94 protein-coding genes, 1 tRNA gene, 2 pseudogenes and 1 riboswitch (2 of these 98 only partly in view) are annotated in these 114,478 nt (G+C 67.4%); of the genes and pseudogenes, 68 read left to right on the forward strand and 29 right to left on the reverse strand.

All coding sequences use genetic code 11. From position 1 onward, the window contains the following. The 5 genes and pseudogenes from ABD017_RS01380 to ABD017_RS01400 form a co-directional block, all read left to right on the forward strand. Positions 1-4,940: the 3' portion of a pilus assembly protein gene (locus ABD017_RS01380; RefSeq protein ID WP_343879411.1), read on the forward strand. Its footprint begins 562 nt before the window's first position; the window shows 4,940 of its 5,502 coding nt (coding positions 563-5,502); its start codon lies off the left edge, out of view; its stop codon occupies positions 4,938-4,940. Between the two features lie 8 nt (positions 4,941-4,948). Further along, positions 4,949-5,356: a type IV pilin protein gene (locus ABD017_RS01385; RefSeq protein ID WP_343879413.1), complete on the forward strand. Its 408-nt coding sequence runs from the start codon at positions 4,949-4,951 to the stop codon at positions 5,354-5,356. Then, entirely contained in the window at positions 5,356-5,790 is a 435-nt protein-coding gene (locus ABD017_RS01390; protein WP_343879415.1) for a DUF4124 domain-containing protein, read from the forward strand. Before ABD017_RS01385 ends, ABD017_RS01390 begins: the two co-directional genes overlap by 1 nt. 62 nt (positions 5,791-5,852) lie before the next feature. Further along, positions 5,853-5,972 (forward strand): annotated as a pseudogene (locus tag ABD017_RS01395) (prepilin-type N-terminal cleavage/methylation domain-containing protein); the annotation flags it as partial. 259 nt (positions 5,973-6,231) lie between these two features. After that, positions 6,232-6,486 (forward strand): hypothetical protein, encoded by a 255-nt coding sequence (locus ABD017_RS01400; protein ID WP_343880674.1) that lies wholly within the window; start codon positions 6,232-6,234, stop codon positions 6,484-6,486. A 14-nt stretch (positions 6,487-6,500) separates the two neighbouring features. On the opposite strand, the gene recD is transcribed toward ABD017_RS01400, so the two are convergent. Genes recD through recC form a run of 3 tightly spaced genes read right to left on the reverse strand, consistent with a single transcriptional unit; the run spans position 6,501 to position 15,650 of the window. Further along, positions 6,501-8,462: an exodeoxyribonuclease V subunit alpha gene (recD, locus tag ABD017_RS01405; RefSeq protein WP_343879417.1), complete on the reverse strand. Its 1,962-nt coding sequence runs from the start codon at positions 8,460-8,462 to the stop codon at positions 6,501-6,503. Then, positions 8,452-12,144 carry an exodeoxyribonuclease V subunit beta gene (recB, locus tag ABD017_RS01410; protein WP_343879419.1) on the reverse strand — a complete coding sequence of 1,231 codons (3,693 nt, stop codon included), beginning with the start codon at positions 12,142-12,144 and terminating at the stop codon, positions 8,452-8,454. Before recB ends, recD begins: the two co-directional genes overlap by 11 nt. Continuing rightward, on the reverse strand, positions 12,141-15,650 hold the full coding sequence (recC, locus tag ABD017_RS01415; protein ID WP_343879421.1) for an exodeoxyribonuclease V subunit gamma: 3,510 nt from the start codon (positions 15,648-15,650) through the stop codon (positions 12,141-12,143). Before recC ends, recB begins: the two co-directional genes overlap by 4 nt. Before the next feature lie 92 nt (positions 15,651-15,742). Here recC and ABD017_RS01420 point away from each other — a divergent pair, with 92 nt between their 5' ends. After that, positions 15,743-16,351 carry a class I SAM-dependent DNA methyltransferase gene (locus ABD017_RS01420; protein ID WP_343879423.1) on the forward strand — a complete coding sequence of 203 codons (609 nt, stop codon included), beginning with the start codon at positions 15,743-15,745 and terminating at the stop codon, positions 16,349-16,351. 132 nt (positions 16,352-16,483) lie between these two features. Here the strand turns inward: ABD017_RS01420 and typA are convergent, their stop codons facing one another. Beyond that, positions 16,484-18,310 carry a translational GTPase TypA gene (gene typA, locus ABD017_RS01425; RefSeq protein ID WP_343879425.1) on the reverse strand — a complete coding sequence of 609 codons (1,827 nt, stop codon included), beginning with the start codon at positions 18,308-18,310 and terminating at the stop codon, positions 16,484-16,486. Between the two features lie 503 nt (positions 18,311-18,813). Between typA and ABD017_RS01430 the strand changes: the two genes are divergently transcribed. The 6 genes from ABD017_RS01430 (at position 18,814) to ABD017_RS01455 (ending at position 25,011) form a co-directional block, all read left to right on the forward strand. Beyond that, the gene (locus ABD017_RS01430) at positions 18,814-19,590 is read left to right on the forward strand and encodes an iron-containing redox enzyme family protein (protein WP_343879427.1); all 777 of its coding nucleotides are present in this window, start codon (positions 18,814-18,816) and stop codon (positions 19,588-19,590) included. 67 nt (positions 19,591-19,657) lie between these two features. Then, entirely contained in the window at positions 19,658-22,414 is a 2,757-nt protein-coding gene (locus tag ABD017_RS01435) for a putative bifunctional diguanylate cyclase/phosphodiesterase (protein ID WP_343879429.1), read from the forward strand. A 66-nt stretch (positions 22,415-22,480) separates the two neighbouring features. Beyond that, complete coding sequence (gene lipA, locus ABD017_RS01440; RefSeq protein ID WP_343879431.1) at positions 22,481-23,467, forward strand: lipoyl synthase; 987 nt, start codon at positions 22,481-22,483, stop codon at positions 23,465-23,467. Between the two features lie 53 nt (positions 23,468-23,520). Beyond that, a complete protein-coding gene (locus tag ABD017_RS01445; RefSeq protein ID WP_343879433.1) occupies positions 23,521-23,718 on the forward strand; it encodes a hypothetical protein in 198 nt (65 codons plus the stop codon). 53 nt (positions 23,719-23,771) lie between these two features. After that, positions 23,772-24,113, forward strand: a complete 342-nt coding sequence (locus ABD017_RS01450; protein WP_343879435.1) for a carboxymuconolactone decarboxylase family protein — start codon at positions 23,772-23,774, stop codon at positions 24,111-24,113. Positions 24,114-24,195: 82 nt separating this feature from the next. After that, entirely contained in the window at positions 24,196-25,011 is an 816-nt protein-coding gene (locus tag ABD017_RS01455) for an arylamine N-acetyltransferase family protein (protein ID WP_343879437.1), read from the forward strand. 238 nt (positions 25,012-25,249) lie between these two features. Here ABD017_RS01455 and ABD017_RS01460 read toward each other — a convergent pair whose 3' ends face one another. The 4 genes from ABD017_RS01460 to ABD017_RS01475 all read right to left on the reverse strand — a co-directional run bounded on the left by ABD017_RS01460 (position 25,250) and on the right by ABD017_RS01475 (position 27,461). Then, a complete protein-coding gene (locus ABD017_RS01460; RefSeq protein WP_343879439.1) occupies positions 25,250-25,477 on the reverse strand; it encodes an RNA-binding S4 domain-containing protein in 228 nt (75 codons plus the stop codon). Positions 25,478-25,519: 42 nt separating this feature from the next. Next, on the reverse strand, positions 25,520-25,951 hold the full coding sequence (locus ABD017_RS01465) for a barstar family protein (RefSeq protein WP_343879441.1): 432 nt from the start codon (positions 25,949-25,951) through the stop codon (positions 25,520-25,522). After that, complete coding sequence (locus tag ABD017_RS01470) at positions 25,948-26,370, reverse strand: guanyl-specific ribonuclease (RefSeq protein WP_343879443.1); 423 nt, start codon at positions 26,368-26,370, stop codon at positions 25,948-25,950. Before ABD017_RS01470 ends, ABD017_RS01465 begins: the two co-directional genes overlap by 4 nt. Positions 26,371-26,621: 251 nt before the next feature. Next, positions 26,622-27,461 (reverse strand): DUF72 domain-containing protein, encoded by an 840-nt coding sequence (locus ABD017_RS01475; protein WP_343879445.1) that lies wholly within the window; start codon positions 27,459-27,461, stop codon positions 26,622-26,624. Positions 27,462-27,661: 200 nt separating this feature from the next. Here ABD017_RS01475 and ABD017_RS01480 point away from each other — a divergent pair, with 200 nt between their 5' ends. Then, complete coding sequence (locus ABD017_RS01480; protein WP_343879447.1) at positions 27,662-29,323, forward strand: serine hydrolase; 1,662 nt, start codon at positions 27,662-27,664, stop codon at positions 29,321-29,323. Positions 29,324-29,368: 45 nt separating this feature from the next. Further along, positions 29,369-31,015: an alpha/beta hydrolase gene (locus tag ABD017_RS01485; RefSeq protein WP_343879449.1), complete on the forward strand. Its 1,647-nt coding sequence runs from the start codon at positions 29,369-29,371 to the stop codon at positions 31,013-31,015. Positions 31,016-31,090: 75 nt separating this feature from the next. On the opposite strand, the gene ABD017_RS01490 is transcribed toward ABD017_RS01485, so the two are convergent. The 3 genes from ABD017_RS01490 to ABD017_RS01500 all read right to left on the reverse strand — a co-directional run bounded on the left by ABD017_RS01490 (position 31,091) and on the right by ABD017_RS01500 (position 34,912). After that, complete coding sequence (locus ABD017_RS01490) at positions 31,091-31,510, reverse strand: VOC family protein (RefSeq protein ID WP_343879451.1); 420 nt, start codon at positions 31,508-31,510, stop codon at positions 31,091-31,093. Positions 31,511-31,643: 133 nt separating this feature from the next. Then, positions 31,644-32,459, reverse strand: coding sequence for a helix-turn-helix domain-containing protein (locus ABD017_RS01495; protein WP_343879453.1), 816 nt, complete (start codon positions 32,457-32,459; stop codon positions 31,644-31,646). 41 nt (positions 32,460-32,500) lie between these two features. Continuing rightward, positions 32,501-34,912: a DUF3772 domain-containing protein gene (locus tag ABD017_RS01500; RefSeq protein WP_343879455.1), complete on the reverse strand. Its 2,412-nt coding sequence runs from the start codon at positions 34,910-34,912 to the stop codon at positions 32,501-32,503. 147 nt (positions 34,913-35,059) lie between these two features. Here ABD017_RS01500 and ABD017_RS01505 point away from each other — a divergent pair, with 147 nt between their 5' ends. Further along, on the forward strand, positions 35,060-36,901 hold the full coding sequence (locus ABD017_RS01505) for an ABC transporter ATP-binding protein (RefSeq protein ID WP_343879457.1): 1,842 nt from the start codon (positions 35,060-35,062) through the stop codon (positions 36,899-36,901). A gap of 87 nt (positions 36,902-36,988) precedes the next feature. Here the strand turns inward: ABD017_RS01505 and ABD017_RS01510 are convergent, their stop codons facing one another. Next, on the reverse strand, positions 36,989-37,651 hold the full coding sequence (locus tag ABD017_RS01510; protein ID WP_343879459.1) for a YajG family lipoprotein: 663 nt from the start codon (positions 37,649-37,651) through the stop codon (positions 36,989-36,991). 154 nt (positions 37,652-37,805) lie between these two features. On the opposite strand from ABD017_RS01510, the gene ABD017_RS01515 reads away from it, so the two are divergent. The 4 genes from ABD017_RS01515 (at position 37,806) to ABD017_RS01530 (ending at position 41,154) form a co-directional block, all read left to right on the forward strand. Next, a complete protein-coding gene (locus tag ABD017_RS01515) occupies positions 37,806-38,078 on the forward strand; it encodes a 2-hydroxyacyl-CoA dehydratase (RefSeq protein ID WP_343879461.1) in 273 nt (90 codons plus the stop codon). Between the two features lie 172 nt (positions 38,079-38,250). Next, the gene (locus tag ABD017_RS01520; RefSeq protein WP_343879463.1) at positions 38,251-39,309 is read left to right on the forward strand and encodes a Gfo/Idh/MocA family oxidoreductase; all 1,059 of its coding nucleotides are present in this window, start codon (positions 38,251-38,253) and stop codon (positions 39,307-39,309) included. Between the two features lie 181 nt (positions 39,310-39,490). After that, positions 39,491-40,000 carry a peptidylprolyl isomerase gene (locus ABD017_RS01525; protein ID WP_343879465.1) on the forward strand — a complete coding sequence of 170 codons (510 nt, stop codon included), beginning with the start codon at positions 39,491-39,493 and terminating at the stop codon, positions 39,998-40,000. A 170-nt stretch (positions 40,001-40,170) separates the two neighbouring features. Then, a complete protein-coding gene (locus tag ABD017_RS01530; protein WP_343879467.1) occupies positions 40,171-41,154 on the forward strand; it encodes a malate dehydrogenase in 984 nt (327 codons plus the stop codon). Positions 41,155-41,291: 137 nt separating this feature from the next. On the opposite strand, the gene ahpF is transcribed toward ABD017_RS01530, so the two are convergent. Beyond that, complete coding sequence (gene ahpF, locus ABD017_RS01535; RefSeq protein WP_343879469.1) at positions 41,292-42,881, reverse strand: alkyl hydroperoxide reductase subunit F; 1,590 nt, start codon at positions 42,879-42,881, stop codon at positions 41,292-41,294. 121 nt (positions 42,882-43,002) lie between these two features. Then, the gene (gene ahpC, locus ABD017_RS01540; protein WP_343879471.1) at positions 43,003-43,566 is read right to left on the reverse strand and encodes an alkyl hydroperoxide reductase subunit C; all 564 of its coding nucleotides are present in this window, start codon (positions 43,564-43,566) and stop codon (positions 43,003-43,005) included. A gap of 167 nt (positions 43,567-43,733) precedes the next feature. On the opposite strand from ahpC, the gene prpB reads away from it, so the two are divergent. From prpB to ABD017_RS01575, 7 genes are all read left to right on the forward strand, one after another. Next, entirely contained in the window at positions 43,734-44,618 is an 885-nt protein-coding gene (gene prpB / locus ABD017_RS01545; RefSeq protein WP_343879473.1) for a methylisocitrate lyase, read from the forward strand. Between the two features lie 115 nt (positions 44,619-44,733). Beyond that, positions 44,734-45,879 carry a bifunctional 2-methylcitrate synthase/citrate synthase gene (gene prpC, locus ABD017_RS01550; protein WP_343879475.1) on the forward strand — a complete coding sequence of 382 codons (1,146 nt, stop codon included), beginning with the start codon at positions 44,734-44,736 and terminating at the stop codon, positions 45,877-45,879. A 498-nt stretch (positions 45,880-46,377) separates the two neighbouring features. Beyond that, the gene (locus ABD017_RS01555) at positions 46,378-47,280 is read left to right on the forward strand and encodes a hypothetical protein (protein WP_343879477.1); all 903 of its coding nucleotides are present in this window, start codon (positions 46,378-46,380) and stop codon (positions 47,278-47,280) included. 98 nt (positions 47,281-47,378) lie between these two features. Further along, positions 47,379-47,768, forward strand: a complete 390-nt coding sequence (locus ABD017_RS01560; protein WP_343879478.1) for a hypothetical protein — start codon at positions 47,379-47,381, stop codon at positions 47,766-47,768. Next, positions 47,765-48,460, forward strand: coding sequence for a C39 family peptidase (locus ABD017_RS01565; protein WP_343879480.1), 696 nt, complete (start codon positions 47,765-47,767; stop codon positions 48,458-48,460). Before ABD017_RS01560 ends, ABD017_RS01565 begins: the two co-directional genes overlap by 4 nt. A gap of 14 nt (positions 48,461-48,474) precedes the next feature. Next, positions 48,475-49,002 (forward strand): hypothetical protein, encoded by a 528-nt coding sequence (locus tag ABD017_RS01570; protein WP_343879482.1) that lies wholly within the window; start codon positions 48,475-48,477, stop codon positions 49,000-49,002. A gap of 60 nt (positions 49,003-49,062) precedes the next feature. Next, positions 49,063-50,391: an acetate kinase gene (locus ABD017_RS01575; RefSeq protein WP_343879484.1), complete on the forward strand. Its 1,329-nt coding sequence runs from the start codon at positions 49,063-49,065 to the stop codon at positions 50,389-50,391. Here the strand turns inward: ABD017_RS01575 and ABD017_RS01580 are convergent. Continuing rightward, a complete protein-coding gene (locus ABD017_RS01580) occupies positions 50,388-51,092 on the reverse strand; it encodes a TerC family protein (protein WP_343879486.1) in 705 nt (234 codons plus the stop codon). The two genes, ABD017_RS01575 and ABD017_RS01580, sit on opposite strands and share 4 nt — an antisense overlap. 268 nt (positions 51,093-51,360) lie before the next feature. Here ABD017_RS01580 and ABD017_RS01585 point away from each other — a divergent pair, with 268 nt between their 5' ends. The 3 genes from ABD017_RS01585 to ABD017_RS01595 all read left to right on the forward strand — a co-directional run bounded on the left by ABD017_RS01585 (position 51,361) and on the right by ABD017_RS01595 (position 55,020). After that, positions 51,361-52,812 carry a bifunctional 2-methylcitrate dehydratase/aconitate hydratase gene (locus tag ABD017_RS01585; RefSeq protein ID WP_343879488.1) on the forward strand — a complete coding sequence of 484 codons (1,452 nt, stop codon included), beginning with the start codon at positions 51,361-51,363 and terminating at the stop codon, positions 52,810-52,812. Between the two features lie 184 nt (positions 52,813-52,996). Next, complete coding sequence (locus ABD017_RS01590) at positions 52,997-54,121, forward strand: OmpA family protein (RefSeq protein WP_343879490.1); 1,125 nt, start codon at positions 52,997-52,999, stop codon at positions 54,119-54,121. Positions 54,122-54,246: 125 nt separating this feature from the next. Then, entirely contained in the window at positions 54,247-55,020 is a 774-nt protein-coding gene (locus ABD017_RS01595) for a pseudouridine synthase (RefSeq protein ID WP_343879492.1), read from the forward strand. Positions 55,021-55,032: 12 nt separating this feature from the next. Here ABD017_RS01595 and ABD017_RS01600 read toward each other — a convergent pair whose 3' ends face one another. Beyond that, complete coding sequence (locus ABD017_RS01600; protein ID WP_343879494.1) at positions 55,033-57,171, reverse strand: putative bifunctional diguanylate cyclase/phosphodiesterase; 2,139 nt, start codon at positions 57,169-57,171, stop codon at positions 55,033-55,035. Positions 57,172-57,430: 259 nt separating this feature from the next. Here ABD017_RS01600 and ABD017_RS01605 point away from each other — a divergent pair, with 259 nt between their 5' ends. After that, positions 57,431-57,631 (forward strand): oxidoreductase-like domain-containing protein, encoded by a 201-nt coding sequence (locus tag ABD017_RS01605; protein WP_343879496.1) that lies wholly within the window; start codon positions 57,431-57,433, stop codon positions 57,629-57,631. A gap of 48 nt (positions 57,632-57,679) precedes the next feature. After that, positions 57,680-58,396, forward strand: coding sequence for an ion channel (locus ABD017_RS01610; RefSeq protein WP_343879498.1), 717 nt, complete (start codon positions 57,680-57,682; stop codon positions 58,394-58,396). 45 nt (positions 58,397-58,441) lie between these two features. Here the strand turns inward: ABD017_RS01610 and ABD017_RS01615 are convergent, their stop codons facing one another. After that, on the reverse strand, positions 58,442-59,479 hold the full coding sequence (locus ABD017_RS01615) for an HDOD domain-containing protein (protein WP_343879500.1): 1,038 nt from the start codon (positions 59,477-59,479) through the stop codon (positions 58,442-58,444). A 508-nt stretch (positions 59,480-59,987) separates the two neighbouring features. Here ABD017_RS01615 and ABD017_RS01620 point away from each other — a divergent pair. Both ABD017_RS01620 and ABD017_RS01625 read left to right on the forward strand, forming a co-directional pair. After that, on the forward strand, positions 59,988-60,974 hold the full coding sequence (locus tag ABD017_RS01620) for an LLM class flavin-dependent oxidoreductase (RefSeq protein ID WP_343879502.1): 987 nt from the start codon (positions 59,988-59,990) through the stop codon (positions 60,972-60,974). A gap of 56 nt (positions 60,975-61,030) precedes the next feature. Then, positions 61,031-61,888, forward strand: coding sequence for a PA4780 family RIO1-like protein kinase (locus tag ABD017_RS01625; RefSeq protein ID WP_343879504.1), 858 nt, complete (start codon positions 61,031-61,033; stop codon positions 61,886-61,888). A 109-nt stretch (positions 61,889-61,997) separates the two neighbouring features. Here ABD017_RS01625 and ABD017_RS01630 read toward each other — a convergent pair whose 3' ends face one another. Together ABD017_RS01630 and ABD017_RS01635 are read right to left on the reverse strand one after the other, a co-directional pair. Continuing rightward, the gene (locus tag ABD017_RS01630) at positions 61,998-62,432 is read right to left on the reverse strand and encodes an FKBP-type peptidyl-prolyl cis-trans isomerase (protein ID WP_343879506.1); all 435 of its coding nucleotides are present in this window, start codon (positions 62,430-62,432) and stop codon (positions 61,998-62,000) included. A gap of 46 nt (positions 62,433-62,478) precedes the next feature. Beyond that, on the reverse strand, positions 62,479-63,036 hold the full coding sequence (locus tag ABD017_RS01635; RefSeq protein WP_343879508.1) for a YaeQ family protein: 558 nt from the start codon (positions 63,034-63,036) through the stop codon (positions 62,479-62,481). Positions 63,037-63,098: 62 nt separating this feature from the next. Between ABD017_RS01635 and ABD017_RS01640 the strand changes: the two genes are divergently transcribed. The 15 genes from ABD017_RS01640 to ABD017_RS01710 all read left to right on the forward strand — a co-directional run bounded on the left by ABD017_RS01640 (position 63,099) and on the right by ABD017_RS01710 (position 79,725). Continuing rightward, the gene (locus tag ABD017_RS01640; protein WP_343879510.1) at positions 63,099-64,013 is read left to right on the forward strand and encodes a pseudouridine synthase; all 915 of its coding nucleotides are present in this window, start codon (positions 63,099-63,101) and stop codon (positions 64,011-64,013) included. A 51-nt stretch (positions 64,014-64,064) separates the two neighbouring features. Next, on the forward strand, positions 64,065-66,056 hold the full coding sequence (locus ABD017_RS01645) for an OPT family oligopeptide transporter (protein ID WP_343879512.1): 1,992 nt from the start codon (positions 64,065-64,067) through the stop codon (positions 66,054-66,056). 74 nt (positions 66,057-66,130) lie between these two features. Beyond that, on the forward strand, positions 66,131-68,740 hold the full coding sequence (mprF, locus tag ABD017_RS01650) for a bifunctional lysylphosphatidylglycerol flippase/synthetase MprF (RefSeq protein WP_343879514.1): 2,610 nt from the start codon (positions 66,131-66,133) through the stop codon (positions 68,738-68,740). Next, on the forward strand, positions 68,737-69,525 hold the full coding sequence (locus tag ABD017_RS01655; protein ID WP_343879516.1) for an AcvB/VirJ family lysyl-phosphatidylglycerol hydrolase: 789 nt from the start codon (positions 68,737-68,739) through the stop codon (positions 69,523-69,525). Before mprF ends, ABD017_RS01655 begins: the two co-directional genes overlap by 4 nt. 88 nt (positions 69,526-69,613) lie before the next feature. Continuing rightward, positions 69,614-70,681 (forward strand): class I SAM-dependent methyltransferase, encoded by a 1,068-nt coding sequence (locus tag ABD017_RS01660; RefSeq protein ID WP_425543662.1) that lies wholly within the window; start codon positions 69,614-69,616, stop codon positions 70,679-70,681. Positions 70,682-70,694: 13 nt separating this feature from the next. Then, positions 70,695-71,408 carry a pseudouridine synthase gene (locus ABD017_RS01665; protein WP_343879520.1) on the forward strand — a complete coding sequence of 238 codons (714 nt, stop codon included), beginning with the start codon at positions 70,695-70,697 and terminating at the stop codon, positions 71,406-71,408. Between the two features lie 9 nt (positions 71,409-71,417). Next, entirely contained in the window at positions 71,418-72,377 is a 960-nt protein-coding gene (miaA, locus tag ABD017_RS01670; RefSeq protein ID WP_343879522.1) for a tRNA (adenosine(37)-N6)-dimethylallyltransferase MiaA, read from the forward strand. A 149-nt stretch (positions 72,378-72,526) separates the two neighbouring features. Beyond that, the gene (gene hfq, locus ABD017_RS01675) at positions 72,527-72,820 is read left to right on the forward strand and encodes an RNA chaperone Hfq (protein ID WP_343879523.1); all 294 of its coding nucleotides are present in this window, start codon (positions 72,527-72,529) and stop codon (positions 72,818-72,820) included. Between the two features lie 58 nt (positions 72,821-72,878). Then, a complete protein-coding gene (gene hflX / locus ABD017_RS01680; protein WP_343879525.1) occupies positions 72,879-74,177 on the forward strand; it encodes a ribosome rescue GTPase HflX in 1,299 nt (432 codons plus the stop codon). 225 nt (positions 74,178-74,402) lie between these two features. Continuing rightward, a complete protein-coding gene (gene hflK / locus ABD017_RS01685) occupies positions 74,403-75,476 on the forward strand; it encodes an FtsH protease activity modulator HflK (protein ID WP_343879527.1) in 1,074 nt (357 codons plus the stop codon). Further along, positions 75,473-76,342, forward strand: coding sequence for a protease modulator HflC (hflC, locus tag ABD017_RS01690; RefSeq protein WP_343879529.1), 870 nt, complete (start codon positions 75,473-75,475; stop codon positions 76,340-76,342). The genes hflK and hflC overlap by 4 nt, the downstream gene beginning before the upstream one ends. Positions 76,343-76,351: 9 nt before the next feature. Next, entirely contained in the window at positions 76,352-76,534 is a 183-nt protein-coding gene (locus ABD017_RS01695; RefSeq protein ID WP_343879531.1) for a DUF2065 family protein, read from the forward strand. 80 nt (positions 76,535-76,614) lie between these two features. Next, complete coding sequence (locus ABD017_RS01700) at positions 76,615-77,907, forward strand: adenylosuccinate synthase (protein WP_343879533.1); 1,293 nt, start codon at positions 76,615-76,617, stop codon at positions 77,905-77,907. 344 nt (positions 77,908-78,251) lie between these two features. Next, positions 78,252-78,506 carry a helix-turn-helix domain-containing protein gene (locus tag ABD017_RS01705; RefSeq protein ID WP_343879535.1) on the forward strand — a complete coding sequence of 85 codons (255 nt, stop codon included), beginning with the start codon at positions 78,252-78,254 and terminating at the stop codon, positions 78,504-78,506. After that, positions 78,499-79,725 (forward strand): type II toxin-antitoxin system HipA family toxin, encoded by a 1,227-nt coding sequence (locus tag ABD017_RS01710; RefSeq protein ID WP_343879537.1) that lies wholly within the window; start codon positions 78,499-78,501, stop codon positions 79,723-79,725. The genes ABD017_RS01705 and ABD017_RS01710 overlap by 8 nt, the downstream gene beginning before the upstream one ends. Before the next feature lie 23 nt (positions 79,726-79,748). Here the strand turns inward: ABD017_RS01710 and ABD017_RS01715 are convergent, their stop codons facing one another. Beyond that, on the reverse strand, positions 79,749-80,279 hold the full coding sequence (locus ABD017_RS01715; protein ID WP_343879539.1) for a winged helix-turn-helix transcriptional regulator: 531 nt from the start codon (positions 80,277-80,279) through the stop codon (positions 79,749-79,751). Between the two features lie 141 nt (positions 80,280-80,420). Between ABD017_RS01715 and ABD017_RS01720 the strand changes: the two genes are divergently transcribed. Both ABD017_RS01720 and alr read left to right on the forward strand, forming a co-directional pair. After that, a complete protein-coding gene (locus tag ABD017_RS01720; protein WP_343879540.1) occupies positions 80,421-81,698 on the forward strand; it encodes a D-amino acid dehydrogenase in 1,278 nt (425 codons plus the stop codon). Then, positions 81,698-82,771 carry an alanine racemase gene (alr, locus tag ABD017_RS01725; protein WP_343879542.1) on the forward strand — a complete coding sequence of 358 codons (1,074 nt, stop codon included), beginning with the start codon at positions 81,698-81,700 and terminating at the stop codon, positions 82,769-82,771. The genes ABD017_RS01720 and alr overlap by 1 nt, the downstream gene beginning before the upstream one ends. Positions 82,772-82,787: 16 nt before the next feature. On the opposite strand, the gene ABD017_RS01730 is transcribed toward alr, so the two are convergent. Next, positions 82,788-83,267, reverse strand: a complete 480-nt coding sequence (locus ABD017_RS01730; RefSeq protein WP_343879544.1) for a DUF421 domain-containing protein — start codon at positions 83,265-83,267, stop codon at positions 82,788-82,790. A 157-nt stretch (positions 83,268-83,424) separates the two neighbouring features. Here ABD017_RS01730 and ABD017_RS01735 point away from each other — a divergent pair, with 157 nt between their 5' ends. From ABD017_RS01735 to ABD017_RS01750, 4 genes are all read left to right on the forward strand, one after another. Then, positions 83,425-84,207 (forward strand): histidine phosphatase family protein, encoded by a 783-nt coding sequence (locus ABD017_RS01735; RefSeq protein ID WP_343880622.1) that lies wholly within the window; start codon positions 83,425-83,427, stop codon positions 84,205-84,207. Further along, on the forward strand, positions 84,204-85,070 hold the full coding sequence (locus tag ABD017_RS01740; RefSeq protein ID WP_343879546.1) for an NAD(P)H-hydrate dehydratase: 867 nt from the start codon (positions 84,204-84,206) through the stop codon (positions 85,068-85,070). Before ABD017_RS01735 ends, ABD017_RS01740 begins: the two co-directional genes overlap by 4 nt. 64 nt (positions 85,071-85,134) lie before the next feature. Beyond that, on the forward strand, positions 85,135-86,427 hold the full coding sequence (locus tag ABD017_RS01745) for a beta/alpha barrel domain-containing protein (protein WP_343879548.1): 1,293 nt from the start codon (positions 85,135-85,137) through the stop codon (positions 86,425-86,427). Between the two features lie 109 nt (positions 86,428-86,536). Beyond that, positions 86,537-87,484: a sensor domain-containing diguanylate cyclase gene (locus ABD017_RS01750; RefSeq protein WP_343879550.1), complete on the forward strand. Its 948-nt coding sequence runs from the start codon at positions 86,537-86,539 to the stop codon at positions 87,482-87,484. A 72-nt stretch (positions 87,485-87,556) separates the two neighbouring features. Here ABD017_RS01750 and gcvP read toward each other — a convergent pair whose 3' ends face one another. After that, positions 87,557-90,514, reverse strand: coding sequence for an aminomethyl-transferring glycine dehydrogenase (gene gcvP, locus ABD017_RS01755; RefSeq protein WP_343879552.1), 2,958 nt, complete (start codon positions 90,512-90,514; stop codon positions 87,557-87,559). 38 nt (positions 90,515-90,552) lie between these two features. After that, a riboswitch (glycine riboswitch) is annotated at positions 90,553-90,654 on the reverse strand. 166 nt (positions 90,655-90,820) lie between these two features. On the opposite strand from gcvP, the gene ABD017_RS01760 reads away from it, so the two are divergent. Continuing rightward, positions 90,821-91,276, forward strand: coding sequence for a VOC family protein (locus tag ABD017_RS01760; protein ID WP_343879554.1), 456 nt, complete (start codon positions 90,821-90,823; stop codon positions 91,274-91,276). Between the two features lie 136 nt (positions 91,277-91,412). On the opposite strand, the gene ABD017_RS01765 is transcribed toward ABD017_RS01760, so the two are convergent. Further along, positions 91,413-91,499 (reverse strand) — tRNA-Leu (locus ABD017_RS01765). Positions 91,500-91,632: 133 nt separating this feature from the next. Here ABD017_RS01765 and rnr point away from each other — a divergent pair. Genes rnr through ABD017_RS01780 form a run of 3 tightly spaced genes read left to right on the forward strand, consistent with a single transcriptional unit; the run spans position 91,633 to position 95,356 of the window. Then, positions 91,633-94,344, forward strand: a complete 2,712-nt coding sequence (gene rnr / locus ABD017_RS01770; RefSeq protein ID WP_425543640.1) for a ribonuclease R — start codon at positions 91,633-91,635, stop codon at positions 94,342-94,344. After that, the gene (rlmB, locus tag ABD017_RS01775) at positions 94,341-95,087 is read left to right on the forward strand and encodes a 23S rRNA (guanosine(2251)-2'-O)-methyltransferase RlmB (protein WP_343879556.1); all 747 of its coding nucleotides are present in this window, start codon (positions 94,341-94,343) and stop codon (positions 95,085-95,087) included. The genes rnr and rlmB overlap by 4 nt, the downstream gene beginning before the upstream one ends. Then, positions 95,084-95,356, forward strand: a complete 273-nt coding sequence (locus tag ABD017_RS01780; protein WP_343879558.1) for a CBU_0592 family membrane protein — start codon at positions 95,084-95,086, stop codon at positions 95,354-95,356. The genes rlmB and ABD017_RS01780 overlap by 4 nt, the downstream gene beginning before the upstream one ends. 12 nt (positions 95,357-95,368) lie before the next feature. Here ABD017_RS01780 and ABD017_RS01785 read toward each other — a convergent pair whose 3' ends face one another. Beyond that, positions 95,369-96,151, reverse strand: coding sequence for an enoyl-CoA hydratase/isomerase family protein (locus ABD017_RS01785; protein WP_343879560.1), 783 nt, complete (start codon positions 96,149-96,151; stop codon positions 95,369-95,371). Between the two features lie 193 nt (positions 96,152-96,344). Between ABD017_RS01785 and bamJ the strand changes: the two genes are divergently transcribed. The 4 genes and pseudogenes from bamJ (at position 96,345) to ABD017_RS01805 (ending at position 100,565) form a co-directional block, all read left to right on the forward strand. Further along, positions 96,345-97,046, forward strand: a complete 702-nt coding sequence (gene bamJ / locus ABD017_RS01790) for a BamJ family beta-barrel-assembly machinery protein (RefSeq protein WP_343879561.1) — start codon at positions 96,345-96,347, stop codon at positions 97,044-97,046. Positions 97,047-97,084: 38 nt separating this feature from the next. Further along, positions 97,085-97,872, forward strand: a pseudogene (locus tag ABD017_RS01795) (NUDIX hydrolase). Next, entirely contained in the window at positions 97,869-98,717 is an 849-nt protein-coding gene (locus ABD017_RS01800) for a sulfurtransferase (RefSeq protein WP_343879562.1), read from the forward strand. Before ABD017_RS01795 ends, ABD017_RS01800 begins: the two are co-directional and overlap by 4 nt. A gap of 93 nt (positions 98,718-98,810) precedes the next feature. Continuing rightward, positions 98,811-100,565 (forward strand): GH35 family beta-galactosidase, encoded by a 1,755-nt coding sequence (locus ABD017_RS01805; protein ID WP_343879563.1) that lies wholly within the window; start codon positions 98,811-98,813, stop codon positions 100,563-100,565. A 121-nt stretch (positions 100,566-100,686) separates the two neighbouring features. Here the strand turns inward: ABD017_RS01805 and ABD017_RS01810 are convergent, their stop codons facing one another. From ABD017_RS01810 to uvrA, 4 genes are all read right to left on the reverse strand, one after another. Then, positions 100,687-101,436, reverse strand: coding sequence for an enoyl-CoA hydratase/isomerase family protein (locus ABD017_RS01810; RefSeq protein ID WP_343879565.1), 750 nt, complete (start codon positions 101,434-101,436; stop codon positions 100,687-100,689). Between the two features lie 10 nt (positions 101,437-101,446). Beyond that, positions 101,447-102,895 carry a DUF4139 domain-containing protein gene (locus tag ABD017_RS01815; protein WP_343879567.1) on the reverse strand — a complete coding sequence of 483 codons (1,449 nt, stop codon included), beginning with the start codon at positions 102,893-102,895 and terminating at the stop codon, positions 101,447-101,449. Positions 102,896-102,993: 98 nt separating this feature from the next. Further along, positions 102,994-103,446: an acyl-CoA thioesterase gene (locus tag ABD017_RS01820; protein WP_343879569.1), complete on the reverse strand. Its 453-nt coding sequence runs from the start codon at positions 103,444-103,446 to the stop codon at positions 102,994-102,996. After that, on the reverse strand, positions 103,443-106,391 hold the full coding sequence (gene uvrA, locus ABD017_RS01825) for an excinuclease ABC subunit UvrA (RefSeq protein WP_343879571.1): 2,949 nt from the start codon (positions 106,389-106,391) through the stop codon (positions 103,443-103,445). The genes ABD017_RS01820 and uvrA overlap by 4 nt, the downstream gene beginning before the upstream one ends. Before the next feature lie 203 nt (positions 106,392-106,594). On the opposite strand from uvrA, the gene rplU reads away from it, so the two are divergent. The 3 genes from rplU (at position 106,595) to cgtA (ending at position 108,443) form a co-directional block, all read left to right on the forward strand. Then, positions 106,595-106,909, forward strand: a complete 315-nt coding sequence (gene rplU, locus ABD017_RS01830; RefSeq protein ID WP_343879573.1) for a 50S ribosomal protein L21 — start codon at positions 106,595-106,597, stop codon at positions 106,907-106,909. Positions 106,910-106,928: 19 nt separating this feature from the next. After that, positions 106,929-107,186, forward strand: a complete 258-nt coding sequence (gene rpmA / locus ABD017_RS01835) for a 50S ribosomal protein L27 (RefSeq protein ID WP_343879575.1) — start codon at positions 106,929-106,931, stop codon at positions 107,184-107,186. 177 nt (positions 107,187-107,363) lie between these two features. After that, entirely contained in the window at positions 107,364-108,443 is a 1,080-nt protein-coding gene (gene cgtA / locus ABD017_RS01840; RefSeq protein WP_343879577.1) for an Obg family GTPase CgtA, read from the forward strand. A gap of 137 nt (positions 108,444-108,580) precedes the next feature. Here cgtA and rpsT read toward each other — a convergent pair whose 3' ends face one another. Then, a complete protein-coding gene (gene rpsT / locus ABD017_RS01845; protein ID WP_007804840.1) occupies positions 108,581-108,844 on the reverse strand; it encodes a 30S ribosomal protein S20 in 264 nt (87 codons plus the stop codon). A 250-nt stretch (positions 108,845-109,094) separates the two neighbouring features. Here rpsT and murJ point away from each other — a divergent pair, with 250 nt between their 5' ends. The 3 genes from murJ to ileS form a co-directional block, all read left to right on the forward strand. After that, complete coding sequence (murJ, locus tag ABD017_RS01850; RefSeq protein ID WP_343879579.1) at positions 109,095-110,705, forward strand: murein biosynthesis integral membrane protein MurJ; 1,611 nt, start codon at positions 109,095-109,097, stop codon at positions 110,703-110,705. Between the two features lie 51 nt (positions 110,706-110,756). After that, positions 110,757-111,707: a bifunctional riboflavin kinase/FAD synthetase gene (locus tag ABD017_RS01855; RefSeq protein WP_343880626.1), complete on the forward strand. Its 951-nt coding sequence runs from the start codon at positions 110,757-110,759 to the stop codon at positions 111,705-111,707. Positions 111,708-111,800: 93 nt separating this feature from the next. Continuing rightward, positions 111,801-114,478, forward strand: partial view of an isoleucine--tRNA ligase gene (gene ileS / locus ABD017_RS01860; protein ID WP_343879581.1) — the 5' portion only. 226 nt of this gene lie beyond the right edge of the window; only the first 2,678 of its 2,904 coding nucleotides appear in the window; the start codon lies at positions 111,801-111,803; the stop codon falls past the right edge of the window.

The raw sequence follows: 114,478 nt of genomic DNA on the forward strand, positions 1-114,478 counted from the left end.
CCAACGACATCCACGCCTGGCCCAAGGTCTATACCGGCAGCGACATCGGCAAGTACGCACCGTTCACGAAGGCCATGACGTTCTGCAACGTTTCCTCGGGCTCAAGCGGTTCGTGGACCAAGCCAACCACCACGACCTCGGGTGTCGGCTCCACGCCGTTGATCCGCGCCGCGGCGGGTGCCTGGGGCGATTGGGCGTCCACCGAAGGCACGCAGTGCGTGGTGGGCGGCGACAGCGCGCGGCCATCCTCGGCCACCGACTACACGGCGCGCATCCAGGTATGCCAGAACCTTTCCGATGGCACGCCCAACGAGGCGTTTTGCGTCGTCGAAGGCAGCGCGCTCAAGCCCGAAGGCCTGCTGCAGAAGTACAGCAAGAGCGGCTCCAACGCGAAGCGCTTTGGCCTGGTGACAGGCTCGACGGCACAGGCGCGCGTCGGTGGGCAACTGCGGCGCAACATCGGCAAGTTGCAGGACAACGTGGAAGGCAAAGCCTGCGCGGCGGGCAGCGGTGCAGGCGACGGTGATGAATTTTCCAACGTTGATGGCACCTTCTGCTACAAGAGCGCCTCCACCACGCCGTCCGAAGGCATCGTGATGACGCTGGACCAGTTGCAGGTCAAGGGCTGGACCGGCACCAATTACGGCACCACCGGCAACGGCTGTTATCTTGATGCGTCCCATCCCTGGGGTGCGCGCGGCTACGCGATCCAGAACAATCCCACGCGCTGTCCCGATTTTGGCAATCCGCTGGCGAGCATGTACGCCACGGCGCTGAACTACATCAAGGGGGCGAGCGCGCCCAACAAGGAGACGGGCACGCTGCCCACGCCCAGCTGGGTCGACCCGTACGGAAAACTCTCCGACGGCAGCGCCCGCAACCGTGAGTGCGCCAGTTGCTCGATCGTGCTGGTCAGCAGCGGCCTCAACACTTTCGACGCACAGAACGTGCCTACGGTTGCCGGTGTAAGCCCGGTCGACCTGACCAATGCCATCCAGGCCAAGGAAGGCATCGAAGGCAAGTACATGCTGTCGACCTACTACGGTTCGACTGGTGGCGGCGCGCCAGCTCAGAACTCCCTGACCGTGGCCGGCACGCAGTACAGCGACGCGACCATCTGCCAGCCGGCCACCATTGGCAAGCTCTCCGATGTGGTAGGCATCTGTAACGGTGCGCCCGGACAGCAGGGCAGTTACCTGCTGGCCGGTTTGAGCTACGGCGCCTGGAACGTGGATGGCAGCAATCCCATCCGCACCACGGGCGTGGTCGACGGTTTTCGGGTGAAGACGTATGGCGTCTCGCTGTCGGACAACCTGCCGGCGTTCAATATCGTGGTGGGCAACAAGACCGTTTCGCTCTCGCCGAGCTGCCGCGCCGATCCGGCCAATACGGGCGGCTTCACCACCTGTTACCTGGGCAATGTGACCCTCACGCCGCCCACCGATCTCAACAAGAAAAACGTGTATGGCCTGTCGCCCACTACGGCATATCCGAACGTCGGCAGCTACTACATCATGTGGGAGGACTCGCAGTACGGCTCCGATCACGACATGGATGCCAACAACGTCATTACCTGGTGCGTCGGTGCCAGCTGCAATGCACCGTCCACCATCGTCAGCGGCGGCGTGAAAATCTGCGACCCGGAAATTTTCAATGGTTCGAAGTCGGCGGCATTGGCCGAGTACGACACGTCGAACAAGGTGTGCAAAGCCAACGGCACGCTCAACTTCGTGCCAACCGACAACGACATCATCATTCGCAACGAGACGACCTCGTTCAGCTCGGCGGGCATGTACCTGGGTTATCAGGTCGGCGGAACGCAGAGCGACGGGTTGACCGAGCTCTACATCAACAGTGGCAACAACGCGGTGTTCGGCTGCAACCTGCTCGCCGATGCCAAGGACTGCAACAGCAAGCCGCAGGTGCGACGCTTCCAGTTCGGCAGCAGCGCCAACGTCGCCGCCAGCCTGCAAACGCCGCTGTGGTACGCGACCAAATACAGCGGATTCGAGGGCGAGACCCCGACGCTGCCGGCGGACAGCCCCAACCCGTCCAACTACTTTTTCGCGCGCAACGCCGGCATGCTGAAGGATCAGCTCAATACCGTGTTCCAGCAGATTACCTCGTCGTCTGCCAACAACTTCGGCAATGCCACCACGCCCTCGTCCAGCAACGACGTGCAGGGCACCGGCTTGTCCTATCAGGTGCAGTACTACCAGGAGCGCAACAACGTCAAATGGACCGGCAGCCTGCAGGCTTTCTGGTCGGACAACGACGGTTACCAGCGCGAAGGCACCACCAGTGGCACCCAGCAACTGCAACCCGATGCCAAATACGTGGTGGCTGGTGCCGACAAGTCCGAAGGGGCACTTGCCGGCGCCATGACCGGCTACCGGTGTTCGGTGGCGCCCGCGAAGTCGGACGAGGGCGTCGAGTTCGATGCCTCGACCAACGGTGCGTGCTCCGTGGTTAGCGAAAGCAACCCGTTGCTTCCTGCGTGGGATGCCGGCAGCTGGCTGAACGCCTGGTATGACCCCACGGCCGCGGCGGGCTCCAATGCGGCAAAGGCCATTGCGAACCTCCCCAAGCAGCGCAGCTATGGGAATGCCACGGATCTCGCCGGCAACAGCCAGCGCTACATCTTTACCTATCTCACCAGCAAGCCCAATGGCAAGGCGGCCACCGGCACCGTCGTGAACGGTACCCAGACCGATTTCGTGTGGAACGACGCCAGCTGCAATAGCACAGGTGTCTATACGTTGTCGGCCACGTCGGGCTTCTGCGGCACGTTCAAGAGCGGCAAGCGTACGGGCAACTATGGTCTGCTCAACGAGCTCGACCCGGTGATGGCCAAGGAGCTGGTCAATTGGGTACGGGGCGTGGAGTATCCCGACGACTATCGCAGCCGCACCGGGTCCACGCCGGGCGATCCGGCCAAGGGCATTGCATCGGTGACACGCACGTATCGGCTCGGCGACATTGTCGACTCGTCGCCGATGATCGTGGGGACGCCTGCCGAGTCGTATGACCTGCTGTACAGCGACTACAGCTTCGCGGCTTTCCGCGCGAACTATCGCGACCGGCGCCAGATGGTGTACGTGGGCGCAAACGACGGCATGCTGCATGCGTTCAATGGCGGGTTCTACATGCCCGGCCAATACGACGCCGATCCGGACAAGATCGTCTACCCGTCCATCGTGCGCCAGTTGCCCGCGGACAAGGGCTTGAAGACGGGCAACAGCAGCGTGCCATTGGGTAACAACTGGCAGTTGGGCCAGGAAGTGTGGGCCTACATCCCGCAGAACCTGCTGCCGCACCTGCGCTGGCTCGCCGACAAGAACTACTCGCACGTCTTTTATGTCGATGGTGCGCCCGTCGTATCCGACGTGCAGGCGTTCGGCAGTACCAGCGATCCCACCACCGCAGCATGCAAGGCCGGTACGTCCACGACGGCAGACAGCAAGGGCCACATCTGCGGCTGGGGCACGGTGATGGTGGTTCCGTTCCGCCTGGGCGGCGGGGCGATCAGCGTGGATACCGTGGGCGATGCCAAGAATGCGTCCATCGAGCAGTCCAATTCGGCCTATGTGATTCTGGACGTGACTGATCCCGAGCAGCCGCCGACGGTGCTGGGCGAGATCACCATGGGGACCTACACCACCGCGGCGCCGGCGTTCTCGGTTCACCGTGAGGCTGATGGCAAGCTGCATTATCTGCTGACGATCGGATCGGGCCCTGTCGACAATGGCGGCCCCAACGGCAGCTCCGGCGACAAGCCGGTGGCGGCGGCCAATGGCAGCAAGCTGGAGGTTCGGGTCTACGATCTTGCGGACATCGTGGCCAAGAAGAGCGCAGCGGTAGCTACGTTGAGCACCGGCCCGGACAACAGTTTTGCTGGCGACATGGTGGCTTCCGATTTCGACCTGAACAACAGTTCCGAGGCGGTCTATTTCGGTGTGGTGACCAATCCCAGCGATCCGGATCTGAGCAAGGCCACCGGCGTGTTCGGCGGCGGCCTGTGGAAGCTGGACATGAATACGGCGCCGGCGGACGAGGATGGAAACGCCGCCACGGTGCCGGATACCAGCGATCCAGGCACATGGAAGCTCGAACAGGTGATCGACACCGAACAACCGGTAACGATCCGGCCCACCCTGGCGCTGGACCCCACGGGCCGCGCGATGGTTTATTTCGGCACCGGCCGCTCGTTCACCACCAACGATGACAGCGGCTCCTCGTACCAGGGCGTGCAGCAGCAGTACATCTACGGCGTCTCCGACAACAGCCTGCTGAGCTGGCTGAGCAGCGACTGCAAGGAAATGCCGGCTACCGGGCCGCTGTTCGATGCGTCGACGATCGAGGTGGCCGCCGACGACAACAGCATCAGCGGATTGCCAGAGGACGTGGATGCCCTCAAGGACGCCACCACCCTGGATGCCCTGGCAGGCGTCTTGACCTCGATCGACAAGGACACCGGCTGCTACGCGTATTCCGGCTGGAAGATGAAGCTTGCGGCGGGTGACCGGTCGGCATCGGTGCAGCAGCCGTCCGAACGCATCGTCAGCAGCCAGGTGCTCTACAACGGCATCCTGCTTACGCCCAGCTACATCCCGGCCAACCTTGCGGCCAGGACGGCGGCCAAACAGAGCGAGTGCAACCCGGTACCGGTGCCTGGCACCAGCAACCTGTATGGCATGAACTACGTGACCGGCACGGCCGATCCCTCGCTTGCCAAAACGTTCGGGAGCAGTGGCGGAAACATCTCGCGCAAGGTGGGCCTGGGCAGCGGCAAGGCATCCTCGCCCGTGTTGCACGTTGGCAACGGAAAGGTGACGGCGGCCTTCGGCATCAGTGGTGGCACCAAACTGCAACAGATCGGCGCCCTGGGCGCGGCCAGCAATGGAGAAATTTCGTGGCGCGAACCGATGGACAATCAGTGAGAACCGGCATGAACCGGGCCAGCGGCTTCAGCATGATCGAGTTGATGATCGTGGTGGTCATCATCTCGATCCTGGCCGCCATCGCCATTCCCTCGTACAGGCAGTACGTGCTGAAGGGACACCGCTCCGAGGCGACGCGAGCGCTGCAGGATATTGCCTCGCGACAGGAGAATTACTACTTCAGCAACAACGCCTACACCAGCAACCTTGCCGATCTTGGTGCAAACTCGAGTATCGCCGGGGCCTATTTCACGGTGTCGATTCCCTCGGCCAGCAGCTCCGATTACCAGATCACCGCGACCGCGCAAGGCACGCAGACCGAAGACACCGGCTGCACCGCGTTCACCTTGCATCGGTCGGGCGCCAAGGAATCGAGCGGGACGGCAACCACCGACGTCTGCTGGGGCGGACACTGATGATGGTGCACCGCCTGGTGGTGACGCTGCTGGCGGCGACGCTGGCGGCCGCCGCATCGGCACAAACCTATTACAAGTGGACCGATGCGAAAGGAGTCACCCATTACAGTGCGCAGCGGCCGCCTGCGGTAAAGGCGCAACCCTTGCATCTGCGCAGCGTCCAGCCCGCGCCTTCGGCAGCGGCGACGGCGGCGTCACCGGCAGCGTCCACAGCGAGCGATCTGCAGGCCGCCAAGCTGGATTTTGCGAAACAGGCGTGTGCCACGGCACGCGAAAACCTGCGCCTGCTTTCCGGTTCCGCGATGGTGCTCGATACCGGCACGCTGCAGCATCCGGGCGACGTCACCACGGCCACCAAGCTCTCCACGGAACAGCGCGAGGCCGCCAAGGCCGAGGCGCAAAAACAGATAGACCAGTATTGCGATCGCGGATGAATCCGATGACAGCCAGCCAACCGTTGAATCCGCCATGTGCGACGGCGACCCGATCAACCATGATGACCACGCCGGCGTGGTTGCGGTCGGCATCGCGCCCGGCCGCCTGCGGGAGCATCCGCGGATTCACCTTGCTCGAGCTGATGGTGACACTGGGCGTGCTGGGCATACTCACCACCATCGCCTATCCGAGCATGCGCGATTTCATGCTTCGCAATCGGGCGGTGGCGCAATCGAACAGCATCCGCTCCGATCTGCAGTACGCACGGGGCGGCGGCCACGCGCAGCTATGTCTCGATCTGCCCCCTGGCGTCGTCGTCATCGTCGGGCCTTCCGACCTGCGACACCGGGAAAAGCTACGATCACGGATGGCTGCTCTACAGCGCCAGCAAGCCCAACGAAGCGTACGACGCCGCGGTTGTCGGAAGCCTGCAGCGCTCGGTGGCGGCTCCGGCCGGCGTTTCGATACGCGCCGGCAGCGCAGGTCCGCTTACCTTCAACTCGCGTGGCGAATTGCTGGTCGGCGCCGTGCCCACCAGTACCAGCGTGATCGTGTGTGCCAAGTCCGGCGACAGCGACAGCATCGGTGCCAGCACCACGGCGGTGCCGGGAATCCAGCTGGATATCGCAAGCTCCGGCCGAGTCTCCTCGACCAAGCTGCCGGCCGGTGCCGCCTGCTCCATCACCGGGCCGTGATCGCGTTGCGCGGGTCAACGGCCGGTTAGGCGCTCCGCCAGCCCCGAGTAGCGCCGCGTGCGTTGCCGGGTAGCCAGTTCGACGATGTCCTCGTTGCCTGCCAGGGTAAACCAGCGGCGGGCGCGGGTGATGCCGGTATAGAGCAGCTCGCGGGTGAGCACGGGGCCGGGTTCGGGTGGCAGGGCAAGCAGGGTGTGTTCGAACTCCGAACCCTGCGATTTGTGCACCGTCATGGCGTACGCGGTGACGACTTCGTTGAGGCGCGAGGGAAGGATGCGGCGCACGCGCATGCCGCCGCCGACGCCTGGCGCGGTGCTGGCGAGGAATGCCACCGACAACCGCGATGCGCCCCGGCCGTCGGGAAAGCGCAGGCAAATGCCGACGTCGCCATTGGACAGGCCCAGGCTGTAGTCGTTGCGGGTGACCATTACCGGGCGGCCTTCGTACCAGCCCGTGCCGGCATCGATCAGGCCGCGTGTCCGCAGCGCCTCGGCAACGCGCTGGTTGAGCCCTTCCACGCCGAACGCGCCCTGCCGCAGCGCACACAGCAACTGGAAACGGTTGAGTGCCTGCAGCGTGTCGTGCGCCCAATCGTCATGTGCCTGGTCGCCGGCATCGATGGCGGGACGCTGCTGCCGCAGTTGCTCCAGGTAGTGGCGCAGGCCGCGCGCACCGTCGGCGTCGGCGCCGGCGTGATTGCCGCCGTCGATCGCCAGCTGGACCAGGCGCGAGGCAGTCGCCGACGGTTCCCAGGCGAGGTCCGCCGATGCGCTGGACAGCAGCGCGCGCACGGCCGCCGCGTCACCCTGGTTGACCGCGTTCGCCAGCCGGCCGATGCCGCTCGCGGCGCTGAATCGATGGCTGTGCCGCAGCATCGCCACCTGCTGATCGAGCGCCCGCGCGTCGGCGCTGACGAACGGCGCGATGTCCTGTCCGGTGGTGGCGCGCAGCCATTGCGCGGTGTCGTTGTCGTAATGGCCGGCGTGCGCGCGCCGGCACAAGTCGCCGAGCACGGCGCCGGCTTCCACCGAGGACAGCTGGTCCTTGTCGCCCAGCAGAATCAGCCGCGCCGTGGCGGGCAGGGCGGCGAGAACGGCGGACATCATTTCCAGGTCGATCATCGAGGCTTCGTCGATCACCAGCACGTCCAGGTGCAAGGGGTTGGTTCGATCGTGACGAAAACGGCGGGTGTCCGGTCGCGCACCGAGCAGGCGATGCAGGGTGTCGACCTGGGCGGGGATGGCGGCGCGGGTGGCCTCATCCACGTCGAGCGCTGCCAGCTGCGTGGCGATGGACGCGTTCAAGCGTGCGGCGGCCTTGCCGGTGGGCGCGGCCAGGCGAATGCGCAGCGGCCGTTCGTGCTCGCGCAGATGCAGTGTCTGCAGCAGGCCAAGCAGGCACACCACGGTGGTGGTCTTGCCCGTGCCCGGCCCACCGGTGATCACGGTGAACGCGCCGCGCGCCGCCAGCGCGCATGCCACCGACGGCCAGTTGATCGCCGCCGCATCGTCCATCGGAAACAAGCGCCGTAGTTCCTCGCCCAGCTGCGCCGGCGCCGCGTGCGCACGTTCCAGCCGCTCGCGAATCGCCGCGGCAACCTGTCGCTCGTGGTTCCAGTAGCGGCGCAGGTACAGGCGGCTGCCGTCGCGCACCAGCGGCGCGCTGGTCGGCCGGCCCTCGCCATCGGCCACCAGCGGCGAGGCCAACGCGTCGCCGCGCTCGTGGAAGTGGCGCAGCAGGGCCTGCCAGGCTGGCGGCCATTGCTGCTCTTCGGCCAGCGCATCGAGTGCGGCCAGATCCAGGCACAGGTGGCCGTCGGCCAGCTGGCGGCTGAGCAAGGCGGCCAGCCACGGCAACGCCGTCGATGCGGTGGCATCGTGTGCTTCGAGGAAGCGCGCCAGCGCCACGTCCAGCGGCCGCAGGCGATGCTGCGCGATGTCCTGCCCGAACATGGCGTCGAGGTTTTCAATCGGCATCGCGGGATGCTCCGTCGGCAAACAGCGTGTCCATCGCGTCGACCAGGTCTTTTGGCAGCCGTTCGCGATGCACGCCGTGGCCCGCGCCATCGACGCCGCGCAGGTACAGGTAGAGCACGCCGCCGACGTGTCGCGCGTAGTCGTAGCCGGGCAGTCGCGCGCGCAGTTGCCGATGCAGGGCCAGGGTGTAGATCGCGTATTGCAGGTCGTAGCGGCTGTGCAGCACCGAGTCGCGCATGGCCTCGGCGGTGTAGGCGGTGTTGTCGGGGCCGAGCCAGTTGGATTTGTAGTCGACGATGTAATAGCGGCCCTCGTGCTCGATCACCAGGTCGATGAAGCCCTTGAGCATGCCGTTGAGGCGGTCTGCTTGCAGTGCGGGGCGCGCTCGCGCCTGCAGCGTATAGGCGGTCACCAGCTTGTCCAGCGCCAGCGTGTCCACGCGATGGGCCTCGAACCAGAATTCCATCTCGGCGCGGTAATTCTGTACGCCGGCCAGTGCCACCTGGCCGCCATCGGGCAGCGCCAGCGGTGTTGCCAGGAAGGACGGCAGCCATGCGGTCAAGGGCTTGATCCAGGCCTGCCAGCCGCGCCGCTGGCAGCGGCGGGCGATCAATTGCTCGAGCGCCGGTGGCGAGCTGGCGCCGAAGGCGAAACCTTCGTCGGCGACCCATTCCAGCAAATCGTGCAGGAAGGTGCCCGGTTCAGCGCCGCGGAAGAACTGATGGATGCCGGCGGTCGTGTGGACGCGTTCCGGCGTCGTGACAATGGCCGGCTCGGCGTGGGCTTCGATCAGCACGTCCTGCTGCGCGGTTTCCGGCGCGGCGGGGCGTTGGGTGTCATCGCCCTCGGTCACTTTCAGGGCGCTGTAGCTGGCGATCCACCACGGCTCGGGCGAGGGCCCGCGGTAATCGCGGGCGTGCTGCAGCGGCGGCGCCGCGGTGGCGGTTTCGAGGCGTCGCGTGGAGGCAACGGCGGGCAGCTCAAGCAGCGCGATGGCGGGGTGGTCGGCCAGTTGGGAGAGGCGCTCGGGCAGGTGCTCGGCCTCGATCGGCTCGCCGCCAGCGAGCACGTAGCCGAACGCGGAGCGATGCAGCACCGACGCCTTGGTATTGCCGATCCTGAGGTTGGCGATGCCGAGCCAGCAGGCATAACGGGCGCGAGTGAGCGCCACGTAGAGCAGGCGCAGGTCTTCCTGCAGGCGTTCGCGCTCCGCCTGTTGCCAGGCATCGTCGGAGGGCTGCAGGTCCATCGCGGCCTGCTCGCCTTCGTGCCAGAGGAAACTGTCGTTGCGCCGGGTTTCGCGCAGGCAGCAGGCGAAGGGCAGCATCACCAGCGGGTACTCCAGCCCCTTGGCCTTGTGGATGGTGACCACTTTGATCAGCGCCGCCTCGCTTTCCAGCCGCACGATTTTCTCGTCGGCGGTCTCGGCCTGGCGGTCGTCGGCGTGGCGGATCTGGCTGGCCAGGTGACGGATCAGCGCGTGCTCCCCATCCAGCGTGGCAGCGGCCTGCTGCAGCAGCTCGGCCAGGTGCAGCAGGTTGGTCAGCGCGCGCTCGCCGTCGGCGCGCGCCAGCAAGCGCGAGGGCAGGTCGAACAGGTGCAGCATGTCGTGCAGCATCGCCAGCACGCCGTGCTGCAGCCAGCTGTCGTGCAGCTGGCGGAAGTGTTCGCCGCACTGTTCCCAGTAGCGTTCGTCGTGGTTGAGCCGGTCCAGCCCGGCGTAGTCCTGGGCCAGGGTGGGGCTGGCCAGCGCGGCCCGCATGGCGCGGTCGGAGCCGGGTTCGGCGCAGGCGTGCAGCCACAGCAGCAGGTCGCGCGCCTCGGCCGAGGCGTAGACCGAGTCACGATCGGAGAGGTACACGCTGGCCAGCCCGCGCGCCTGCAACGCGGCGCGCACGGCAGTGGCCTCCCTACCGTTGCGCACCAGGATGGCGATATCGCCGGGGACCAGTGGCGTGAGTGCGCCGGCCGATGCGTCGCATCCCGGCAGGGTGCCATCGTCGACAAAACCGCACTCGCCGCGCTGCGCCGCGTCCAGCCATTGCACCAGGGTGGCCGCAGCGTGGTCGGCCATGCTGGATTGATAGGCGCCCTGGCTGGTCGGTGCGTGGTCGGCGGCGTGGGCCAGTTGCAGGGCGGGCAGCGGCTGGCCGTGCAGCAGCAGTCGATGCTTGCGGCCGTGCGCAGCCACGGGCAGGAACGGCAGCCCCTGGGCGCCCTTGCCGAAACCGAAGGCGCCTTGTGCGTGCTGCTCGGCGAACGCGAAGACGCGATTGACGGCGTCGACCATGGCGCCGGTGGAGCGGTAGTTGGTGGCCAGCGTCCAGGTGGGCTGGCTGGCCCGCGCACGCGCCTGCAGGTAGGTGTGGATGTCCGCGCCGCGAAAGCCGTAGATCGCCTGCTTGGGGTCGCCGATCAGCAACAGGCCGGTGCCGGGCCGCCGGGCGTAGATGCGCTGGAAGATGCGCCACTGCAGCGGGTCGGTGTCCTGGAATTCGTCGATCAGGGCCACCGGATACTGGCTGGCGATGGTCTGCGCCAGCCGCTCGCCGCTGACCCCGTGCAGGGCCTCGTCGAGCCGCTTGAGCATGTCGTCGTAGCCAAGCTGGGCCAGCCGTTGCTTGCCGGCCTGCAGCCGCGCGGCAACCCACGGCACGGCGTGGGCGAGCACCAGCGGCTTCAATGCCGGCGTCGCCTGCTGCGCGTCGAGCAAGGCATCGATGGCGGCGAAGGCGGCGTGCCGCGGCGTTTGCTTGTTCTTGTTGGTGGCGCTCAGCAGCTTGCTCTGGGCGCAGCGTTGCAGGGGCTTGTCGTCGGCCAGCAGGCCGGTGTCGGCCCACTGGCGCAGCGCGGCCATGTCCTCGGGGAGCTGCGCCGGCTTGTAAGTGACGCCGCTGAGCGTCCTGGAGGCGATGGCCTGGTGCAGCATCGTCTCGATGGCGTCGGCATCGGCCTGCCACAAGGCGCGGGCCTGCTGCTGTGCCGCGCGCGAGGGAGCCAGCAACGCGTCCATGGCCGCCGCGAGGTCGGCGATGGGCGGCAACGGTTGGCCGTCCAGACGCAGGTTGCCCGGCGGCTGGCGCAGCAGCGGCAGCAGGCTTTTCTGCAGGTCCGACGGGGTTTTCCACAGCGCGCCGATCTGGCAAGCGTTGTCGCGATCGAGCGGAAAGAAGTGCTGGCGCCAGTAGTCGCGCACGGCTTCGGCCAGCAGCTCGCTTTCGTCGTCCACGGTGTTCTGCACGAAGGCATGGCCGCTGTCGAAGGCGTGCTGGCCCAGCATGCGCTGGCACCAGCCGTGGATGGTGTGCACGGCGGCCTCGTCCATCCATTGGGCGGCCAGTTCCAGCTGGCGTGCGGCGCGGGCGCGGGCTTCCGGGTCGGGATACTCGGCGATCAGGTCGGCGAGATAGTCGTCGTCCGTGGCCTGGCGGCGGAACGCCTCGGCGGCCTGGCCCAGGCGGGCGCGGATGCGTTCGCGCAATTCGGCGGTGGCGGCCTTGGTGAAGGTGACCACCAGGATTTGCGGCGGCAGCAGTGGCACGCCGGAGTCGGTGTGGCCCAGCACTAGGCGCAGGTACAGCGCGGCGATCGTCCAGGTCTTGCCAGTGCCGGCACTGGCCTCGATCAGGCGGACGTCGTGCAACGGCAGGCGCAGCGGATCGAGCGCGGCGGTGGGGTTCATGCCGCGTCTCCCGGCGTCAGGATGACGTTGCCGAACAGGGCGCGGTAGGGGCCCAGCCAGGTTTCGAAACCGTGGGCCTGCATCTGCGCGAAGCTCGTCCAGGCGCGCGCCAGGCAGGCGTCTTCGCCGCGTTCGCCGGCGTGACCGTAGTCGTCGCCTTCGAAACGGCGCGCGGCGACGGTGGCCGCATCCTTCTTTTCGTCGGTGTTGACCAGCAACCAGGCGAACGCGGTCTTGCGGGCGATCGGCAAGGGCGACTGCATGCCCGCGTGCAGGGCGGCCAGCAACTGGTCGAGCATCTCGGCCGCTTCGTCCGGTGCCAGCGCCTGCAGGGTCGGCTGCGCGTCGATGCCGATCAGCCGGGTCTGCATCAGCAGGCCGCAGGCGTTGCCAAGCAGGTGGGTGACCCAGGCCGGGATGAGCTTGTCGTAGCGCAGGGCCTTGCCGTCGCGCAGCGTGCCGCTGACCAGCTCCAGGCGCTGGCGGGTGCCTTCGTCGTCACGGCGCAGGTCGGTCAGCCAATCCTCGACCTGCCAACCGGCGGTGGGGGAGCGATCGCTGGTGTAGCGCAGTTCATGCTTGTCGCCGGTGAGCGGCCATTGGCGGCAGGCGGTTTGCCACGCATGGGCCAGGCGGCGTGCCTGCGTGGCAATCTCGGCTTGCAGCGCGCTGCCGAAACCGCCGGGCGGCAGCAGGCCTTCGTCGCGCAGGCGGCCGGTGGCGTCGTCGATGCCGTGATCGGGGTCGGCCGCGGCATCGATGGCGGCATGCAACACCGCGCGGTTGGCGCTGTAGCGCTGCAGCGCGTCGAGTGCGAACGGCTCGTCGTCGATGGCTTCGTCGTCGGTCTCGTTGAAAAACACCTTCAGCCGCTGGTTGAAGAAGTACGCCACCGGCTTGGCCAGGAAGCGCTGCAACTGGCCCAGGCCGAGCGCGATGTCGGGCTGCCAGGGTTCGAGCATGGCGGCGGGCTCGACGGGCGTTTCGCCGCGGTGCGCCTGCTGCCATTCGCGCGCATAGGTGAACACGCGCGGGTCGTCGCCGCCGCCGAAATAGCGGCGGCTGAAGGGTTGCAGCGGGTAGTCGACGGTGAGCGCGGCGAGCAGGCGGTCGCCGGCTTGCTGGTCGCCGGCGTCGTCGCCGGCGCGGCGCCAGCCGGCGGTGAGGTAGTCACGCAACTGGCCAACCAGGACCGACGGCGGCAGTGCGCTGTTGTCGCGGGCGCTGTGGCCGACCCAGCTGATGTGCAGCGCATCGCGGGCGGACAGCAGCGCTTCCAGGAACAGGTAGCGGTCGTCCTCGCGCCGCGAGCGATCACCCGGACGGCTGTGGCCCGCTTGCGCCATCAGGTCGAAATCCACCGGGGTCTGACGGCGGGGGTAGTCGCCGTCGTTCATGCCCAGCAGGCACACCACGCGAAACGGAATCGCACGCATCGGCATCAGCGTGCCGAAACTCACCGCGCCGCCCATGAAGCGTTGCGACAGGCGGCTCTCGTCGATCGCCTGCAACCAGTGCTCGCGCACGATGTTGAGCGGTATCGGCTCGGCAAAATCCGCTTCGGCGCAGGCCTGCTGCCAGCTGTCGAGGGCGTCGCCGAGGCGGCTCAGGCGCATCGCATCCTCGCCGTTGCCGGCGTCGAAGAAATCCGCCAGCAGCGCGTGCAGGCGCTCGCACCATTGTGCGGGCGTGGCTGGCGTGGCGAACAGCTGCCAGTAATGCTCCAGCCGCTCCAGCAATTGGCTGAGCGGGCCGATCAGGGCGGCATCGAGGCCGCCGACTTCGGCGTAGGGGGCGATGCCGTCCAGCGTTTCGCCGTCACCTACGGCGTAGCCGAGCAGCATGCGGCGCAGGCCGAAACGCCAGCTGTTCTGTTCCAGCGTGGGCAGTTGCAGAGCGTTCTTCTGCGCGCCGTCCAGGCCCCAGCGGATGCCGGCGCCTTCGATCCAGCGGCGCAGCGTGGGTTGGCCGGCATCGTCGAAACCGAAGCGCGTGCGCAGCGCGGCCACGTCGAGCAGGTCCAGCACGTCGCTGACGGCAAAGCGCGCTTCGGGCAGCGCCAGCAGGTATTCCAGCGCCACGATCAGCGGCACCCGCCCGCGCGCGGGCTGGTCGGCCACGCTGCACGGCAGGTGGCGCGGATCGCCCGGCGGCACGCGGCCGAATACCGCCTGGATGTGCGGGCCGTAGGTCTGGATGTCCGGCACCATCACGATCACGTCGCGCGGCGCCAGCGGCCGGCCGTTGCGTGCGGCTTCCTCGAACAGGGCCAGCAACTGGTCGTGCAGGATCTCCACCTCGCGCTGCGGATTGTGGGCGACGTGGAAACGCAACGAGCGGTCGTCTTCGCGCCAGGCCTTGCGCTGGGCGGGGTCGGCCGGCAGCGGTTCGAGGTCGAGGATAGCCTGCTGCAGCTGGTGCAGCAGGCTGTCGCTGCCGGCGTCCTCGAACCAGTCGATGCTGCGCCCGATGGCGGCGAACTGCTGGCGATAGCACTCGGGCTGGTCGAACGCATCGAGCAGGCGGATGTAGTCGCGCCCCTGCTTGCCCCAGGCGGCCAGCAACGGATTGGCATGCAGGTGCAGGTCTTCGTAGCGCGGCTCGGCGGGCAGGCCCGGCTTGCCCGCGTGACGGTGCCGGCTGGCCTTGAGCAGCTCGCGCTCCTCGATGATGTCGGCCCAGTAATGCCGGCAGGGGTTTGCCACCACCAGCAGCACCTGGCTGAAACGGGCCAGCGCGGTGAGCGCTTCCAGCGTCTGCTGCGGCAGCGAGGAAATACCGAACACCACGATCCGGCGTGGCAGCGCGGATGGGCGGTCCTCCAGCGTGGCCAGGCGTTCGACGAAGACGCGGTGCACGGCGGCACGGTGGTTGTCGCGCTGGCCGGGGCCGACGTCGTCCAGCAGCAGGCGCCACAAATGCGCCTGCCAGCGTTGCTCGGCCGGGAGCGGCGAGCGGCGGTTGCGCAGCGCGTCGTGCAGCTCGTCGCGGCCGTGCTCCCAATCGTCCAGCCAGTCGGCGCGATAGACCTGGTACTGGTCGAACAGGTCGGCGATGCGCATGGCCAGCTGGTGGTGCTTGCGCCAGTCCGGGTCGTTGCCCAGGAAGTCGCGCAGCGGCGCCAGCGCCTCGTGGTGCAGGTGCTGCGGGATCAACCGCAGCAGGCGCCACGCCAGGCGCGACTTGTCGAACGGCGAGGTGGCGGACACCGCCTCGCTGCCCAGCACGGCGCGGTAGGCGGCCCACAGGAAGCGCCCCGGCAATTGCACGTCGATCGCCGCGCTGATGCCCAACCCGCCCGCGTCGGGCGAACGCGCCAGCGCCAGTTTCAGCCACTGCGCGATGCCGTTGCTCTGCACCAGCATCAGCTCGTTCTCCAGCGGCCGCAGCGGTGCGCGGGCCAGCCAGGCGGCGAGCAGGTCGCGCAGATTCTCCAGCCGGTTGCCGTGCAGCACCATGAGGCCGGGTTCGATCGATGCGACAGTGGATGGCGGAGAAAGACTCACGGAGGACGCGATTCCTGTGTGGCTGCAGATTGTCGCCCAGATGTGTCGCGCCGTCTGCGACGGTTACCATGCAGCTTTGCCCGGGCCCGCGCATGCCGAAGACCTACGACCGCGATTATTTCGACAAGTGGTACCGCGATCCGCGCCACGCGATCGGCTCGCCGGCCGAGCTGCGGCGCAAGGTGGCCATGGTGGTTGCGCAGGCGGAGTACTACCTCGCGCGGCCGATCCGCAACGTGCTCGACGTGGGTTGCGGCGAAGCCGTGTGGCGCGCGCCACTGCGTGCCTTGCGCCCGGGCATCGACTACCGCGGGCTGGATGCCAGCGAGTATGTCGCCGCACGCTACGGCCGCAGCCGCAACGTGGGCCTGGCCCGCTTCGGCCAGCTGGAATACCTGCGCTTCGACCAGCGCTTCGACCTGATCGTGTGCACCGACGTGCTGCATTACCTCAAGCCCGCCGAGATCCGCGCCGGGTTGGGCGGCATCGTGGAGATGCTCGAAGGGGTCGCCTTCCTGGAAGTGTTCACCAGCCGCGATGACGTGGTTGGCGACCGCCAGGGCTTCATTGCCCGCGCGCCGGCGTGGTACCTGCGCGAGTTCGGCGCTGCCGGCCTGCTGCCGTGCGGCTCGCACTGTTACCTGGGGCCGCGGCTGGAGCGACATATCGCGGCGCTGGAGCGGGCGCAATTGCCGTTGTAGGAGCGGCTTCAGCCGCGACCGGGTTTTGCCGTCGTCCCTGTCGTGGCTGAAGCCGCTCCTACAGGTCGATACAGGCAGCAACGAACAGGCCGCCTTGCGGCGGCCTGTTCGACTTGCACGATGTGCGACAGCTCAGCCGCGCGACGCCCGCTTGCGGTCGTTTTCGGTGAGGTGCTTCTTGCGCAGGCGGATCTCCTTGGGGGTGATTTCCACCAGCTCGTCGTCGTCGATGAAGTCCAGCGCCTGTTCCAGCGAGAACTTGATCGCGGGGGTGAGCTGGATCGCATCGTCCTTGCCGGAGGCGCGCATGTTGGTCAGCGGCTTGGGCTTGATCACGTTGACGGTGAGGTCGTTGTCCTTGGCGTGGATGCCGACCAGCTGGCCCTCGTACACGTTGTCGCCCTCGGCCGCGAACAGCTTGCCGCGGTCCTGCAACGGCCCCAGCGAGTAGGCCGGGGTGGTGCCGCCGGCGTTGGCGATCATCACGCCGTTCTGGCGCTTGGCGATCTGGCCCTCTTCCTTCGGGCCGTAGTGGTCGAACACGTGGAACAGCAGGCCCGAGCCCTGGGTGAGGGTCTTGAACTGGTTCTGGAAGCCGATCAGGCCTCGTGCCGGGATCTCGTAATCCAGCCGCACGCGGCCCTTGCCGTCTGACTCCATGTTCTTCAGCTGGCCCTTGCGCATGCCCAGCTTTTCCATCACGGCACCCTGGTGCACTTCCTCCACGTCGACCACCAGTTGCTCGATCGGCTCCATCTTCTGGCCGTCGATCTCCTTGATGATCACTTCCGGGCGCGACACGGCCAGCTCGTAGCCCTCGCGGCGCATGTTCTCGATCAGCACCGACAGGTGCAGCTCGCCGCGGCCGGAGACCAGGAACTTGTCGGCGTCCGAACCCTGCTCCACCTTCAGCGCCACGTTGTGCACCTGCTCGCGGTCCAGGCGGTCCTTCAGCTGGCGGCTGGTGAGGAACTTGCCGCCGCTGAGATCCTTGTTGCCGGCGAACGGCGAGTTGTTGACCTGGAAGGTCATGCTGATGGTCGGCTCGTCCACGGTCAGCGCCGGCAGCGCCTCGGGGGCCTCCAGCGCGCAGACGGTATCGGAGATGGTCAGCTCGGCGATGCCCGAGATGGCCACGATGTCGCCGGCCTCGGCGCTTTCCTGCTCGATCCGTTCCAGGCCCAGGAAGCCCAGCACCTGCAGCACCTTGCCCTGGCGCTTCTTGCCGTGGCGGTCGATCACCGCCACCGGCATGTTCTTCTTCAGCGTGCCGCGCTGGATGCGGCCGATGCCGATCACGCCCACGAAGTTGTTGTAGTCCAGCTGGCTGATGCGCATCTGGAACGGGCCGTCCGGGTCCACGTCCGGCTTGCTGACGTGCTGCATGATCGCTTCGTACAGCGGGGTCATGTCGCCTTCGCGCACGTTCTCGTCCAGGCTGGCGTAGCCGTTCAGCGCCGAGGCGTAGACGATCGGGAAATCCATCTGCTCGGGGGTGGCGCCGAGGCGGTCGAACAGGTCCCACACCTGCTCCACGACCCACTCCGGGCGCGCGCCCGGGCGGTCGACCTTGTTGATCACCACGATCGGCTTGAAGCCCATCGCGAACGCCTTCTGCGTCACGAAGCGGGTCTGCGGCATCGGGCCATCCATCGCGTCGACCAGGATCAGCACCGAGTCCACCATCGACAGCACGCGCTCCACCTCGCCGCCGAAGTCGGCGTGTCCCGGGGTGTCGACGATGTTGATGCGGTTGCCGCGCCAGGTGATGGCGGTGTTCTTGGCCAGGATGGTGATGCCGCGTTCCTTTTCCTGGTCGTTCGAGTCCATCACGCGCTCGGCCAGCACGGTGCGCTCGTTGAGCGTGCCGGACTGCTTGAGCAGGCAATCGACGAGGGTGGTCTTGCCGTGATCGACGTGGGCGACGATGGCGATGTTGCGCAGGTTTTCGATAGACATGGGATCGACTCGGGCGGCGCAGAGGCCGTCACGCAGGTTTTTGAAGGACGAATTGACCGATTATACGGACTTGCGCGGCAACTTGCCCGTGATTTCGTTCAGACGGGAAGCGGCGCGGAGCCCGGCCCCCACAGGGTAACGCCACCGGTCGGCCCGCACCTCGCCGCACATTCACCGCCGACGCTTTCTCTTCCGGGGGGACTGCGCGAGTATCGGCGAGTGGACGCGCATGCGGCTGTTGGCGCGAAAAGCATGAGAGCGTCACGTAATGGGGATGGCGAACACGAAAGGCGGATTCGATAGCGGCAATCGCCGCCGGCGTTGTCTACGATAACGGCAAGGCAGACTCGCGCATCAATCCGCGGCTCGGCGTTCATGAAATGAGTTTGGCATCGCTAGCGATGTTGAAGCACGACCGGCAAGAGGGATCCCTGTCTCCCGCGCCGGCTCAATCGAGGCTGCACGTCGTGCAGCCTTCCACTTGTATCTCCAAGGAGAGCAGCATGAACTCGCATTTCGAACGCACTGGCCCGCTGACCGAACTGACCAGCTACCCGCAATGGGCGCAAGACATGGTGGCGGAGTGCGCCAGCACCAAGCAGAGCGTGGTGGATCACGAACTCTGGAGCCGGATGAGCGACGGCACGCTCGGCCGCGACGGCACCGTCAACTTCATGTGCGGCATCTGGCCGGTCATCGAACGCTTCCCCGGCTACATGGCGATGAGCCTGCTCAAGACCCAGTACGGCCGCAGTCCCGGCGACAACCTGGCGCGGCGCTGGCTGGTCCGCAACATCCGCGTGGAGCAGAACCACGCCGAATACTGGCTGCATTGGGCCGAGGGCGTCGGGGTGTCGCGCAGCGAGGTGTTGAACGGCATGCCGCCACGGGGAACCCAGACCTTGGCACAATGGTGCGAGGAAGTGAGCAGCGGCGACAGCCTGGTGGCCAGCATCGCCGCCACCAACTACGCGGTGGAAGGCGCGACGGGGGAATGGTCCCAACTGATCTACGAAAGCGACAGCTACAAACAGCGTTTCCCCGAGAAGACCCGGGCCGGTTCGCTGCGTTGGCTACAGTTGCATGCCGCTTATGACGATACCCACCCTTGGGAGGCACTGGAAATCGTCTGCACCCTGATGGGGACATCCCCGGCGGCCGAGGAGGTCGCGCACATCACGGCCTGTATCAAGCGCAGCTACACGAGCATGCGGATACTCGCCGATCGCTGTGTGCAGCCCTCGCGGATGCTGGAAGTCCTCAGCGAAGCGGCAGCTTGAGGAACGGGCTGCTGCAAGGTCATTTTGGCAAACGCATTGACGCGCAAATCGTGAGATAAAGGCATCCATGCGCACTTTTCCGACTACCTTGCAGCGGCCCCTGTCGCGGCGATTGATGCCGCTGGTCTACGCGATGCTGGCCATGGTGGCGCTCATCCTGGCCTTGACCTGGGTGGCGCTGCAGACACAGGTGGCTCTCGCCGGTTTCCTCAACGGCGAGAGCGTCTGGTCGAAGGCCCAGAAGCAGGCCGTGGTCGATCTGGACGCCTACGCGAGCAGCGGCGCGGCGGCGGATCTGGCCAAGTTCCATCGCAATTGGGCGGTGTTGAACACCGACCGCTGGGTGCGCGACAAGATCACCGCCGGCACCTACGACTACGACGTGGTGGTTGACGCCCTGCGCCGAAGCGACGCCATGCCCACGGCGATCCCCGGCGTGATTTTCATGCTGCATCATTTTTCCCGCGCACCGTACATGCGCGATGCGCTGCAGGCGTGGCGCTCGACCGATGACGCCATCGCCGAGCTGGGGACGATTGCGTCGGAACTGCAACGCGCCCATGCCCGCGGCGACATGCCTATGGCGGAAGTCGCGCGTCATCGCGCACGCATCGGCGCCATCAACGACCTCATCGAACCGCGCAGCAAGCTGTTTTCCCTGCAGATTGCCCAGGGATCGGTCTGGCTCGGCCAGGTCCTGTTCGGCGGCGTACTGGCTGCCGCGACCATCGCCGTGCTGTTGTGGATATCGATGGCGCGGCGCACGCTGGCCAGCATCCGCGGTACCGAGGAGCGCTACCGGCTGCTGTTCGACAGCGCCTCGGACGCGATCGTGATGGTGGATGAAACCAGCGGCCGCATCCTGGATGCCAACCGTGCCGCGTCGGAATGGACCGGCCGGCGGCCCGGCGAGTTGATCGGCGACCGGTTCGTGCACCTGTTCACCCAGGCGGTGTCGCAACTGGAGGGCCGCGCCGCCACCAATGCGCTGCTGGGCGTCAACGGTACCCGGCTGCCGGTGGAAACGCAGTGCAGCCTGGTCAACTGGGGCGACCGGCCGGTGCGTCAGGCGATCATCCGCGACATCTCCGAGCGGGTGGCGATGGAGCGGGAACGGCGCATTGCCGCCGAGGCGCTGGCCAGCATTGCCGAGGGCGTGATCATTGCCGACCCGCAACGTCGCGTCATCTCCGTCAACGAGGCGCACGAGCAGCTCACCGGTTTCGATGCCGAGGCGCTGCGCGACAAGCGGTTCGACGCCACCCGCCGCTTGCCCGACGGCCACATGCTGCCGCAGTCGATCTGGGACGACATCGCCGCCGGCCGCAACTGGCTGGGCGAGGTGCAGAGCGTCCGCCACGACGGCACCAGCTACCCCGAGCAGCTCAGCATCAGCGCCATCCGCGATACCGACCACCAGGTGCTCTATTACGTGGCGGTGTTCACCAACATCTCGGCGATCAAGCAGCAGCAGCAGCGGCTGGAGCACCTGGCCCGGCATGATCCGCTCACCGGCCTGGTGAACCGGGCGGAGTTCGAGCGCTATTGCAACGATGCCATTGCCATCGCCGAGCGCGAGCGGCTGGCCACCGTGGTGCTGTTCATCGACCTGGACGCGTTCAAGATCGTCAACGACAGCTACAGCCATGCGATCGGCGACAAGCTGCTGGTGAAAGTGGCCGAGCGCATCCGCCGCCAGCTGTCCGACGGCGACGTGGCCGGGCGCATCGGTGGCGACGAGTTCACCGTGCTGATCCATCACCTGAACCTGCGCGAGGACGCGCGCGTGATGGCCGAGCGACTGCTGGCGGTGCTGTCCGAGCCGCTGGTGGTGGACGACTGCGAAATCGTGCTGAGCGCCAGCATCGGTATTGCCGGCTACCCGCTCGACGGGCTCGATGCGTCCACCCTGGTGGCCAACGCCGACGCGGCGATGTACGCGGCCAAGACCGAAGAGCGCAATACGTTGCGCTTCTACACCCCGATGATGCACGCCAACACCAGCCGCCGCCTGCTGCTGGCGTCCGAGCTGCGCCAGGCGCTGGTTCGCGAGGAGTTCCGGCTGGTTTACCAGCCCAGCATTGAAATGCGCACCGGCCGCATCGTGGCGGTCGAGGCACTGGTGCGCTGGCAGCATCCCGACCGCGGCGAAGTGCTGCCCAGCGAGTTCATCCCGGTGGCCGAGAGCCTGGGGCTGATCCGGCGCATCGACGAATGGGTCATGCAGGCGGCCTGCGCCCAGATCGAGGCATGGGACATGGCCGGCATGCCGCCGGTGCGCGTGGCCGTGAACGTGTCGGCGCGCGGGTTTGGCCACGCCGCCTTCGTCGATGGCGTGAGCCGCGCGTTGCAGCGGCGGCGGGTGCCGCCAGGGCGGCTGATGCTGGAGATCACCGAGAGCGCCATGTTGCGCATGGGCGACGACACCGAGCGCACCATGCGTGCGCTGCATACGCTGGGGCTGGAGGTGGCGATCGACGATTTCGGCACGGGCTATTCCTCCATGGCCTATCTGAAGCTGCCGGCGGTGGCGTACCTGAAGATCGACCGCTCCTTCGTGTCCGGCTTGCCGGAAAGTGCCGACGACGTGGCGATCATCGAAGCGATGCTGGCCATGTCGCGCAGCCTGGGGCTGAAGACCATCGCCGAAGGCATCGAAACCGAGGCGCAACACGAGTTCCTGCTGCGCGCCGGTTGCGCGGAGGGACAGGGCTACCTGTATTCCTACCCGCTGGCCGCCAGCGCGATCGAGCGGCTGATGTCACCCCGTTCGTACCACGTGCCGACCAAGCTGCGGTTGGTGCCGCCCAAGCGCGGCTTGTAGCCGCCGACGGGCAGCACCCTGACGCATGTCATGGCCCGCCGCGCCAGGCGGCGCGACACTCGGCGCATGTCCAGCGATCCCCAGACCACCCGCGTCCCCGACGGCAGCAAGTTCGTCAGCCCCCAGGGCACCCGTGCGATCAAGGGCGGCATCCGCCCCAACGCCGGCAGCGCCACGCCCGACGTGGGGCACAAGCCACCGTGGTTGCGCATCAAGCTGCCCAGCGGCGCCCGCTACGAAGATGTGCGCAGCATCGTCAACACGCACAAGCTCAACACCGTCTGCGCCGAATCCAAATGCCCCAACATCGCCGAGTGCTGGGGCCGGGGCACCGCCACGCTGATGCTGATGGGCTCGGTATGCACGCGTGCCTGCCGCTTCTGCTCGGTCAGCACGGGCAACCCCCAAGGCTGGCTCGACCCGCTGGAGCCGATGCAGGTGGCCGACGCGGTGGCCCTGATGGGGCTCAACTACGTGGTGCTGACCTCGGTGGATCGCGATGACCTGCCCGATGGCGGCGCCGCCCACTACGCCGCCTGCGTACGCGCGATCCACCAGCGCTCGCCGCAAACGGCGGTGGAGGCGCTGACGCCCGACTTCGCCGGCCGGCATGCCGACGTGGCGACCGTGCTCGACGCGGGCTTGGCCACCTACGCGCAGAACCTGGAGACGGTGGAACGCCTGACCCACCCCGTGCGCGACCCGCGCGCCGGTTACGCGCAGACGCTGGACGTGCTGGCCTTCGCCAAGCGCCATGCGCCCAAGACGCTCACCAAGACCAGCCTGATGCTGGGCCTGGGCGAAACCGACGACGAGATCGACCGCACCCTGGACGACATCCGCGCCGCCAACGTCGACGTGGTCACGCTCGGCCAGTACATGCGGCCCAGCCCGCACCACCTGGCGGTGCAGCGCTACGTGACGCCGGACGAGTTCCGCCAGTACCGCGAGCTGGCCCTGGGCAAGGGTTTTGTCGAAGCCGTGGCCGGCCCGCTGGTTCGTTCGAGCTATCGCGCCGAGCGCGTGCTGGAGCACAACAACCTCGGGTTGTGAGCGCTGCATGCAGGGCCGATGGCTTCGTCGTTTGTCGACCAGGAGGTATCGCCATGTCCCTGTTTCACCGTCCCTTGCATCGCCAGGCCGTCATGCCGCAGCGCGGAGCCGGCGGATCGAATCGTGCGGCGCCCCGCGAGCGTGAATCGTGGTTGCAGCGCGAGCAGCGCATCGACGAGGAGCTGGCGCAGAGCTTCCCCGCCAGTGATCCGCCGAGCTGGGTGCAGGGCATCTCGCCGCGGCCTTCCTGATCTTCCTTCGATACGCCGCCATTGAACGCATCGATCTCCCACGGAGCGCCACCATGGACACACCCATCTATCCGCCAGCCAGCGCCGAGCTGGCGCGCAAACGCCGCGAACTGGCGCCCGGGCCGCTGCAGGCGTTCAAGGCGTTCAGCGCCGCCGTGTTCGCCGAAGGCGCCGTGCCGGCCGTCACCAAGCAGCTGATTGCGGTGGCGGTGGCGCACGTCACCCAATGCCCGTACTGCATCAAGGGCCATACCGCCGAAGCCTTGAAACAGGGCGCCAGCGAGCAGCAGATCATGGAGGCGATCTGGGTGGCCGCGGAGATGCGCGCGGGCGGCGCCTACGCGCATTCGGCGCTGGCGCTGGACACCATGCAGCACGCGCACCGCCACGATTGATCGGTGCGTGGCAGGGCTCGGCCATGGGCGTCGCAAGCCGGCGGTGATACCGTCGGGCGACTCCCTGATCGCGACTGCCTGCATGCACCCGCCTATTGATCTTGATGCCTACCTGCGGCGCATCGCCTACCGCGACGCCACGGCGCCCGACCTGCCGACCCTGCGTGCGCTGGTGGCCGCCCACGCCGCGGCCATTCCTTTCGAGAACCTCGATCCCTGGTTTGGCCTGCCGGTCGACCTGGAACCTGCCGCGCTGCAGCGCAAGCTGCTGCACGACGGCCGCGGCGGTTACTGCTTTGAGCACAACCTGCTGCTGCAGGCCGCGCTGCGGGCCATCGGCTTCGACGTCTCCGCCTTGATCGCGCGGGTGCTCTGGCGCCAATCGGACGACGCCGTGACGCCGCAGACGCACATGCTGTTGCGCGTCGAGCTCGATGGCGAGAACTGGCTGGTCGATGTGGGTTTCGGCAGCCAGACCCTCACCGGCGTCCTGCGCCTGCAGGCGGATATCGAACAACCCACGCCGCTCGAACCCTTTCGCCTGGTGCGGATGGGCGATGACTGGTGCATGCAGTCGCAGCTGTACGGCGTCTGGCGCTCCCTGTATCGCTTCGACCTGCATTCACCGCCCCCGATCGACCTGGTGGTGGCCAACCATTACGTCTCGACCTACCCCGGCTCACGCTTCACCACCCATCTGGTGGCCGCCCGCATCGAAGGCGACCGCCGCCTGACCCTGCTCGACCGCGAGTTCACCGTGCGCCGCCTGGGCCATGAACCCGAGCGCCAGCTATTGCGCGACGGCGGTGAAGTCCGGCGCGTGCTGGAACAGCGTTTCAGGCTGCGCTTGCCGGCGCATCCCCAGCTGTATCGACGCCTGCACGAACTGCCCGGCTGAGGCTCGCCAGCGCCATCAAAACCGCTTTCTCCCTTCTCCCGCTTGCGGGAGAAGGGGCCGACCTGCAGGCGCTGGAGCGCCGGCGGAACAGCGCAGCTGGCCCCGACAGGGGTGAGCACCATGGATGGTGCGAATCAGGCGGAAGAGGGCGCTCTTCGCTTTGCTTTTTTTCTCGGCGCCGGAAGCGCACCCCTCCAGCCCTTCGGGCGGCGCGCCCCGCAGGCGGAGCAGGCATCGCTCACCCCTGGGGATCGGCCAGCACATAAATGGCCACGTCACCCAACGTGACGGTTTGCCCCGCCACGATCTTGCAGGTCTTGCGCAATTCGGTGTGGCCGTCGACCTTGACGTGGCCCTCGGCCACCAGCCGCTTGCCGGCGCCGCCGCTGTCGCACAGGCCGACCAGCTTCAGCAGCATGTTCAGCTCGACGTAGCGGCCTTCCAGTTCGAAATCGATCGTTTGCATGGGTATCCAGGGTGGGCGGGCCAGGAGCGTAGGGTGACACGATCAGCTGCCGTCGAACGCCTCGTCAGGCAGCGCCAGGAACGCGAACCAGGGTATGTCGTGGTCGGCAGCAAACGTGGCCGCGTCGTCCAGCACGCCGAGCAGGGTGGTGAAATCTTCCGGCGCGGCCCGGCGCAGGGTGTCGGCGTGTTCGAACAGCAGCACGTAGCCCCAGGCGGGCAACCAGCCCAGGTCGCGCAGGGCATCTGCCAGGGCGTCCCAGTTGAATCCGAAGCTGGCCGGCAGCGTCAGCGAAACGGCCAGGCGCCGCAACAATTCCTGCTTGTCCGTGCAGCCGCCAAGATCCGTGCGGCATACGTGCAATGCGTCGCGCCGTGCCGTCTTCGCCAGCCGGTCGAGATCGTCCTGGCCCACGAAATACACGCCGCCTTGCGCCGGTTGCGTGAGGTCCAGGTCGAAACGGTGCGCGCTCATCGTTGCACCGCGAAGCGGCGAAAGCTGCGGTAATGATCGCCGGTGTAGTAGTAGACCTGCGGCGGTGTGCCTCCGGTGACGATGCGTCGCGCGCCGCGGTTGCGCGCGCCGGGGGTTTCCACGGTGTATTCGTGGTAGTAGCCGCGCGGTTGTGACGGCAGGCGGCGCTCGTAATTGCCGAACACCGCGCCATCCTGCGCATGGACGAATGGCCCGCCGCTGGCGATGCGACGCAGGGTATCGCCGGCCTCGGGCGGCAGGAACGCCGGCAGCGTCGACGCAGCGGTCGTGCGATCGACCGCAGTGGTGGTCGCCGGCCATGAGGCGACCGGGCCGTGCGGCGTCGACGGTGGCTGCCGCCACACGACCAGCGCGACAGCCAGCGCGGCAAGCAGGATCAGCGGAGGGAATCGGCGCATGGCGAGCGGTGGCAGGGCGTTTCAGCTTAAGGCAGAGCTGATGAAACGAAAAACGATGGCCGGGATGGAGCTCACTCAAGCGTAACGCTCCACCACCGTCATTCCTGCGAAAGCAGGAATCCAGTGGCTTCAGGCTTCAGAGGCACTGGATCCCCGCCTTCGCGGGGATGACGAGATTGAGGCGCTACGTTCAACCCGAACGACGAGAAGAAGTGAGGCAGATGAAGCCGATCCATTCCGCTCGCCGCCCCTCACCCCAGCCGATCGACCCGCTCCTGCAACGCCATCGCGGCGGCCGGGTTGCGCAGCTTGGCGCTGCTGATGAAGAACACGAAGACCTCGCGCGGCGGTCCGGCCGGTTGCGTGGCGCCGACGTGCGGCAGCGCGTCGATGTCGTGGCCTGCAGCCCAGGCGCGGACGTGCGCCGCCCATTGGTCCAGCGCTGCGGCGGCGTAGCCGGTGGCGATGTCTTCGGCGCTGCGCATCAGCCGGGCATAGACGAAATCGCCGGTGAGGTCGGCCAGCGAGGGGAATTTCGGCGAGTCGGTGAACACGGTGGGGATCGCGTGCTGGCGCGCCAGCTCCACGTAGGCCGGGCACAGGAAACCCGGGTTGCGCACCTCCAGCACGTGGCGCAGCGGCCGTCCGTTCAGCACGCGCGGCAGGGCCTGCAGGAAGGCACCCAGGTCGTCAGGGTCGAATTTTCGCGAGGGTGGCAACTGCCACAGGATCGGGCCCAGCCGGTCGCCCATTTCCTCGATGCCGCCGTAGATGAAGCTGTCCACGCCCTTGCCGCTGTTCGCCAGCGGCCGGCTTTCGGTGATGTAGCGCGGCGCTTTCAGCGAGAACACGAAACCCGGCGGCGTGGCCTCGGCCCACTTGGCGTAGGTGGCCGGCTTCTGCGCGCCGTAGTAGGTGCCGTTGACCTCGATCGCGCGCAGGTGGCGGCTGGCGTAATCCAGCTCCTGCCGCCGCAGCAGGTCGGCGGGGTAGAAATTGTCGCGCCAGGGCGCGTAGACCCAGCCGCCCACGCCGACGCGGATTTGCCCATGCGGCGTGCTGGCCGCCTTCGGCTGTCTGGGGCTCGTCATCGCCGCACCGATGACGCGCATGTTGCGGTGGGGTCAGGGTGTTCCATCGGAAACATGCCTGGCAGGATCGTTGACCGGAGCTTGCTGCCGCCGGCATGCAACCACCGTGAACGCCGCCGGTGGGCGCGCGTGACTTCCGGCGCTGGCCTGGCGCGCGATTTGCCGCGATAGTGACGCGATTGCCCTGACTGGAGCCAGCGATGCCGCAGCGACCCCTTGTCTTGCGCCTTTCGGCGGCGTGCGCCTTGTTCGTGATGGCCCTGGGGGCTGCGGCGCAGGCGCCGACCTCCTCGATCCCGCAACTGCCCATTTCCACCAACGACCAGGTGCGCCCGCTGCTGCCTTCGCAGTTGCAGGATTTCGATGCGTACGTGGAAAGCGCGCGCAAGGCGTTCGACGTGCCCGGCATCGCGGTGGCGATCGTCAAGGACGGCAACGTGGTGCTGGCGCGTGGCTTCGGCCAGCGCGAGCTGGGCAAGCCCGACCGTGTCGATGCGCATACCCTGTTTGCGATCGCCTCCAACACCAAGGCGTTCACCGCCGCCTCGCTGCAGCAACTGGCCGAGGCGGGCAAGCTCAAGATGGACGACCGGGTGATCGACCACCTGCCGTGGTTCCGCATGTCCGACCCCTACGTCACCCATGAAATGCGCATCCGCGACCTGCTGGCGCACCGCAGCGGGCTGTCGCTGGGCGCGGGCGACCTGCTGTACTGGCCGCCCACCTCGTACACCACGAAGGAGGTGGTGCAGCGGCTGGCGCATGTGCCGATCGCCAACGGTTTTCGCAGTGGCTACGCCTACGACAACATCCTGTTCGCGGTGGCCACGCTGGTGATCGAGCAGGCGTCGGGGCAGAGCTACGCCGACTACGTGCGCGACCACATCTTCAAGCCGGTGGGCATGGACGAGTCGCTGATCGACAAGACCTACATCACCCCCGGCATGGACGTGGCCACCGGCCACGCCAAGGCCGATTTCAAGGATCTGCAGCCGGTGGCGCCGATGGCCTGGCTCAACGATCCGGGTGCCGGCGGCATCTATTCCAGCGTGCACGACATGGCCAGGTGGATGAACGTGCAACTGGCCGGTGGCGCCTTGCCCGCGAAGGGTGCCGATGGCAAGCCGCAGCGGCTGTTTTCCGGGAAAAGCCAGCAGCAGATGTGGAGCATGCTGACCCCCATCGCCATCCGCCAACCGTCGATCCCCGAGCTGGCGCCGCTGACGCCGCACTTCTACGGCTATGGCGAGGCGTGGTTCCTGTCCGACTACCGTGGCCAACGGCTGGTGTGGCACACCGGCGGCTGGCCGGGCATGGTCTCGCGCGTGACGCTGGTGCCCGAGCAGCGTCTGGGCGTGGTGGTGCTGACCAATGCCGAATCGGGCGCGGCCTTCAACGCGGTGACGTACCGCGTGCTGGACGCCTACCTGAATCGCGATCACAAGACGGATTGGGTGTCCGTCTATGCCAAGGCGGTGAAAAAATCCCAGGCCGATGCCGACGACAGTTTCGCCAGGCACGAGGCCGCCCGCGACAAGCGCAGCAAGCCTTCGCTGCCGCTGGCGAACTACGCCGGCACCTACCGCGACCCGTGGTACGGCGACATCATCGTCAGCCAGGAGAACGGCAAGCTGCGCATGCGCTTCAGCAAGACCGCGCAGCTGGTAGGCACCATGACGCCGTGGCAGCACGACACCTTCGTGGTGCGCTGGGACGACCGCACGCTCAATGCCGACGCCTTCGTCAGCTACGCGCTGGACCCGGACGGCGCGGTGCGCGAGGTGCGGATGGAGCCGATCTCGCCGCTGACCGATTTCAGTTTCGACTTCCAGGATTTGCGCCTGAAGCCAGTGAATCACTGAGCCACCACCGCGCCGTTCGCGGCGCCCACGCGGAAGGAAAGGGACATGAAATATCGGCGTCATGCGGTGGCGGTGCTGCTGTCGTTCGGGTTGCTGGTTGGCGTTGCCCAGGCGCGCAACGACCACGCGCTGGACCATCACTACATCCGGGTCGAGCTGGCTACGCCCGGCACGCAACCGACCTCGGGCCGGCTGCTGCTGTTCGCGATCGATGCCAAGGCGGCCCAGGCGGCGGCGCTGGCGGAATCGCAGGGCAAGAGCGGCGCGGTCGAGGCGGTGGATGCCGATCCGTTCAGCGGCACCGTGACCAGCGTGGCGGCGCGCGAGGTGGAGCACTGGCGGCCGGGGCAGGCGATCGAGGTCGATACCGGGGAGATGGCGTATCCCGCCGCCTGGTCCAGGTTGCCGCCGGGCGATTACCTGGTGCAGGCCGTGCTGGACGTGAACCACGACTACAACTATCTCGGCCGTGGCGCCGGCGACCTGGTCAGCGAGGTGGTCAAGCTGCATCTGCCCGCTGCCGGCGTGCCGACGCTGGCGTTGGCCAAGGTGTTGCCGGCGGAAGGCGATCCGTGGGCTGTACCTGATTCGGCGTCGCCGGATCTGCGCGAGCGCGTGGCGGCGGCACGCCCGCATGCGCAGCTGGTCGATTTCGTCAGTCCCTCGTTGACCGCCTTCTGGGGCCGGCCGATCCCCATGCGCGGCTGGGTGCTGACCCCGCCCGGTTATGACGCCAAGGCTGCCGTGCGCTACCCGACCGTCTATTACACCCAGGGTTTCGGCGGCAACAACGACCGCGTGATCCGCCCCATCGTCACCGTCTACACGGCGATGGCGAAGCAGCAGATGCCGCCGATGATCTGGGTGTTCCTGGACGAGTCCAGCCCCACCGGCACCCACGAATTCGCGGACTCGGTCAACAACGGTCCGTGGGGACAGGCGCTGACCACCGAGCTGATCCCGCATCTCGAAACGCACTACCGCATGGATGGCGACGCGGACGGCCGCTTCCTCAACGGCCACTCCTCCGGCGGCTGGGCCACGCTGTGGCTGCAGACGCGCTACCCGAAGATCTTCGGCGGCACCTGGTCGACCTCGCCGGACCCCAGCGACTTCCACGATTTCACCGGCGTGGATCTCTACGCGCCGCACGCCAACGTCTATCGCCGGCCCGATGGTTCGGCCTATCCACTGGTGCGCGACCACGACAAGGTACTGGGCACCTTCGAGCAGTTCGCGAAACTCGAACGCGTGCTGGGCAGCTACGGCGGCCAGCTGGCCTCGTTCGATTGGGTGTTCTCGCCGCGCGGCAAGGACGGCCGGCCGATGCCGATGTTCGACCGCGACACCGGCGACGTCGACCCGGCCGTGGTGGCCTACTGGCGCGACCACTACGACATCGCGCACCGGCTGCAGCAGCACTGGCCGGAGCTGAAGGGCGACCTCGACGGCAAGATCCATCTCTACGTGGGCACCGCCGACACGTTCTATCTCGACGGTTCCGCGCACAAGCTGAAGGCCGTGCTCGACGGCCTGGGCGCGAAATCGGAGTTCCATTTCCTGCCCGACCGCACCCACGGCAACGTCTACTGGATCGGCAACGACCACCACGGCCTGCTCAAGCAGATCAGCTGGGCGATGTATGCCATCGCGCGGCCGGATTCGAAGCTGAAGCCCGCCGCCGCACCCTGATCTTCCGTCGCGTTGCAGGGCGGGCACTGCCCGCCAGCTCTTCGCACCGAAGCAGAGCGGCGGGCGGCGACCGCCCTACGGCTGCCATGGGTCGTAGCTGCCGATGTACCAAAGGTGGCCTTCCGGGTCGTGGCAGCTGTAGCCCGCGCCGCCGTAGTCCTTTTCGGCGTAGTCGTCGACGATCAACGCGCCGGCTGCCTTGGCTCGCTCGTAATGGGCCTTGCAATCGGTCACGGTCACGCAGGCGCACTGGGTTTCGCGCCCGCCGATCTCGTCCGGTTGCGCGATGTGCCGGCCGAACTCGTTGTCGCGCACCGCGCCGAGCATGATCATGCCGTGGCCGTAGGCGAGCTGCGCGTGCTCGACCTCGCCGGCGTCGTTCTCGTAGACCGCATGCCGTTCGAAACCGAAGGCCTGGCACAGCCAGTCGATCGCCGCGTGGGGATCGCGATAGCGCAGGCAAGGGATGATGGTGCTGCCGCCGGACTGTTTCATGGGGGCTCCGTGGTGGGCATCTCGCAGGGTGGTGGTTGCCGGGCCCGCCTTGCGGACAACGGCGCGGTCCCGTTGCGGGGACGCGGGCCAGACTAGTCCCGTGAGGCGTGGCGGTCTTGTAGATTTCCGTCGCTCAGTCGAGCGGCAGGTGGTTCGAGTAGGGGCCGCGCGCGGCCATGAAGGCACTCGGCGTGACGCCGGCGAACTGGCGAAATTCGTGAGTCAGATGGGCCTGGTCGGCATACCCGCCGTCGGCCGCCACCTGGCACCAGCTCACCGTGGGCTGCGCGGCGGCGTGGTCCACCACCGCGCGAAAACGCAGCAGTCGCGTGTAGTGCTTGGGGCGCATCCCCACCTGGCGCTGGAACAGCGTGCCGAAGCGGCGCTCGGACAAGCCGGTCTCGCGCACCAGCGGCGCGATGCGCCGCACCTGCGGCGGATCGGCCAGGCGGCCCAGCGCGTAGGCGATGGCCGGGTGCAGGGCCGTGCTGCGCATCCGCTGCACCAGCCAGCCGGTCAGCAGGCGCAGGCGCTCGCGCGGTTCGGGGGTTTCCAGCAGCTGCTCGCGCAGCAGCGGCGCGGCGCGGCCGAACAGGTCGCCCAGGTCGATGTCCCGCCCGATCAGCATGGTGGCGTCCTCGCCGGTCAGCGCATGGGCGCCGCCGGGTCGGAAGACCACGCCCATCACGCGGATCTGCTCGGCGGTGTCGATGATCTCGCTGCGCAGGGTGGGTCCGCCGAGCACGCAGGCGGACGAGCGGATGCAGCGCCGCTGCGCGTCGTCGGTGTAGACGCGGGTTTCGTCCTCGTGCAGGTTGATGATGAGCTGCGCGCCGGGTTGGGGCAGCACGCGCTCGAGGTGGTGGGCGGCGGGCGGCATGTCCCAGTCCCACACCTTGGCGATCAGCTTGTCCAGCGGTGGTCCGGGCAGGTGCTGCAGGAATCCCATCGGCGTGTCTCCGTGGATGCGCGGCCGTCTGGCGTGCCGGGTCAGCCGGTGCGTTCGTCGTCCGCCGCCGGCGGCGGCAGCGTGCGTACCAGCATGCTTTGCGTGCGCACCAGCTGCAGTCCGGCTTCGCGCAGGCGGTCGAGCAGTTCGAACAGCAGGTCGCTTTTCACGTTGCCCACGTCGCGCGGGCTGTTGACGTAGGCCGTGCAGCTGAACGTCATCGAGGCGGCATCGATGCCGGACAACTGCACCACCGGGGCCGGCGACTCCAGCGTGGCGGGGTGCGCCTGCAGCACCTCCAGCACCAGCGACCGCACCTTGCCCGCATCCGCATCCAGCGGCAGCGGCAGCACGATCTGCACGCGGCCCTGGGCGCCACCTAGCGTCACGTTGCGCACGTTCTGGGTGATCAGCTGCGAGTTGGGCACGATCACGGTGGAGCGGTCGCCCATGCGGATTTCGGTGGCGCGCACGTTGATGCGCTGGATGTCGCCTTCGACGTCGGACGACAGGCTCACCCAGTCGCCCACCTTCACCGGCCGCTCCACCAGCAGGATCAGGCCGGAGATGAAATTCTGCACGATCGCCTGCAGGCCGAAACCGATGCCCACCGACAAGGCGCTGACGATCCAGGCGATGCTTTTCAGGTCCACATGCAGCGCCGCCAGCGTCAGCACGAAGACCAGCGTGCCGCCCAGGTAGCCGAGCAGGGTGACCAGCGACTCCTGCATGCCGCGCTCCATGGTGGAGGCGGGCAGCAGCTTGTCGCGCAGCCAGCACTTGAGCCTGCGCAGCATGTAGAAGCCGATCGCGCACACCAGCGCGGCGCCGAGGATGCTGCCCGGGTCGATCGCCAGGTCGCCCAGCTTGAGGTTGCCGAACGTCTGCCGCGCGCTGTTCATCAGGTCGCCGGGGCCCGCGCCGAACGGGGTCAGCACGGTGGCCAGCGCCAGCAGCACCAGGGTCACCCGCAATACGCCGTTGAGCACGATCACCGTCTGCTCCAGCGTGTGCGGCTGCAGGTCGAACGTGGTCTGCAGGCGTTGCCCGCCGCGCCCCTGCGGCGCCAGCGCCGCGGTGACCAGGTCGGTCAGCAGGTGGACCAGCAGATAGGTGGACGCCACGATCACGCCCACCCACAGCATCTGCCCGGCCAGGAAAAACGCCAGCGCAATGAAGCCGGTGGCCACCGCCAGCCAGCTGAGCACCACCGCCAGCGTGGCGGCCGCCGTCAGGATGCCCACCCACACGGGGCGATGCAGCGGTTCGGTGCCGCTGCGGGCCGACGCCAGCCGCGTGCGGTGCATCCGCGCCAGCGCCATGCCGATCAAGCCGCTGACGACCAGCGCAAACAGGCCGCGGGCGGCCACCGTGGCGGGCAGGCTGGTGCCGATCGTGCGGCTGGTGCGGTCGAACACGCCAAACAGCAGCGCCGCCGCCCCCAGCCACCACGGAAACGGGCGCAGGCATTGCGCCACCAGGTCGGTTATGGCCGGCAGCCGCCAGGACGGGCGCCGCACCGACAGCAGCGCACGCCCCAGTCCCACCACGTAGGCCGCAAAGCAGACCAGCCGCACCGTGGCGTGGGCCAGCGCGGCGGTGTCGTCGTCGAGGATGTCGTTCCAGTTCAGGCCCAGGTACAGCAATTGCGCGGCCAGGCCGGTGGTCAGGACGGCGGTCAGCGCCACCGCCACGGCCATCGCGCTGCGCCGCAGATGGCCGTCCGGAACATGGCGCTTGGCCAGCTCCAGCAGCGCACGCTCCAATGCCCAGCGGCCACCGCCCAGCAGCAATACCGCCCCGATCAGGCACAGCAGCAAGGGCTGCCGGTTCGGTGGCTGCCAGGCCTCGCCCCACGCGTTCGCCAATCGGGTGCCCAGCCGCTTGAGCCGCTGCAGATCGCCCGGCAACGTGCGCGCCGGGTCGACCCAGAATGCGCGGCTGAACGGCGTGGCCGTGCGCGAGGCGAGCTTCGCCTGGAACTGGTCGTTGCGCATGCCGCTGATCTGCGCGGCCAGCTGCAACGCGTTCTGGCCCAGCAACTGCGCCTGTTTGATCTGCGCGTCGAGGTTGGATTGCGCCCGATCCAGCTGCCGCCGCTGGGCGGCCACCTCCGACGCCTCGGGCGGCGCGCCGCTGGCTGGCACCGGCCCCAGCACGGTCAGCTGTGCCTGCAAGGCCGCCATCTGCGGGGCCAGGCTCGCGGCCAGCTGGCGCGCCTGGTCCTGCACGCCCAGGGCGGTGGCGCGCAGGTCGGCCAGCGGCGGGTTGCCGGTGTTGCGCTTGAGCTCCGCCCGCACGTCGTCCAATTGACCGCCGAGCTGATCCAGCGTTTGCGCGGGCGTGGCGGCGGGCGCGCTGGCGTTCGGCGATGGGCCGCTGGCCTGGGCAAGCGAAACACTGCTGCCGATGCTCAGCAGCAGAACCAGGAAACAGCGAAGCAGGATAGGCATCCGCGCATGATCGGAGCGCCGCCGCGGGCGGTCAATCGCAGCTGTCGGATTGGCGACGATCGCAGCGGCTGACGTTCATGTACAGGCCCCTTGCGAAACCCGGCGCCGGCACGCAAGTTATCCCATCCCCCGCTTGCTGCGTCCCCCATGATCTTCCGCTGGTTCGAATCCCTGATCGACGCGTTCAAGGAGCCGGTCGACGCGATGCCGCCGACGTCGGTGCGGCGCTTCTACCTGTTCTATCTGCGCCAGGCCTGGCCGGTGTTCGCGGCGGCGGTGGTGGTGGGTTTTGGCGTGGCCATCGTCGAAGTGGCCCTGTTTGGCTTCATCGGACGGCTGGTGGACCTGGCGCAGGGCAGCCCGGCGGAGTTTTTCCGCGCGCACGGCATGGAGTTGCTGGGCATGGCGTTCGTGGCGCTGGTGGCGCGGCCACTGCTCAACAGCACGCACGACCTGCTGGTGAACCAGGCGATCGTGCCCAGCCTCACCAACCGCATCCGCTGGCAGAACCATCGCTACGTGATCCGGCAGAGCCTGGCGTTTTTCCAGAACGATTTCGCCGGCCGCATCGCCAACCGCATCATGCAGACCGGCAGCGCGCTGCGCGCCTCGGCGGTGCAGATCGTCGATGCGATCTGGTACGTGGTGATCTACACCGGCAGCGCCATCGTGCTGTTCGCCCAGGCCGACCTGTGGCTGGCACTGCCGTTGTTCGCGTGGGTGTTCGCGTATGTCGGGCTGCTGGTGTTCTTCATCCCGCGCATCAAGCAGCGCTCGTGGCTGGCATCGGAGGCGCGCTCGAAGCTGATGGGCCGCATCGTGGATGGCTACAGCAACATCGCCACGCTGAAGCTGTTTGCGCATACGCGACGCGAAGAGGCGTACGTGGCCGATGCGATGGCCGAGCAGACCCACAAGGTGCGCCGCATGACCCGCATCACCACCGCGATGGACGCCAGCATCACCACGCTCAACGGTCTGCTGATCGTGGGCACCTCGGCACTGGGGCTGTGGCTGTGGAGCGAGGGGCGGGTGACGGTGGGCGCGATCGCGCTGTCGACCGGGCTGGTGATCCGCATCAACAACATGTCCGGCTGGATCATGTGGGTGGTCAACGGCATCTTCGAGGATGTGGGCACCGTGCAGGACGGCATCACCACCATCTCGCAACCGCGCACGGTGCAGGACCGCGAAGGCGCGATGCCGCTGGAAGTGGTCAACGGCGCGGTGCGCTTCGAGCACATCCATTTCCACTACGGCAAGCGCGGTGGCGTGATCGCGGGGCTCGACCTGGACGTGCGCGCTGGCGAGAAGATCGGCGTGGTCGGCCCCTCGGGCGCGGGCAAATCCACCCTGGTCAACGTGCTGCTGCGGCTGTACGACCTGGAATCCGGGCGCATCCTGATCGACGGCCAGGACATTGCCCACGTCACCCAGGAAAGCCTGCGCTCGCAGATCGGCGTGGTGACCCAGGACACCTCGCTGCTGCACCGCTCGATCCGCGACAACATCCTGTATGGACGTCCGGACGCCAGCGACGCACAGGTTGCGGCCGCCGTGCACAAGGCGCGCGCCGACGCGTTCATCCCCACGCTCGCCGACGGCGAAGGCCGCACCGGCTACGACGCGCTGGTGGGCGAGCGCGGCGTGAAACTCTCCGGCGGCCAGCGCCAGCGCATCGCCATCGCCCGCGTGCTGCTGAAGGACGCGCCGATCCTGGTGCTGGACGAAGCCACCAGCGCGCTCGATTCCGAAGCCGAAGCGGCCATCCAGGACAGCCTCGACCTGCTGATGCAGGGCAAGACCGTGATCGCCATCGCCCACCGCCTGTCCACCATCGCCCGCATGGACCGGCTCGTCGTGCTGGACAAGGGCGTGATCGTGGAAAGCGGCACGCACGCTGAGTTGATCGCGCGCGAGGGTTTGTACGCACGGCTTTGGCGGCGACAGACCGGCGGGTTTGTGGCGGCGGAGGATGCGGCGAGCTGAGGGACGCGATCAGGTGAGGCCTGGCGCCCCCTTACGCCACTTGGTTCGGGTTTAGGTCACCGGAACGCTGGACGCGCGAGGCGATAGCTACAGCCCATTGTTGGTAGCAGCCTCGGCGAACTGCTTCAGGTAATCCTCGAACGCGCGTTGGTAGGCCAATTGCCAGTTGGCTTCACGGGCGACCTGAATGGAGTTGCGGCCATATCCTTTCACCGCAACTTGCCGCTGGCCTTGCGGGCTGTCGATTTTCAGCAGGGTGTCCAGCTTGGCTTCGATGCTGGCGGCCCAGAAGCCGGGCGTGAACCAGGCCCAGAACTCGCGTATGTCGACGCTCACATGGGGCGCATCCGCCGGGGCGTTGGCCGCATCCAGGACGCTATAACCGCGGCTGGCCAATGCGTTGGTCAGCAATTGACGTGTGAGTGACTCCACGTTTTCGCCCGGCGGGAGCAGGATGTCGCCGAAGGCTTTGCCGAAGCCCCCACGCTTGCGCGCAATGGCTTGCTTGCGCTGTGTAGCGTCCAGCGCATAGCTGGCGCCTTTCTTCAGGGAGGGCGTGCTTGGGTTTGCCGGGTCGATCTCGAACACGCGCACGTCTCGGACTGCGTCGATGACAACCGGTTTTCCGCCGCTGACTACGGCCGACCCGGGAGCAGGGACGTCGAGCGACATAGTGGTGCGCGTTGTTGCACAGCCGGAGGTCAGGGCAAGGATAAAGGCGGCGATCAGGCCGTGGACGAGATGCTTCATGCGATTTCCCCTGTAAAGATCATTGTGTGCTTGAGTGGAACATCAAGTTGTCGCAAATGTTGCGAGGAAAGGAAAGCGGATACGCATCGTGGCCGCGGATAGACGTGGCACGGCATGCGATAATGTTGACCTTCTCACGCGCTACCCGAGTTCCATGACCGTCCCCCACGATGCATTCCGGCGCTTCCAGGAGGAACTCGCCGCCATCGATCGCAAGGAGCACCTTCCCGCTGATGTCCCCGTGGCCGATCAGCGACTTGCCAATGCCAGGGCGGATTTCCTGTCCCTGCGCAAGCGCTATGGCCTGACCGTGGCCGACGTGGTGGCGTTCTTCCCCGAGGAGGAGGGCATCGCGTATCTGCAGCAGCTGATTGCCGCCCGCGAGGCCAAGCCTCCGCGGCGCAGGAAGTCGTTGGCGGCGGACTGAGAGCGCCCCCATCCGCCCTGTCGGGCACCTTCCCCCGCTTGCGGGGGAAGGAAGCGACTGGACTCTTCGAAACATCCAGTTCCCTTCTCCCGCTTGCGGGAGAAGGTGCCCGACAGGGCGGATGAGGGCGCCTTTCCACGCCGAACAAAAACACCACCCACGGAGACACACCATGGCCGAAAACAAACGCCCCATCGTCACCGGCCTGTGCGCGTTCGGCATGTCGGGCCGGATGTTCCAGGCGCCGTTCCTGCATGCGATGGACGAGTTTTCGCTGCACGCCGTGGTGGAGCGCCACACCAAGCGCGTGGCGAGCACGTATCCCGACATCCGCTCGTACGATTCGATCGAGACCATGCTGGCGGACCCGGCCATCGAACTGGTCGTGGTGAACACGCCCAACGTGGATCATTTCGACCACGTGCGGATGGCGCTGCTGGCCGGCAAGCACGTGGTGGTGGAGAAGCCCTTTTCGGTGACCTCCGCGCAGGCCGCCGAGATGGTCGAGCTGGCCGCGCGGCAGCAGCGCAAGCTGGTGGCGTTCCAGAACCGCCGCTGGGACAGCGATTTCCTGGCCGTGCGGGAGGTGGTCGAAAAGGGTTTGCTGGGGCAGCTGATCGAGGCGGAATTCCACTACGACCGCTACGAGAAAAACCTCAGCGCCAAGGCGCACAAGGAAGTCGCCCATCCGGGCACGGGCGTCATCTACGATCTGGGTCCGCATCTGATCGACCAGGCGATCTGCCTGTTCGGCAAGCCCGATAGCGTCTTCGCGGTGCTGCAAACCCACCGCCCCGGTTCGGTGGTGAACGATTATTTCGACCTGACGCTGCTGTACGGCACGTTCACCGTGCGGCTGAAGAGCAGCCTGCTGGCGCTGGAGCCGGTACCGGCGTTCGTGCTGCATGGCACGGAGGGGTCGTTCCTGAAATCCCGCGCCGACGTGCAGGCCGACATGCTGGACCAGGGCATCTCGCCCAACGTGGCCGACTGGGGGCGCGAGCCGGAGGCCGAGTACGGCATCCTGCACACCCGCACGCAAGGCAAGGACGAGCGCCGCCGTTACCCTTCGCCGGCCGGCCGCTACCAGTCGTTCTTTGACGGCGTTTACCGCCATCTGCGCGAAGGCGCCCCCGCGCCGGTGGCGCTGGCCGACACGCTGATCAACGTGCGCATCATCGAAGCCGCGCTCCAGAGCAGCCGCACGCAGAGCGTGGTCGCGCTCGACTGATCCCGGGGCCGCCGTCGATGGGTCGCGCCGATTTCACCCGCGCGGCCGCATGCTGCGCGGGTGGGCCTGGGTTATTCTTGGCGACCCCGGCGGCCCGCTTCGATGCACGGCGGCGTGCTTTTTCGCGATCCTCCGCGTCCATGGCCACGGCGCCAACCGTTTCCGACCCCAAGGATTACCCATGACCATCAATGTCACCTTCACCACCAACCGCGGCCCGATCCACCTGCGCCTGCACGACGACAAGGCGCCGGTCACGGTGGCCAATTTCGTGAACCTGGCCAGGCGCGGCTATTACGACGGCTTGTCGTTCCATCGCGTGATTGCCGATTTCATGATCCAGGGCGGTTGCCCCGAAGGCAGCGGCCGCGGCGGCCCGGGCTACAAGTTCGAGGACGAGTTCAACCCGTCGCTGCGCCATGACAAGGCCGGCGTGCTGTCGATGGCCAATGCCGGACCGCGCACCAACGGCAGCCAGTTCTTCATCACCCATGGCGCCACGCCGTGGCTGGACGGCAAGCACACCGTGTTCGGCGAAGTGCTGGACCAGGAAGACCAGAAGGTGGTCAACGCCGTGCAGCAGGGCGACGTGATCGAGAAGGTGGAAGTGTCCGGCGACGTCGACGCGCTGCTGGCGGCGCAGTCCGACCGCGTGGCCGAATGGAACGCGGTGCTCGACCGGCGCGGCTGAGCGCGCGCCACACGCAAAGAAACGAAGGCCGCCACATCGTTGGCGGCCTTCTGCCGTCTGGCCGGGCCAAATCGCGCCGCCGGACGGCCGCGTGATAAAATCGCGCCTTTGCTTTGCGCCTGAAACGCCTCCGCCACACGCTGAACCTCTCACCCAAGGAGTCATCGCTCATGAAAGCCCCCGTTCGAGTTGCCATCACTGGCGCCGCCGGCCAGATCGGCTACGCGCTGCTTTTCCGCATCGCCGCTGGCGACATGCTGGGCAAGGACCAGCCGGTGATCCTGCACCTGCTGGAAATCACCCCGGCGCTGCCCGCGCTGCAGGGCGTGGTGATGGAGCTGAACGATTGCGCGTTCCCCACGCTGGCCGGCATCGTGGCCACCGACGATCTGAACGTCGCCTTCAAGGATGTCGATTACGCGCTGCTGGTGGGCGCGCGTCCGCGCGGCCCGGGCATGGAGCGCAAGGATCTGCTGGAGGCGAACGGCGCCATCTTCGGGCCGCAGGGCAAGGCGCTGAACGATCACGCCAAGCGCGACGTCAAGGTACTGGTGGTGGGCAACCCGGCCAACACCAACGCGCTGATCGCGCAGCAGAACGCGCCGGATCTCGATCCGAAATGCTTCACCGCGATGGTGCGCCTGGACCACAACCGCGCGCTGAGCCAGCTGGCCGAAAAGACCGGCAAGCACAACACCGACGTCAAGCACATGACGATCTGGGGCAATCACAGCTCCACCCAGTTCCCCGACCTGTCGCACACCACCGTCGACGGCAAGCCGGCGCTGGAGCTGGTCGACCAGGCCTGGTACGAGGGCGACTTCATCCCCACCGTGCAGCAGCGTGGCGCGGCCATCATCAAGGCGCGCGGCGCCTCGTCCGCCGCGTCGGCGGCATCGGCGGCGATCGACCACATGCGCAACTGGGCGCTGGGCACGGCCGAGGGCGACTGGGTCTCAATGGGCATTCCGTCCGATGGTTCGTACGGCATCGAGCCGGGCGTGATCTACGGCTACCCGGTCACCGTGAAGAACGGCAAGTACGAGATCGTGCAGGGTCTGTCGATCAGCGATTTCGCCCGCGCCCGCATGGACGCCACCGCCAAGGAACTGCGCGAGGAGCGCGCTGGCGTGGAGCACCTGTTCGCGAAATGAGCGGCAGGTCCATGTGACACAAGAAAGCCGGCTTTCGCCGGCTTTCTTGTGTGTGCTGACTGTAGGCGCGCACCCTGTGCGCGATGCTTTTCGTCGTCTTGCCAAGAGCATCGCGCACAGGGTGCGCTCCTACAGGTTCACGCGGCGACGGCTTGTTTTTCCGCCGGAGCCGACGTGCGGATCAGGTGGTCGAACGCGCTCAGCGCGGCGGTGGAACCGGCGCCCATCGCGATCACGATCTGCTTGTACGGCACGGTGGTGGCGTCGCCGGCGGCAAACACGCCGGGCAGCGAGGTCTGGCCGCGTTCGTCGATGACGATCTCGCCGCGCGGGGACAGCTCCAGCGTGCCCTTCAGCCACTCGGTGTTCGGCAGCAGGCCGATCTGCACGAAGATGCCTTCCAGCTCGATCGTGTGCATCTGCTCGCTGACGCGGTCCTTGTAGACCAGAGCGCTGACCTTCTGGCCATCGCCCAGCACCTCGGTGCTCAACGCACTGACGATGATGTCCACGTTGGGCAAACTGCGCAGCTTGCGCTGCAGGACGTCGTCCGCACGCAGCTTGCTGTCGAACTCGATCAGGGTGACGTGGGCCACGATGCCGGCCAGGTCGATCGCCGCTTCCACGCCGGAATTGCCGCCGCCGATCACCGCCACGCGCTTGCCCTTGAACAGCGGGCCGTCGCAATGCGGGCAATAGGCCACGCCCTTGTTGCGGTACTGCTCTTCGCCGGGCACGCCCATCTGGCGCCAGCGTGCGCCGGTGGAGAGGATCACCGTCTTCGATTTCAGCGTGGCGCCGTTGGCCAGCTGCACCTCGACCAGGCCATGGGTGGCATCGCTGGCCGGCACCAGTTTCTCGGCGCGCTGCAGGTTCATCACGTCGACGTCGTATTCGTGCACGTGCTGTTCCAGTGCCGCCGCCATCTTCGGGCCTTCGGTGTATGGCACCGAGATGAAGTTCTCGATCGCCATCGTGTCCAGCACCTGTCCGCCGAAACGCTCGGCCGCCACGCCGGTGCGGATGCCCTTGCGCGCGGCATAGATCGCGGCTGCGGCGCCGGCCGGGCCGCCGCCGACCACCAGCACGTCGAACGCGCCCTTGGCCTTGATCTTTTCCGCTTCGCGGGCGCTGGAGCCGGTGTCGATCTTCGCCACGATCTGCTCCAGGCTCATGCGGCCCTGGTCGAACAGCTCGCCGTTGAGGAACACGGTGGGCACCGACATCACCTGGCGCTCTTCGACCTCGTCCTGGTACAGCGCGCCGTCGATGGCCACGTGCCGGATGTTCGGGTTCAGCACGCTCATCAGGTTCAGCGCCTGCACCACGTCGGGGCAGTTCTGGCAGGACAGCGAGAAATAGGTCTCGAAGCGGTATTCGCCATCGAGGTTGCGCACCTGCTCGATCACGTCCGCCGCAGTCTTGGACGGATGGCCGCCGACCTGCAGCAGGGCGAGCACGAGCGAGGTGAATTCGTGGCCCATCGGGATCCCGGCAAAGCGCACGCCGATGTCGGTGCCGAGGCGGTTGATCGCGAAGGACGGCTTGCGCGCTTCGCTGTCGTCGCGGCGCAGGCTGATCTTGTCCGACAGCGAGGCGATTTCCTCGAGCAGCTCGTTCAATTCGGCGGATTTGGCGCTGTCGTCCAGGGACGCAACGATCTCGATCGGCTGCGTGACCTTTTCCAGATAGGCCTTCAACTGGGCATTGAGATTGGCATCCAACATGACGGACTCCGTGGGTTTTTTCGGGGTGAGCGCAACGGGCACCCGGGCGGACCCGGGCGTCGTCTTGTGCGGTGTTTCGGTAGACGGACCCGGCAGAACGCCGGGTCCGATCGGGCGGCTTTTAGATCTTGCCGACCAGGTCCAGCGACGGCGCCAGGGTCTTTTCGCCTTCCTTCCACTTGGCCGGGCAGACCTCGTTCGGATGGGCGGCGACGTACTGGGCGGCCTTGACCTTGCGCAGCAGTTCCGACGCGTCGCGGCCGATGCCGCCGGCGTTGATCTCGACGATCTGGATCTTGCCCGCCGGGTCGATCACGAAGGTGCCGCGATCGGCGATGCCGTCGGCCTCGATCAGCACGTCGAAGTTGCGCGAGATCTGGTGGGTGGGGTCGCCGACCATGGTGTAGTTGATCTTCTTCACCGCGTCGGAGGTGTCGTGCCACGCCTTGTGCGCGAAGTGGGTATCGGTGGAGACGCTGTAGATCTCAACGCCCAGCTTCTGGAACTCGGCGTAGTTGTCGGCCAGGTCCTCGAGCTCGGTGGGGCAGACGAAGGTGAAGTCGGCGGGGTAGAAGAACACCACGGACCACTTGCCCTTCAGGTCGGCGTCGCTCACCTCGATGAACTTGCCGTTCTTCAGAGCCTGCGCCTTGAAAGGTTTGATTTCGGTGTTGATCAGGGACATCGGGAGCATCCTCGTTGGTGAAGGTGAGTCCTAAGATACGACGTCTGGAATGATCTATCTAATTGATTGTCGGCATCGGTTCGATTGGTTTGGGCTATCGCCATGCTGCCCTGCAGAACGGTGGCGCGACGGCGGTGGGCTAAAATTGCCGCTTTGACGGAGGCGCCATGACACAGACAGCTTCCCCCGGCGCGCGATTCCGTGCCGCCGTGGCGCAGGAACGGCCGCTGCAGGTGATGGGCGCGATCACCGCGTATGCGGCACGCATGGCCCAGCGCACGGGTTTCAAGGCGGTTTACCTGTCCGGCGGCGGCGTGGCCGCCAATTCGCTGGGGGTGCCGGACCTGGGCATCAGCAGCATGGAAGACGTGCTGATCGACGCGCGCCGCATCGTGGACGCCACCGGCATGCCGCTGCTGGTGGACATCGATACCGGCTGGGGCGGCGCGTTCAACATCGCCCGCACCATCCGCAGCTTCGTGCAGGCCGGCGTCGCCGCCGTGCACATGGAAGACCAGGTGGGCCAGAAGCGTTGCGGCCATCGCCCCGGCAAGGAGGTGGTGAGCCAGGCGGAAATGGTCGATCGGGTCAAGGCCGCGGTGGATGCGCGCATCGAGCCGGGTTTCGTGATCATGGCGCGCACCGACGCGGCGGCGGTCGAGGGCATCGACGCGGCGATCGACCGCGCCTGCGCCTATGTCGAGGCCGGCGCCGACATGATCTTTCCCGAGGCGATGAAGACGCTGGACGAGTACCGCCGCTTCAAGGCCGCGGTGAAGGTACCCATCTTGGCCAACCTCACCGAATTCGGCAGCACGCCGTTCTTCACCACCGACGAGCTGCGCGGGGCCGACGTGGACATCGCGCTGTATTGCTGCGGTGCCTATCGCGCGATGAACAAGGCCGCGCTGAATTTCTACGAAACCGTGCGCCGCGAGGGCACCCAGAAAAACATCGTCGACAGCTTGCAGACACGCGAGGAACTGTACGACTTCCTCGACTATCACGCCTACGAGGACAAGCTGGACGCGCTGTTCTCCAAGAAGAACTGATTACACCCCGCAGGAGCGCACCCTGTGCGCGAAGCTCTTCGCCGAAGCATTTCGCGCACAGGCTGCGCTCCTACGGGACACCACATTCGAATTCCCTGCACCCCAGGAGACACCCATGAGCGAGCAAGCCCTGCCCAAGGCCAAGAAATCCGTCGCACTGTCGGGCGTTGCCGCGGGCAACACCGCGTTGTGCACGGTGGGCCGCAGCGGCAACGACCTGCATTACCGCGGCTATGACATCCACGACCTGGCGTCCAGGGGCAACTTCGAGGAGGTGGCCTACCTGCTGGTGCACGGCGTGTTGCCGAACTGGACCGAGCTCAACAATTACCGCCAGCGGCTGAAGCGACTGCGCGGCCTGCCGGCGCCGGTGAAGGCGGCGATGGAGCTGCTGCCGGCATCCACCCATCCGATGGACGTGCTGCGCACCGGCTGCTCCATGCTGGGTACGGTGCTGCCGGAAAAGGACGACCACAACGTCACCGGCGCGCGCGACATTGCCGACCGCCTGATGGCCAGCTTCGGCTCCATGCTGCTGTACTGGTACCACTTCAGCCACAACGGCAAGCGCATCGAGACCGAGACGGATGACGAATCCATCGCCGCGCATTTCCTGCACCTGCTGCACGGCAGGAAGCCCAGCGACCTGCACGCGCAATCACTGGACAAGTCGCTGGTGCTGTACGCCGAGCACGAATTCAACGCGTCCACCTTCGCCGCGCGCGTGATCGCCGGCACCGGTTCGGACATCTATTCGGCGATCACCGGCGCCATCGGCGCGCTGCGCGGCCCCAAGCATGGCGGCGCCAACGAGGTGGCGATGGAGATCATCTCCCGCTACCGCAACCCCGATGACGCGGAGGCCGACATCCGCGCCCGCGTGGAGCGCAAGGAGATCGTGATCGGCTTCGGCCACCCGGTATATACGGTGGCCGATCCGCGCAACGAGATCATCAAGGAAATCTCGCGCAAGCTGTGCACCGAGGGCGGCAACCCCACCTTGTTCGACGTCTCCGAGCGCATCGAGAAGGTGATGGCCGAGATCAAGAAGATGTTCCCCAACCTCGACTGGTTCTCCGCCAGCGCCTACCGCATGATGGGCGTGCCCACCGCGATGTTCACGCCGCTGTTCGTGATCGCCCGCACCGCCGGCTGGAGCGCCCACGTGATCGAGCAACGCGAGGACGGCAAGATCATCCGCCCCAGCGCGAACTACACGGGCCCGGAAGACTTGAGCTACGTGCCGATCGACAAGCGCTGACGGGGCGGGAGCGACTTCGGTCGCGATGTTCTGCACACACGCCTGATGGAAGAGTCGCGGCAACGGCGACCGCCTTGCCGCGATACACCTGTAACAACCTTGTTACACCTCGCACCGACGTCGTCATCGGCGTACCGCGCCTGCCGTGGCGCCATCGGTGCCGCCAACTGCAGGCGGCGATGTCCGGCGGGTGTAACACCGGCGACACAGCGCCTCCGCAACGGAGGCGTTCCGTTCTCCCGGATTCGACCACAACATGCTGATTTTGTTGATATTGATTTGATCCGCCCGGCCGGCACCGTTTATGCAAATTTCGCGCGCTGCGAACGCAAGCCGGTGGTTGCCGGGATCAGTTGGTGTTGATGGTTGTCATGGAATTGCCGAACGCGTTGCCGTTCCGGTGAGCGCCTGATCCGCCCCCTCTGGCATCGCAGACAACGGCCCCGGTTTGCCGGGGTGATTCCAGAGCCTGATCAAGCTTTCACACGGAGAACGACCATGCGCAAGACACTTATCGCCACTGCCATCTGCCTCGGTATCGGTTTGGCATTGCCCGCGATGGCGGACAAGACCCAGAACAACGGCGGCGGCTCCAACGCCCAAGACAACGCGGCCGTGCTGCAGAACGTGGCCAACGACTCCAGCAGCCACTCCAACTCCAGTACCCATGCCGATTCGCATGACACCACCAATTCCAACAACATCAACCGTGTAGCCGCCAACAGCGAACTGAGCGGTACGGTCTCGAACGTTGGCGTGACCGTGGGCAACGCCGCGTACAACATGGGCAACGCCGCGGGTGGTCGCGGTGGTACCGGTGGTGACGGTTACGGTGCCGCGGGTGCGGGCGGGCGCGGTGGCGCGGTGGCGCGCGGTGGCGACGCCCAGGGTCATAGCGGCGCCGGCGGCAACAGCTGGGCCAGCAGCGGTGGCGCCGGTGCCGGCAGCGGCGGGTATGGCGGCAACAGCAACGGCGATGGCGGCGCCAACAGCAATGACAGCTCCAGCAGCGGTCTTGGCGGCGGCAATACCGGCACCGCGAGCGGTGGCGCCGATAGCTGGATGGCCGGCGCAGGTACCGGTGGCGCGGCCACGGCAGACAGCGGCGCGCCCACCGGCACGGCCGGCAGCAGCGGCGCCAGCGGCAATACCGCCGGTAACGCCGGCACCGGTGGCGCGGGTGGCGCGGGCACGGGCGGCAGTGGCATGGGCGCGGCCGGTGGCGCCGGTGGTGCGGGCGGCACCTCGTACGCGGACGCCGGCAGCTTCGACATGTCCAACCAGATGAACGGTACCGCCGTGGGCGCCGCGGGTATCGCGGTGCTTGCCCAGAACAGCGGCGCCGCCGCCCTGGTGCAGCAGAGCGTGAATGTGCAGGCCAACCTCACCGTCGGCCCGTAACGGAGAACCCGCCGTGGAGAATTGCTCCACGGCGTTTTCCTCGACCTCGCCGTGGCGCGCTGATGCGCCACGGCGCCGAGCATTCATGGAGTGACGCCATGCGAAGCTGCCGATCCTTCCTGCCCCTCTCGCTGGGGTGCCTGCTGGCGCCCCTGGCGATGCCGGGCTTCGCGCAACCACCCGGCTCGATGTCATCGCCTTCGCCACCGATCGCGCGCGCCGGCGCGCCGGTCGGCGCCGATGGCTTCGGTGCCCGCGTGACGCCGGCCACCCTGGCCGCAATGCGCGGCGGCACCGACATCGAGGAGAACATGCACCTGCATGGCACCGTGGACAACAACAGCGCCGACCACGTCGCCAGCGGCTACAACACGATTTCCGATGGCGCTTTCACCGGCGCGGCAGGCGTGCCGATGGTGATCCAGAACAGCGGCAACAACGTGCTGATCCAGAACGCCACGATCATCAACGTGCAGTTCCAGCCATGAAACGCGGGTACGGGTGCACGGCTGCGCTGCTGGCGCTGGCGATGCTGGCGCCCGGTTCACCGCGAGCGGCCACGATGGAGGTGCCGGGCATCCAGGGCAACGGCTATACCTTCCACCTCACCAGCCTCAGGGAAGCGCGTTTCAGGGGCACCGTCCGCCAGCATTTCGACTTCAGCTGCGGCTCCGCGGCCACCGCCACCTTGCTGACGTACCAATACGGTTACCCGATGGACGAGCAATGGGTGTTCGAGCAGATGTACGCCCATGGCGACCGCGCGAAAATCCGGCGCGAAGGCTTCTCGCTGCTGGACATCAAGCGCTTCCTGCACGCCAACGGGTTCGAGGCCGATGGCTTCCACGTGCCGCTGGACAAGCTGCGCCAATCCAGTGTGCCGGCGATCGTGCTGTTGAACGAAAAGGGCTACCACCATTTCGTGGTGGTGAAAGGCCTGCGCGACGGCCGCGTGCTGGTGGGCGACCCCGCGCGCGGCACCCGGGTGATGGCGCGCGCCGCGTTCGAGGCCGCCTGGCAGACCAGGCTGGTCTTCGTCATCCACAACCGCCGCACGCTGGCCGTGTTCAACAGTGCGGACGATTGGCGCGCCGCGCCGCTGGCCTCGCTGGCCGATGGCATCGATCGCCGCGGGCTGGATCGGATCACCTTGCCCAAACGCGGCCCCGGCGATCGCTGAGCGTGGAGCGACCCATGACCAAGACGGCACATCCGCGGCATCTTCGCTCCTGTTCGGCGGGCTTGATCGCGGCAGGCCTGGCCGCTGCGGCGCCGTTGGCGTCGGCGGCATGCGGGGCGCCGTGCGTGAATGCCTGGTCGCCGCCCGCCAGCAACGCGCAACTCGATGCGATGCGCGGCGGTTTCGACAACGGCAACGGGTTGCTGGCGTCGTTCGGCATCGACCGCGTGGTCTACGTCAATGGCAGCCTGGCGGCGCGTACCAGCGTGTCGATACCCGACATCGGCCACATGACGGCCGCGCAGGCCCGTGCGCTGGCCGCGTTCGATGGCGTTGTCGCTGTGGTGCAGGGCGGGCAGGGCAATACCGCGGCGCTGGCGCCGTCGGGCGCGACGGCCACCGTGATCCAGAACAGCCTGGACGGCCAGCACATCCAGAGCCTCACCACGATCGACGCGTCGGTGGACCACCTGGCGCGGTTCCGCAGCGCGCGCCTTGGCGACAGCCTGCAGGGCGCGTTGATCCAGTCGTTGGGACATTGACTGCAGGCGCGGATGCGGCGGGTTTCCCGCGGTTTTCTTTTGGGCTTGCGAGGAAAGGGAATGGCAGGGACATCGTCGCGAAACACCTGGCTCGCCGGTTGCGCCGGCCTGCTGTGCCTGGGCATGGCGCATGCCCAGGAGCCGGCAGCGTCCGCCGATCTTCGGCACAACGTGATCCAGCAGGGCGAACGGCTGGATGCCATGCGCAGCCAGCTGGCCGCCCAGATGGCGCAGATCGAACAGCTGAAACGGGCGCTGGCGGAACAGGAGGCGGATTACCGCGCCTTGCGCCATGCGATGGGCATGGACGGCCAACCGCCAGGCAGCGCGAGCACCACGTCCACACCGGGGGTTTCCCCACCGGGCGCGACGGCAACGGATACGACGGTGGCGGCGACGCAACCGGTCGGTCGCGCCCCCGTGCGCGAACCGGGCCCGCCTGCGGTGGCGCCCATCTTCGAGCAACCCGGCGTGCTCACGCCGCGCGGCAAGTTCGTGATCGAGCCGTCGTACCAGTTCGGCTATTCATCGGCGGACCGCGTCGACCTGATCGGCTACACGGTGATCCCCGCCGTGCTGATCGGCCTGATCGACGCGCGCCAGGTCAGGACAACCACCCAAACCGGCGCGCTGACGCTGCGCTACGGGCTCAGCAACCGGTTCGAGCTGGAACTGCGCGTGCCCTACCTGCACAACCACACCGACACCACCAGCCGCGAGATCTTCACTGGCAGCGCGCAGGATCGCGTGTTCACCAGCAGCGGCCACGGCCTGGGCGACATCGAGGCGACGGCGCGCTACCAGATGAACGATGGCGGCGCCGACAAGCCCTATTTCGTGGGCTGGCTGCGCTTCAAATCGCGCACCGGGCGCGATCCGTTCGACGTCACCACCGATTGCGTCAACCGCTGCATCCAGAACGTCACCGGCACCGGCATGCCGCTGCAACTGCCGACGGGCTCGGGTTTCCATGCGTTGCAGCCGGGGGTGACCTGGCTGTACCCGTCCGATCCGGTGGTGTTTTTCGGCAACCTCAGCTACCTGCACAACTTCCCCCGCCATGGGGTCAGCCGCCGGCTGCTGGGCGGGGAACGGGAGGCGCTTGGCACGATCGACGTGGGCGACGTGGTGGACCTCAGCTTGGGCATGGGCTTTGCGTTGAACGACAAGGCATCCATCAGCCTGGGTTACGACCAGAGTTTCGTGGGCCTGACCCGGCAGAACGGCAAGACCGTGGCCGGTTCGGCGAAAACCGTGCTGGGTACCTTGCTGGTGGGCGGCTCCTACCGCCTCAGCGACAAGCGCAGCCTGAACGTGGCGCTCGGTGTGGGCGTCACCCGCGACACCCCCGACGCCACGGTTACCGTGCGCGTGCCCACCACGTACTAGCCGTGACGGATCGCCTGCGTCGTCGCTGCGCCTCGTGCCCGTCGTCGCTGCGCCAGCCAGCCGCCGGCGCAGATGCCCACCACCAGCACCACGTCGAGCGCGTACTGCGCCCAGTCGGGCGGGGCGAGCCAGCCGGCAAGCCAGCGGTCGTGGCCGATCATGCGGGCGGCGGTGAAGGCGATGGCGCCGGCGCCGACGTACATGATGATCGGGAAACGCTCGATCAGTTTCAGGATCAAGGTCGAGCCCCACACCACCAGCGGCACGCTGATCAGCAGGCCGATGATCACCAGGCCCAGGTGGCCACGCGACGCGCCGGCGATCGCCAGCACGTTGTCCAGCCCCATCAGGGCGTCCGCCACGATGATCGTGCGCAGCGCGCTCCAGAACGTGCGGCCGGCCTTGATCTCGTGGCTCTCGTCGTCGTCGTGGCGCAGCAGGTTCCAGGCGATCGGCAGCAGCAACAGGCCGCCGGCCAGCATCAGGCCCGGCAGCCTGAGCAGGTAGACCACCACCGCGGTCAGGGCGAAGCGGACGGCGACGGCGCCGAAGGTGCCCCAGAACACCGCTTTTTTCTGCAGGTCCTTCGGCAGGCGGCTGGCGGCCATCGCGATGACGATGGCGTTGTCGCCGGCCAGCACCAGGTCGAGCAGCACGATGGCCAGCAGGCCGGAAAAGAAATCGGGAGTGAAGAAATCCATGGGACGATCCATGCGCGACGGACGATGCAGCGGCTACGGTCGCGCGCGGCCCGCAGCCACCGCAAAAGTCTCGTTCGCAACACGCTTGCCGCGATGACCGGAGCGAAGCGTCGCTCGTGTTGACGATCACCGCACCGATACCGGAAAGCGGGATCGGGAACTACTCCCTTTTGGGGGCGCTCATTGTCTGCGTGCGCCGTCCCCGGGGTCAAGCCGCCTTCGATCCGCGCAGGCTAAAATGCCCGTTTCCGATTTGCGAGAGAACATCATGAGTGCGCCCGACGTCCGCTCCGCCATCCGTCCCGATCCCGATCAGCCGATGGTCGACATCGCCGACTACGTGATCGACTACCGCATCGATTCCACCGAGGCCTACGACACCGCCCGCCACGTGCTGCTCGACTCCCTCGGCACGGCGATGCTGGCGATGAAGTTTCCCGAGTGCGTGAAGCATCTCGGTCCGCTGGTGCCCGGCGCCAGCTTGCCCGGCGGCGCGCGCGTGCCCGGCACCAGCCACGAGCTGGACCCGGTGCAGGCGGCGTTCGCCATCGGCACGCAGATCCGCTGGCTGGATTTCAACGACACCTGGCTGGCGGCGGAGTGGGGCCATCCTTCGGACAACCTCGGCGCGATCCTGGCGCTGGCCGACTACCTCAGCCGCAAGGCCGTGCGTGAAGGCGGCCAGCCGCTGACCGTGCACGACGTGCTCGGTTATGCGATCAAGGCGCACGAGATCCAGGGCGGTTATGCGCTGCTCAACAGCTTCAACCGGGTGGGGCAGGACCACGTGATCCTGGTGCGCCTGGCGTCCACCGCGGTGGCCACCGCGATGCTGGGCGGCAACAGGGACCAGGTGGTGGCAGCGGTGTCGCACAGCTGGATCGACAACGGCGCGCTGCGTACCTATCGCCACGCGCCCAACACCGGGCCGCGCAAGAGCTGGGCCGCCGGCGACGCCTGCCGCCGCGCGGTCACCCACGCGATCAATGCGGTCCATCGCGGCGTGGTCGGTTATCCCTCGGCCTTGAGCGCGAAGACCTGGGGTTACTACGACGTCGCGTTCAACGGCAAGCCGTTCGAGTTCGAGCGGCCGTTCGGCAGCTACGTGATGGAGAACGTGCTGCTCAAGATCAGCTACCCGGCCGAGTTCCACGCGCAGACCGCGGTGGAGTGCGCGATGCAGCTGCATGCGCAGGTGGCCGACCGACTCGACCAGATCGACCGGATCGTGATCGAGACCCAGGAGGCTGGCTGCCGCATCATCGACAAGACCGGGCCGCTGGCCAATTACGCCGATCGCGACCACTGCATCCAGTACATGGTGGCCGTGCCGCTGATCTTCGGACGGCTGGTGGCCAGCGACTACAGTGACGACGTGGCCGCCGACCCGCGCATCGACGCCTTGCGCGAAAAGATGACGGTGAGCGAGAACCCCCAGTTCACCCGCGATTATTTCGATCCGGCCAAGCGTTACATCGGCAATGCCGTGCAGGTGTTCTTCAAGGATGGCAGCAGCACGGAGAAGGTCACCGTGGATTTCCCGATCGGCCATCGTCGTCGCCGTGTCGAAGGCATTCCGGTGCTGCTCAGAAAGTTCGAGGCCGCATTGCGCGGGCATCTGCCGGAGCACCGGGTGAATGCCATTCTTGCCGCAACCAGCGATTCGGCGGCACTGGACAAAATGCCCGTCCAGGACTTCATTGGCCTATTCACATTGTAAAGACGACATAAGCGGAAAATGAACGAGCGATCGCCAAAGCGGTCGGTTATGTTTATTTTTTGCTAAAGTTCGCGCCCAACGTGACACGGCGAATCGGTGAAGCGGCCGTTGTCACCCGTTGCTCGTTCGATCCCCGTATTTATGTTGTCAAGCGGACGAAAAATCCCACACAAGGAGACACCCGATGAAACGTAAGGGCTTGTATTTTCTGATTGCGCTGGCTTTGGGCGGCGTTGGCGCCGCTCACGCGCAGGACACCACGGGCGCCGCCGATACCGCCTCCTCGTCGAGCGAGATGGCCACCGACTATGACGCTCGCTGGTACATTGCCCCGACCGTTGGTGGCTACTACAACGACACCGACCGCAACACCAACAGCCGCCAGGTTTATTACGGTCTGGGTGTCGGCCGCTTCGTCTCGCCGAATGCGTCCATCGACATTTTCGCCGACCGCACCAAGCGCGACGTCGATGGCGGCGGCAGCTGGGCCAACAATACCGTCGGCGTAGCCGCCCGTTTCTACGCCGGTGCGTGGGACGCATGGCGTCCGTATGTGCTGGCCGGCATCATGGGCAGCCATCACCAGAACGCGGCTGAACATGGCTGGGCTCCGGCGGCCGAGCTGGGTGGCGGTCTGTCCAAGACCATTACCGACAGCTCCGATATCCGCATCGAAGCCGGCTACCGCTATGACTGGGACGACAAGTCGCAGCCGTCCGAAGACGGTTACGGTGACTGGTTCCTGGGCTTCAGCGTCGTTTCGCGCTTCGGCGAACCGGCTGCCGCCGCGCCGGCCCCGGTTGAAGCACCGGCCCCGGTGGCTGACTGCTCCACCATGGACAGCGACAATGACGGCGTCAACGATTGCGAAGACAAGTGCCCGGCCACCACGGCCGGCACCATCGTCGGTCCTGACGGTTGCGCGCAGAAGGTCGTCATCGACCTGCGTGGCGTGAACTTCAAGTTCGATCGCCCGAAGAAGAACGAGACCGACATCACCGGTGCGCTGGCTGAGCCGAGCTCCGATTCGATCGCCGTGCTGAACCAGGCCGTCGATACCCTGCAGCGTTACCCGCAGGTGCACGTCACCGTCGCCGGCTACACCGACTCGGTGGGCACGGATGCGTACAACCAGAGCCTGTCGGAGCGTCGCGCCTCGATCGTCTACAACTACCTGACCAGCCATGGCATCGATGCCAGCCGTCTGGAAGGCCCGATCGGCCACGGCGAAAGCAACCCGATCGGTGACAATGACACCGACGCCGGCCGCGCGCAGAACCGTCGCACGGAACTGCAGGTTCAGCAGTAATCGAACCGCGGCAATGAACGCCGGGCTCCGATCGGAGCTCGGCGGTACGAAAGGACCCGGCTTCGGCCGGGTCTTTTTTTGTGCCGCGGTCGGCGTTTGCCGCACGCATTCGTTACGCTATCGCGATGCGTTTCTCCACGTCCGGCAATCACCGCAACCGCGCGACAACCGCCGCACCACGCCACGGCCTCGCGCGGGTGCTGTCCAAAGCCGGCGTCTGTTCGCGCAGCCAGGCGGAACAATGGATCCGTGACGGCCGGGTCAGCGTGGCCGGACGGGTGGTGGCCGATCCGCATTTTCCCGTCCGGCCGGACGGGCCGCCGATCACGGTCGACGGCAAGCCACTGGCGACGGCGGAAAGAATCCACGTGATGTTCAACAAGCCGCGCGGCCTGGTGGTGAGCGCGTCCGACGAACGCGGTCGCGATACGGTCTACACCGCGCTTGCCGCCGCGGGCCTGCCCTGGCTGGGTCCGGTGGGGCGACTGGACAAGGCCAGCGAAGGCTTGCTGCTGCTGAGCAACGACACGACGTGGGCGGCCGGCATCACCGACCCGGCCACGCACCTCGACAAGACCTATCACGTGCAGGTGGCCGGGCAACCGGACGCCACCGCGCTGGCGGCGATGCATGCCGGGATCGTGGACGGCGACGAGCGGCTGAAAGTGCGCCGCGCCAGCGTCTTGCGCCAGGGCGGGAAAAACGCCTGGCTGGAGGTGGTGCTCGATGAGGGTCGCAACCGCCACATCCGCCGCTTGCTGGCGGCGCTGGGGTTCGACGTATTGCGCCTGATCCGCGTGGCCATCGGCCCGTTGCCGCTTGGCGACCTGGCGAAGAATCAGTGGCGCCGTTTGAGTGCGGCCGAAGTGGCGATGCTGGATCGGCGCGGCAGGCGATAGCGGCGCCGGCGGTTAGGCGATGTTTTTTTCCGCGACGGTCTGGCGCGAGGCCAGCCAGTGCAGGAACTCCGCCTCGGGGAGCGGGCGGCAGATCAGGTAACCCTGCAGCGTGTCGCAACCCATGGCGCCCAGCCGCGCGCGCTGCTGTTCCGTTTCCACGCCTTCGGCGATGGTGGCCATGCCGAGGCGGCGGCCGATGTCCACGATGAAGCCGGCCAGCGGGTCCGGTACCGACGGTTGCAGCGCGCTGACGAAGGAACGGTCGATCTTCAGTTCGTCCAGCGGCAGCTGCTGCAGGTAGGCCAGCGACGAGTAGCCGGTGCCGAAATCGTCCATCGCCAGCCGGAAGCCGATGCTGGACAGCGCATGCAAGGTGGCCAGCGCCGCCTCGAAATCGTTCAGCAGCGCGCTTTCGGTGAGCTCCAGCGTCAGCCACTCCGGGTCGATGCCGGCGGTCACCACAATGGCCTGGATGTGCTCGACGAACTGGGGGTGGGCGATTTGCCAGGGGCTGACGTTCACCGCCAGACGCCCGCCGAAATTCACCCCCTGGCTGCGCCAGGCCTGGATGTGGGCGCACGCGCGCGTGATCACCCAGGTGCCGAGCGCGTGGATCAGGCCGGTTTCCTCGGCCACCGGGATGAAGACGTCCGGCGGCACGTCGCCCAGTTCCGGGTGACGCCAGCGCAGCAGCGCCTCCGCGCCCTGCAGCTTGCCGTTCATGCTTACCTGCGGCTGGAAATGCAGCGACAGCTGGTTGCGCTCCAGCGCGGTGCGCAGGCCACGCTCCAGTTCGAGGCGGTTGTCCGCGTCCTGTTGCATGTGCGGCAGGAAAAGTCGCGCGCCGTTGCGCCCGGCGGCCTTGGCGCGATACAGCGCGATGTCGGCGCAGCGCACGATATCGGCCGCTTCGGCGTCGCCATTGGGGAAAACCGCGACGCCAATGCTGGCGCCGATGGCGAGGATGCGGCTGTCGATCGGCAGCGGCACGGAGAGCCGCTGCACCATGCTTTCGGCCACGCCCATGGCGAGCGCCGCGGTGGCGTCCGCATCCATCGCGTCGTGCGAGGTGGCGTCCAGCAGCACCAGGAACTCGTCGCCGCCAAGCCTGGCCACGGTGGATTCGCCCGGTGCCACCGCGAGCAGGCAGTCGGCGATGGCCTCAAGCACGCGGTCGCCGACGTGGTGGCCGAGCGAGTCGTTGATGGTCTTGAAGTTGTCCAGGTCGATCATCAGCACGGCGCCATGGCGGCCCGACTGCCTGGCGTCGGCCAGCATTTCGGCCAGCGAATGCAGGGCGCGCGAGCGGTTGGGCAGGCCGGTCAACGGGTCGTGGTAGGCGATGTGCCGCAGATCCAGCTCGGCTTCGCGCCGGGTCTCCGCCTCGGCGCGCAGTTCAAGCGTGGTCTGCTCCAGTTGCAGCGTGCGGGCGCGCAGCTGGCTGGCCAGTGACACGCCCATCAGCAACACGAACGGGAGAAAGGCGAAGGCATCCAGGTAGGGGTACGGCTGGTCGAAGATGTCCACCGCAATGTCGCCCCAGAGCATGGCGACGAACTGCACCAGCAGGCAGATGCCCAGCAGCAACCCGGGCCGTGCGCGGCCATCCCGGTAATACTTCCATGAGCGCCACAGCGCCCACAGGAAAACCACGTAGGTCAGGGCGTGGAAGACATGGCTGGCGATGGATGGCTGCACTTCCAGCGTGAACAGCGACTCCCCCCACGGAAGCACCATCGGCGTACCGGCGCTGAGGCCGGCGTGCAGACCATAAGGTGCCCGCAGGTCGAACCAGAACAGGCCCGTTGCCACGATCAGGATCACGCCGAAGACGACGCGCCCCACGGGTTTGCGGGTGTAGGTGCTCACGAACACGATGAAAGCGGGAAACGAGAAGATCGACGAGGCGTACATCAGCCGCAGCGCGAGCGTGGCTTGCGCAAGTGTCGTTGCACAGTCCAGCAGCACGTTGGACAGGGCGAGCGCAGCGATGCAGATGCACAGCACCGCGTAGGCCTGGTACATCAGTTCGCGTTGATGGCGCAGGCCGATGACCAGAAACTGCATGCCCGATGACAGCGCCACGGCGGCCGTCGCCAGCAAGGCGGCAGTGAAATAGCCGAAGCTCGGTTGGCTCGCAATTTCATGCATGCACGGTTTTCCCCCTGGCGTGCGCCAGCCCGGGCCGTGGCGCGCATCGCAAAGGGAACGATAGCCCATTTGTTCACGGGATGGTGGCCGGGTCGGAACAGGCGTCGCCGCGGGGCAATTCCGCCGCACCTGGCGTGCTGGCGGGGTGCGGGAGGAGCAGCCGTCCGGACGTCCGTATGCGGCGTTCCGCGGTTGTCGCCGCTGTCGGCGCGATGCGCGAATATGCGAGGATCAGGCGCTTCCCCGATGGACTGGAACGATGCCTGACGATCCGGCCGACCCGAACGACCCTGCGCCGATCCTGCCCGCCGCGCCGGACCCGGGCGATTGCTGCGGCGAGGGCTGCGTGAACTGCGTGCACGACGTGTACGAGGCGTCGCTGGAACGCTACCGCGCGCGGCTGCAGGCCTGGCGGGCGCGGCATCCGGATGATGCGGATGCCGAAGACCCCACACATTGAACCCCGGCGGCGCCCAACTCGAGACCGGCACGGAAAGACAGGTGACCCATGCGAACGAATGACGGCAATACGGTGTCGAGCCTGCGGCGCCTGCGCTGGTTGGCCATCCTCGTCCGGCATCCATCCGCCGCCCTGCTGCTGGTGCAGCTGGCCGGCTTGCTGCTGTATCCGTTCATCGAGCAGACGCGTGCGGCGCGCGTGCTGTTCGGCGCGTTCGGGGTGGTGGTGCTGATGCTGGCCATTTCGATGGTGCAGCGTACCCGCGGCCGGGGCTGGATCAGCGCGGCCATCGCGGTGCCCGCGGTGGTGTGCAATGCGATGGGCCTGATGCTGGACATGCCGGCGCTGAAACCGTGGTGGGCGGCGCTGGAGGCGCTGTTCTACTTCTATGCCGCCGGCTGCCTGATTGCCTACATGCTGGCCGATCGCCGTGCCACCACCGACGAGATGTTTGCCGCCGGCGCCACCTTCACCCTGCTCGCCTGGGCCTTCACCTACCTGTTCGTGCTGTGCCAGGTGTTGCAGCCGGGCTGTTTTGCCGCGGCGGTGAATCCCGCCGGGCCGCGCAGCTGGACGGAGTTGCTGTTTCTGAGCTTTGCGCTGATGTCGAGCACCGGCATCGGCGACGTCATACCCGTCACCGTGCATGCGCGCGCGCTGGCCAGCCTGGAAATGTTCGTGGGGGTGATGTACATCGCGCTGGTGGTTTCGCGACTGATCGGGCTGAGTGTCAGCCGCGAGGAGGAGCGCGAGCCGCGCCGCTGATCGTCGCGTGCGCAGGGCTTTCCGGCGTGCGGCGCCCGCCGGTGGCTAGATCGACTTTTCGGCCACCGGAAAATGGCGCCGGAGATCCTGCTGGCAACGCGCCAGCAGCGCCGGCGAAAACGCCTCGGGCCAGGTGTGGCTGAGATCCACGTCGGGCGCCAGTCGCTCGTGTTCGCCCAGCAGTTGCGCCATCGCCAGGCCATCGGCGACGGCCAGCGTCTGGCCAAGCGGCGAGCAGGCCGCGATGGCCTTGCCCGACTGGCGATCGGTCATTGCCTCGATCACGCGCGCCGGCAACTCCCAGTGCTGCGCGGCCTGCAGCGACAGGCGCGTCGCCAACGCGGCGCAGCTGGCGATGAAATCGCGCGACAGCGGCGCGGCGGCGGAAGCCGGCGCCAGCTGATCGAGCAGGCGCACGACCGCGCCGGTGCCGGTGTGGCAGATGGTGCCCACCAGGTAGGCCTCGAACGTGTCGCAACCGTTGTGCCTGGCCAGCCATGCGCATGCGTGCGAGCAGCGCTCGGCGTGATCCCACAGGCGCTCGCCGGCTGCCTGGCCGAAGCTGCCGGCGTTGGCCTGCAGGATCGGTTTCATCACGTATTGCGTAAGCACGCGGCGCAAGCCGTCCTGCCCCAGCAGAACCACCGCATGCTGCAGGCTGCCGATCGGCTGGGCCGAGCGGTAGTACGAACTGCTGGTGACCCGCATGACTTCACCCACCATCTGCGGATCGCGCGCCACCAGCTTGGCCAGCTGGCCGCCGGCGGCGTTGTCGTTTTTCAGCGTGCGCAGCAGTTGCGGCAGTACGCTGGGCAGGCGCGGCAGGCTGCGCATGTCAAAGCGCGTGCTGAGCAGGTCCAGCCGCTTGAGCATGGCTTGCTCGGCCGCCGTGGACTCGATCGCATCGCCTGGCGGCAGGTCGAGCACGAAGCGGCGAAAGCGGTCTTCGATTTCAGTCAGCGGAAAATCCGGCTCGGCCGGCTCGTCCTCGGCCATCACGCGCACGGGTCTGGCCGCGATCGGTCGCTCGCGACCGGCAACCGGTTGCTGGCGGCGAAACAGGCGCTGCCAAAGAGTCCCCATGCAAACGTCCTTTCAGAAACGCAAGCCCCCACGACTTGCGAAATAACGGCAGCGCGGCCCGAATATTGAGCGCTCCGCGCCATCCGGTGCGGCGGCTGCGGGAGCGGCGTGGCGGGGCGGCCGCAGCGGTGGTTCGATTCCGCGGACCGCCGGACTTACTGGCTTTTCTTCTTTTCCTGCTTGGCCGCCCTTTTTTCCTTCAGGGTCTTGGCCGGCTTTTTCTTCTCGTTCTTCTTCGAATCCATGCCCTTGCTCATGTCGTGCTCCGCGATGTGGAAGGTTGGACGGGAGCGGCATCGCCGATCCGGCACCGGCGGCAACATCGAGCGCGGTGCGACCGGAGTTTAGGCAAGGGCGATGCGGAAGCCAAGCCGATGCCGCGCGGCATTTCCGGGCCGCCGCGACGGTCGCCACGGCTGGCCCGGTTGCACGGCAGGCCGTGGTCGAAGGTGGCATTTCGATCGTGCGCCCCCAGATTGGAAAACCCAACCCTGGCGAGCATTTCCCCATGATCCCCTATTCGATCCTCGACCTGGCGCCGGTCACCGAAGGCAGCGATGCCGCGCAGGCATTCCGCAACACGCTGGATCTGGCGCAGCTGGCCGAGCGGCTGGGCTATCAGCGCTACTGGCTGGCCGAACACCACAACATGCCCGGCATCGCCAGCGCCGCCACGGCGGTCTTGATCGGGCACGTGGCCGGCGGTACCTCGACCATCCGCGTGGGCGCCGGCGGCATCATGCTGCCGAACCATGCGCCGCTGCAGGTGGCCGAGCAGTTCGGCACGCTGGCGTCGCTGTATCCGGGGCGCATCGATCTGGGCCTGGGCCGCGCACCGGGCACGGACCAGCCCACCGCGAAAGCCTTGCGCCGCTATTTCGACAGCGCCGACGCGTTTCCACAGGACGTGATGGAACTGCTCGGCTATTTCGAGCCGGCCACGCCCGGCCAGCCGGTGCGCGCCGTGCCCGGCGCCGGCATCGACGTGCCGGTGTGGCTGCTGGGTTCCAGCCTGTTCAGCGCCAAGCTGTCGGCGGCGTTGGGCCTGCCGTTCGCGTTTGCCTCGCATTTCGCTCCCGATGCAATGGACGAGGCACTGGCGCTCTATCGCCGCGATTTCCGCCCCTCGGCGCGGCTGCAACAGCCGTACGCGATGCTGGGCCTGAACGTGGTCGCCGCCGACAGCGATGCCGAGGCACGGCGCCTGTTCACCACCCAGCAGCAGAGTTTCATCAATCTGCGCCGCGGCCGGCCGGGGCTGATCCCGCCGCCGATCGACGACATCGAAACCTACTGGTCGCCGGTGGAGAAGATCGGCGTGGAGCGTGCGCTGGCCTGCGCCGTGATCGGTGGCGAGGCGACGGTGCGGCAGGGCATCGACGCGTTCGTCGAGCGGCATCGGCCGGACGAGGTACTGCTCACCGCGAACGTGTTCGACCACGCCGCCCGGCGGCGCTCGTTCGAGATCGCCGCGGCGTGCATGGCGAACAAATAGCAACATCCGATCGGCCATAATCGCGTCCCTTCCGAACACTTGAAGTTCCCCAACGCATGAAGACACCCCAGGGCCTGCAGGCATTGATCGAGGAAGGCGTGATCGACCAGGTGCTCCGCCCGCTCAAGAGCGGCAAGGAGGCTTCCGTCTACGTGGTGAGCTGCGGCGGCGAAGTGCGCTGTGCCAAGGTCTACAAGGACATGGGGCAGCGCAGTTTCCAGGCGCGCGTGCAATACCAGGAGGGGCGCAAGGTGCGCGGCAGCCGCCAGGCGCGCGCGATCGGCAAGGCCAGCAAGTTCGGCCGCAGGGCGATGGAGGAGAACTGGAAGAACGCCGAGGTCGACGCGCTGTACCAGCTCGCCGCCGCCGGCGTGCGGGTGCCGCAGCCGTTCGGTTTTTTCAACGGCGTGCTGGTGATGGAGCTGGTCACCGATGCGGACGGTTATTCGGCACCGCGGCTGGGCGAGGTGGAGTTGTCGGCCGACACCGCGCGCGAGTACCACCGCTTCCTGATGCAGCAGGTGGCGCGCATGCTGTGCATCGGCCTGATCCATGGCGACCTGTCCGAGTACAACGTGCTGGTGGGGCCCGAGGGTCCGGTGATCATCGACCTGCCGCAGGTGGTCAGCGCCGCGGGCAACAACGCCGCGCGCGCCATGCTGCGCCGTGACGTGGGCAACATCACCATCAGCCTGTCGCGCTTTGCGCCCGAGTTGCTGGACACGTATTACGGCGAGGAGATGTGGGCGCTGTACGAACTGGGCGAGCTGCACCCGGATACCGAGCTCACCGGCCGCTTCGAGTTCGACGAAAGCATTGCCGACGTGGACAGCGTGATGCAGTCGATCATCGATGCGCGCGAGGAGGCGGTCATCCGCCAGCAGGGACGCGAGGCTGCCGCGCAGGGGGATTGACCGATGGAGGGAGCGGCAGTGTTCACCTTTGTAGGAGCGACTTCAATCGCGATGCTTTTGCTCTTCCGAATCCCGAAGAGCGTCGCGACTGAAGTCGCTCCTACAGGGTTCAATGCGTGCTGACGTCGATCAGCTCCACATCGAACACCAGCGAAGCATTGGGCGGGATGTCGCCGCCGGCGCCCTGGGCGCCGTAGCCGAGCGCGGCGGGGATCAGCAAGGTACGCTTGCCGCCCACGCGCATGCCGGCCACGCCCTGGTCCCAGCCTTCGATGACCCGGCCGGCGCCCAGCTGGAAATTGAACGGCGCGCCGCGATCGCGCGAGCTGTCGAATTTCGTGCCGTGCTTGTCGCTGGCGGTGTCGTCATACAGCCAGCCGGTGTAGTGCACCAGCACGTCCATGCCGGGCTTCGCCTCGGCGCCGCTGCCGACGGTGCGGTCGATGACGGTGAGCTTGTCCACCTGGCCGTGGGTGCGGACCTGGGGCGAGCCGCCGCAGGCGGCGAGGGTGAATACGGCGAGCAGGGGCAGCAACCAACGCATGGGGAAACTCCGGAATTGGGTATGGAAATGGGGCGGTCGGGCAGGGTTACTTCGAGGGTTCCGCGGCGACCATGCGTTTCACCGGGTCCACGGCCACCGCATCGGTATCGTTCATCAATTGCAATTGGCCATCCTGGATCAGGCATTGCAGCCGCATCCCTCGCTGCAACAGGCCGACCAGTGCGGTGACCGTCGCGGCGGGAATGTCGAGCACGGTGAGGTTGCTGTGGCGGGCCAATGAGGAGCCGATCTTGCTCCACCAGGTTTCCGCCGCGTTGCCGCCGTAGCCGATCACCACCACCTGGCGCGAGCGGCCGCAGGCCTTGCGGATGCGGCTTTCGTCGGGCTGGCCCAGCTCGATCCACAGCTCGATCTCGTCGGTGTACGCCTTGCGCCACAGGGCCGGTTCGTCCTCGTCGCTGAGGCCCTTGCCGAACTCCAGCCGATCGTCCGCATACAGCGCGAACGCCAGCAGCCGCACCATCAGGCGCTCCTCGGTTTCCGAGGGGTGCCGCGCCAGGGTCAGCGCGTGGGTGGCGTAGTAATGCCGATCCATGTCGCTGATCTGCAGTTCGACCTTGTAGATGGTGGCGTTGAGTGCCATGCGTCAGCCTTCGGACAACAAGCCGGCCATTCTACGCGCTGGCAAGGCTCTAGACTTCGCTGATGAGCGGCGCCTTCCACGATCCCCACGCCAGCACCGTGCACCTGCCCGCCGGCGAATGGGCCACGGTGCTGGACGCGTTGTGCGCGCATTTCGCCACAGTGAGCCGCGCGCAATGGCTGGACCGGATCGAGCGCGGACGGGTGCTGGACGCGCAGGGTCGGGCGATCACGCCGCAGACGCCGTATCGCGCGGGGCGGTGCATCCACTACTACCGCGAGGTGGCGCACGAGCTGCCGATCCCCGGCGTCGAGACCGTGCTGCATGCCGATGCGCATCTGGTGGTGGCGGACAAGCCGCACTATCTGCCGGTGACGCCGGCGGGCGGCTTCGTGGAGCAGACCTTGCTGCGGCGGCTGATCCGCCGGCTGGACAATCCGAACCTGGTGCCGCTGCACCGGATCGACCGGGCCACGGCGGGGCTGGTGCTGTTCTCGGCCAATCCGGCCAGTCGTGCCGCGTACCAGGCGCTGTTCCGCGAGCGGCGCATCGACAAGCTTTACCACGCGCTGGCGCCGCCGCTGCCGCAGCTGTCGTTTCCGCAGCAGCGCCGTTCGCGCATGGTGGCGGGCGAGCCGTTTTTCCGCATGCGCGAGGCCGACGGCGAACCCAACAGCGAAACGGTCATCGAGGTGATCGAACGCAAGGCCGGCATCTGGCGCTATGCATTGCGGCCAGTCACCGGCAAGAAGCACCAGTTGCGCCTGCACATGGCCGCGCTGGGCGCGCCGATCCTGCATGACACGCTGTACCCCGAACTGGCGGCCGCGGCCGACGACGATCATCGCCACCCGCTGCAATTGCTGGCCCGCAACCTCACTTTCGACGACCCGCTGGATGGTGAGCGGCGCAGCTTCCAAAGCGCGCTGGAGCTGGCCGGGCCAGTGCCAGAAGTTGGTTCCGGCGGCGCGCGGTAAGCGGCCATTCCGCGTTATCGTTGCGCGCACTATTGGCGCGGGAGAGTCCTCGTGAACGCACACCACCTGGCCGGCGCCACGCCGCGCACCGAGCTCACCGTACGCGGCCTGGTCATCGGCATCGTGATCACCTTGGTCTTCACCGCGGCCAATGTGTTCTTCGGACTCAAGGCGGGGTTGACCTTCGCCACCTCGATTCCCGCGGCGGTGATCTCGATGGCGATCCTGCGCGCGTTCAAGAACTCCACCATCCAGGAAAACAACATCGTGCAGACGGTGGCCTCGTCGGCGGGCACCCTGTCGGCGATCATCTTCGTGCTGCCGGGGTTGGTGATGATCGGCTGGTGGAACGGGTTTCCGTTCTGGGTCACGTTCGGCATCTGCGCCACCGGCGGCATCCTTGGCGTGATGTACACGATCCCGCTGCGTCGCGCGCTGGTGACCGATTCCGACCTGCCGTATCCCGAAGGCGTGGCCTGCGCCGAGGTGCTGAAGGTGGGCGGTGGCGACGATGCGGCAGCCGCGTCCGAGGAAAGCAGCCGCGCCGGCCTGCTGGCCGTGGCCGCCGGCACCGTGGTGTCGGCGGTGTTTGCGGTGGTGGTTGCCACCCGTGTTTTCGCCGGCAACGTGGCGCAGTATTTCCGCTTCGGTGAGCGCGGCGCGGCAACCGGCTACGACTTCGCCTTGTCGTTTGCCTTGCTGGCGGTCGGGCATCTGGTGGGCCTGTGGGTGGGCCTGGCGATGCTGCTGGGCGCGGTGATCGCCTGGGGCTGGGCGGTGCCGCACTACACGATGCTGGCGGCGACCGCCGGTGCCGCCGCCGACGTGGCGCAGGCGGCGTGGAGCGCCAAGGTGCGTTTCATCGGCGCCGGCACGATCGGCGTGGCGGCCATCTACACGCTGGCCAAGCTGGTCAAGCCGGTGATCAGCGGGCTGACTTCGGCGATGGCCTCGTCGCGGGCGCGCAAGGCCGGCCAGGGTGCCAGCTTGCCGCGCACCGAGCACGACATGCCGATCGGCCTGGTAGGCCTGATCAGCGTGGTCTGCCTGCTGCCGATCGCCTGGTTGCTGGGCGACTTCAGCCTGGCCACCGGGCTGGGCGATCACCTGTGGCTGCTGGTGATCGGCGGGTTGCTGTTCGTGGTGGTGATGGGTTTCTTGGTGTCGGCGGTGTGCGGCTACATGGCCGGGCTGATCGGCTCGTCCAACAGCCCGCTGTCGGGCGTGGGCATCCTGGTGGTGATCATCGCCGCGCTGCTGCTGATGCTGGCCGTGCAGGCGCAAACCGGCGATGCCGGCAAGGGCATGGTGGCGTTCGCGCTGTTCGCCACCTCGGTGGTGTTCGCGGTGGCCACCATCGCCAACAACAACCTGCAGGACCTGAAAACCGGCCAGCTGGTCGACGCCACGCCATGGAAACAGCAGGTGGCGCTGGTGGTGGGCGTGCTGGTGGGCGCGGCGGTGATCCCGCCCGTGCTGGATCTGTTGAACGAGGCCTACGGTTTTGCCGGCATGCCCGGCGTCGACCCCACGCGCGCGCTGGCGGCGCCCCAGGCCGGGCTGATCTCGGCGCTGGCGCAGGGCGTGATCCAGGGCAATATCGACTGGGGCCTGATCGGCCTGGGCGGGGCCATCGGCGTGGCGCTGATCGTGCTGGACGAGATGCTGGGCCGCACCACGCGCAGCGCCCGGCTGCCGCCGCTGGCCGTCGGCCTGGGCATCTACCTGCCCAGCTCCACCACCTTGATGATCGTGGTCGGCGCCATCGTGGGCTGGTACTTCGACCGGCGCGCCGAGCGCGGCGCCAACCCCGAGGGCACGAAACAACTGGGCGTCCTGCTGGCCTCGGGCATGATCGTGGGCGAAAGCATCATCGGCGTGGTGATCGCCGCGATCGTGGTGTTCTCCGGCCAGAACACGCCGCTGGCGCTGGTGGGCGACAACTTCGGCACCGCCGCGCTCTGGATCGGCGGCATCGCCTTCGTGCTGGTCAACGCGGCGCTGTACCGGTGGGTGGCGCGGCTGGGGCGGACCGTCGCCTGACGGACGGTGACGTTACGTCGTCGCGGAGCGATTGACGCCCTACACTAGCGCGCTGGCAGGGGAGTTGTCGTCGCGTGGAGCAGCAGGAAGTCGAGCGGTCCCCGGAAACCGGGTCGATCCATGTGCCGACCCGGCACATGGTGCCGTTGCTGCGTCGGCTTGGCGGGCCGCTGCTGTCCATAACCATGCTGTGCCTTGCCTTGTGGGCGCTGCATTTGCTGGCTCACGAAGCGAACTACCACCAGGTGCGCAGTTACGTGCACCACCTGTCGCACGGCCGGTTGTTGTCGGCGGCATTGCTGACCGTAGCCGGTTACGGGGTGATGACCCTGTACGACCGTTTTGCGCTGGCTTCCATCGGCAAGTCGTTGCCGTGGCGCAAGGTCGGCCTGATCTCGTTCATCAGCTACGCGTTCAGCAATGCAGTGGGCATGTCGTTGCTGGTATCCGGGTCGATCCGCTATCGCTTCTATATCCAGCACGGTCTGAGCACGGCCGAGATTGCGCGGGTGGTGCTGTTTTGCACCGGCAGTTTCTGGCTCGGGCTGCTGGCGGTCACCGGGGTGACGCTGTTGTGCGTGCCGCTTCCGCCGGATCTTCCGCTGGCCACGTTCAGCCTCTACCTGGGTGGCCTGCTGACGCTGTTGCCGCTGGCCTGGCTGGTGGCGGGCAGTGTGTGGCGGCGTCCGCTGAAGTTATGGCGCTGGCGGATGAGCCTGCCGCCGTTCGGCACGGCCCTGCGGCAGGTGGTGGTGGGCGCGCTCGATTGGGGCCTGGCCGCCGGCGTGCTCTACGTACTGATGCCCGAACAGCTCGCCAATGGTTTCGGGCATTTCCTGGCGATCTTCGTGATTGCCCAGATCATCGGCCTGGTCAGCCACGTGCCGGGCGGGCTGGGCGTGTTCGAAGCGGTGATGCTGGCCGGCTTTGGTGCGACCGGCAACGGTGCCTTGGCTGCCCCGATCCTGGGTGCGCTGGCGGCGTTTCGCGTCATCTACTACTTGCTGCCGCTGTGTGCCGCGACCGTGCTGGTATTGCAGCGCGAGGCGTGGGGCCTACGCCGCCAATCGCTGCTGTCGCCGTGGTTCACCGGTTTGCTGCCCTCGTTTTTCGCCGGGCTGACCCTGGTGTCCGGCGCGGTGCTGCTGTTTTCCGGCGCCACGCGGGCACTGCCGCTGCGCATGGCGATACTGAGCGAGGTGCTGCCGCTGTCGGTGCTGGAGGTGTCGCACCTGCTGGCCAGCGTGATCGGCATGCTGTTGCTGATTCTTGCCCGCGGCCTGCAGCGGCGCCTGGACGCGGCGTATGTGCTCACCCTTATCCTGCTGCTGGCCGGTGCCGTGTTCTCGCTGCTCAAGGGCATCGATTACGAGGAGGCGGCGTTGCTGACCCTGTTGGCGATGGCGCTGGCGCCGGCCCATCGGTTGTTCTATCGGCGGGCGTCGCTGTTCAGCACCACGTTTTCACTGGGCTGGATCGTGGCGATCGTGGCGGTGTTCGTCTGCGCCATCTGGCTGGTGATGTTCAGCTACAAGCACGTCGACTACAGCGCCGACCTGTGGTGGGAGTTCAGTTTCCACCAGGGCGGTGCGCCGCGCGCCTTGCGGGCGCTGGTGGGGTCGGCCGCCGCCGGCCTGCTGTTTGCGCTGGGCAGCCTGATCCGGCCGGTTCGCCTGCGCTGCGAACCACCCAGCGAGGCCGAGCTTGCGCAGGCGTTGCCGCTGATCAGGCGGGCGGACTCGGCGCAGGCACACCTGGCCTTGATGGGCGACAAGGCCTTGCTGTTCGACGACGAGCACAAGGCTTTCGTGATGTACGACATCGAGGGCCGCAGCTGGGTCACGATGGGCGATCCGGTGGGTGTCGACGAAGAGGCACGCCGCGAACTGGTGTGGACGTTCATGGAGCAGTGCGAGCGCGCCGGCGGGTGGCCGGTGTTCTACCAGGTCAGTCCGGCGAACCTCGACCTCTACCTGGAGGTGGGCCTGGCCTTGCTGAAGGTGGGCGAGGAGGCGCGCGTGCGGCTTGCGACGTTCAGCCTCGATGGCAAGTCGCGCAAGGTGTTGCGCAATACGGTGAACCGGCTTTCGCGTGATGGCCTGCGGCTGGAGGTGGTGCCGGCCGAGGCGGTGGCGCCGCTGCTGCCGCGCCTGCGCGAGGTTTCCGACGCCTGGTTGCGCGACAAGCGCGTGCGTGAGAAGCGCTTCTCGCTGGGTGCCTTCGATCCGGCCTACCTGATGCGCACGCCGATGGCGCTGGTGTGGCAGGGCGAGCGGCTGGTGGCGTTCGCCAACCTGTTCCTGGGCGACACCCGGCAGGAGGCCTCGGTCGACCTGATGCGGCATTTGCCGGATGGGCCGGCCGGCATCATGGATTACCTGTTCGTGGAGCTGATGCTGTGGGCGCGCGACCAGGGCTATCAGTGGTTCAACCTCGGCATGGCACCGCTGGCGGGCCTGCACAGCCGTCGGCAGTCACCGCTGTGGAACCGCTTCGGCGCCCTGGTGTTCGGCCGTGGCGAGCGCTTCTACAATTTCCGTGGCCTGCAGCGCTACAAGGACAAGTTCGACCCGGAGTGGGAGTCGCGCTACATCGCGGTGCCGCGCGGCATTGCCTTGCCGCTGATCCTGGCCAACGTGGCCAGCCTGATCTCCGGCGGCCTGAGCGGCGTGGTGTGGCGATGAGGCGCGTGCGATCGATCCTGCTGGTTGCGACGGGCGTGGTACTGGCTGGAGCGCTGGTGCTCTGGAGCCCGTGGTCGCGCGTGAGCCTGGAGCGCGCCACGGTGGTACTGCCGGCAACCCCCGGCGCCGTTGCGCCGGCGGGCAAGCGCGACGTGCTGGCGATCATCTACTCCGGCGACGGCGGCTGGGCCGACCTGGACAAGCAGCTCGGCGATGCCTTCCGCGCGCGCGGCATCCCCGTGCTGGGCGTCAATACCTTCAGGTACTACTGGCGCAACCGCAGCCCCGAGACGTCGGCTGCCCAGCTCGATGCCTTGATGACGAAGTACGCCGATCGCTGGGACAAGCGGCGCGTGTGGCTGGTGGGCTTTTCGTTCGGCGCCGACGTGCTGCCCAGCATCGTTTCCAGGCTGAGCCCGGCCAACCGCGCGCGGGTGACCCAACTGGTGCTGCTTTCGGCCAGCAGGAGCGTGAATTTCGAGATCGAACTGGAGGGCTACATGTCCAGCCAGGGCTGGTGGAAGGAACACCTCAAGACCTTCCTGCAACGTATCAACCCGGTGCGCCACTACGATGCGCGCCCGCCGCTGCTCGCCCTGCATGGGCAGCCGCCCGTGGCGTGCTACTACGGTCTGGGCGAGCGCGACGACAGCCTCTGCGCCGAGCCCGGCCTGCCGGCATGGATCACCGTCCATGCCAAGCCCGGCGGCCATCATTTCGACGGCGGCTACCAGCCGCTGGCGGCGCAGATGATCGACGAACTGCCCGCTGATCCCGCGCCTTGATCGGTGGCATCGTCGACGACCACGCGGGTGATGTAACCGGGCGCCGGCCTTACACTACGCGTCCGCCCGCAGTGCGAAGCTTTTCGTGATGGTTGCCGGTTTCTCCGCCGCCGCGCCGGACACGGCGCTGGCCACCCTGTTCGTTCCCTTCGAGTCGGGACACTTGCGCCTGCCGCCCGATGGTCGCGTGCTGTTCCTGCGTGCCCGTGGCGGCGCGCGCCTGCGCGAGATGGCGCAGCCGGCGTGGCTGTGCGAACAAGGCTTCATGCCGTTCGTCGACGAGCTGCACCGTTGTGGCCTGCGCGTGGGCGAGGCAGCGGAGGACGAGCGCTTTCCGCTGGTGCTGATCCTGCCGCCGCGCCAGCGCGACGAGGCCCGCGCGCTGTTCGCGCGGGCGCTGCAACACACGGCGCCGGGCGGTACCGTACTGGTAGCGCTGCCCAATGCCGAAGGCGCCAGATCCGGCGAGGCCGACCTGGTGAAACTGGCCGGTGCGGTGCAGCACCTGTCCAAGCACAAATGCCGCGTATTCTGGGCCACGCCCACCGCGGACAGCGTCGATCGCGAGCTGCTGGCGCAATGGCTGGCGCTGGATGCGCCGCGCGAAACCGATGACGGATTCGTCAGCCGGCCCGGCCTGTTCGCGTGGAACCGGATCGACCCCGCTTCCGCGCTGCTGGCGGCACATCTGCCTGGCGATTTGCGCGGGCGCGTGGCCGATCTCGGTGCCGGCTACGGCTACCTGGCCACGCAGGTCATCGCCCGCTGTCCGCAGGTTGAGGCCATCGACCTGTACGAGGCGGAAGCGCGCGCGCTGGAGCCGGCGCGCCTCAACCTGGCGCGTGCGCAGCAGGCCAGCGGCCGCGATGTCGAGATCGCGGTGCACTGGCACGACGTCACCCGTGGTTTGCCGCGGCGCTACGACGCCATCGTCAGCAATCCGCCATTCCACCAGGGCCGCGCCGACCTGCCCGAACTCGGTCGCGCCTTCATCGCCAGCGCCGCCGACGCGCTGCTGCCCGAGGGCCGCTTGTGGCTGGTGGCGAACCGGCACCTGCCGTACGAGGCGATCCTGGCGGCGTGTTTCCACCACGTCACCACGGTGACCACGCAGGACGGGTTCAAGGTGATCGAAGCGAACGGGGTGCATCCATGAAACTGGTCAAGCCGTGAAACTGGTCAAACTCATCGCCAACCTGGGCTACGGCAGCCGCAAGGACGTCACCCAGATGTTCCGCGCCGGGCGCATCACCGATGCGGAGGGCCAGGTGCTGTACGCCGATGACGTGGTGGCGCACGAGAACATCCGCGTCGACGACGAGCCGCTCGATCCGCCACCCGGCCTGGTGCTGATGCTCAACAAGCCGTTGGGCGTCACCTGTTCGCGCAAGGACCCGGGCCGGGTGGTATACGACCTGCTGCCGCCGCGGTTCAACGTGCGCACGCCGGCCCTGTCCAGCGTGGGGCGGCTCGATCGCGACACCACCGGCCTGCTGCTGTTCACCGACGATGGCGCCTTGCTGCACCGGATCATTTCGCCCCGGGCGCACGTGGCCAAGGTGTACGAGGCCACGCTGGCGCAGGATCTGCGCGGCGACGAAGGCGCGCTGTTCGGCAGCGGCAGCCTGATGCTGGAGTCCGAAAAGGAGCCGCTGGCGCCGGCGCAACTCGAGGTGCTGGGGCCGCGCCACGCGCGGCTCACCGTCACCGAAGGCCGCTACCACCAGGTGCGGCGCATGTTTGCCGCCACCGGCAACCACGTGGAAACCCTCGAGCGCGTGGCGGTCGGCGCCTTGACGCTGGGCGAGCTGCCGCTGGGCGAATGGCGGGCGCTGGAAGCGGACGAGGTGGCTGCCGTCTTCATGCCGCCGACGGCTGGCTGATCGACCGCGATGCCCACCGACCAGCGCCCCCTCGCCATCTTCCTGATGGGCCCCACCGCGTCGGGCAAGACCGCGCTGGCGTGTGAATTGAGCGAGCGCTTTCCGCTGGACCTGGTCAGCGTGGATTCCGCGCTGGTCTATCGCGGCATGGACATCGGCACGGCCAAGCCCGACGCGGCCACGCTGGCGCGCTACCCGCATGCGCTGGTGGACATCCGCGACCCGGCGCAGCCGTACTCGGCGGCCGATTTCCGCGACGACGCGCTGGCCGCGATGCGGTCGATCAGCGCGCGGGGCAGGGTGCCGCTGCTGGTGGGTGGCACCGGGCTGTATTTCCGGGCGCTGCAGCAGGGGCTGTCCGCATTGCCGCAGGCCGATGCAGGCATCCGGCAACGGCTTGGCGCCGAGGCGCAACAGCACGGTTGGCCGGCGCTGCATGCGCGGCTGGCGCGGCTCGACCCGGCCGCGGCCGCGCGCATCGGCCCCAATGATGCGCAACGATTGCAGCGCGCGCTGGAGGTGATCGAGCTGAGCGGCCGCCCGCTGTCGGAGTTGCAGCAGCGTGGCCATGAGGCGCCGTTCCCCTGGCGCGTGCTGAAACTTGCCCTGATGCCGCGCGAGCGCGGCGTGCTGCACCAACGCATCGCGCGGCGCTTCGACGCCATGCTGGCGGACGGTTTCCTGGACGAGGTGCGCGCGCTGCGCACGCGCGGCGACCTGCACGCCGACCTGCCCGCCATCCGCGCGGTGGGCTACCGCCAGGCGTGGCACTACCTGGACGGCAGCATCGACGCGGCCGCCTTCCGCGACCAGGCCATTTTCGCCACCCGCCAGCTCGCGAAACGGCAGATCACCTGGCTGCGCAGCGACCTTGCCGCGCGGCTTTTCGACCCCGACGAATCGGGTGTCATGCCGCGCGTGACGGCCGCCGTCCGGCTGTTGCTGGACGGCCCCGCGGGACGGCACTGAGCGTCGTTTTGCCAACCCCGGCCCATTTGCGGCGGCGCGTTGAAAACCACCTTTCATCAAGCATTTGAAAGCGGTTACCATCGCCGGAGTTGGGCCGGACGCCGCGGGCGTTTTTTTTCCGGACCCGTCCGTCGCCAGGGGAACAAAACATGTCCAAGGGACAATCGCTGCAGGACCCGTTTCTGAATGCTTTGCGGCGCGAACGCGTGCCGGTGGCCATTTACCTGGTCAATGGCATCAAGCTGCAGGGCACGGTGGAATCGTTCGACCAGTTCGTGGTGCTGCTGCGCAACCAGGTGAGCCAGATGGTCTACAAGCACGCCATCTCCACCGTGGTGCCCAGCCGCAACGTGCGCATCAGCAATGCGGCGGACGACCACGACGGCCATGCCGAGCACGACACCGCGCCCGCCGCCGGCACGCCGACCGACGCCGGTGCTTGATTGATGGGGTGCCGGCCCGCATGAAGTAGGTTCGTTTCCGCAAAGGCCCACCCCATTCGTGTTTGATCGACAGAAGAAAGGCGACCGCGCCGTACTGGTCATGCCGCATTCGCGCGGCGAGGGCGACGCCGCCCGCCGCGCCGGGGAATTCACCGAGCTGGTCAAATCGGCCGGCGCCGAGGTACTGGCGGCCATCACCGCCCGCGTCGACGTACCCAACCCGCGTTTCTACATCGGCAGCGGCAAGGCCGACGAGGTGGCCGAGGCCGTGGCCGCGCTGGACGCCGACCTGGTGCTGGTGGACCACGAGCTCACCCCGGTGCAGGAGCGCAACCTGGAAAAGCAGCTCAAGGTGCGCGTGGTCGACCGCGCCGGGCTGATCCTGGACATCTTCGCCCAGCGCGCCCGCTCGCACGAAGGCAAGCTGGAGGTGGAGCTGGCCCAGCTCAAGCACATCGCCACCCGCCTGGTGCGCGGCTGGACCCACCTGGACGCGCAGCGCGGCGGCGCCATCGGCAACCGCGGCCCCGGCGAAACCCAGCTCGAAACCGACCGCCGCCTGCTCAACGAGCGGGTGAAGATCCTCGGCAAGCGCCTGGAAAAAGTGCAGGTCCAGCGCACCCAGCAACGTCGCGCGCGGCTGCGCAACACGGTGCCGCGGGTGGCCCTGGTCGGTTACACCAACGCGGGCAAGTCCACCTTGTTCAATGCGCTCACCACCGGCGAGGTGTACGCGGCCGACCAGCTGTTCGCCACGCTGGACCCCACCGTGCGCAGGCTCGATGGCCTCAGCTGCGGGCCCGCGGTGCTGGCCGATACGGTCGGTTTCATCCGCGAACTGCCGCATGACCTGGTGGCCGCGTTCCGCGCCACCCTGGCCGAGGCGCGCGAGGCCGACCTGCTGCTGCATGTCAGCGATGCCGCCGACGAGGAGCGCGAGCAACTGCACCGGGTGGTCAACAACGTGCTGCAGGAGATCGATGCCGGCGACCTGCCGCAGCTGCAGGTGATGAACAAGATCGACCTGGCCGACCTGGAGCCGCGGATCGACCGCGACGGCGACGGGCGGCCGTACCGGGTGTGGCTGTCGGCTGCCACCGGCGCGGGAGTCGACCTGCTGCATCAGGCGCTGGGCGAATTGCTGGGCGGCGACCGCGTGCGATCGTCGCTGCACCTGCCGCTGTCCGCCGGCCGCCTGCATGCCCGGCTCAAGGCTTCCGGCGCGATTGCCGAGGAGACGGTCGACGAGCACGGCTGGCGCCTGCGCATCGACGCGCCTCGCAGCGTGCTGGCGCCGCTGGGCGCCGACGCAACGGAAGCAGGCATGCTGCGCGACCTGCTGGCGGCGGCGCCGTAGGCGCGGCCATTGCCGGCGTCCGGCGGGGCCGGCATGGCCCGGTCGTGGCGGCGGCGAGCGGCGGATCAACGCGTCAGGCTCTGCTAAACTGTCCGGCGTTTGTGCTGCCACCCGACCGGGCCGGCACATCGCCCCAACGTTATGGCAGACATCATGTGGCTTCCCCTTCAACATGTGCTCCGGCCGTGGCTGCCGGCCTCCCAGCGTCCCCAGGAGACCTGACTCATGGCGTGGAATGAACCCGGCAAAGGCCAGGGCGATCCGTGGAATCGCAAGCGGCCGTCCAACGGCAAGCCGAACCTGGACGACCTGCTCAGGCAGCTGAAGGACCGCTTCGGCAAGTTCGGCAATGGCGCCGGCGGCATTCTCACCGTCGTGGTGGCCTTGCTGGTGCTGAGCCTGCTGTTCAGCAGCTACACCATCGTGGGCGCGCGCGAGGCGGGCGTGGTGCTGCGTTTCGGCCAGTATTCGCGCACCTTGCCGCCGGGTTTCCACCTGAAGCTGCCGGTGCCGTTCGAGACGATCACCAAGGTCGAGGCCACCCGCATCCGTTCGGTGACCGACAAGGTCGCCATGCTCACCCGTGACGAAAACATCATCACCATCGACTTCACCGTGCAATACCAGGTAGACGATGCCCGCAAGTACCTGTTCTCGCTGAACGACCCCGACGGCACCACCGGTGCGGCGGCGGAGGCGGCGGTGCGCTCGGTGATCGGCGGCAGCGACATGGACCAGATCCTCTCCGCGGCGGGCGCCAGCCTGGTCGCCGAGGCGCAGACGGCGTTGCAGAAGACGCTGGATGCCTACAACTCGGGCCTGCGCGTCACCGAGGTGAGCTTCCAGAACGTGGCCCCGCCGAACGAGGTGAAGGACGCCTTCGACGACGTCAACAATGCGCGCGAGGACAAGCAGAGCATCGAGAACGGCGCCCTGGCCTATGCCAGCAAGGTGGTGCCGGTGGCACGCGGCGATGCGGCGCGCATCGCAGCCGAGGCGGCGGGCTACAAGGCCGAACGCATTGCCCGCGCCGAAGGCGACACCGATCGCTTCGACCTGCTGCTGAAGCAATACCAGGCGGCACCGGAGGTCACCCGCAAGCGGTTGTGGCTGGAAACCATGGAGCAGGTGATGGCCGACAACCCCAAGGTGATCGACGGCTCGGACGGCCGCAACATCATCAACCTGCCGGCGCAGCCGGGCGCCGCGGCCAATGCGGCCGGCGCCGATGCATCGACCACGGGGGTCGTGGTGCCCGCCGCCAGCCATGATTCCGCCGACAAGGGAGGGCAGCCATGAGCCGGATCGTTGCGGGCATCGTCGCGGCGCTGTTGATCCTGCTGGGGCTCAACAGCATGTTCGTGGTTCGCGAAGGGCACAGCGCGCTGCTGCTGCAGTTCGGCCGCATCGTGCACACCGATTACCAGCCGGGGCTGCATTTCAAGATCCCGGTGATCCAGCAGGTGATGCATTTCGACAAGCGCATCCTGTCGCTGGACGCGCCGCCGGAGCGCTATTTCACCTCCGAGAAGAAGAGCGTCAACGTCGACTTCTACGTGAAGTGGCGGGTGCTGGACAACGCCGCCTATTACCGCGCCACCGGCGGCGACCAGCTGATGGCGGCGCAGCGGCTGACCCCCATCGTGAAGGATGCGCTGCGCTTCGAGTTCAACGCCCGCACGCTGCCCGACCTGATCTCCGGCGGGCGCAAGGACATCACCGAGCGCGTGCGTGCGCAGACCGATGCATCGGCGCGCAAGAACCTGGGCATTGCCGTGGTCGATGTGCGCATCAAGCGCATCGACCTGCCCAACGAGGTCAGCGAGTCGGTCTACAAGCGCATGCGTGCCGAGCGCTTGCAGCTGGCCAACGAGTTGCGCTACACCGGCCAGGAGGCGGCCGAGAAGATCCAGGCCGATGCCGATCGCCAGGGCCAGGTGCTGCGTGCCGACGCGATGCGTGACGCGGCCAAGGTGCGTGGCGAGGGCGATGCCCAGGCGGCGGCGATCTACGCCAAGGCCTACGCCCAGGATGCGGAGTTCTTTACCTTCTACCGCAGCCTGGCGGCCTATAGAAAGTCGTTCGAGGATGGCAAGGGCATGCTGATCCTGAAGCCCGACTCGGAGTTCATGCGCTACTTCAACCAGCCCGCGCAGAAGCGCTAGGCGGCATCGATGCATCAGTTGGCGGCCGCGCTGTGCCTGGTGCTGGTGCTCGAGGGCTTGCTGCTGTTTGCGGCACCGGCGTCCTGGCAGGCGATGATGCGGCAGGCGTTGACGTTGTCGCCGCGCACCTTGCGCCTGTTCGGCGCCGGCGCCGTCATCGTCGGCCTGGTGCTGTTGCGGTGGTTCCATTGAGGTGCATCGCGGGCTAGCCCGGATGCGCGAGTTATTTCCCGGTTCCCGCGTGGAATCAACGCATAGTGAGCGAGAAGATCATGGGCAAGTCAGTCGTAATCCTTGGCGCGCAATGGGGCGACGAAGGCAAGGGCAAGATCGTCGACCTGTTGACCGAGCGGGTCGGTGCGGTGGCGCGTTTCCAGGGTGGCCACAATGCCGGCCACACGCTGGTGATCAAGGGCAAGAAGACCGTGCTGCACCTGATTCCCTCGGGCATCCTGCGCGACGACGCGCTGTGTCTGATCGGCAATGGCGTGGTGCTGTCGCCCGAGGCCTTGATCAGCGAGATCGCCGAGCTGGAGGCCAATGGCGTCGAGGTGCGTTCGCGCGTCAAGATCAGCCCGGCCACGCCGCTGATCATGCCGTACCACATTGCCGTCGATAAGGCGCGCGAGATCGCCGCCGGTGGCAAGGCCATCGGCACCACCGGCCGCGGCATCGGCCCGGCCTACGAGGACAAGGTGGCCCGCCGCAGCGTGCGCGTGGCCGACCTGATGTACCCGCACGAGCTGCCGGCACTGCTGAAGACCGCCGTCGACTACCACAACTTCATCCTCACCCAGTGGCTGAAGGCCGGGCCGGTCGACTACGACACCGTGCTGAAGGACGCGCTGGCCTGGGGCGAGTACATCCGTCCGCTGGTCGACGACGTGGCCACCATCCTGCACGACGTGCGCCGCGACGGCGGCAACATCCTGTACGAAGGCGCGCAGGGCGCGCTGCTGGACATCGACCACGGCACCTATCCCTACGTCACCTCGTCCAACACCACCGTGGGCGGCGCGCTGGCCGGCACCGGCGTGGGCGCCGGCGACATCGACTACGTGCTGGGGATCTGCAAGGCCTACGCCACCCGCGTGGGCAGCGGCCCGTTCCCCACCGAGCTCAACGACGAGATGGGCGAGCTCTTGCGCAAGAAGGGCAACGAGTTCGGCGCCAGCACCGGCCGTCCGCGCCGCTGCGGCTGGATCGACCTGGTGGCGCTGAAGCGTGCCGTGCAGATCAACGGCATCAACGGCCTGGCCATCACCAAGCTCGACGTGCTGGACGGGCTTCCCAGCATCAAGGTCTGCGTGGCCTACGAATACCGCGGCAAGCGCCGCGAACTGGCGCCGCTGGATGCGGACGGCTGGGAAGAGTGCAAGCCGGTGTACCTGGAATTCCCCGGCTGGGAGGAATCCACCGCCGGCATCCGCGACTGGAACAAGCTGCCGGCCGCCGCCCGCGCCTACCTGCGCGCGGTGGAGGAACTCTCCGGTTGCCGCCTGGCGCTGGTCGCCACGGGTGCCGACCGCGATGACACGATCAGTTTGGACGATCCGTTCGCCTGATCCGACCACCGGTCGTTGTTCCAGAAAGCCCCGCTCCGGCGGGGCTTTTTGCCAACTACAGAGCTCGTTCGTGTTGAGCCTGCGGGAAATTCGACGGGCCGGCACGGAACCAGGTTTTTCCTTTGTCTCCGTAGCGAGGAAGGTGCTGCTGATCTCGATGGCGGCGAAGCCGGCTACGACATGGATGATCGCCTGCTGATGGATGCCTCGCCGTCTGCAATGGGGATCGCTCCGCGTGGCACTTTTGGCCCAGCCGCTGCGTGTGGCTGCAAGAGTAGCCGTTAAAAATAAATGATATGTCTACAATGCTAGACATATATATAGAAATGTCCGATATTTCGGACATGGACATTCAATCCCTCCTCAGCGATACCGGGCGGCAGATCCGTGAATTGCGCAAGCGTCGCGGCCTTACCCAGGCTGCGCTGGCCGGGCGCGCGGGCATGGCTCGTTCCAAGCTCGTGCTGCTGGAGCAGGGCAAGGGCTCGGTGGCATTTGAGAGTTATGCCCGCATCGCTGCGGCACTGGACGCGGCGTTCCGGCTGGAACCGGCGCAACGTCCGACCTTCGAGGAGCTCGCGGAGCATTACCGTGAATAGGGCGGCCGTCGTGCGCACGCAAGTGCTGACGCCGCAAGGCGTCAGCGGCGATCTGCACCACGAAGCCGGCCAGTACGAATTCCGCTATTCGGGCACGACGCCGGACGTGGCAATCAGCCTGACCATGCCGGTACGGCGCGACCAGTACCGTGCCGCGCAGCTGCTGCCGATTTTCCAGCAGAGCCTGCCGGAAGGATTCGTGCTGGAACAGTTGCGACTGCGCCTGGCCAAACTCACCCATCTCGATTCCATGTTGCTGCTTGCGCTCACCGGGCACGATGGCGCGATCGGTCGCTTGTGCGTGCAATCGGCCGAGGTCGAGCGCCTGCTCGGCAGGGCGCAGACGGAAACGAAGGGCGAACGATTGTCGGAGATTCTCGCCTGGGACGGCACCGAAAACCTGTTCACCGAATTGGTGGATCGCTATTTGTTGCGCACCGGCGTGTCCGGCGTGCAGCCCAAGGTGCTGGTGCCCGAGCGGTTCGAGGGCGCGCCATCGAAAGCCACCTTGATCGCCGGCGACCTGATCGTGAAAAGCGGACAGGCCCAATATCCGGGGCTGGCGATCAACGAATTCGTGTGCATGTCGATCGCGCGCGCGGCGAACATTCCCGTGCCCGAGTTTTACCTTTCCGACCGGCACGACCTGTTCGTGATGCGCCGTTTTGACCGTGGCGCCGATGGCATGCCGCTGGGCTTCGAGGACATGGCGACGTTGATGGGGCTGGGCACGCTGCAAAAATACGAAGGCAGCTATGAGCGCCTGGCCAGGGTCATCCGCAACAACTGCCCGGCCGAAAACGTGCGGGCGGCGCTGGCCCAGTTGTTCGACATGGTGGCGTTGTCGGTGATCGTGGGCAACGGCGATGCCCACCTGAAGAATTTCGGACTGCTTTATACCCATCCCGCCACGGCCGATTGCCACATGGCGCCGGCCTACGACATCGTCAACACCACCGCTTACCTTCCCGATGATGCGTTGGCGCTTACGCTCGGCGGAAGCAAGAGTTTCCAGGCGGCCCGCCTGCATTTGCTGGAACTGGCCGAACGCTGCGATATCGAGCGGCCGCGCGAGCGCGTGACACGGTTGCTGGCGGCCTGTGCGCAACAATTGCAAGCCTGCGCCGATCTGCTCGACGAAGCGCCCGCAGTGAAGCACGCATTGCACTATTGCATGCAGCGAATGGAAGCGGGTTTCAGCCGGCCGTTGGCGCGCTGATTCGGGATTACGGCGCGACGCCTTTACCGTGTCGGTTCGGCCTTCTCGTCCCGCGCGCCCTCGGCCCGGCCGATCCGGTCTCCGATGGGCAGCGTGAGGGTCTCCTTGGCTTCCTCCATCACGATGTAGCTTTTCGAGTCGCGTACGTTCGGTAGTGTCAGCAAGGTGCTGCCCAGCAGCTTGCGGTAGGACGCCATGCCGGAGATGCGCGCCTTGATCAGGTAGTCGAACGCGCCCGAGACCAGATGGCACTCCAGCACGTTGGGCAGGCGCAGCGCGGCGGCGCGAAATTCCTCGAAGATGTCGCCCGATTTGTAGGCCAGGCTGATCTCCACGAACACCAGCAACCCGGCGCCGACCAGCTGCGGATCGAGGCGTGCGTGGTAGCCGGTGATCACGCCGTCGCGCTCCAGCCGGCGTACGCGTTCGGTGCACGGCGTGGTGGACAGGCCGACCCGTTCGCCGAGTTCGGTGAAGGATATGCGCCCCTCGTCCTGCAGCACGCGCAGGATTTTCCGGTCGATTTTGTCGAAGTTGCGGCGTTGCCCGGCCATGAAAGCTCCGTCGGTTGCCTGTTTGGCAGTGATTTTACCCGTCATGTGCCCGAAAGACGGAAAACAAGCCTGGTAGAACCTTCCTATACTCGCCTCCGATTCCCGCGCAGGTGCGGGCGAACGACAGGGCGGGCGAGGGCAATGCGGGTATTGATATTGGGCAGTGGCGTGATCGGCACCTGCAGCGCGTGGTATCTGGCGCGCGCCGGGTTCGAGGTCACCGTGGTCGATCGCCAGCCGGCGCCTGGCCGGGAAACCAGCTTCGCCAACGCGGGTCAGATTTCTCCCGGCTATGCGTCGCCATGGGCCGCGCCCGGCGTGCCGCTGAAGGCGCTGAAGTGGCTGTTCATGCGTCACGCGCCGCTGGCGATCCGGCCGGGGCTCGATCCGCTGCAATACCTGTGGTTGCTGCAGATGTTGCGCAACTGCACCGCCAGCCGCTACGCCATCAACAAGGCGCGGATGGTGCGCCTGTCCGAATACAGCCGCGATTGCCTGGACGAGCTGCGCGCTGAAACGGGGCTGGAGTACGAAGGCCGCCAGCTCGGCACCATGCAGGTGTTTCGCACCCAGGCGCAGCTCGATGGGGCGGACAAGGACACGGCCGTACTCGACCAGTACGGCGTGCCGTACGAGTTGCTGGACCGCGTTGGCATCGTGCGGTTCGAGCCGGCACTGGCCGGTGTGGTCGATCAATTGAGTGGCGCCTTGCGCCTGCCCAACGATGAAACCGGCGATTGCGAGTTGTTCACCCGCCGGCTGGCCGAGCGCGCGCAGGCGGCAGGCGTCGAATTCCGCTTCGGTGCCACCATCGAGCATTTCGAACACGATGGTGGCCGCGTCACCGGCGTGCGGATAGACGGCCAAACGGAGCATGCCGACCGCTACGTGCTGGCGTTGGGCAGCTATTCGCCGCGGCTGCTGGCGCCGTTGGGGATTCGGCTTCCGGTCTACCCGTTGAAGGGCTATTCGCTGACGGTGCCGATCACCGACCCGGCAATGGCTCCAACCTCCACTATCCTTGACGAAACCTACAAAGTCGCCGTGACCCGGCTTGGCCAGCGCATCCGCGTTGGCGGCATGGCCGAGGTCGCCGGCTTCGACCTGTCGCTGTCGCCGCACCGGCGCGCGACGCTGGAGAAAGTAATCAACGACCTGTACCCCCAAGGCGGCGACCTGGCCCGCGCCACGTTCTGGACCGGCTTGCGCCCGGCGACGCCGGACGGCACGCCCGTGATCGGCGCCACCCGCCTCGACAACCTGTATCTCAACACCGGCCACGGCACGCTGGGCTGGACCATGGCCTGCGGTTCGGGGCGCTACCTGGCCGACCTGATCGCCGGGCAGCCGCCGCGGATCAGCGGCGAGGGGCTGGATATCTCCCGCTACGGCCCGCGCGCCGCCGGAGTGGCCGCCTGATGCGTCCGGCACGAGCACTCATCGACCTGGCGGCGCTGCGCCACAACTACCGCCTGGCGCGCGAACTGGGCGGCCGCAAGGCGCTGGCCGTGGTCAAGGCCGACGCCTACGGCCACGGCGCGGTGCGCTGCGCGCGCGCGCTGGAGCCCGAGGCCGACGGTTTCGGCGTGGCCTGCATCGAGGAGGCGCTGGAGCTGCGCGAGGCGGGCATACGCGCGCCGATCCTGCTGCTGGAAGGTTTTTTCGACGCGGCCGAGCTGGCGCTGGTCGAGGCCCACGACCTGTGGTTCGTGGTGCAGGCCGACTGGCAGATCGACGCCATCGAACGCGCGCGGCCGGCCAAGCCGTTCACGGTGTGGCTGAAGCTCGATTCGGGCATGCACCGGCTGGGCTTGGCGGCGCACGAGTACCGCGCCGCGCTGCAGCGCCTGCAGGCGATGGCGCAGGTGGGCGAGGTGGTGGCGATGACCCATTTCGCCCGCGCCGACGAGCTGGATTGCGATCGCACCGAGCAGCAGCTGGCGTTGTTCAACCAGGTCTGCGTGGAGGCGTCGTTGCCGACCAGCCTGGAGAATTCGCCCGCGCTGCTGGGCTGGCCGGACGTGCAGGGCGACTGGTCGCGGCCCGGCCTGATGCTGTACGGCGCCTCGCCATTCGCCGGCCCGCATCCGCTGGCCGACCGCTTGCGTCCGGTGATGACGGTGGAGTCGGGCATCATCAGCGTGCGCGACCTCGACGCGGGCGAATCGGTGGGTTATGGCGCGCGCTTCGTCACCCGCCGCCCCAGCCGCATCGGCGTGGTGGCGATGGGCTATGCCGACGGCTATCCGCAGTTCGTACCCAACGGTACGCCGGTGGCCATCGACGGCCACCCCGGCGACCTGGTCGGCCGCGTGTCGATGGACATGCTGACGGTGGATCTCACCGATCACCCCGCCGCCGGCCTGGGCAGCCGGGTGGAACTGTGGGGCGCCCAGGTACGCGTGCATGATCTGGCCGCGCGCTGCGAAACCAGCGCCTACCAGCTGCTGTGCGCGCTGAAGCGGGTGCCGCGCCACTATCTCGACGAGTGACGCCACGCACTGCGCCTCACTCCGGCTGACGCCGGATCAGGGTGATCTTTCCGTTCGGCTCCAGTCGCGCCAGCACCACGCTGGATTCGTCCTCCAGGCCGTGCGCGTGCAGGGCGCGCTCGAATTCGGTGCCGGCCACGTCGCAGCGCCGCAGCGCCTGCAGGTCGCGCCGGCCATCGCGCGCCAGCACGGTCGGGCTGCCTTCGATCCAGCGATTGAAGCCGTGCCAGCGCGCGCTGATCCAGCCGATCAGCTTGTTCAGCGCCAGGATGCTGGCCACGGCGATCAGCGGCCCCAGCAGCGAGTGGTCCTCGCCGATGATCGCGGTGCGCAGCAAGCCGCCCACCACCATCAGCACCACGATGTCGAAGGCGGACAGATCGCCAAAGGCGCGCTTGCCCGACAGCCGCAACAACAACAGCACGACCAGGTACACCACCACGCCACGCAGCGTGAAGGCCCACCACGGCATCGCCAGGTCGAAAAGGCCTTTCATGGGTTGCTCTCCATTTTCCTGATGGTGGAAGCGGAGTGATGCCATGACGCGCGTGCAAGCGCGGTACATGTGCTGGTGATCGCCGTGACCGCTCGACCGTGCTTTCACGGCGCCCATGCGAAAGCTGGGGCAGCAGAGGCGACGGGAGAATCACGTGGTGCAAGCGGCAACCGGGCAACGCGATCGACAGGCCACATCGGGCTGGCCCGAGCGCTTGTGGATCGTTCGACACGGACAGAGCGCGGGCAACGTGGCGCGCGATGACGCCGAATCCAGCGGCGCGTCGTTGATCGAGCTGGCACATCGCGATGCGGACGTGCCGCTCTCGGCGCTGGGCGAGCGGCAGTCGCAGGCGCTGGGCGCATGGGTGCGCGCACTGCCGCCGGCGCAGCAGCCCACCTTGTGCCTGTCCTCGCCGTACGAGCGATCGCGCCAGACCGCCTACGCGGTGATGTCGGCGCTGACGCGCACGCAAGACGAGGTGATCGCCGACGAGCGCCTGCGCGAGAAGGAATTCGGCGTGCTCGACCGCTACACGCGCAAGGGCATCATCGAGAAATTCCCGGACCTGGCCGAGCAGCGCAAGCTGGTGGGCAAGTTCTATTTCCGCCCGCCCGGCGGCGAAAGCTGGTGCGACGTGGTGTTTCGCCTGCGCAGCGTGCTGAGCGACCTGCAACGCAATCACGCCGGCGAGCGGGTGATGGTGGTGGGGCACCAGGTGATCGTCCATTGCTTCCGCTACCTGATCGAGAACATGGACGAGGCGACCATCCTGGCGATCGACCGCGAAGGCGACGTGCCCAATTGCGGCGTCACCGAATACGCGGCCACGGCCGACGGCAAGGGCCTGGCCCTGCAGCGCACCAACTTCGTGGCGCCGCTGCTGGATACCGGCACGCCGGTCACCCGCGAATCCGACCGCCCCGCAGGCGCCCGATGAGCGTTCGCACGAAGGCGGTGCGGCTCACCGAAAAACTGCTTCGCACGATGCCGTTGCCGGCGCCGGGCGACGACAAGGAGGAGCGTGGCCGCGCGCTGGTGATCGGTGGCTCCCGGCAGGTGCCGGGCGCGGTCCTGCTGGCCGCCACCGCGGCGCTGCGCGCCGGTGCCGGCAAGTTGCAGGTGGCCACGGCGCGCGATGCCGCCACGGCTCTGGCTGTCGCCACGCCCGAGGCCCTGGTGATGGGCCTGGCGGTGAATCGGCAGGGCGAGATCGCGCGCGGCAGTGCGGCGCTCGATCGTGCCGTGAAGGGTTGCGACGCGGTCCTGCTCGGGTCCGGCATGCGTCCCTCGGCCGCGGCGGCGGCGCTGGTGCGCGGCGTCGTTCGCCAGGCGCAGGCCACGGTGGTGCTGGATGCGGGCGCGTTGTCGCCCGCGCTTCGCGCGGCGGCAGGCAAGCCGTACATCCTCACCCCGCACGCGGGCGAGATGGCCATGTTGACCGGCGCGGAGAAGTCCGCGGTGGAACGCGGGCCGGAAAACTTTGCCCTGGATTACGCGCGGCGCATGCGCAGCGTGCTGGTGCTCAAGGGTGCCAGCACGTTCATCGCCGCGCCCGACGGCGCCTTGTGGGTGTATCGCAGCCAATGTCCTGGCCTGGGCACCTCCGGCTCGGGCGATGTGCTGGCCGGCCTGATCACGGGGCTGGCGGCGCGGGGTGCCGATGCGCGGCAAGCCGCGCTGTGGGGCGTGTTGCTGCATGGCACCGCCGGGCGCCAGGTGGCCCGTTCGGTGGGTTCGCTGGGCTTCCTGGCGCGCGAGATCGCCACCGGCGTGCCCGGCCTGCTCGACCGCCTGGCCTGATCGCGCATTCGGCGCGTCGGCGTGGCACGCTGGGGAAATCCATCAGCACCGCACGGGGGAAACCATGACACTGACGCCGCAGGCGCTGGAACGCGCGCATGCCATCCTGGCCCAGGCCGACGCCAAGCTTGAGAAGCTGAAAGACATCGAGCCGTATCTCATCGACCTGTCGCTGCGCGAGAACCCGGTGGGCTCAAACCTGGGCCAGACGCTGGCGGACAAGCTGGCGATCCTGCCGAAGCTGCGCGAGTTCGGTTTCCGCCATATCTCGCTGGGCACACTGGACTATGCGATGCCGGACGAGCTTGAAGTCGACGACGATTTCATGGTCCACCTGCGCGACCATGGCATCGACATGAGCGGCTGCTTCGCCTTCACCGCGATGGGCATCCAGTCGGTCGATGGCACGTTCACGCCCGATCCGTCGCAGCTGAAGCTGCGCGCCTACGGCGTGCCCAACACGGTGCACGAGATATCCATCACGCGGGCGGGCAGGGACGGGCAATACGATCTGGATACGCTGCGCCGCAGCCTGCCGGCGAGCATCGACTGGTTGCGCACGAACATCCTGGGCGACGACGGCAACCCTCCGCGCATCCTGGTCAACATTGTCGACGGCTGCGATGCCTTTGCCGAATGCCCCGAGGTGACCTGCTCCATCCTCGACCTGCTGGCGGGACAGCCGATCGAAGGCGTCAGCTTCGAGGATGACCGCGGCACCTTCCTGCCGTTCCAGGTCGGTGCCTACGTGGCGGTGGCGCGCAGCCTGCTGCCGCCGCCGATGAAGTTGTTGGTGCACATCCACGCCGGCGCCGGCTTCGAGAATGCCTCGGTGATCGAGGCATTGCTCAATGGCGCCGACGGCATCTGGGGCGGGCTGCCCAAGCGGGCGGCGATCGTCGGCCACGCCTCGCTGGGCGAGCTGATCGCCAACCTGGCGCGGGTGGGCAACCGGCATGTGCAGGACTACCGCCTCGACCAGCTGCTGCCGCTGGCCACCGGGCTGCAGGAGCTGGACGACCTGGCGCCGGTACCCGACGACCTGCCGGTACTCGGCCACAACGCCTATCGCCTCACCCTGAGCTCCTTCAGACAGATCCCGGGCCGCTTCATGGACCTGGACCCCCGATCGATCGGCGGAGCCTACCGTTGCCGCGTCTGCCCGGTGGTCAGCGACCCTGCGGTGATCGCCGGCCGGCTGGCGGAGGTGACCCGGCGGCCGGCGAGCGATTTCCCCGAGGAGACCACCCGCCAGATGATCCGCCTGATGCGCCGCGATCTGCGCGCGGGCGTGCGCACGGCCTACGACGAGCCGTCGCAACTGCTGGCCCTGCTGGCTCGCGCCGAACAGGCTTGAGGTGTATTTTTCGTGATCGCGGAGCAGGGACAGCGCGCGTCGCCGCCGCTGCTGCCCGTGCATGATCGAAAACCCGTCGGCGTGCCGGCGTTGGATGGGACAGGGAAAGATGATCGACATCGAAGCGAAGCCCGGGCTCGACGGTGACGTCTACCGCACGCTGCTGGAGTCCACCCGGGCGATCCCGTGGAAGATCGACTGGAACACGATGACGTTCGCCTACATCGGGCCGCAGATCGAGGCCCTGCTCGGCTGGACGCCGGAAAGCTGGGCCAGCGTGCAGGACTGGATCGACCGCATGCATCCGGAAGACCGCGCCTGGGTGGTGGATTTTTGCGTGGCGCAATCGAAAGACGGCATCGACCACGAGGCGGATTACCGCGCCTTGTGCAAGAACGGCGAGTACGTGTGGATTCGCGACGTGGTGCATGTGGTGCGGGACGCGGATGGCGCGGTCGAGGCGCTGGTCGGTTTCATGTTCGACATCAGCGAGCGCAAGCGCACCGAGGAGCGCTTGCTCAACCTGCAGCGCGAGCTGGAGCGGCTGTCGTTCAAGGACGGCCTCACCGGCGTGGGCAACCGTCGCTGCTTCGACAAGGTGCTGCGGAACGAATGGAACTGCGCGCAACGCAGCCGGCAGCCACTGTCGCTGGTGCTGCTCGATATCGATTATTTCAAGCAGTACAACGACCACTACGGCCATATCCAGGGCGACAACTGCCTCAAGCGCGTGGGCGCCCTGCTCGATTCGGTGGCCAGCCGGCCGCGTGATTTCCTGGCCCGCTACGGCGGCGAGGAGTTCGTGCTGGTGCTGCCCGAGACCGATGCGCAGTCGGCCTGCCGCCTGGCCGAGCGCTGTCGCGAGCTGATCGAGCAGTCGCGGATGCCGCACGAGAAATCGAAGGCGGCCCCGGTGCTGACGGTCAGCCTAGGCGTGGGCGCGGTGGTTCCGGACATGGCCAGCGAGCCGCTGTCGCTGATCGACGCGGTGGATCGTGCGCTGTACCAGGCCAAGACCCAGGGCCGCAACCGCGTCGCGATGGCCGAGCCGTCGTAACGGCGGCCGGCGTCCCAACGACAGAGGCCCCGCAAGCGGGGCCTCTGTCGTTTCCGATGATGCAGCACGGGCTTATGCGCCCACGTCCTCCTTGTACGCGTCCACCGGCACGCAGGCGCACATGATGTTCTTGTCGCCGTAGACGTTGTCCACGCGGGCCACCGGCGGCCAGTATTTCTGCCGCCTCAGGCTGGCCAGCGGGAACGCGGCCAGCTCGCGCGGGTAGGCATGCGTCCACTCGCTGGCGCTGACCGCGGTGGCGGTGTGCGGCGCATTTTTCAGCGGGTTGTCCTCGCGATCGAGCTGGCCGTTCTCGATGGCGCGGATCTCGTCGCGGATCTGGATCATCGCGTCGATGAAGCGATCCAGTTCGCCCTGCGATTCGCTTTCGGTGGGCTCCACCATCAGCGTGCCCGCCACCGGGAAACTCAGCGTGGGCGCGTGGAAGCCGAAATCGATCAGCCGCTTGGCGACGTCCTCGGCGCTGATGCCGGTGCTGTCCTTCAACGGACGCAGGTCGAGGATGCACTCGTGCGCCACCAGCCCGTTGCGGCCGGTGTACAGCGTGGGGTAGTGCGGTTCCAGTCGCTTGGCGATGTAGTTGGCGTTGAGCAGCGCCACTTGCGTGGCTTTGCGCAGGCCTTGCTGGCCCATCAGGGTGATGTACATCCAGCTGATCGGCAGGATCGACGCCGAGCCGAAGCTCGCCGCACTGACCATGCCTACGGAGCGGCTGTTGTGGGAAGTGCGGCCATGGATGGCCGCTTCTTGATCTTCGCCGACAGGGATGTCGGCATAAGTGCGCGGCAGGAACGGAGCCAGGTGCGACTTCACCGCGCACGGGCCGACGCCGGGGCCGCCGCCGCCGTGCGGGATGCAGAAAGTCTTGTGCAGGTTCAGGTGCGACACGTCCGAGCCCCACTTGCCGGGCTTGGCCACGCCCACCAGCGCGTTCATGTTGGCGCCGTCGGTGTACACCTGGCCGCCGTGCGCGTGCACGATCTCGCAGATCGCCACGATGTCCTCCTCGAACACGCCGTGGGTGGACGGGTAGGTGATCATCAGCGCGGCGAGGCGGTCGGCATGTTTCTCGGCGGCGCGGCGGATGTCCTCCACGTCGACGTTGCCGTTGCCGTCGCACTTGGTCACCACCACGGTCATGCCGCACAGGTGGGCGGAGGCGGGGTTGGTGCCGTGGGCGGATTCGGGGATCAGGCAGATGTCGCGATGCGCTTCGCCGCGCGAGCGGTGATACGCACGAATTGCCAGCAGGCCGGCGTATTCGCCCTGGGCACCGGAGTTCGGCTGCAGGCTCACCGCGTCGTAGCCGGTGCATTCCACCAGCATCGCTTCCAGCCCGTCGATCAACGCCTTGTAGCCCTGTGTCTGCGCGGCGGGCGCGAACGGGTGGATGTTGGCGAACTGCGGCCAGGTGATCGGGATCATCTCGGCGGTGGCGTTGAGCTTCATGGTGCACGAGCCCAGCGGGATCATGGTGCGATCCATCGCCAGATCCTTGTCGGCCAGCGTGCGCATGTAGCGCAGCATCTCGTGTTCGCTGTGATGGCTGTTGAACACCGGATGGGTCAGGAACGGCGAGGTGCGCCGCAAGCTCTCGGGGATCAGCGACGCTGCGCTGGCGTCCAGCGCATCGATGCTGGGCAGGTTGGCGTCGTCGCCACCGAAGATGCGCCACAGCAGTTCGATGTCCGCGCGCGTGGTGGTTTCATCCAGCGAGATGCACAGGTATTCGCCCCACGCCGTGCGCAGGTTGGCGCCCAGTGCCACGGCACGCGCCGCGATGGCGTCGGTGCGCTCGCCGGTCTTCAGGCTGATGGTGTCGAAGGCGCTGTCGTGGTGGGTGGCGGTGAAGCCGAGTTGCTCGAGGCCGGCCTTCAGGATCGCGGTGAGCCGCGCCACGCGCGAGGCGATGCGCTTGAGGCCTTCCGGGCCGTGGTAGACGGCGTACATCGAGGCCATCACCGCCAGCAGCACCTGCGCGGTGCAGATGTTGCTGGTGGCCTTTTCGCGGCGGATGTGCTGTTCGCGCGTCTGCAAGGTGAGGCGGTAGGCCGTGTTGCCCTGCGCGTCCACCGACACGCCGATCAGCCGGCCAGGCATGGAGCGTTTGTACGCATCGCGGCAGGCCATGAACGCCGCGTGCGGGCCGCCGAAACCGAACGGCACGCCGAAGCGCTGCGAGTTGCCGATCACGATGTCGGCGCCCATCTCGCCCGGCGTCTTCAGCAGGCTCAGCGCCAGCAGGTCGGTGGCGAAGATGGCCAGCGCGCCCTTGGCGTGGATCTTCGCGACCTCGTCGCTCCAGTCCATCAGCCAGCCGCTGCTGGCCGGGTACTGGATCAATGCGGCGAAGTAGTCGTCCGCGGCGATCGCCGCGTCCCACGCCTCGGCCGAATCGGCCAGCTTGATCGCCAGGCCCAGCGGCTCGGCGCGCGTGCGCATCACCTCGATGGTCTGCGGGTGGGCGTCGCCGAACACCACCACGACATGGCCCTTGGCCTTGGCCGAGCGCCTGGCCAGGGTCATCGCCTCGGCGGCCGCGGTGGCCTCGTCCAGCAGCGAGGCGTTGGCGATGTCCATGCCGGTGAGGTCGGCGCACAGCGTCTGGAAGTTGATCAGCGCCTCCATGCGGCCCTGCGAGATTTCCGCCTGGTAGGGCGTGTACGCGGTGTACCAGGCCGGATTCTCGAGGATGTTGCGCAGGATGACGTTGGGCGTGAACGTGCCGTAGTAGCCCTGGCCGATGAAGCTGCGCAGTACCTGGTTCTGGTCGGCGATGGCGCGGATCTTCGCCAGCGCTTCTTCTTCGGTGACTGCAGCCGGCAAGGCCAGCGGCGCGCGCGACTTGATCGAGCCGGGCACGATGGCGTCGGTCATCGACTCCAGCGAGTCGTGGCCGATCGCATGCAGCATGCGGGCGATTTCGGCGTCGTCCGGGCCGATGTGACGTTCGATGAACGCGCCGTGGTTTTCCAGGTCGCGCAGCGAGGCATGGGTGGGGTGGCTCATGTCAGGGCATCCGAAGATAAGCGTGCGTGCCGCACGCGAGGCGCCCCTCTGTCCTTTTGCCTGAGAGTTTGGAAGCGCGGATGGATACGCTTCGTGCCCCTTCGGCGCCGGATCGAACCGGTCTCTCCAGAGTGTTTGCGCGCGGTGGTATGGGAGCCTGAGCGATTACGGGCGTTGCGTCTTCGGCAGCAGTCGATCCCGCGAGGGCGACCGCTTCTCCCACCATGCGTTTACCGCGGCGATTATACAGGGGCCAGCCACGCGCTGGCGCTATGCTTGGATGCCGTTCATGTCGAGGCAAAGCGGATGATCCGTATCGGCGAAATCGATCACGTGGTGCTTCGCGCCATCGATATCGAAGCCATGCAGCGCTTCTACGTCGATGTGCTGGGCTGCCGCGAGGAGCGCCGCCAGGACGCGATCGGCCTGGTGCAGTTGCGCGCCGGCGCATCGCTGATCGACCTGGTGAGCTTGGACGGCAAGCTCGGTCGTCAGGGTGGCGCGGCGCCCGGCCCCGAAGGGCACAACGTGGACCACATCTGCCTGCGCGTGGAGGCATACGACGAGGCGGCGATCCTGGCGCATCTCGAAGCGCATGGCGTGCGCGTCGGTGAGGCGGGCTTGCGCTACGGCGCGCGTGGCGAGGGGCCGTCGATCTACCTGTACGACCCGCAGGGCAACATGATCGAGTTGAAAGGACCGGCGGTAACGGGCCCGGTTCCTCCCCTGCGCGCAGGGGAGGTCAGGAGGGGTGGCTCTTGATTTTAGGGTGACGAAGAGCGACCCCTCCCCAACCCTCCCCTGCTGCGCAGGGGAGGGAGCAACGCAGTTTCTTCCTGACTTCAACCAAACCCGCAAAAGACGAAGGCCGCCTCGAAAGGCGGCCTTCGTTTACAATTGGTGCCCAGGAGAGGACTCGAACCTCCACGGAGTTGCCCCCGCTAGCACCTGAAGCTAGTGCGTCTACCAATTCCGCCACCTGGGCAGGTGTCACGCCGCTGCAGCAGCTGCGTGAGCCGCGTAATGTAGGCACCTGCCGATAGCTTGTCAACACTTTTTCACCCCCGTTCCACCGTGCCGTGGCATTCTCCGCGTCGCGTACTTCACAAGGACACTGAGTGACCAGAAAAACCCCACCCCGTTCCGGCCAGCCGCCGGAATCTTCTCCCGCCAGCAAACCGGCGCGCCGCTCGTCGCGCGCCAACGCATCGGCAGACAAGCGCAACCGGGCAGCCGTCGGCGCCGTGCGCGATCCGCAGGCCGAGCGCGAAGCGCGGCGTTATGACCGACCCATCCCCAGCCGCGAAGCGATCCTTGCCCTGCTCGAGGAACGCGGCGAACTGCTGACCGAGGCACGTATCGCCGAGGCGCTGCAGATCATCGAAGCGATCGACCTCGAGGCGCTGCGCAAGCGCCTCGCCGCGATGGTGCGCGACGGCCAGTTGCTGCTGGGCCGGCGCGGTGGCTACGCGCCGACGCAGAAGCTCGACCTGATCGCCGGCCGCGTGCTGGCCAACGCCGAAGGCTACGGCTTCCTGCGCCCCGACGAAGGCGGCGAAGATCTTTACCTTTCGCCGCAGCAGATGCGTGCGGTGATGCACGGCGACCGCGTGCTGGCCAGCGTGGTCGGCATCGACCGCCGCGGCCGCAGGCAGGGCGCCATTGCCGAAGTGCTGGAACGTCGCTCGCCGCGGCTGGTTGGCCGCGTGGTGATCGAGAACGGCTTGACCCTGGTGACGCCGGATGATCGGCGCCTGCATCTGGATGTGCTGATCAAGCCGGGCCAGGACCAGGGCGCGACATCCGGCCAGATCGTGGTGGTGGAAATCACCGATCCGCCCACGGCGCAGCGCGGCCCGATGGGTGTCATCCGCGCCGTACTGGGCGAGCGGCTGCAGCCGTCGCTGGTGGTGGAAATGGCCATCGCCAGCCACGACCTGCCGCACGAATGGCCGGCCGCCGTGCTGCGCGATGCGGCCCAGGTCGAGTCCGTGGTGACCGCCGCCGAGCGCGAAGGCCGCACCGATATCCGCAAGCTGCCGCTGGTCACCATCGACGGTGCCGACGCGCGCGACTTCGATGACGCGGTGTACGCCGAGCCGAAACGCGGCGGCGGTTGGCGCCTGATCGTGGCCATCGCCGATGTGTCGCATTACGTGCAGGTGGGCACCGCGCTGGATCGCGAGGCCTACGAGCGCAGCACGTCCACCTATTTCCCCGGCTTCGTGGTGCCGATGCTGCCGGAGACGCTGTCCAACGGCATCTGCTCGCTGAACCCGAAGGTCGAGCGGCTGTGCATGGTCTGCGACATGGTGGTCGGCGCCGATGGCGCGGTGAGCAAGGCCAAGTTCTATGACGCGGTGATGCTGTCGCACGCGCGCCTCACCTACGACAAGGTATGGCAGGCGGTCGGTCTGAAGGATGCGGATGCGCGCCACGAAGTGGCCGACGTGTTGCCGCAACTGGAAAACCTGCACGCGCTGTACAAGGCGATGGCGGCGCAGCGCAAGCGTCGTGGCGCGATCGACTTCGAGACGCCGGAGGTGAAGTTCCGCCTCGACAACACCGGCAGCGTGGAGTCGATGGGCGCCACCGAGCGCAACGACGCGCACAAGCTGATCGAGGAATGCATGATCGCCGCCAACGTGCAGGCGGCACTGTTCCTGGAGAAGAAGAAAATCCCCGCGCTGTTCCGCGCGCACGAGCCGCCGCCGGCGGAGAAGTACGAAGACCTGCAGCAGTTCCTGCGCGAGTTCAAGCTGCGCATGCCGCCGGTGGATGAAGTGACGCCGGCGGATTTCTCCGAGATCCTGGCCCTGGTGCACGACCGCCCGGAGCGCGAGCTGATCCAGAGCGTGCTGCTGCGCTCGCAGAGCATGGCCGCCTACCAGCCCGAGAACCGCGGCCATTTCGGTCTGGCGCTGCAGGCGTACGCGCATTTCACCTCGCCGATCCGCCGCTATCCCGACCTGCTGGTGCATCGCGCCATCCGCCATGCGCTCACCGGGCGCAAACTGGCCGATTACACCTACAGCCCCAGCGACATGGCGGCCATGGCCATCCACTGCTCGCAGCGCGAGCGCCGCGCGGAGGAGGCCGAGCGTGACGTGGACGAGCGCTTCAAGTGCGCGTGGATGGCCAAACACGTGGGCGAGGAGTTCGACGGCGTGGTCACCGGCGTCACCTCGTTCGGGCTGTTCGTGGAACTGGACGAAACGAAAGTGTCCGGCCTGGTGCATATCAGCCAGCTGGCCAACGACTACTACCACTTCGACGCCACCCGCAAACTGCTGAAGGGCGAGCGCACGGGCGCGCAATTCCGCCTGGGCGACCACGTGCGCATCCAGGTGCTGCGCGCCAGCCTGGAGGATCGCAAGATCGATTTCCGGCTGGTGGCACCACGCGCCAAGGCGGCACCGGTGGCCAGCGGCAAGGCCTACGACTATGCCGCCAGCGGTGAGCGTTACTCGCTGCCGAAAGCGGCGGCAGCCAAGAAGCCGGGCATGTTCGGTCGCGCCGCCAAGGCGATCGGCCGCGCATTCGGTCGCAAGGACGCCGTGGCGGCGCCGGAGGCGGCAGCGCCCACTGCCACCACCGAGCCCGCGCGGCGAACACGCCAGCAGGCCGATACCAGCCAGCGCCCGCGCTCCACGAAGAAGACAGGCGACGCTACGGCCCGCCGCCCGCGCAAGCAGGGCGGGGAAGCCACGGGCAAGCGTGAAAAGGGTGTGGTCGCGCCGAAAGCCAAGCCAGCCGGCGCATCGAAAAAAACCGCGCCCGGCAACAGCGGTCGGCGTCGATCGAAACAGAAACCGAAGGGCGTGCAATGAGCGAAAGCTGGATCGTCGGCATCAATCCGGTCGAGGGTGCCCTGAGCAACGACGCCGAGCGCGTGCGCGAAGTGCTGGTGGAAAGCGGCCAGCGCAACGCACGCGTGCTGGAGCTGGCCGAGCGTGCGAAGAAACTGAAGATCCCGGTACAGCACCGCCCGCGCGACGAGCTGGATCGGGTGGCCGGCGAAGCGCGCCACCAGGGTGTGGCCGCGCGCTACGAAGCGGCTCCCGCCGCGCATGAAAACGACCTGGCCGGCTTGCTGGAGCGCGACGGCGCGCAGGCGCTGGTGCTGGTGCTGGACGGCGTCACCGACCCACACAACCTGGGCGCCTGCCTGCGCAGCGCGGCGGCGGCGAAAGTCACCGCGGTGATCGTGCCCAAGGATCGCGCGGTGGGCCTGACCCCGGTGGTGCGCCGCGCCTCGGCCGGCGGCGCTGACCGCGTGCCGCTGATCGCCGTCACCAACCTGGCTCGCACGTTGCGCGAGTTGAAGGATGCCGGCGTGTGGATCACCGGCCTGGCCGGCGACACCGACACCTCGATCTACGGTGTCGACTTCAATGGCCCGGTAGCGATCGTGCTGGGCAGCGAGGGCGAAGGCATTCGCCGGCTCACGCGCGAGCTGTGCGATTTCGTGGCGAAGATTCCCATGCCCGGCACGATGGAAAGCCTCAACGTCTCGGTCGCCACCGGCGTGGCGCTGTTCGAGGCCTTGCGCCAACGGACGTCCAAACGATGACGACACTCTACTGGCACGACTGGTCCGGCTATATCGGCGTGCTGCTGGTGCTGCTGGCGTTCCTGCTGCTGCAGGCGCACCGGCTGCATGGCAATGGCCTGACCTATCAACTGCTCAACGCGTTCGGTGCGCTGGGCGTGCTGCTGTCGCTGGTGTTCGGCAGCTTCAACACCTCCGCCTTCGTGATGGAGGCGGCGTGGCTGCTGATCAGCGTCTACGGCATCGTGCGCGGCGCGCGTCTGCGCCGTGAGCGGCGCGACCTTTCGTGAGGCTGCCTGCCGTCAGCAGCCTTTGAACACGGCCTTGCGTTTTTCCAGGAAGGCGGCGGTGCCCTCGCGCATGTCCTCGGTGGCAAAGCCCAGCGCGAACGCCTGCGTTTCGAAGGCCAGGCCCTGGTCGATCGCGTTCTCGCCGCCTTCCAGCACGACGTCGAGGATGCGCCTGGCCGCCAGCGGCGCGGCGGCGGCCAGTTGATCGGCCAGCGCATCCACGGTTTCGTCCAGTGCCTCGGGTGCCACCACGCGCGTGACGATGCCCAGCTCCCAGGCGCGCTGGGCGGTGATCGGTGTGCCGGTCAGGCACAGCTCCAGCGTGGCGCCGCGGCCGGCCAGCCGCAGCAACCGCTGGGTGCCGCCGAAACCGGGGATCAGGCCCAGGTTGATTTCCGGTTGGCCAAACTTGGCCTTCTCGCTGGCGATGCGGAAATGGCAGGCCATCGCCAGCTCCATGCCGCCGCCCAGCGCAAACCCCTGCACGCGGGCGATCACCGGTTTGCCCAGGCGCTCGATCGAGGTCATCAACTGCTGCCCGGCGCGCGAAAACGCCTGAGCCTGCGTTGCCGTATAGCCATGCATTTCGGCGATGTCGGCCCCGGCCACGAAGGCCTTCTCGCCGGCGCCCGCCAGTACCACCACCCGCACGGCGTCGTCGTACCCGGCCTGCGCGAAGGCCGTGGTGAGCTCGCTGAGCGTGGCCCGGTCGAGGGCGTTGAGCTTGTCGGGACGATTGACCGTGATCACGCGCACCGCGCCGCGGTGGGTGATCTCCAGGTTGCGGTAAGCCATGCCAGACTCCGGCCGGTTGCGGGCGTGCCATGTTAGCAGCGGGAACCTTTGTGCCTGTCCGGTTTCTCAGCCATGCGCTTCGCAACCCCACGCTTCGGCCGGGAAACCGGCCCTTGCACGACCTTGGCAAACCGCTTGGCATGAACCTACCGTATCGACCGCCACATCGGGTTTTCCCGTGCCGGAGCCAGCCATGAGATGGTTGCGCTGGCTGCCGCTGGGCGCGTTGCTGGTGGGCGCCGCCGTGCAGGCGCAGACCACCGCCGGCCATCCGGCGGGGCTGGACAAGGCCAAGCTTTCCTACGCCATCGGCTACCGGATCGGCAGCCAGTTTGCCGATGGCAAGCCGGCGGTGGACCTGGCCACCATGCAGCGCGCCATCCAGGACGCGTACCTCAAGCGCGATCCCAGCGTGTCGATGCAGGATATGCATCAGCAATTGCAGCGCCTGGGCCAGCAGATGCACGCCGAGGCGATGGCCACGTTCAAGCGGATGGCGGCGGAAAACGCGCAGAAGAGCGCCCGCTACATGGCGCACAACCGGCAGCAGCCGGGGGTGGTGCAACTGCCCTCGGGCATCCAGTACTCGGTGCTCGCCAGGGGCAGCGGCAAGGTTCACCCCACGGTCACCAGCCGGGTGGTGGTGAACTACCGCGGCATGCTGGTGGACGGCACCGAATTCGACAGCACCTGGGCGCACGGAGCGCCGGTGAGCTTCACGGTGAACAAGGTGATCCGCGGCTGGCAGGACGTGATTCCGCGGATGCGCGTGGGCGATCGCTGGAAAGTGGTGATCCCGCCGCAGCTGGCCTATGGCGAGTACGGCCAGCTCCCGCGCATCGGGCCGAACGAGGCCCTGGTGTTCGAGATCGAATTGCTCGACATCAAGAACTGAGCCGCCCGCGCGGGCCTGCGCTGATACCATGGCCGGGTATGTCGAACGATCCCGTTTCCGCTGTCGCGCCGCTGACGCCCTGCATCCGGCTTTGCCGCCTCGATCCGCTCGGGTATTGCATCGGCTGTCGCCGCAGTGGCGAGGAAATCGGCCGCTGGAGCGCGCTGGATAACAACGAGCGGTGGCGGTTGATGCGCGACGTGCTGCCGCTGCGCGGGCCGGCCATGCTGCCGTGATCGGGATCGTGGCCGACGCCTTGCGACCGCTGTCGGCGCCGCCGGTGGGACGGGGCTGGAACCATGCGGACATGGCCGAGCTGCTGGGCGATGCGCCGCGCCGCCCGGCCGCCGTGCTGATCGGCCTGCGCGAAGGCGTGCAGCCGCGCATGGTGCTCACCGTGCGCACCGACCACCTGCACGCGCACGCGGGCCAGGTGGCGTTTCCCGGCGGGCGCAGCGAGGCCGGCGACGGCGACGCCATCACCACCGCGTTGCGCGAAAGCGAGGAGGAGATCGGCCTGGAGCGCGGGCTCGTGACGCCGCTGGGTTACCTCGATCGCTTCGAGACCATCAGCGGCTTCTGCATCACGCCGGTGGTGGCGCGCATCGCGGCCGAGGCGCAACTTTACCCCGCTCCCGACGAGGTGGCCGAGGTGTTCGAGGTGCCGCTGGCGTTCTTCATGGAGCCGGCCAACCTGCGCCGCTACACCATGGATTTTCGCGGACACCAGCGCGCGATGGTGGAATTCGTGCATGGCGGCCACCGCATCTGGGGCGCCACCGCGGCGATACTTCTCAACTTGCTGCAGAGGATGGGACGCGCATGACCCTGCTCACCACACTCATCGACCCGGCCACGCTGTCGGCCATGTCGCCCGACGAGACGTTGATTGTCGATTGCAGCTTCGACCTGGCCGACCCGGGCAAGGGCGAGCGCGAGTTCCGGCAGGGCCACATTCCTGGCGCGGTCTACGCCAACCTCGATCACGACCTGTCCGACCTGTCGCGCCAACAGGAAGGACTGGGCCGCCACCCGTTGCCGCTGGAGTCCGCCTTCAGCGCCCTGCTGTCGCGCTGGGGCTGGCGCGCCGGCATGCCTGTGGTGAGCTATGACGCCGGCAGCGGCGCGCTGGCGGCGGCGCGGCTGTGGTGGTTGCTGCGGCTGGCCGGGGTGCGCGACGTGGCCGTGCTCGATGGCGGGTTTGCCGCCTGGAAAAAGGCCGGCTTGCCGGTGGAGCAGGGCGAGCCCGCGGCGCGCGCTGCCACCGAGGTGGCGTTGCGTTACGACGAAACGCAGGTGCTGATCGACCACGCGGCGCTGGGCGAGGGTTCGCAACGATTGCTCGATGCCCGCGCGGCACCGCGCTACCGCGGCGACGTGGAACCGCTGGACCGCGTCGGTGGCCACGTGCCCGGCGCATTGAACCGGCCGTTTTCCGACAACCTGGGCGAGGATGGCCGCTTCAAGCTGGCGGCGCAATTGCGCGCCGAGTTCGCCGCCGTCCTGGGCGACACCGCGCCCTCCGACGTGGTGCACATGTGCGGCTCTGGCGTCACCGCGTGCCACAACCAGCTGGCCATGGAATACGCCGGTTTGCGCGGCTCGCGTCTGTACGCCCCGTCGTGGAGCGGCTGGATCAGCGACCCTTCGCGGCCGGTGGCGAAAGGCTAGCTTCCCGACGCGCGCCCGATTGGCGCGCATGGCGTTTCATCCGCGCCGATGTCGCCTTGCGGCCGGCGTGGGAGCTGAAAAACAGGAGCCTCCATGCTGACGACCACCCGATTTTCCCGCGCCCAATCCTTCCTTTCCGCCGTGTGGGAAAGCGGTGTTCGGCTTGCGGGTGGGGCGGCGCGCCGCTGGCGCCGCTGCCATGCGGCTTTCGTCATCGCCTTGTTGTTGCCCGGCATGGCACCGGCTGCATCGGCGGACGCATCGATGCCGCACCTGGCGCCGCGCCACGGCGCCATCCAGTTGATCGTCGACGGCCAGCCGTTCCTGATGCGCGCCGGCGAACTGGAAAATTCCTCGGCATCCAGCCTGCCGTACCTGGACACGCTGTGGTCGAAATTCGAGGCGATGCATTTCAACGCGGTGATCGCGCCGGTGTACTGGAACCTGATCGAGCCGCAGCAGGGGCGGTTCGATTTCAGCACCGTGGACGGGCTCATCAAGGGCGCCCGCGCCCACGACATGCGCCTTGTCCTGCTGTGGTTCGGCAGCTGGAAAAACAGCATGTCGAGCTACCTGCCGGCCTGGGTCAAGCGCGATGCCAGCCGCTACCCGCGCGCCCGGCGTTCCGATGGCACGCCGATGGAGATCCTGTCGGCGCTGGATGCGGCCAACGTGCAGGCGGACAGCGCCGCCTTCGTGGCGCTGATGAAACACCTGAAGCAGACCGATGGCGAGCAGCACACCGTGGTGATGGTGCAGGTGGAGAACGAGGTCGGCATGATCCCCGAGGCGCGCGACCACGGCCCGCTGGCCGATGCCGCCTTCCACGCACCGGTGCCACAGGCGCTGACCGACTACCTGTCGGAGCACAGGGAACGTCTGGCGCCGCAACTCGCGGCGGCATGGCGCGCGCACGGGTTCAGGACTGGCGCCAAGTGGGAGGACACGTTCGGTGCCGGCGAGCAGACCGACGAGTTGTTCACCGCGTGGACGGAAGCCCGTTACACGGGGCAAGTCGCGGCCGCGGGCAAGGCGGTCTATCCGCTGCCGATGTACGCCAATGCGGCGCTGATCCGGCCCGGCAAGCGCCCCGGCGAATATCCCAGCGGCGGTCCGCTGCCGCATCTTTTCGACGTGTGGCGCGCGGCCGCGCCGGCGATCGACTTCCTGGCGCCGGATATCTATTTCCCGAACTTCACCGAATGGGCGGAAAAGTACGCGCTGCCCGGCCGGCCCTTCCTGATTCCCGAGACCGGCCGCGTGTCGGGCGCGCAAATGGCCGCCAACGGCCTGTACGCGTATGCGCATCTGAACGCGATGGGCTATTCGCCCTACGCGCCGGAATTCCTGTCTCCCGACTATGCGAAGGCACTGGGGCAGGCGTACGACTTGATCGATCAGCTGACCCCGCTGATCCTCGCCCATCAGGGCAGCGGAAAAATGGTTGGCATGCTGCCGCGCACCCACTTCGACGGCAGTGTCGACCTGAGCCCGCAGACCTTCGTCTTCGGCGACTACAAGGTGACGGCCAGCTTTCGCAAGCCGGGCTCCGCGTCGATCGGGGCGAAGCTCGACGCCGACACGTCGACCACGCACGGCGGCCTGATCATCCAGACCGGCCCCGATGATTTCTGGTTCGCGGGCACCGGCATCACGGTCTATTTCGAGCCCGTCGGCAAGGGGCGATCGGCCGTGGGCATCGAGTCGATCTGGGAAGGACGTTTCATCAACGGGCAATGGGTGCCGGGCCGCGAAATGAATGGCGACGACACCAACCAGGGGCGCCACCTGAGCTTGCCGGACGATGAATTCTCGATACGCCGGGTGACGCTCTATCGCTATCACTAGGCATCAGCCGGACCGTCATCCCGGCGAAAGCCGGGACCCAGTGCCTTTGCTTTTCAACGACCTGAAGTCGCTGGATTCCGGCTTTCGCCGGAATGACGGTGTTGTTCGAGTTTCCTCAGGCTTAGTTCTTCAACCGCGCCAGCAACTGTTGCAGCACCGCCTGCGCCTCGGGCTGGAAATACGCGTCGAGGAAATCATCCAGCGGCAGCGTGTCGGGATCGACCGCGGCGACCAGATCCGCGCGGGCCAGCGCACGGGTGGCCAGCATCGCCTGCGAGGGCAGCGCCAACAGTTCGCCCAGCCAGTGCAGCGCGCGGGTGGTGACCTGTTCGGCTACGGTCAGCTCATCCACAAAACCGCAGGCTAGCGCCGCATCCGATTCGATCATCGCCCCCGACACCAGCAGCCGTTCTGCGCGATAAGTGCCCACCACACGGCGCAGCGCGTGCTGGATGCTCTGCGGCACGATCAGTCCCACCTGCACCTCGTTGAGGCCGATGCGATACGGCCCCTGCGCCATCACGCGATAGTCGCAGAACAACGCCAGCACCGCGCCACCGGCCGGGCTGTGGCCGGTGATGGCGGCCACGATCGGGATCGGCAATCGCGCCAGCGTGGAGCACAGCGCGAAGAACTCGTGCCAGAAGCGCCGCACGCCATCGCGATCCAGCGCCAGCAGCGCAGGGATGTCCACGCCGGCCGAAAACAGCCCCTGCGCACCGGACAGCACCAGGCCGCGCTGGCCGTTTGCCGGCGCCTGTTCCAGCGCCTCGCGCAGGGTGACCAGCAAGGCGGTATCCAGCGCATTCACTGGCGGCCGATTCAAGCGGATCTCGGTGATGTCGTGCTCGTGCGGAAACAGGTCGAACATGGCGGCTTCCTCAGGGGTTCTGCTCGGCAGTCCAGTGGTAGCGCACGGCGTAATCCAGCGTGGCCTTGCCGCCGGCCGGCACGCTGACGCGGAATTCCAGCGTGTCGGGCGTCTGTTTGCCGGGCTTGCTGGACGAGGACGCCAGCGTCCACTGCTGCCAGCGGTTCGGGTGCTCGCGCACGGTGACCACGCGCGCGCTGTCGCCGGCGTTGGTCAGCGTGATGCGGAACGCCTCGTCCATCGTGCGGCCGGCCTTGTCGACGGTGAACGCGGTGCGTTCGCGCTGGGCGCGCAGGTCGAACGCGGTGCCCAGCGTGATGGTGGCGTCGCTGCCCTTGGGCGTGTCGTCGATGCGGCCCTCGCCGATGAATTGCGGCGTGCCGTTGCGATCGGCGCTGAGCACGCGCAGGTAGCCGGCGGGCAGGCTGTCGAATGCCTTCAGGCGCAGCGTGCTGATGATGGAGTCGTTGCTGCCCGTATTGAAACTGGCGTCCAGCATCGGCTGCGGCGGCTGGTAGCTGTTGCCGTTTTCCAGCAGCGCCGTGCGTTCGCAATCCAGCGTGCGGGTGGCGTACAGCGGCACCTGGCTGACGCTGCCGTCGGGCAGGTCGACCGGCGCGGGCAGGGTGTAGCTGCGGTAATCGGCGAGAGTGGATTGCGCGGGCATGTCGGCGCTTTCGGCCTTGTAGCTGCGCGCCATGGCCATCATCGGCCGCGGCGCTGAGGCCTTGGCGAAATGCGGCTCGCCCGCGATCAGCGTGAGTTGCGTGTCGCGCCAGTCGCGACCGCTGCGGTTGGCGATGCTGGCGCGCGATTCGAACTGCATGCGGCAGGCGCTGCCCGGCTGCAGCGTGCCGACATACGCGGCGCGCCAGCCCAGCCCGGCGGTGGGATAACTGAGCACGGCGTTCGCCTGGCCGGCGCGCTGCGCGTCGATGCGCAGGCTGAGGCTGGAGCCGGTGGGAAAATCCGCGCCGGTGGTACGCACCGCGGCGTAGTTGCGCACCAGGGTGGTGGCGCCGTTGTCGCCGCGCACCAGCAAGCCGTCACCGGCGCGCAGCAGATTGCCGCTGGCCAGTGCTTGGCCGTTGTCGCCCAGCACCTCCACCGCGTGGCCGACCAGGCCACTCAGCGCCGCGTTCTGGCCCTGGCCCAGCAACAGGCGTTGCGAGATGACTTTGGCATTGCCCGCGGGAAAGCCCAGCGCCATCGCTTCGGGATCGATGTGGTTGGGCAGGTCACCGATCACCACGTCGTGGCTGCCGGCGTCCAGTGTCAGCGAGCGCTGCTCGCGCACCACGGCGTAGCCGTCGTCGACCGCGCCGTCGCCGCTGCTGCTGTAAAGCGCGCTGCTGTCGCTGCGATAAAGCGTCAGCTCGGTGCGGTCTTTCGCATGGGCGGTGGCGGCGCCAAGGCTGGCCATGCAGGCGATGGCGAGAATCGTGTGGCGTGGTGTCATCGGTGTGCTCCATCGAGGCATCGACGGACATCATAACGAGGATGTGTGAATACCGTGCGCGCGCGTATGTGAGCGGCGTCGCGGCTTGGGTGGTTGCGTTATCCCGCGGCCCCTGCCAGCGGCACGGCATGCTGCGCCGCCTGTCGCACGGAAGGCGGCAACGGTACCGGTTTTCCAGTAGCCGGAGCGATCCACACCATCACCACGCGGCCGTCGCAATACAGCGTTTGCGGATCGCTAGCATCGACGATGCGATGGGCGATGGTGATCGAACTGTTGCCGATGCGCTCGCAAAGCAACTGCACCTGCAGCTGCGCCGGCCACGCGATCGGCCGGCGGTAATTGAGTTCGCTGGCGGCCAGCACGGGCGTGGCGGCGGTATCCATCGTGTCGCCCGTTGCCTGCATCCACTGCAGTCGCGCCTCTTCCAGATAGGTGAGGTAGGTGGAATTGTTGACGTGGTTGAACGCGTCAAGGTCGCGCCAGCGCACCGCGATGCCGGCCACGAACATGGGCGTGCCGGCCGGAGCGGCGGAGCTTTGGGCGCTCACGATTTCTTCTTCCGCGGCACCGGCTTGTACTTGTCGGCCGAGGCGATGTGCTTGGCGGCGGATTTCACCCGCTTGGTGGCGGGCGGTTTCGCCGCCTTGGCGGTTTTCAGGTGTGGCGCCAGGAAACGGCCGGTATGCGAGCCCGCGGTGGCGGCCACGGTTTCGGGCGTGCCGGTGACCAGGATGCGGCCGCCGCCGGCACCGCCTTCGGGGCCGAGATCCACGATCCAGTCGGCGGTCTTGATCACGTCCAGGTTGTGCTCGATCACCACCACCGTATTGCCCTGATCCACCAGCTGGTGCAGCACGTCCAGCAATTGCTCGATGTCGTGGAAATGCAATCCGGTGGTGGGCTCGTCGAGGATGTACAAGGTATGCCCGGTGTCGCGCTTGGACAGCTCCTTGGACAGCTTCACGCGCTGCGCCTCGCCACCGGAAAGCGTGGTGGCGCTCTGGCCCAGCTTGATGTAATCCAGGCCCACCGCGCGCAGCGTGTCGAGCTTGCGCGCTACGGTGGGCACGTTCTCGAACAGCTTCAGCGCGTCTTCCACCGTCATGTCCAGCACGTCGGCGATGGTGTGGCCCTTGTAGAGGATCTCCAGCGTCTCGCGGTTGTAGCGCTTGCCGTGGCAGGCGTCGCAGGGCACGTAGACGTCGGGCAGGAAGTGCATCTCCACCTTGATCAGGCCGTCGCCCTCGCAGGCCTCGCAGCGGCCGCCGCGCACGTTGAAGCTGAAACGGCCCGCCGTGTAGCCGCGCGCACGCGCCTCGGGCACCTGCGCGAACATCTCGCGCAGCGGCGTGAACAGGCCGGTGTAGGTGGCCGGGTTGGAGCGCGGCGTGCGGCCGATCGGCGACTGGTTGATGTCCACCACCTTGTCGAACAGCTCCATGCCCTCCACCGAGCGGTACGGCGCCGGCTGCGTGCTGGCGCCGTTCAGCTCGGCCGCGGCCAGCCGGAACAGCGTGTCGTTGACCAGGGTGGATTTGCCCGAACCGGAAACGCCGGTGATGCAGGTGAACAGCCCGGCCGGAATCGCCAGGTCCACATCCTTCAGGTTGTTGCCGCTGGCGCCCTTGAGTCGCAGCCATGCCTCGTCGTCGGCCGGTTGGCGGCGCTTCTCCGGCACCTCGATGCGGCGCGCGCCGGACAGGAACTGGCCGGTGATCGAGCGCGGTGCGGCCAGGATGTCGGTCACCGTGCCCTGCGCCACGACATCGCCGCCGTGGACGCCGGCACCGGGGCCGATGTCCAGCACGTGGTCGGCCATGCGGATGGCGTCCTCGTCGTGCTCCACCACGATCACCGTATTGCCCAGGTCGCGCAGCCGCGTGAGCGTACCCAGCAGACGTTCGTTGTCGCGCTGGTGCAGGCCGATCGAGGGCTCGTCCAGCACGTACATCACGCCGACCAGGCCGGCGCCGATCTGCGAGGCCAGCCGGATGCGCTGCGCCTCGCCGCCGGAGAGCGAATCGGCCTGGCGGTCCAGCGTGAGGTAGTTCAGGCCCACGTCGTTGAGGAAGCTCAGCCGCTCGCGGATTTCCTTGATGATCTTCACCGCGATCTCGCCGCGCCAGCCGGGCAGGACCAGCGTGTCGAAAAACGCCAGCGCGTCATCGATCGAACGGCGGGTGAGCGCGGGCAGGGCCTGCTCGGCCACGAACACGTTGCGGGCGGAACGGTTCAGCCGCTGGCCCTCGCATTCGGGGCAGGGCTGGTCGCTGATGAAGCGCGCCAGTTCCTCGCGTACCGCCGCCGATTCGGTCTCCTTGTAGCGCCGTTCCATGTTCGGCACGATGCCTTCGAACGCATGCTCGCGGGTAACCTTGCCGCCGCGCTCGGTGAGGTAGCGGAACGCGATGCGCTGCTTGCCGCTGCCGAACAGGATGGCCTTCTGGACGTCCTTCGGCAGCTCCTGCCACGGCATGTCCACGTCGAAGCCGTAATGCGCGGCCAGCGACAAAATCAGCTGGAAATAGTGCGCATTGCGCCGGTCCCAGCCGCGCACCGCGCCGCTGGCCAGCGCCCGCTCGGGATGGCTCACCACGCGAACCGGATCGAACACCTGGGTGATGCCCAGGCCGTCGCAGGCCGGGCAGGCGCCGGCCGGCGCGTTGAACGAGAAGAGCCGCGGTTCCAGCTCGGGCAGCGAGTAGTCGCACACGGGGCAGGAGAAGCGCGAGGAGAGCAGTTGCTCGGCCGGAACCTCGCCGTCGGCGCCGGGCTGCGCGTCCATGTCCACCAGGATCACCAGCCCCTCGCCCAGCCGCAGCGCGGTCTCGAACGATTCGGCCAGGCGCTGCTTGATGTCCTCGCGCGGGCGGAAGCGGTCCACCACCACCTCGATGGTGTGTTTCTGGCGCAGCATCAGCGGCGGCACGGCGTCCAGGTCGTACACCGCGCCATCGACGCGCGCACGCACGAAACCCTGCGCGCGCAGCTGCTCGAACACCTGCACGTGCTCGCCCTTGCGCTCGCGCACCACCGGCGCCAGCAGCATGTAGCGCTTCTCCGGGTCCAGCGCCAGTGTGGCGTCCACCATCTGGGTCACCGTCTGCGCCGCCAGCGCGATGCCGTGGTCGGGGCAGCGCGGCGTGCCCACGCGGGCGTACAGCAGGCGCAGGTAATCGTAGATCTCGGTAATCGTGCCCACGGTGGAGCGCGGGTTGTGCGAGGTGGACTTCTGCTCGATCGAGATCGCCGGCGACAACCCCTCGATGTGGTCGACGTCGGGCTTTTCCATCATCGACAGGAACTGTCGCGCGTACGCCGACAGCGATTCGACGTAGCGTCGCTGGCCTTCGGCGTAGATCGTGTCGAACGCCAGCGAGGATTTGCCCGAGCCGGACAGGCCGGTGATCACGATCAGCTTGTCGCGCGGCAGGTCCAGGTCGATGTTCTTGAGGTTGTGCGTGCGGGCGCCGCGAATGCTGATGTTGTCCATGACGGCTGAATATGGGGGAGCCGATTACTATACCAAGGCGTTCAGATGGTCTTTTTTTGGCGGCCGGCCGATACGTGGCTGCGGAAGTGCGCAGGTGGTCAGCAATTGACCAGCGCGCCGCGTGGTCGCTATAATCCGCAGTTCGCCGCACCTGCATGGGTCGCAGGCGATACCCAAGAGAATAACGACAGAAGGGCATTCCCATGAGTTACGCAGTCATCAAGACGGGCGGCAAGCAGTACCGCGTTCAGCAGGGCGACGTCCTGCGCGTGGAACTGTTGACCGCCGAAGAAGGCGCCACCGTGAGCTTTGACCAGGTGCTGCTGGTCGGTTCCGGCGAGTCGGTCACCGTTGGTGCGCCGGTCGTCGAAGGCGCCACCGTCAGCGCCACCGTCCGCAAGCACGGCCGCGCCGACAAGGTCCGCATCATCAAATTCCGCCGCCGCAAGCACTACAAGCGGCAGCAGGGTCACCGTCAGCACTTCACCGAAATCGAGATCACGGGCATCAACGCCTGAGCAACTGGAGCATTGAGTCATGGCACATAAAAAAGGCGTAGGTTCCAGCCGCAACGGTCGCGATTCGAACCCGAAATACCTGGGCGTGAAGATCTACGGCGGCCAGGCCATCGAGGCCGGCAACATCATCGTGCGTCAGCGCGGCACCCAGTTCCATCCGGGCGTGGGCGTCGGCCTGGGCCGCGACCACACGCTGTTCGCGCTGGTCGACGGCACCGTGCAGTTCAAGATCCGCGGCAGCAAGAACCGCCGTTTCGTCGACGTCGTGCAGGCGTAAGCTTTCCACGACGCGGTAGCGAAGGCCCCGCTTCGGCGGGGCTTTTCGTTTGGAGCAGGGAATCGGGAATGGAGAATGGGGAATGGTGAAAGCGGGTTTCCTGCCAATCCCGTACCCTCTCCGGATCGCCGGCTTTTCCTGTTCCCCATTCCCTATTCCCCATTCCCGGCCCTCCCCATGAAATTCGTCGACGAAGCAATCATCAAGGTCCAGGCGGGCGATGGCGGCAATGGCTGCGTCAGTTTCCGCCGCGAAAAATTCATTCCGTTCGGCGGCCCGGATGGCGGTGATGGAGGCTTTGGCGGCTCGGTGTGGCTGGTGGCCGACGAGGGCCTGAACACGCTGGTCGATTTTCGCCATCAGCGCAGCTTCAAGGCCAGGCGCGGCGAGAACGGCATGGGCAGCCAGATGTACGGCAAGGGCGGGGAGGACACGGTCATCCGCGTGCCGGTCGGCACCATGGTTACCAATGTCGATACCGACGAGGTGATCGGCGACCTCACCAGCCACGGCCAGCGCATGCTGGTGGCGCAGGGCGGCAAGGGCGGGCTGGGCAACATCCACTTCAAGAGTTCGGTGAACCGGGCGCCTCGCAAGGCCACGCCGGGTACGCCGGGCGACGTGCGCGAGCTGAAGCTGGAGCTGCGCCTGCTGGCCGACGTGGGCCTGCTGGGCTTTCCCAATGCGGGCAAGTCCACCTTCATCCGCGCGGTGTCGGCGGCCACGCCGCGGGTGGCCGATTACCCGTTCACCACGCTGCATCCCAACCTGGGCGTGGTCAGCCTGGGCACCGACCAGAGTTTTGTCATTGCCGACATCCCGGGCCTGATCGAGGGCGCGGCCGATGGTGCCGGGCTGGGTATCCAGTTCCTGCGCCACGTGGCGCGCACCTCGCTGCTGCTGCATCTGGTGGATATCGCGCCCATCGACGGCACCGACCCGGTGGCGCAGGTGCGCGCGATCGAGAACGAGCTGGCCAGGTTCAACCCCGAGCTGCTGGAGCGCCCGCGCTGGCTGGTGCTGAACAAGGCCGACATGCTGGCGCCGGACGAGCGCGATGCCGTGGCCGCGGATATCGTGCAGCGCCTGGGCTGGACGCAGCCGTGGTTTCTGGTCTCGGCGGCGACGCGCGAGAACACCCTGGCGGTGTGCCAGCAGGTGCAGCAGTTCTTCGACGCGCAGCGCGAGGAGCACCAGGGCCGCACCGACATGCTGGCGGGCGACGTGCGCTTGCGCGGGGAAGAGCCGCAGGACTGAGGTGCCGCCGCAAACGCGAAAAGCCGGCTTGCGCCGGCTCCGCTTCATGCTCACGAAGAAGCCGGCTTGCGCCGGCTTCATGTTTCGATGGCGGGCGGAATCGCCCGCCATTGCCAACCCGGATCGCGGTGACCGGCTTACGCCAGTTCGCGGATCTTCGCGTTGAGGCGGCTCTTGTGACGGGCGGCCTTGTTCTTGTGGATCAGGCCACGGGCGGCGTAGCGGTCCATCACCGGCTGCGCGGCGGTGAAGGCGGCAACGGCGGCTGCCTTGTCCTTGGCCTCGATGGCCTTGACGACCTTTTTCAGGGCGGTGCGGACCATGGAACGTGCGCTGATGTTGCGCAGGCGGCGCTGTTCGGACTGGCGCGCGCGCTTCTTCGCGGACTTGATGTTGGCCAAGGTAGAACTCCGGAATGCAGGGTTGGGGTTGGAAAAAGACGCCAATTATGCGGTTCATTCACCCTTGCGTCAATTGGATGCGGGCGTCGCCGGACGCCGCCCGTGCCGCCTCGCCGAGCCCCTTGCCCCCGCGATGCCGGGATTCTGCCAGCGCCGGGCTGTGAACTTGGCGCCGGCCGCTGTCAAACTACGCGCCGCGCCCGGTTTGCCCGGGCGTTTCCTCCGCTCGATAGAAGGCGACAACAGGCGCATGAAGTCTCCCAGCATGTTCCGCGGGCTGCTCTCGTTCAGCAGCATGACGATGATCTCGCGGGTGCTCGGGCTGGTGCGCGACATGTCAATCAATGCGGCCTTCGGTGCCAACGGGGCCACCGACGCGTTCTGGGTGGCGTTTCGCATCCCCAATTTCATGCGCCGGCTGTTTGCCGAGGGATCGTTTTCCACTGCCTTCGTGCCGGTATTCACCGAGGTCAAGGAAAAGCGCACGCATGCGGAGCTGAAGAACCTGATGTCGCGGGTGTCGGGCACGCTCGGCGGCGTGCTGCTGCTGATCACGGCGCTGGGGATTTTCTTCGCGCCGCAGGTCACCGTGCTGTTTTCGCCCGGCGCGATCGACGAGCCGCGCAAGTTCGAGTTGACCGTCGACCTGCTGCGGCTGACGTTTCCGTTTCTGCTGTTCGTGTCGCTGACGGCGCTTTGCGGTGGCGCGCTCAACAGCTTCCATCGGTTTGCCCTGCCGGCACTGACGCCGGTGATCCTCAACCTGTGCATGATCGCCGGCGCGCTGTGGCTGTCGCGGCGGCTGGACACACCGATCATGGCGATGGGCTGGGCCATCCTGGCCGCGGGCATCCTGCAGTTGCTGTTCCAGTTGCCGGCGTTGCGCGGGCTGAACCTGCTGACCTTGCCGCGCTGGGGCTGGAACCACCCCGACGTGCGCAGGATCATGCGCTTGATGGTGCCCACGCTGTTCGGTTCGTCGGTGGCGCAGATCAATCTGCTGTTCGATACGGTGATCGCCTCGCTGCTGGTGGTGGGTTCGCAGAGCTGGCTGTCGCAGGCCGACCGTTTCCTGGAGCTGCCGCTGGGGGTGTTCGGCGTGGCGCTGGGCACGGTGATCCTGCCGTCGCTGTCGCGCCATCACGTCACCACCGACACGAACGGTTTCTCGCGCGCGCTGGACTGGGGCCTGCGCATCACGCTGCTGATCGCGGTGCCGGCGATGTTCGCGCTGATGCTGCTGGCCGGGCCGCTGGTGGCGACCTTGTTCCAGCACGGCAACTGGACCGCGCACGACACGCATATGGCGACCTTGTCGATCACCGCGCTGAGCTTCGGCCTGCCCGCGTTTGCGCTGGTGAAAGTGCTGCTGCCGGCGTTCTACGCACGCCAGGACACCCGCACGCCGGTGCGCGCGGCAGTGGCCTCGCTGCTGGCCAACATGGTGTTGAACGTGGTGTTCCTGGCGCTGCTGTTCGAGTGGTGGGCGTCGCCCGCACTGAAGCAGCTGTCATGGCTGGATGGGCTGGCGCGGCTGCCGGGCCTGCACATGGCACTGGGCATGGCCAGCGCGGTGGCGGCCTACGTCAACCTGGGGCTGTTGTGGCGATGGCTGAAACGGGCCGGCGTGTATCAGCGCCAGTCCGGCTGGGCGCGCCACCTGCTGCGGCTGGCGGCGTCGTGCCTGGCCATGGTGGCGGTGCTGTTGCTGGGCCGCTGGTGCTGGCCCGACTGGACCCATGGCGTGCCGGTGCTGACCCGTGTCTGGCACTTGGCGGCACTGGTGGCGGCCGGCGGTGCAACCTACCTCGGCATGCTGTTCGCCACCGGCTTCCGGCTGCGCGACCTGCGCGGCGCGTGATCGCCGGGACGGCTCAATCGCGGCGGATACGCCCGTTATACTGACGCCATGATGAGACTTTCCAGGGATGTCGCGGGCCCTTGCCTGGCGCCGCACGGCAGTGTCGTTGCCGTGGGCGCTTTCGACGGCCTCCACCGCGGGCACCAGACGCTGCTGGCGAAAGTGCGCGAGCGCGCCCAGGCACTGGATTGCACGCCGGCCGTGGTGAGTTTCGAGCCGTTGCCGCGCACGTTTTTCTCGCCCGAACCGGTGCCGCGCTTGTCCAGCGTGCGCGAAAAGCTCAAGGGTTTCGCCGCCGCGGGCATGGCGCAGACGCTGTTGCTGCGCTTCAACCGCGCGCTGACCGCCATGCCGGCCGAAGACTTCGTGCGCCGCGTGCTGTGCGATCGGCTGGCCACGCGCGAGGTCTGGGTGGGTGGCGATTTCCGCTTCGGGCACAAGCGCGGCGGCGACGTGGCGTTGCTGGAGCGCATGGGCCGCGAGCTGGGCTTTGCCGCCTGCACCATGCCGGCGGTGCAACTGCACGGGGCGCGGGTTTCCGCCAGCCGTGTGCGCGCGCTGCTGGCCGCCGGCGAGTTCGCGGGGGCCGAGCCGCTGCTCGGCCGTCCGTTCGTGATCGACGGCAAGGTGGAGTACGGCAACCAGCTCGGCCGCACACTGGGCTATCCCACCGCCAATATCCACCTGCAGCAGCGGGTCAGCCCGGTGCAGGGCATCTTCGCCGTGCGCGTGGGCCTGGGCGAAGGCGAGTGCAGCTGGCCGGGCGTGGCCAGCCTGGGCGTGCGCCCCACGGTGAACCAGGTGAGCCAGCCGCTGCTGGAAGTGCACCTGTTCGATTTCGATGGCGACCTCTACGGCCAGCGCATGGCGGTGGAGTTTGTCGCCAAGTTGCGCGACGAGCAGAAATTCGACGGGCTCGAACCGCTGAAGGCGCAGATGCATCTGGACGCCTGCCGGGCGCGCGAGCTGCTGGGCATGAACCCGCGGCTGATCGCCACGTAAGGCCATCCGATTCCCGCACGCCCCGTAATCCATTAACGTTGAACCCTTTGCCCGCCAGTACGGGCGGCAACCGCTAGCCATGGCAACCCCGCAATGACCCACGATTACAAGAGCACCATCAACCTGCCGCAGACGGATTTTCCGATGCGCGGCGACCTGCCCAAGCGCGAGCCGGGCTGGCTGGCGCAGTGGGAGCAGGTCGATCGCTATGCGCAGATCCAGCAGCGCACCGCCAATCGCGACAAGGTGTTCGTGCTGCACGACGGCCCGCCGTACGCCAACGGCGCCATCCACATCGGCCACGCCGTCAACAAGATCCTCAAGGACATCACGGTCAAGTCGAAACTGCTCTCCGGCCATCGCGCGCCGTACGTGCCCGGCTGGGATTGCCACGGCCTGCCGATCGAGATCGCGGTGGAGAAGAAATTCGGCAAGCCGGGCGTGAAGCTGGACGCTGCCGCGTTCCGGCAGAAGTGCCGCGAGTACGCGGCCGAACAGGTCGATACCCAGCGCACCGACTTCAAGCGGTTGGGCGTGCTGGGCGACTGGTCGCACCCGTACCGCACGATGGATTTCAGCTACGAGGCCGACATGCTGCGCGCACTGGCCCGCATCGTCTCCAACGGCCACGTGCTGCGCGGTGCCAAGCCGGTGTATTGGTGCTTCGACTGCGCCTCGGCGCTGGCCGAGGCAGAGATCGAATATGGCGACAAGATCTCGCCTGCCGTCGACGTGGCGTATGACGCGGTCGATCCGAAGGCACTGGCGGCGAAGTTCGGCGTGGACGCGGGCGACGCCATCGTGGCCATCCCGATCTGGACCACCACGCCGTGGACGCTGCCGGAAAGCCAGGCGGTGTCGCTGGGTGCGGAGCTGGAATACGCGTTGATCGAAGGCCCGCAGCGCGGTGGCAAACGCGTGCTGCTGGTGGTCGCGTCGGCGCTGGTAGACAAAGTGGCGGAACGCTACGGAGTCTCCCTTCCCCCGCTTGCGGGGGAAGGTGCCCGAAGGGCGGAAGAGGGCGCTCTGGTGCTGGGCCACGCCGAAGGCAAGGCATTGGAAGGCCTGCAACTCCACCACCCGTTCTATCCCCGCGAAGTCCCCGTGATCCTCGGCGACCACGTCAGCGCCGAAGACGGCACCGGCGCGGTGCACACCTCGCCCGATCACGGCGTCGAGGATTTCGTGGTGGCGCGCGAGTACGGCATCGGGCTGCTCAACTACATCGAGCCGCGCGGCACCTACCGCGCCGACACGCCGGCCGCCGACGGCCTCGAGCTGGGCGGCATGCACATCTGGAAGGCCAACGACGCCGTTGTCGACCTGCTGCGCCAGCGCGGCGTGCTGCTGGCGTTCGCCAAGATCGAGCACAGCTACCCCAACTGCTGGCGCCACAAGACGCCGGTGATCTACCGCACCACGCCGCAGTGGTTCGTCTCGATGGAGCAGGCGAAGCTGCGCGAGACCGCGCTCACCGCGATCAAGTCGGTGCGCTGGGTGCCGGGCTGGGGCGAGGAGCGCATCGCCGGCATGGTCGCCGGCCGCCCGGACTGGTGCATCTCGCGCCAGCGCACCTGGGGCGTGCCGATCGCGCTGTTCGTGCACAAGGCCACGCAGGAGCCGCATCCGGATTCCGTGGCCTTGCTGGAGCAGGTCGCGAAGAAGGTCGAGCAGGGCGGCGTCGATGCCTGGTTCACGCTGGACCCGGCCGAGTTGCTGGGCGACGACGCGGCCAATTACGAGAAAGTCACCGACGTGCTGGATGTGTGGTTCGACTCGGGTGTCACCCATTTCGCCGTGATCGGCCAGCGCCCGGAGCTGCAGCAGGGCACCGCCTCGCACTATAAGGTGATGTACCTGGAAGGTTCCGACCAGCACCGCGGCTGGTTCCAGTCCTCCCTGCTGACCTCCTCGGCGATCCACGGCCGCGCGCCGTACGACGAGGTGCTCACGCACGGTTTCACGGTGGACGCCAACGGCCGCAAGATGTCCAAGTCGCTGGGCAACGTGGTGGCGCCGCAGAAGGTGATGGATACGCTGGGTGCCGACGTGCTGCGCCTGTGGGTGGCCTCGGCCGATTACCGCAACGAGATGACCGTCTCCGACGAGATCCTCAAGCGCGTCTCCGACACCTACCGCCGCATTCGCAACACCGCCAAGTTCCTGCTCGGCAACCTGGACGGTTTCGACCCCGCCAAGCACCTGCTGCCGGTGGAAGACAGCCTGCTGCTGGACCAGTGGGCCGTGCAGCAGGCGTACGACGTGCAGCAGGCCGTGCTGGCCGCCTACGAGCGCTATGACTTCCCCGAGGTGGTGGCGCGCATCCAGAACTTCTGCACCAACGAGCTGGGCGCGCTGTACCTGGACATCACCAAGGACCGGCTCTACACCATGCCCACCGACAGCCGCGGCCGGCGCAGCGCGCAGAGCGCGATGTACCGCATCGCCGAGGCGCTGGTGCGCTGGCTGGCGCCGGTGCTGGCCTTCACCGCCGAGGAAATCTGGCAGCAGTTGCCGGGCGAACGCGGCGACAGCGTGCTGTTCGAGACCTGGTATGACGGCTTGGTTGCCACCCAGGATTCGCCCGCGCAACGCCGCTACTGGGCCGAACTGCTGGCGATCCGCGATACCGCCTCGCGCGTGCTCGAAGGCATGCGCAAGGCCGAGCGCATCGGCGCCGCGCTGGAGGCGAAGCTGGTGATCCACGCCGATGACGCCACCCAGGCGCGCCTGGCCGACACCGCCGACGAACTGCGCTTCTTCTTCATCGT

It is taken from the genome of Rhodanobacter caeni (assembly GCF_039523575.1).
Lineage (GTDB): Bacteria > Pseudomonadota > Gammaproteobacteria > Xanthomonadales > Rhodanobacteraceae > Rhodanobacter > Rhodanobacter caeni.

What these genes read in the sequence shown, in the direction of transcription:
- ABD017_RS01810 (WP_343879565.1), bottom strand. Translation starts at nt 101,436, where the DNA reads ATGTTCGACCTGTTTCCGCACGAGCACGACATCACCGAGATCCGCTTG.
- ABD017_RS01750 (WP_343879550.1), top strand. Translation starts at nt 86,537, where the DNA reads ATGATCGACATCGAAGCGAAGCCCGGGCTCGACGGTGACGTCTACCGC.
- ABD017_RS01500 (WP_343879455.1), bottom strand. Translation starts at nt 34,912, where the DNA reads ATGCCTATCCTGCTTCGCTGTTTCCTGGTTCTGCTGCTGAGCATCGGC.
- ABD017_RS01740 (WP_343879546.1), top strand. Translation starts at nt 84,204, where the DNA reads ATGAGCGTTCGCACGAAGGCGGTGCGGCTCACCGAAAAACTGCTTCGC.
- ABD017_RS01435 (WP_343879429.1), top strand. Translation starts at nt 19,658, where the DNA reads ATGCGCACTTTTCCGACTACCTTGCAGCGGCCCCTGTCGCGGCGATTG.
- ABD017_RS01785 (WP_343879560.1), bottom strand. Translation starts at nt 96,151, where the DNA reads ATGGCTTACCGCAACCTGGAGATCACCCACCGCGGCGCGGTGCGCGTG.
- ABD017_RS01390 (WP_343879415.1), top strand. Translation starts at nt 5,356, where the DNA reads ATGATGGTGCACCGCCTGGTGGTGACGCTGCTGGCGGCGACGCTGGCG.
- ABD017_RS01615 (WP_343879500.1), bottom strand. Translation starts at nt 59,479, where the DNA reads ATGGGGACTCTTTGGCAGCGCCTGTTTCGCCGCCAGCAACCGGTTGCC.
- ABD017_RS01780 (WP_343879558.1), top strand. Translation starts at nt 95,084, where the DNA reads ATGACGACACTCTACTGGCACGACTGGTCCGGCTATATCGGCGTGCTG.
- ABD017_RS01465 (WP_343879441.1), bottom strand. Translation starts at nt 25,951, where the DNA reads ATGAGCGCGCACCGTTTCGACCTGGACCTCACGCAACCGGCGCAAGGC.
- gcvP (WP_343879552.1), bottom strand. Translation starts at nt 90,514, where the DNA reads ATGAGCCACCCCACCCATGCCTCGCTGCGCGACCTGGAAAACCACGGC.
- ABD017_RS01480 (WP_343879447.1), top strand. Translation starts at nt 27,662, where the DNA reads ATGCCGCAGCGACCCCTTGTCTTGCGCCTTTCGGCGGCGTGCGCCTTG.
- rpmA (WP_343879575.1), top strand. Translation starts at nt 106,929, where the DNA reads ATGGCACATAAAAAAGGCGTAGGTTCCAGCCGCAACGGTCGCGATTCG.
- ABD017_RS01715 (WP_343879539.1), bottom strand. Translation starts at nt 80,279, where the DNA reads ATGGCCGGGCAACGCCGCAACTTCGACAAAATCGACCGGAAAATCCTG.
- ABD017_RS01555 (WP_343879477.1), top strand. Translation starts at nt 46,378, where the DNA reads ATGCGCAAGACACTTATCGCCACTGCCATCTGCCTCGGTATCGGTTTG.
- prpB (WP_343879473.1), top strand. Translation starts at nt 43,734, where the DNA reads ATGACACAGACAGCTTCCCCCGGCGCGCGATTCCGTGCCGCCGTGGCG.
- ABD017_RS01445 (WP_343879433.1), top strand. Translation starts at nt 23,521, where the DNA reads ATGTCCCTGTTTCACCGTCCCTTGCATCGCCAGGCCGTCATGCCGCAG.
- hflC (WP_343879529.1), top strand. Translation starts at nt 75,473, where the DNA reads ATGAGCCGGATCGTTGCGGGCATCGTCGCGGCGCTGTTGATCCTGCTG.
- hflK (WP_343879527.1), top strand. Translation starts at nt 74,403, where the DNA reads ATGGCGTGGAATGAACCCGGCAAAGGCCAGGGCGATCCGTGGAATCGC.
- ABD017_RS01520 (WP_343879463.1), top strand. Translation starts at nt 38,251, where the DNA reads ATGGCCGAAAACAAACGCCCCATCGTCACCGGCCTGTGCGCGTTCGGC.
- ABD017_RS01640 (WP_343879510.1), top strand. Translation starts at nt 63,099, where the DNA reads ATGAGCGGCGCCTTCCACGATCCCCACGCCAGCACCGTGCACCTGCCC.
- ABD017_RS01590 (WP_343879490.1), top strand. Translation starts at nt 52,997, where the DNA reads ATGAAACGTAAGGGCTTGTATTTTCTGATTGCGCTGGCTTTGGGCGGC.
- murJ (WP_343879579.1), top strand. Translation starts at nt 109,095, where the DNA reads ATGAAGTCTCCCAGCATGTTCCGCGGGCTGCTCTCGTTCAGCAGCATG.
- ABD017_RS01565 (WP_343879480.1), top strand. Translation starts at nt 47,765, where the DNA reads ATGAAACGCGGGTACGGGTGCACGGCTGCGCTGCTGGCGCTGGCGATG.
- ABD017_RS01530 (WP_343879467.1), top strand. Translation starts at nt 40,171, where the DNA reads ATGAAAGCCCCCGTTCGAGTTGCCATCACTGGCGCCGCCGGCCAGATC.
- ABD017_RS01620 (WP_343879502.1), top strand. Translation starts at nt 59,988, where the DNA reads ATGATCCCCTATTCGATCCTCGACCTGGCGCCGGTCACCGAAGGCAGC.
- ABD017_RS01525 (WP_343879465.1), top strand. Translation starts at nt 39,491, where the DNA reads ATGACCATCAATGTCACCTTCACCACCAACCGCGGCCCGATCCACCTG.
- alr (WP_343879542.1), top strand. Translation starts at nt 81,698, where the DNA reads ATGCGTCCGGCACGAGCACTCATCGACCTGGCGGCGCTGCGCCACAAC.
- ABD017_RS01490 (WP_343879451.1), bottom strand. Translation starts at nt 31,510, where the DNA reads ATGAAACAGTCCGGCGGCAGCACCATCATCCCTTGCCTGCGCTATCGC.
- ABD017_RS01470 (WP_343879443.1), bottom strand. Translation starts at nt 26,370, where the DNA reads ATGCGCCGATTCCCTCCGCTGATCCTGCTTGCCGCGCTGGCTGTCGCG.
- rlmB (WP_343879556.1), top strand. Translation starts at nt 94,341, where the DNA reads ATGAGCGAAAGCTGGATCGTCGGCATCAATCCGGTCGAGGGTGCCCTG.
- lipA (WP_343879431.1), top strand. Translation starts at nt 22,481, where the DNA reads ATGTCCAGCGATCCCCAGACCACCCGCGTCCCCGACGGCAGCAAGTTC.
- ABD017_RS01660 (WP_425543662.1), top strand. Translation starts at nt 69,614, where the DNA reads ATGGTTGCCGGTTTCTCCGCCGCCGCGCCGGACACGGCGCTGGCCACC.
- ABD017_RS01510 (WP_343879459.1), bottom strand. Translation starts at nt 37,651, where the DNA reads ATGAAGCATCTCGTCCACGGCCTGATCGCCGCCTTTATCCTTGCCCTG.
- recB (WP_343879419.1), bottom strand. Translation starts at nt 12,144, where the DNA reads ATGAACCCCACCGCCGCGCTCGATCCGCTGCGCCTGCCGTTGCACGAC.
- ABD017_RS01560 (WP_343879478.1), top strand. Translation starts at nt 47,379, where the DNA reads ATGCGAAGCTGCCGATCCTTCCTGCCCCTCTCGCTGGGGTGCCTGCTG.
- ABD017_RS01495 (WP_343879453.1), bottom strand. Translation starts at nt 32,459, where the DNA reads ATGGGATTCCTGCAGCACCTGCCCGGACCACCGCTGGACAAGCTGATC.
- ABD017_RS01600 (WP_343879494.1), bottom strand. Translation starts at nt 57,171, where the DNA reads ATGCATGAAATTGCGAGCCAACCGAGCTTCGGCTATTTCACTGCCGCC.
- ABD017_RS01705 (WP_343879535.1), top strand. Translation starts at nt 78,252, where the DNA reads ATGGACATTCAATCCCTCCTCAGCGATACCGGGCGGCAGATCCGTGAA.
- ABD017_RS01745 (WP_343879548.1), top strand. Translation starts at nt 85,135, where the DNA reads ATGACACTGACGCCGCAGGCGCTGGAACGCGCGCATGCCATCCTGGCC.
- ABD017_RS01580 (WP_343879486.1), bottom strand. Translation starts at nt 51,092, where the DNA reads ATGGATTTCTTCACTCCCGATTTCTTTTCCGGCCTGCTGGCCATCGTG.
- bamJ (WP_343879561.1), top strand. Translation starts at nt 96,345, where the DNA reads ATGAGATGGTTGCGCTGGCTGCCGCTGGGCGCGTTGCTGGTGGGCGCC.
- miaA (WP_343879522.1), top strand. Translation starts at nt 71,418, where the DNA reads ATGCCCACCGACCAGCGCCCCCTCGCCATCTTCCTGATGGGCCCCACC.
- ABD017_RS01805 (WP_343879563.1), top strand. Translation starts at nt 98,811, where the DNA reads ATGCTGACGACCACCCGATTTTCCCGCGCCCAATCCTTCCTTTCCGCC.
- ABD017_RS01450 (WP_343879435.1), top strand. Translation starts at nt 23,772, where the DNA reads ATGGACACACCCATCTATCCGCCAGCCAGCGCCGAGCTGGCGCGCAAA.
- ABD017_RS01475 (WP_343879445.1), bottom strand. Translation starts at nt 27,461, where the DNA reads ATGACGAGCCCCAGACAGCCGAAGGCGGCCAGCACGCCGCATGGGCAA.
- ABD017_RS01800 (WP_343879562.1), top strand. Translation starts at nt 97,869, where the DNA reads ATGACCCTGCTCACCACACTCATCGACCCGGCCACGCTGTCGGCCATG.
- ABD017_RS01460 (WP_343879439.1), bottom strand. Translation starts at nt 25,477, where the DNA reads ATGCAAACGATCGATTTCGAACTGGAAGGCCGCTACGTCGAGCTGAAC.
- ABD017_RS01575 (WP_343879484.1), top strand. Translation starts at nt 49,063, where the DNA reads ATGGCAGGGACATCGTCGCGAAACACCTGGCTCGCCGGTTGCGCCGGC.
- ABD017_RS01385 (WP_343879413.1), top strand. Translation starts at nt 4,949, where the DNA reads ATGAACCGGGCCAGCGGCTTCAGCATGATCGAGTTGATGATCGTGGTG.
- uvrA (WP_343879571.1), bottom strand. Translation starts at nt 106,391, where the DNA reads ATGGACAACATCAGCATTCGCGGCGCCCGCACGCACAACCTCAAGAAC.
- ABD017_RS01760 (WP_343879554.1), top strand. Translation starts at nt 90,821, where the DNA reads ATGATCCGTATCGGCGAAATCGATCACGTGGTGCTTCGCGCCATCGAT.
- ABD017_RS01605 (WP_343879496.1), top strand. Translation starts at nt 57,431, where the DNA reads ATGCCTGACGATCCGGCCGACCCGAACGACCCTGCGCCGATCCTGCCC.
- ABD017_RS01700 (WP_343879533.1), top strand. Translation starts at nt 76,615, where the DNA reads ATGGGCAAGTCAGTCGTAATCCTTGGCGCGCAATGGGGCGACGAAGGC.
- ABD017_RS01505 (WP_343879457.1), top strand. Translation starts at nt 35,060, where the DNA reads ATGATCTTCCGCTGGTTCGAATCCCTGATCGACGCGTTCAAGGAGCCG.
- ABD017_RS01430 (WP_343879427.1), top strand. Translation starts at nt 18,814, where the DNA reads ATGAACTCGCATTTCGAACGCACTGGCCCGCTGACCGAACTGACCAGC.
- ABD017_RS01815 (WP_343879567.1), bottom strand. Translation starts at nt 102,895, where the DNA reads ATGACACCACGCCACACGATTCTCGCCATCGCCTGCATGGCCAGCCTT.
- ABD017_RS01570 (WP_343879482.1), top strand. Translation starts at nt 48,475, where the DNA reads ATGACCAAGACGGCACATCCGCGGCATCTTCGCTCCTGTTCGGCGGGC.
- ABD017_RS01730 (WP_343879544.1), bottom strand. Translation starts at nt 83,267, where the DNA reads ATGAAAGGCCTTTTCGACCTGGCGATGCCGTGGTGGGCCTTCACGCTG.
- ABD017_RS01625 (WP_343879504.1), top strand. Translation starts at nt 61,031, where the DNA reads ATGAAGACACCCCAGGGCCTGCAGGCATTGATCGAGGAAGGCGTGATC.
- ABD017_RS01485 (WP_343879449.1), top strand. Translation starts at nt 29,369, where the DNA reads ATGAAATATCGGCGTCATGCGGTGGCGGTGCTGCTGTCGTTCGGGTTG.
- ABD017_RS01515 (WP_343879461.1), top strand. Translation starts at nt 37,806, where the DNA reads ATGACCGTCCCCCACGATGCATTCCGGCGCTTCCAGGAGGAACTCGCC.
- ahpC (WP_343879471.1), bottom strand. Translation starts at nt 43,566, where the DNA reads ATGTCCCTGATCAACACCGAAATCAAACCTTTCAAGGCGCAGGCTCTG.
- ABD017_RS01635 (WP_343879508.1), bottom strand. Translation starts at nt 63,036, where the DNA reads ATGGCACTCAACGCCACCATCTACAAGGTCGAACTGCAGATCAGCGAC.
- ABD017_RS01595 (WP_343879492.1), top strand. Translation starts at nt 54,247, where the DNA reads ATGCGTTTCTCCACGTCCGGCAATCACCGCAACCGCGCGACAACCGCC.
- ABD017_RS01585 (WP_343879488.1), top strand. Translation starts at nt 51,361, where the DNA reads ATGAGTGCGCCCGACGTCCGCTCCGCCATCCGTCCCGATCCCGATCAG.
- ABD017_RS01855 (WP_343880626.1), top strand. Translation starts at nt 110,757, where the DNA reads ATGAGACTTTCCAGGGATGTCGCGGGCCCTTGCCTGGCGCCGCACGGC.
- ABD017_RS01455 (WP_343879437.1), top strand. Translation starts at nt 24,196, where the DNA reads ATGCACCCGCCTATTGATCTTGATGCCTACCTGCGGCGCATCGCCTAC.
- hfq (WP_343879523.1), top strand. Translation starts at nt 72,527, where the DNA reads ATGTCCAAGGGACAATCGCTGCAGGACCCGTTTCTGAATGCTTTGCGG.
- prpC (WP_343879475.1), top strand. Translation starts at nt 44,734, where the DNA reads ATGAGCGAGCAAGCCCTGCCCAAGGCCAAGAAATCCGTCGCACTGTCG.
- recD (WP_343879417.1), bottom strand. Translation starts at nt 8,462, where the DNA reads ATGCCGATTGAAAACCTCGACGCCATGTTCGGGCAGGACATCGCGCAG.
- ABD017_RS01655 (WP_343879516.1), top strand. Translation starts at nt 68,737, where the DNA reads ATGAGGCGCGTGCGATCGATCCTGCTGGTTGCGACGGGCGTGGTACTG.
- ABD017_RS01630 (WP_343879506.1), bottom strand. Translation starts at nt 62,432, where the DNA reads ATGCGTTGGTTGCTGCCCCTGCTCGCCGTATTCACCCTCGCCGCCTGC.
- rplU (WP_343879573.1), top strand. Translation starts at nt 106,595, where the DNA reads ATGAGTTACGCAGTCATCAAGACGGGCGGCAAGCAGTACCGCGTTCAG.
- ahpF (WP_343879469.1), bottom strand. Translation starts at nt 42,881, where the DNA reads ATGTTGGATGCCAATCTCAATGCCCAGTTGAAGGCCTATCTGGAAAAG.
- ABD017_RS01695 (WP_343879531.1), top strand. Translation starts at nt 76,352, where the DNA reads ATGCATCAGTTGGCGGCCGCGCTGTGCCTGGTGCTGGTGCTCGAGGGC.
- cgtA (WP_343879577.1), top strand. Translation starts at nt 107,364, where the DNA reads ATGAAATTCGTCGACGAAGCAATCATCAAGGTCCAGGCGGGCGATGGC.
- ABD017_RS01720 (WP_343879540.1), top strand. Translation starts at nt 80,421, where the DNA reads ATGCGGGTATTGATATTGGGCAGTGGCGTGATCGGCACCTGCAGCGCG.
- ABD017_RS01420 (WP_343879423.1), top strand. Translation starts at nt 15,743, where the DNA reads ATGCCGAAGACCTACGACCGCGATTATTTCGACAAGTGGTACCGCGAT.
- typA (WP_343879425.1), bottom strand. Translation starts at nt 18,310, where the DNA reads ATGTCTATCGAAAACCTGCGCAACATCGCCATCGTCGCCCACGTCGAT.
- ABD017_RS01610 (WP_343879498.1), top strand. Translation starts at nt 57,680, where the DNA reads ATGCGAACGAATGACGGCAATACGGTGTCGAGCCTGCGGCGCCTGCGC.